The 115,343-nt window shown below is 40.6% G+C and carries 101 protein-coding genes, 1 tRNA gene and 1 pseudogene (1 of these 103 cut by a window edge); 62 read left to right on the forward strand and 41 right to left on the reverse strand.

What is annotated here, in order from left to right; translation table 11 throughout:
* Positions 1 to 327, forward strand: the 3' end of a protein-coding gene (locus L0657_RS26305) for a hypothetical protein (RefSeq protein ID WP_235153767.1). Its footprint begins 1,158 nt before the window's first position; only the last 327 of its 1,485 coding nucleotides appear in the window; its start codon lies off the left edge, out of view; the stop codon is at positions 325 to 327.
* Positions 328 to 574: 247 nt separating this feature from the next.
* Positions 575 to 1,645: a recombinase RecA gene (gene recA, locus L0657_RS26310; RefSeq protein WP_235153768.1), complete on the forward strand. Its 1,071-nt coding sequence runs from the start codon at positions 575 to 577 to the stop codon at positions 1,643 to 1,645.
* Positions 1,646 to 1,723: 78 nt separating this feature from the next.
* Here recA and L0657_RS26315 read toward each other — a convergent pair whose 3' ends face one another.
* The 6 genes from L0657_RS26315 to L0657_RS26340 all read right to left on the reverse strand — a co-directional run bounded on the left by L0657_RS26315 (position 1,724) and on the right by L0657_RS26340 (position 9,013).
* Positions 1,724 to 3,259, reverse strand: coding sequence for a sigma 54-interacting transcriptional regulator (locus L0657_RS26315; protein WP_235153769.1), 1,536 nt, complete (start codon positions 3,257 to 3,259; stop codon positions 1,724 to 1,726).
* A gap of 16 nt (positions 3,260 to 3,275) precedes the next feature.
* Complete coding sequence (rny, locus tag L0657_RS26320) at positions 3,276 to 4,847, reverse strand: ribonuclease Y (protein ID WP_235153770.1); 1,572 nt, start codon at positions 4,845 to 4,847, stop codon at positions 3,276 to 3,278.
* Positions 4,848 to 5,016: 169 nt separating this feature from the next.
* The gene (locus L0657_RS26325; protein ID WP_235153771.1) at positions 5,017 to 5,328 is read right to left on the reverse strand and encodes a cell division protein ZapA; all 312 of its coding nucleotides are present in this window, start codon (positions 5,326 to 5,328) and stop codon (positions 5,017 to 5,019) included.
* The gene (locus tag L0657_RS26330; RefSeq protein ID WP_235153772.1) at positions 5,325 to 5,669 is read right to left on the reverse strand and encodes a hypothetical protein; all 345 of its coding nucleotides are present in this window, start codon (positions 5,667 to 5,669) and stop codon (positions 5,325 to 5,327) included. Before L0657_RS26330 ends, L0657_RS26325 begins: the two co-directional genes overlap by 4 nt.
* A gap of 137 nt (positions 5,670 to 5,806) precedes the next feature.
* Positions 5,807 to 8,221, reverse strand: a complete 2,415-nt coding sequence (gene pheT, locus L0657_RS26335) for a phenylalanine--tRNA ligase subunit beta (protein ID WP_235153773.1) — start codon at positions 8,219 to 8,221, stop codon at positions 5,807 to 5,809.
* A 135-nt stretch (positions 8,222 to 8,356) separates the two neighbouring features.
* Positions 8,357 to 9,013, reverse strand: coding sequence for a DUF1684 domain-containing protein (locus L0657_RS26340; RefSeq protein ID WP_235153774.1), 657 nt, complete (start codon positions 9,011 to 9,013; stop codon positions 8,357 to 8,359).
* Between the two features lie 191 nt (positions 9,014 to 9,204).
* On the opposite strand from L0657_RS26340, the gene L0657_RS26345 reads away from it, so the two are divergent.
* The 11 genes from L0657_RS26345 (at position 9,205) to rodA (ending at position 19,163) form a co-directional block, all read left to right on the forward strand.
* Entirely contained in the window at positions 9,205 to 9,582 is a 378-nt protein-coding gene (locus L0657_RS26345; RefSeq protein WP_235153775.1) for a response regulator, read from the forward strand.
* An 8-nt stretch (positions 9,583 to 9,590) separates the two neighbouring features.
* A complete protein-coding gene (locus L0657_RS26350) occupies positions 9,591 to 10,352 on the forward strand; it encodes an MBL fold metallo-hydrolase (RefSeq protein ID WP_235153776.1) in 762 nt (253 codons plus the stop codon).
* A 103-nt stretch (positions 10,353 to 10,455) separates the two neighbouring features.
* Positions 10,456 to 10,710, forward strand: coding sequence for a DUF6364 family protein (locus L0657_RS26355; protein ID WP_235153777.1), 255 nt, complete (start codon positions 10,456 to 10,458; stop codon positions 10,708 to 10,710).
* A complete protein-coding gene (locus tag L0657_RS26360; protein ID WP_235153778.1) occupies positions 10,707 to 11,117 on the forward strand; it encodes a PIN domain-containing protein in 411 nt (136 codons plus the stop codon). The genes L0657_RS26355 and L0657_RS26360 overlap by 4 nt, the downstream gene beginning before the upstream one ends.
* A 78-nt stretch (positions 11,118 to 11,195) precedes the next feature.
* Positions 11,196 to 12,047, forward strand: a complete 852-nt coding sequence (locus L0657_RS26365; protein ID WP_235153779.1) for a CPBP family intramembrane glutamic endopeptidase — start codon at positions 11,196 to 11,198, stop codon at positions 12,045 to 12,047.
* 147 nt (positions 12,048 to 12,194) lie between these two features.
* Complete coding sequence (locus L0657_RS26370) at positions 12,195 to 13,265, forward strand: PLP-dependent cysteine synthase family protein (protein ID WP_235153780.1); 1,071 nt, start codon at positions 12,195 to 12,197, stop codon at positions 13,263 to 13,265.
* 42 nt (positions 13,266 to 13,307) lie between these two features.
* The gene (locus L0657_RS26375; protein WP_235153781.1) at positions 13,308 to 13,607 is read left to right on the forward strand and encodes a DUF6922 domain-containing protein; all 300 of its coding nucleotides are present in this window, start codon (positions 13,308 to 13,310) and stop codon (positions 13,605 to 13,607) included.
* 8 nt (positions 13,608 to 13,615) lie between these two features.
* On the forward strand, positions 13,616 to 14,191 hold the full coding sequence (locus L0657_RS26380; protein ID WP_235153782.1) for a nucleotidyl transferase AbiEii/AbiGii toxin family protein: 576 nt from the start codon (positions 13,616 to 13,618) through the stop codon (positions 14,189 to 14,191).
* 39 nt (positions 14,192 to 14,230) lie between these two features.
* Complete coding sequence (locus L0657_RS26385; RefSeq protein ID WP_235153783.1) at positions 14,231 to 15,805, forward strand: NFACT RNA binding domain-containing protein; 1,575 nt, start codon at positions 14,231 to 14,233, stop codon at positions 15,803 to 15,805.
* Positions 15,806 to 15,899: 94 nt separating this feature from the next.
* On the forward strand, positions 15,900 to 17,825 hold the full coding sequence (mrdA, locus tag L0657_RS26390) for a penicillin-binding protein 2 (RefSeq protein WP_235153784.1): 1,926 nt from the start codon (positions 15,900 to 15,902) through the stop codon (positions 17,823 to 17,825).
* 54 nt (positions 17,826 to 17,879) lie between these two features.
* On the forward strand, positions 17,880 to 19,163 hold the full coding sequence (gene rodA / locus L0657_RS26395; protein WP_235153785.1) for a rod shape-determining protein RodA: 1,284 nt from the start codon (positions 17,880 to 17,882) through the stop codon (positions 19,161 to 19,163).
* A 24-nt stretch (positions 19,164 to 19,187) separates the two neighbouring features.
* Here the strand turns inward: rodA and L0657_RS26400 are convergent, their stop codons facing one another.
* From L0657_RS26400 to L0657_RS26410, 3 genes are all read right to left on the reverse strand, one after another.
* Positions 19,188 to 19,622 (reverse strand): PIN domain-containing protein, encoded by a 435-nt coding sequence (locus tag L0657_RS26400; protein ID WP_235153786.1) that lies wholly within the window; start codon positions 19,620 to 19,622, stop codon positions 19,188 to 19,190.
* Positions 19,619 to 19,819, reverse strand: coding sequence for a hypothetical protein (locus L0657_RS26405; protein WP_235153787.1), 201 nt, complete (start codon positions 19,817 to 19,819; stop codon positions 19,619 to 19,621). Before L0657_RS26405 ends, L0657_RS26400 begins: the two co-directional genes overlap by 4 nt.
* Positions 19,820 to 19,915: 96 nt before the next feature.
* A complete protein-coding gene (locus L0657_RS26410) occupies positions 19,916 to 20,296 on the reverse strand; it encodes a DUF423 domain-containing protein (protein WP_235153788.1) in 381 nt (126 codons plus the stop codon).
* Between the two features lie 182 nt (positions 20,297 to 20,478).
* Between L0657_RS26410 and L0657_RS26415 the strand changes: the two genes are divergently transcribed.
* Positions 20,479 to 21,549, forward strand: coding sequence for a glycosyltransferase family 9 protein (locus tag L0657_RS26415; RefSeq protein ID WP_235153789.1), 1,071 nt, complete (start codon positions 20,479 to 20,481; stop codon positions 21,547 to 21,549).
* A gap of 19 nt (positions 21,550 to 21,568) precedes the next feature.
* Here the strand turns inward: L0657_RS26415 and L0657_RS26420 are convergent, their stop codons facing one another.
* The gene (locus L0657_RS26420) at positions 21,569 to 22,231 is read right to left on the reverse strand and encodes a YggS family pyridoxal phosphate-dependent enzyme (protein WP_235153790.1); all 663 of its coding nucleotides are present in this window, start codon (positions 22,229 to 22,231) and stop codon (positions 21,569 to 21,571) included.
* 138 nt (positions 22,232 to 22,369) lie between these two features.
* On the opposite strand from L0657_RS26420, the gene L0657_RS26425 reads away from it, so the two are divergent.
* The 4 genes from L0657_RS26425 (at position 22,370) to rplI (ending at position 24,550) form a co-directional block, all read left to right on the forward strand.
* Positions 22,370 to 23,311, forward strand: coding sequence for a hypothetical protein (locus L0657_RS26425; protein ID WP_235153791.1), 942 nt, complete (start codon positions 22,370 to 22,372; stop codon positions 23,309 to 23,311).
* A 139-nt stretch (positions 23,312 to 23,450) separates the two neighbouring features.
* Complete coding sequence (rpsF, locus tag L0657_RS26430; protein WP_235153792.1) at positions 23,451 to 23,828, forward strand: 30S ribosomal protein S6; 378 nt, start codon at positions 23,451 to 23,453, stop codon at positions 23,826 to 23,828.
* A gap of 3 nt (positions 23,829 to 23,831) precedes the next feature.
* On the forward strand, positions 23,832 to 24,083 hold the full coding sequence (gene rpsR, locus L0657_RS26435; protein ID WP_015811483.1) for a 30S ribosomal protein S18: 252 nt from the start codon (positions 23,832 to 23,834) through the stop codon (positions 24,081 to 24,083).
* Between the two features lie 20 nt (positions 24,084 to 24,103).
* A complete protein-coding gene (gene rplI, locus L0657_RS26440; protein ID WP_235153793.1) occupies positions 24,104 to 24,550 on the forward strand; it encodes a 50S ribosomal protein L9 in 447 nt (148 codons plus the stop codon).
* Positions 24,551 to 24,656: 106 nt separating this feature from the next.
* Here rplI and lysM read toward each other — a convergent pair whose 3' ends face one another.
* On the reverse strand, positions 24,657 to 25,112 hold the full coding sequence (gene lysM, locus L0657_RS26445) for a peptidoglycan-binding protein LysM (RefSeq protein ID WP_235153794.1): 456 nt from the start codon (positions 25,110 to 25,112) through the stop codon (positions 24,657 to 24,659).
* Positions 25,113 to 25,324: 212 nt separating this feature from the next.
* On the opposite strand from lysM, the gene L0657_RS26450 reads away from it, so the two are divergent.
* Entirely contained in the window at positions 25,325 to 26,977 is a 1,653-nt protein-coding gene (locus L0657_RS26450; protein WP_235153795.1) for a glycerol-3-phosphate dehydrogenase/oxidase, read from the forward strand.
* 15 nt (positions 26,978 to 26,992) lie between these two features.
* Positions 26,993 to 28,039, forward strand: a complete 1,047-nt coding sequence (locus L0657_RS26455) for a beta-ketoacyl synthase chain length factor (protein ID WP_235153796.1) — start codon at positions 26,993 to 26,995, stop codon at positions 28,037 to 28,039.
* 62 nt (positions 28,040 to 28,101) lie between these two features.
* On the opposite strand, the gene L0657_RS26460 is transcribed toward L0657_RS26455, so the two are convergent.
* The 3 genes from L0657_RS26460 to L0657_RS26470 form a co-directional block, all read right to left on the reverse strand.
* The gene (locus L0657_RS26460) at positions 28,102 to 29,343 is read right to left on the reverse strand and encodes an NAD(P)/FAD-dependent oxidoreductase (RefSeq protein WP_235153797.1); all 1,242 of its coding nucleotides are present in this window, start codon (positions 29,341 to 29,343) and stop codon (positions 28,102 to 28,104) included.
* A 2-nt stretch (positions 29,344 to 29,345) separates the two neighbouring features.
* Positions 29,346 to 30,875: an NAD(P)/FAD-dependent oxidoreductase gene (locus tag L0657_RS26465; protein ID WP_235153798.1), complete on the reverse strand. Its 1,530-nt coding sequence runs from the start codon at positions 30,873 to 30,875 to the stop codon at positions 29,346 to 29,348.
* A gap of 111 nt (positions 30,876 to 30,986) precedes the next feature.
* Positions 30,987 to 34,781, reverse strand: coding sequence for a trifunctional MMPL family transporter/lysophospholipid acyltransferase/class I SAM-dependent methyltransferase (locus L0657_RS26470; protein WP_235153799.1), 3,795 nt, complete (start codon positions 34,779 to 34,781; stop codon positions 30,987 to 30,989).
* Between the two features lie 216 nt (positions 34,782 to 34,997).
* Between L0657_RS26470 and hutH the strand changes: the two genes are divergently transcribed.
* The 18 genes from hutH (at position 34,998) to L0657_RS26560 (ending at position 51,638) form a co-directional block, all read left to right on the forward strand.
* The gene (gene hutH / locus L0657_RS26475) at positions 34,998 to 36,527 is read left to right on the forward strand and encodes a histidine ammonia-lyase (RefSeq protein WP_235153800.1); all 1,530 of its coding nucleotides are present in this window, start codon (positions 34,998 to 35,000) and stop codon (positions 36,525 to 36,527) included.
* Complete coding sequence (gene fabG, locus L0657_RS26480; protein WP_235153801.1) at positions 36,524 to 37,255, forward strand: 3-oxoacyl-ACP reductase FabG; 732 nt, start codon at positions 36,524 to 36,526, stop codon at positions 37,253 to 37,255. Before hutH ends, fabG begins: the two co-directional genes overlap by 4 nt.
* Before the next feature lies 1 nt (position 37,256).
* Positions 37,257 to 38,477 carry a beta-ketoacyl synthase gene (locus L0657_RS26485; RefSeq protein ID WP_235153802.1) on the forward strand — a complete coding sequence of 407 codons (1,221 nt, stop codon included), beginning with the start codon at positions 37,257 to 37,259 and terminating at the stop codon, positions 38,475 to 38,477.
* A 242-nt stretch (positions 38,478 to 38,719) separates the two neighbouring features.
* Entirely contained in the window at positions 38,720 to 38,986 is a 267-nt protein-coding gene (locus L0657_RS26490) for an acyl carrier protein (protein ID WP_235153803.1), read from the forward strand.
* A gap of 3 nt (positions 38,987 to 38,989) precedes the next feature.
* Positions 38,990 to 39,856, forward strand: coding sequence for a lipid A biosynthesis acyltransferase (locus L0657_RS26495; RefSeq protein ID WP_235153804.1), 867 nt, complete (start codon positions 38,990 to 38,992; stop codon positions 39,854 to 39,856).
* On the forward strand, positions 39,856 to 40,272 hold the full coding sequence (locus L0657_RS26500; protein WP_235153805.1) for a hypothetical protein: 417 nt from the start codon (positions 39,856 to 39,858) through the stop codon (positions 40,270 to 40,272). Before L0657_RS26495 ends, L0657_RS26500 begins: the two co-directional genes overlap by 1 nt.
* A 40-nt stretch (positions 40,273 to 40,312) precedes the next feature.
* Positions 40,313 to 40,726 carry a thioesterase family protein gene (locus L0657_RS26505; protein WP_235153806.1) on the forward strand — a complete coding sequence of 138 codons (414 nt, stop codon included), beginning with the start codon at positions 40,313 to 40,315 and terminating at the stop codon, positions 40,724 to 40,726.
* Positions 40,727 to 40,759: 33 nt separating this feature from the next.
* Complete coding sequence (locus tag L0657_RS26510; RefSeq protein ID WP_235153807.1) at positions 40,760 to 41,842, forward strand: beta-ketoacyl synthase N-terminal-like domain-containing protein; 1,083 nt, start codon at positions 40,760 to 40,762, stop codon at positions 41,840 to 41,842.
* A complete protein-coding gene (locus L0657_RS26515; RefSeq protein ID WP_235153808.1) occupies positions 41,839 to 42,462 on the forward strand; it encodes a hypothetical protein in 624 nt (207 codons plus the stop codon). The genes L0657_RS26510 and L0657_RS26515 overlap by 4 nt, the downstream gene beginning before the upstream one ends.
* 46 nt (positions 42,463 to 42,508) lie before the next feature.
* Positions 42,509 to 42,766: a phosphopantetheine-binding protein gene (locus L0657_RS26520; protein WP_235153809.1), complete on the forward strand. Its 258-nt coding sequence runs from the start codon at positions 42,509 to 42,511 to the stop codon at positions 42,764 to 42,766.
* 84 nt (positions 42,767 to 42,850) lie between these two features.
* The gene (locus L0657_RS26525; RefSeq protein ID WP_235153810.1) at positions 42,851 to 44,035 is read left to right on the forward strand and encodes a beta-ketoacyl synthase; all 1,185 of its coding nucleotides are present in this window, start codon (positions 42,851 to 42,853) and stop codon (positions 44,033 to 44,035) included.
* A 58-nt stretch (positions 44,036 to 44,093) separates the two neighbouring features.
* Positions 44,094 to 45,062 carry a beta-ketoacyl synthase chain length factor gene (locus L0657_RS26530; protein ID WP_235153811.1) on the forward strand — a complete coding sequence of 323 codons (969 nt, stop codon included), beginning with the start codon at positions 44,094 to 44,096 and terminating at the stop codon, positions 45,060 to 45,062.
* Positions 45,052 to 45,822: a polysaccharide deacetylase family protein gene (locus tag L0657_RS26535; protein ID WP_235153812.1), complete on the forward strand. Its 771-nt coding sequence runs from the start codon at positions 45,052 to 45,054 to the stop codon at positions 45,820 to 45,822. The genes L0657_RS26530 and L0657_RS26535 overlap by 11 nt, the downstream gene beginning before the upstream one ends.
* A complete protein-coding gene (locus tag L0657_RS26540) occupies positions 45,809 to 46,441 on the forward strand; it encodes an outer membrane lipoprotein carrier protein LolA (protein ID WP_235153813.1) in 633 nt (210 codons plus the stop codon). Before L0657_RS26535 ends, L0657_RS26540 begins: the two co-directional genes overlap by 14 nt.
* Before the next feature lie 36 nt (positions 46,442 to 46,477).
* Positions 46,478 to 46,834 (forward strand): 3-hydroxyacyl-ACP dehydratase, encoded by a 357-nt coding sequence (locus L0657_RS26545; RefSeq protein ID WP_235153814.1) that lies wholly within the window; start codon positions 46,478 to 46,480, stop codon positions 46,832 to 46,834.
* A gap of 52 nt (positions 46,835 to 46,886) precedes the next feature.
* A complete protein-coding gene (locus L0657_RS26550) occupies positions 46,887 to 48,044 on the forward strand; it encodes a DUF2062 domain-containing protein (protein ID WP_235153815.1) in 1,158 nt (385 codons plus the stop codon).
* Between the two features lie 42 nt (positions 48,045 to 48,086).
* Positions 48,087 to 49,019 (forward strand): zinc-dependent peptidase, encoded by a 933-nt coding sequence (locus tag L0657_RS26555; RefSeq protein ID WP_235153816.1) that lies wholly within the window; start codon positions 48,087 to 48,089, stop codon positions 49,017 to 49,019.
* Positions 49,020 to 49,232: 213 nt separating this feature from the next.
* Positions 49,233 to 51,638: a sodium-translocating pyrophosphatase gene (locus L0657_RS26560; protein WP_235153817.1), complete on the forward strand. Its 2,406-nt coding sequence runs from the start codon at positions 49,233 to 49,235 to the stop codon at positions 51,636 to 51,638.
* A 146-nt stretch (positions 51,639 to 51,784) separates the two neighbouring features.
* On the opposite strand, the gene L0657_RS26565 is transcribed toward L0657_RS26560, so the two are convergent.
* The 4 genes from L0657_RS26565 to L0657_RS26580 form a co-directional block, all read right to left on the reverse strand.
* Entirely contained in the window at positions 51,785 to 53,320 is a 1,536-nt protein-coding gene (locus L0657_RS26565; RefSeq protein WP_235153818.1) for an IS1182 family transposase, read from the reverse strand.
* Positions 53,321 to 53,472: 152 nt separating this feature from the next.
* Positions 53,473 to 53,751: a hypothetical protein gene (locus L0657_RS26570; RefSeq protein ID WP_235153819.1), complete on the reverse strand. Its 279-nt coding sequence runs from the start codon at positions 53,749 to 53,751 to the stop codon at positions 53,473 to 53,475.
* A 130-nt stretch (positions 53,752 to 53,881) separates the two neighbouring features.
* The gene (locus tag L0657_RS26575) at positions 53,882 to 54,505 is read right to left on the reverse strand and encodes a class I SAM-dependent methyltransferase (RefSeq protein ID WP_235153820.1); all 624 of its coding nucleotides are present in this window, start codon (positions 54,503 to 54,505) and stop codon (positions 53,882 to 53,884) included.
* 141 nt (positions 54,506 to 54,646) lie between these two features.
* On the reverse strand, positions 54,647 to 55,291 hold the full coding sequence (locus L0657_RS26580; RefSeq protein WP_235153821.1) for a DUF1349 domain-containing protein: 645 nt from the start codon (positions 55,289 to 55,291) through the stop codon (positions 54,647 to 54,649).
* A gap of 201 nt (positions 55,292 to 55,492) precedes the next feature.
* Between L0657_RS26580 and L0657_RS26585 the strand changes: the two genes are divergently transcribed.
* The 5 genes from L0657_RS26585 to L0657_RS26605 all read left to right on the forward strand — a co-directional run bounded on the left by L0657_RS26585 (position 55,493) and on the right by L0657_RS26605 (position 62,304).
* On the forward strand, positions 55,493 to 56,860 hold the full coding sequence (locus L0657_RS26585; RefSeq protein ID WP_235153822.1) for a Gfo/Idh/MocA family protein: 1,368 nt from the start codon (positions 55,493 to 55,495) through the stop codon (positions 56,858 to 56,860).
* 153 nt (positions 56,861 to 57,013) lie between these two features.
* Positions 57,014 to 58,174, forward strand: coding sequence for a lycopene cyclase family protein (locus tag L0657_RS26590; protein ID WP_235153823.1), 1,161 nt, complete (start codon positions 57,014 to 57,016; stop codon positions 58,172 to 58,174).
* A gap of 92 nt (positions 58,175 to 58,266) precedes the next feature.
* The gene (locus L0657_RS26595) at positions 58,267 to 59,499 is read left to right on the forward strand and encodes a multidrug effflux MFS transporter (protein WP_235153824.1); all 1,233 of its coding nucleotides are present in this window, start codon (positions 58,267 to 58,269) and stop codon (positions 59,497 to 59,499) included.
* 36 nt (positions 59,500 to 59,535) lie between these two features.
* Positions 59,536 to 60,306: a dienelactone hydrolase family protein gene (locus L0657_RS26600; protein WP_235153825.1), complete on the forward strand. Its 771-nt coding sequence runs from the start codon at positions 59,536 to 59,538 to the stop codon at positions 60,304 to 60,306.
* A 261-nt stretch (positions 60,307 to 60,567) separates the two neighbouring features.
* Complete coding sequence (locus L0657_RS26605; RefSeq protein ID WP_235153826.1) at positions 60,568 to 62,304, forward strand: DUF885 family protein; 1,737 nt, start codon at positions 60,568 to 60,570, stop codon at positions 62,302 to 62,304.
* A gap of 105 nt (positions 62,305 to 62,409) precedes the next feature.
* Here the strand turns inward: L0657_RS26605 and L0657_RS26610 are convergent, their stop codons facing one another.
* The 5 genes from L0657_RS26610 to L0657_RS26630 form a co-directional block, all read right to left on the reverse strand.
* Entirely contained in the window at positions 62,410 to 63,324 is a 915-nt protein-coding gene (locus L0657_RS26610; protein ID WP_235153827.1) for a hypothetical protein, read from the reverse strand.
* Positions 63,325 to 63,563: 239 nt separating this feature from the next.
* Positions 63,564 to 63,770 (reverse strand): hypothetical protein, encoded by a 207-nt coding sequence (locus L0657_RS26615; protein WP_235153828.1) that lies wholly within the window; start codon positions 63,768 to 63,770, stop codon positions 63,564 to 63,566.
* A 249-nt stretch (positions 63,771 to 64,019) separates the two neighbouring features.
* On the reverse strand, positions 64,020 to 65,201 hold the full coding sequence (locus L0657_RS26620; RefSeq protein ID WP_235153829.1) for an AGE family epimerase/isomerase: 1,182 nt from the start codon (positions 65,199 to 65,201) through the stop codon (positions 64,020 to 64,022).
* Positions 65,202 to 65,282: 81 nt separating this feature from the next.
* The gene (locus tag L0657_RS26625) at positions 65,283 to 67,916 is read right to left on the reverse strand and encodes a glycosyl hydrolase 2 galactose-binding domain-containing protein (RefSeq protein WP_235153830.1); all 2,634 of its coding nucleotides are present in this window, start codon (positions 67,914 to 67,916) and stop codon (positions 65,283 to 65,285) included.
* A 229-nt stretch (positions 67,917 to 68,145) separates the two neighbouring features.
* Positions 68,146 to 68,481: a hypothetical protein gene (locus L0657_RS26630; protein ID WP_235153831.1), complete on the reverse strand. Its 336-nt coding sequence runs from the start codon at positions 68,479 to 68,481 to the stop codon at positions 68,146 to 68,148.
* A 243-nt stretch (positions 68,482 to 68,724) separates the two neighbouring features.
* Between L0657_RS26630 and L0657_RS26635 the strand changes: the two genes are divergently transcribed.
* A complete protein-coding gene (locus L0657_RS26635; protein ID WP_235153832.1) occupies positions 68,725 to 70,008 on the forward strand; it encodes a sorbosone dehydrogenase family protein in 1,284 nt (427 codons plus the stop codon).
* 140 nt (positions 70,009 to 70,148) lie between these two features.
* Here L0657_RS26635 and L0657_RS26640 read toward each other — a convergent pair whose 3' ends face one another.
* Positions 70,149 to 70,925 (reverse strand): DUF1080 domain-containing protein, encoded by a 777-nt coding sequence (locus tag L0657_RS26640; protein ID WP_235153833.1) that lies wholly within the window; start codon positions 70,923 to 70,925, stop codon positions 70,149 to 70,151.
* A gap of 200 nt (positions 70,926 to 71,125) precedes the next feature.
* Here L0657_RS26640 and L0657_RS26645 point away from each other — a divergent pair, with 200 nt between their 5' ends.
* Positions 71,126 to 71,356 carry an addiction module component CHP02574 family protein gene (locus tag L0657_RS26645; RefSeq protein ID WP_235153834.1) on the forward strand — a complete coding sequence of 77 codons (231 nt, stop codon included), beginning with the start codon at positions 71,126 to 71,128 and terminating at the stop codon, positions 71,354 to 71,356.
* Position 71,357: 1 nt separating this feature from the next.
* The gene (locus L0657_RS26650; RefSeq protein WP_235153835.1) at positions 71,358 to 71,660 is read left to right on the forward strand and encodes a type II toxin-antitoxin system RelE/ParE family toxin; all 303 of its coding nucleotides are present in this window, start codon (positions 71,358 to 71,360) and stop codon (positions 71,658 to 71,660) included.
* Positions 71,661 to 71,668: 8 nt separating this feature from the next.
* Here the strand turns inward: L0657_RS26650 and L0657_RS26655 are convergent, their stop codons facing one another.
* On the reverse strand, positions 71,669 to 72,430 hold the full coding sequence (locus L0657_RS26655) for an NYN domain-containing protein (protein WP_235153836.1): 762 nt from the start codon (positions 72,428 to 72,430) through the stop codon (positions 71,669 to 71,671).
* 207 nt (positions 72,431 to 72,637) lie between these two features.
* On the opposite strand from L0657_RS26655, the pseudogene L0657_RS26660 reads away from it, so the two are divergent.
* The 4 genes and pseudogenes from L0657_RS26660 to L0657_RS26675 all read left to right on the forward strand — a co-directional run.
* Positions 72,638 to 73,477, forward strand: a pseudogene (locus L0657_RS26660) (esterase-like activity of phytase family protein); the annotation flags it as partial.
* A gap of 142 nt (positions 73,478 to 73,619) precedes the next feature.
* A complete protein-coding gene (locus tag L0657_RS26665) occupies positions 73,620 to 76,187 on the forward strand; it encodes a M1 family aminopeptidase (protein WP_235153838.1) in 2,568 nt (855 codons plus the stop codon).
* 182 nt (positions 76,188 to 76,369) lie between these two features.
* On the forward strand, positions 76,370 to 77,053 hold the full coding sequence (locus tag L0657_RS26670) for a hypothetical protein (protein ID WP_235153839.1): 684 nt from the start codon (positions 76,370 to 76,372) through the stop codon (positions 77,051 to 77,053).
* Between the two features lie 251 nt (positions 77,054 to 77,304).
* On the forward strand, positions 77,305 to 78,204 hold the full coding sequence (locus L0657_RS26675; RefSeq protein ID WP_235153840.1) for a hypothetical protein: 900 nt from the start codon (positions 77,305 to 77,307) through the stop codon (positions 78,202 to 78,204).
* Positions 78,205 to 78,293: 89 nt separating this feature from the next.
* Here L0657_RS26675 and L0657_RS26680 read toward each other — a convergent pair whose 3' ends face one another.
* From L0657_RS26680 to L0657_RS26710, 7 genes are all read right to left on the reverse strand, one after another.
* Positions 78,294 to 78,914, reverse strand: coding sequence for an alpha/beta hydrolase (locus L0657_RS26680; RefSeq protein ID WP_235153841.1), 621 nt, complete (start codon positions 78,912 to 78,914; stop codon positions 78,294 to 78,296).
* Between the two features lie 91 nt (positions 78,915 to 79,005).
* Positions 79,006 to 79,938 carry a ring-cleaving dioxygenase gene (locus L0657_RS26685; RefSeq protein WP_235153842.1) on the reverse strand — a complete coding sequence of 311 codons (933 nt, stop codon included), beginning with the start codon at positions 79,936 to 79,938 and terminating at the stop codon, positions 79,006 to 79,008.
* A 70-nt stretch (positions 79,939 to 80,008) separates the two neighbouring features.
* Positions 80,009 to 80,344 carry a response regulator receiver protein gene (locus tag L0657_RS26690; RefSeq protein ID WP_235153843.1) on the reverse strand — a complete coding sequence of 112 codons (336 nt, stop codon included), beginning with the start codon at positions 80,342 to 80,344 and terminating at the stop codon, positions 80,009 to 80,011.
* Between the two features lie 7 nt (positions 80,345 to 80,351).
* Positions 80,352 to 80,930, reverse strand: a complete 579-nt coding sequence (locus tag L0657_RS26695; protein ID WP_235153844.1) for a nitroreductase family protein — start codon at positions 80,928 to 80,930, stop codon at positions 80,352 to 80,354.
* A gap of 176 nt (positions 80,931 to 81,106) precedes the next feature.
* A complete protein-coding gene (locus L0657_RS26700) occupies positions 81,107 to 81,982 on the reverse strand; it encodes a pirin family protein (protein ID WP_235153845.1) in 876 nt (291 codons plus the stop codon).
* 225 nt (positions 81,983 to 82,207) lie between these two features.
* Complete coding sequence (locus L0657_RS26705; RefSeq protein WP_235153846.1) at positions 82,208 to 82,786, reverse strand: Crp/Fnr family transcriptional regulator; 579 nt, start codon at positions 82,784 to 82,786, stop codon at positions 82,208 to 82,210.
* 74 nt (positions 82,787 to 82,860) lie between these two features.
* Positions 82,861 to 83,376 (reverse strand): hypothetical protein, encoded by a 516-nt coding sequence (locus tag L0657_RS26710; protein WP_235153847.1) that lies wholly within the window; start codon positions 83,374 to 83,376, stop codon positions 82,861 to 82,863.
* A gap of 376 nt (positions 83,377 to 83,752) precedes the next feature.
* On the opposite strand from L0657_RS26710, the gene L0657_RS26715 reads away from it, so the two are divergent.
* From L0657_RS26715 to L0657_RS26730, 4 genes are all read left to right on the forward strand, one after another.
* A complete protein-coding gene (locus L0657_RS26715; RefSeq protein WP_235153848.1) occupies positions 83,753 to 84,424 on the forward strand; it encodes an NAD(P)-dependent oxidoreductase in 672 nt (223 codons plus the stop codon).
* Positions 84,425 to 84,576: 152 nt separating this feature from the next.
* Entirely contained in the window at positions 84,577 to 84,987 is a 411-nt protein-coding gene (locus L0657_RS26720) for a hypothetical protein (RefSeq protein WP_235153849.1), read from the forward strand.
* Positions 84,988 to 85,165: 178 nt separating this feature from the next.
* A complete protein-coding gene (locus L0657_RS26725; RefSeq protein ID WP_235153850.1) occupies positions 85,166 to 89,503 on the forward strand; it encodes a CusA/CzcA family heavy metal efflux RND transporter in 4,338 nt (1,445 codons plus the stop codon).
* Positions 89,504 to 89,562: 59 nt separating this feature from the next.
* Positions 89,563 to 90,759: an efflux RND transporter periplasmic adaptor subunit gene (locus L0657_RS26730; RefSeq protein ID WP_235153851.1), complete on the forward strand. Its 1,197-nt coding sequence runs from the start codon at positions 89,563 to 89,565 to the stop codon at positions 90,757 to 90,759.
* Between the two features lie 52 nt (positions 90,760 to 90,811).
* Here L0657_RS26730 and L0657_RS26735 read toward each other — a convergent pair whose 3' ends face one another.
* From L0657_RS26735 to L0657_RS26765, 7 genes are all read right to left on the reverse strand, one after another.
* Positions 90,812 to 91,486 carry an outer membrane beta-barrel protein gene (locus L0657_RS26735; protein WP_235153854.1) on the reverse strand — a complete coding sequence of 225 codons (675 nt, stop codon included), beginning with the start codon at positions 91,484 to 91,486 and terminating at the stop codon, positions 90,812 to 90,814.
* Positions 91,487 to 91,593: 107 nt separating this feature from the next.
* The gene (locus L0657_RS26740; protein ID WP_235153856.1) at positions 91,594 to 92,850 is read right to left on the reverse strand and encodes an NAD(P)/FAD-dependent oxidoreductase; all 1,257 of its coding nucleotides are present in this window, start codon (positions 92,848 to 92,850) and stop codon (positions 91,594 to 91,596) included.
* A gap of 235 nt (positions 92,851 to 93,085) precedes the next feature.
* A complete protein-coding gene (locus L0657_RS26745) occupies positions 93,086 to 95,683 on the reverse strand; it encodes a TonB-dependent receptor (protein ID WP_235153862.1) in 2,598 nt (865 codons plus the stop codon).
* 210 nt (positions 95,684 to 95,893) lie between these two features.
* Positions 95,894 to 97,711: a RagB/SusD family nutrient uptake outer membrane protein gene (locus L0657_RS26750; RefSeq protein WP_235153866.1), complete on the reverse strand. Its 1,818-nt coding sequence runs from the start codon at positions 97,709 to 97,711 to the stop codon at positions 95,894 to 95,896.
* Between the two features lie 27 nt (positions 97,712 to 97,738).
* On the reverse strand, positions 97,739 to 101,212 hold the full coding sequence (locus L0657_RS26755) for a TonB-dependent receptor (protein WP_235153873.1): 3,474 nt from the start codon (positions 101,210 to 101,212) through the stop codon (positions 97,739 to 97,741).
* A 233-nt stretch (positions 101,213 to 101,445) separates the two neighbouring features.
* Positions 101,446 to 102,447 carry a FecR family protein gene (locus L0657_RS26760; RefSeq protein ID WP_235153876.1) on the reverse strand — a complete coding sequence of 334 codons (1,002 nt, stop codon included), beginning with the start codon at positions 102,445 to 102,447 and terminating at the stop codon, positions 101,446 to 101,448.
* A 107-nt stretch (positions 102,448 to 102,554) separates the two neighbouring features.
* Positions 102,555 to 103,136: an RNA polymerase sigma factor gene (locus L0657_RS26765; RefSeq protein ID WP_235153883.1), complete on the reverse strand. Its 582-nt coding sequence runs from the start codon at positions 103,134 to 103,136 to the stop codon at positions 102,555 to 102,557.
* 247 nt (positions 103,137 to 103,383) lie between these two features.
* On the opposite strand from L0657_RS26765, the gene L0657_RS26770 reads away from it, so the two are divergent.
* From L0657_RS26770 to L0657_RS26805, 8 genes are all read left to right on the forward strand, one after another.
* A complete protein-coding gene (locus tag L0657_RS26770; RefSeq protein WP_235153885.1) occupies positions 103,384 to 105,372 on the forward strand; it encodes a maltotransferase domain-containing protein in 1,989 nt (662 codons plus the stop codon).
* Positions 105,373 to 105,489: 117 nt separating this feature from the next.
* On the forward strand, positions 105,490 to 106,695 hold the full coding sequence (locus tag L0657_RS26775) for a dipeptidase (RefSeq protein ID WP_235153888.1): 1,206 nt from the start codon (positions 105,490 to 105,492) through the stop codon (positions 106,693 to 106,695).
* Between the two features lie 163 nt (positions 106,696 to 106,858).
* Positions 106,859 to 108,856 (forward strand): 1,4-alpha-glucan branching protein GlgB, encoded by a 1,998-nt coding sequence (gene glgB, locus L0657_RS26780; protein WP_235153898.1) that lies wholly within the window; start codon positions 106,859 to 106,861, stop codon positions 108,854 to 108,856.
* Positions 108,857 to 109,071: 215 nt separating this feature from the next.
* The gene (locus L0657_RS26785; RefSeq protein ID WP_235153900.1) at positions 109,072 to 109,305 is read left to right on the forward strand and encodes a hypothetical protein; all 234 of its coding nucleotides are present in this window, start codon (positions 109,072 to 109,074) and stop codon (positions 109,303 to 109,305) included.
* Between the two features lie 81 nt (positions 109,306 to 109,386).
* Positions 109,387 to 110,070, forward strand: a complete 684-nt coding sequence (locus L0657_RS26790; RefSeq protein ID WP_235153905.1) for a hypothetical protein — start codon at positions 109,387 to 109,389, stop codon at positions 110,068 to 110,070.
* A 26-nt stretch (positions 110,071 to 110,096) separates the two neighbouring features.
* On the forward strand, positions 110,097 to 110,768 hold the full coding sequence (locus tag L0657_RS26795) for an NUDIX domain-containing protein (protein WP_235153907.1): 672 nt from the start codon (positions 110,097 to 110,099) through the stop codon (positions 110,766 to 110,768).
* Between the two features lie 103 nt (positions 110,769 to 110,871).
* Positions 110,872 to 110,943 (forward strand) — tRNA-Arg (locus L0657_RS26800).
* A 248-nt stretch (positions 110,944 to 111,191) separates the two neighbouring features.
* Entirely contained in the window at positions 111,192 to 112,301 is a 1,110-nt protein-coding gene (locus L0657_RS26805) for a site-specific integrase (RefSeq protein WP_235153910.1), read from the forward strand.
* A gap of 262 nt (positions 112,302 to 112,563) precedes the next feature.
* Here L0657_RS26805 and L0657_RS26810 read toward each other — a convergent pair whose 3' ends face one another.
* Together L0657_RS26810 and L0657_RS26815 are read right to left on the reverse strand one after the other, a co-directional pair.
* The gene (locus tag L0657_RS26810) at positions 112,564 to 113,685 is read right to left on the reverse strand and encodes an AI-2E family transporter (RefSeq protein WP_235153912.1); all 1,122 of its coding nucleotides are present in this window, start codon (positions 113,683 to 113,685) and stop codon (positions 112,564 to 112,566) included.
* Between the two features lie 116 nt (positions 113,686 to 113,801).
* A complete protein-coding gene (locus L0657_RS26815) occupies positions 113,802 to 115,280 on the reverse strand; it encodes a diadenylate cyclase (RefSeq protein ID WP_235153914.1) in 1,479 nt (492 codons plus the stop codon).
* Positions 115,281 to 115,343 lie beyond the last annotated feature (63 nt).

Below are 115,343 nucleotides of genomic sequence, written 5' to 3' on the forward strand. Positions count from 1 at the left end.
GGGATATACATTTTCCATCCGTTGGCGCAAACTGCAAATTATCAGAGAAGCTGGGCAGTTGTTAAGAAAACACCGTATTCAGTGATCATTATATTATTGTTAGTATCATCTTCGGCAATTGCTGCTGCCAGAATTTACAGAGCTGTAACCATCAATCAGGCTACCTCTACTTTATTTCCAGATAAGGTTGCCTTCAAGCCGATACCTTACGATGCATATCCTGGTATATATCAGGCACTTCAAGCCAAGTGGACGCAGGAAGAAGCGGATCAGTATCTTGGAAAAAAGAATTCTTTTTATGAATTAAATGTCTCTCCAAAATTGTAAAAATAATATCTTAAATTTTAGTTTTGATACAGATAATATCATATCTTTGTTACTGATATTATCCTATCCCACCTTTGGTAGTATCTGGTAGCGTTATAATAATGTGTAAATGATCCTGAAAATATCCTTTTAATTGAGGTTGGAAAAGGGTAAATTTACATATCAGAAATATGCTGGTGGGAGCGGTTTTTGTTTTTCCTAAGCCGCTATTTTATATACAAACTAAAAACACAACTTGTCCTGCTTTATGGCACAACCAACAACATCAGATAAAGACAACAAATTAAAAGCGCTTCAGACTACACTTGAAAAATTGGACAAGACGTATGGTAAAGGTACCGTAATGCGTCTGAGTGATACTAAAGTGTTGGACATTCCGGTAATTTCTACCGGTTCTCTTGGGCTGGATCTTGCACTTGGTGTAGGCGGAGTTCCTCGCGGCCGGGTGGTTGAAATTTATGGTCCTGAATCTTCCGGGAAAACTACTTTATCGATGCACTGCATCGCCGAAGCACAGAAGAAAGGCGGACTTGCCGCATTCATTGACGCAGAACATGCATTTGACCGTGCATATGCGGAAAAATTAGGAATTGATACAAGTAATCTTTTGATCTCTCAGCCGGATAATGGCGAGCAGGCGTTAGAAATTGCTGAACATTTGATCAGCAGTGGTGCTGTTGATATTATTGTGATTGACTCGGTTGCAGCACTTGTGCCGCGTGCTGAGCTGGAAGGTGAAATGGGAGATAGTAAAATGGGTCTTCAGGCTCGTTTGATGTCCCAGGCATTACGTAAGCTTACCGGTGTAATTAATAAAACAGGTTGCTGCTGTATATTCATCAACCAGCTTCGTGAGAAGATCGGTGTGATGTTCGGGAATCCGGAAACAACAACAGGTGGTAATGCTTTAAAATATTATGCATCTGTGCGTCTGGATATCCGTCGCGTTGGGCAGATTAAAGAAAGCGCTGACCAGATCCTTGGTAACAGAACGCGTGTTAAGGTTGTAAAAAATAAAGTAGCTCCACCGTTTAAAGTGGTTGAATTCGACATCATGTATGGCGAAGGAATCTCGAAAGTTGGAGAGATCATCGATTTGGCTGTAGAGCTGGAAATCGTTAAAAAATCAGGCTCATGGTTTAGCTATGACGGAAACCGTCTTGGACAGGGCCGTGACGCAGTGAAAGCGCTTATCAAGGATAATCCTGAATTGATGGACGAATTGGAAGCGAAAGTACGAGCAAAAGTTAATCGTGAACCAGAAGTCTTAGTGGATACACTGGAACCAAACATCGCTGATGACGGAGCGCCTGAATGATATTCAGAAGTTGCAGAAATATAAAAGTAAACGGCCTCAGGAAATCCCTGAGGCCGTTTACTTTTATTGTTATTTTAATTAAAAAGGATTCTTATCATCCTCGTCTTCATCAAAATCATAATCTTCGTCGTCCGGACCGGAGAACATACTACTCACCAGATCCTGGAATTTAATACCCTGATCAAGAGACTGTTTTCCGATCAGTGAGTATTCAGCCATACCATGAAGGGCGAATTCCATCATGAAAAGTTTTTCGTTTGAATCACCATATGCGCTCAACATATCAACAAAATCGTCAAGTCCGTCTATTGTTTTAAGGCGGGCATTGTACTCACGATCAGTCATGTCACCGATCATTTCCATTTCATTCCCAGAACCAAACCACTCAATTACTTTCGCAAAAGGGTTGATCTTGCTCTTTTTGGATTTTTCAGGATCCGGGAAATAATTCAGAAACTGGGTGCGGATTGCTTTACCAATCAGATTTTGAGCGACAATGACGGGACCTTCAACTTCTCCTTCATACACCAATTCAACTTTACCGCAAATGGCTGGTATGACACCATAAAGATCTGCGATGCGGACGTATGTTGTATCTTCACCGTTGATCAAAGCACGACGTTCAGCAGCGCTCAAAAGACTTTCGTAAGCAGAAATTGTCAAACGGGCAGACACGCCGCTTTTACTATCTACATATTCACTTTCGCGCGCTTCGAAAGCGATCTGTTCAATTAGTGTTTTTACTAATTCATTGACTTTAACGATCTCTTTTTGCTCTTTCTTAACAAACGCCTCTTGCTCAGTAATTTTCTTACCAACTTCGAGCGTTTTAGGATAATGCGTAACAATCTGGCTTTCGATACGGTCTTTCAACGGCGTAACGATGCTTCCACGGTTGGTATAATCTTCCGGATTCGCAGTAAATACGAATTGAATGTCCAAAGGAAGACGCAGTTTGAAACCACGAATCTGGATATCACCTTCCTGCAAAATATTAAACAAAGCCACCTGGATACGAGCCTGTAAATCAGGCAACTCATTGATTACAAAAATTCCTCTGTGCGAACGTGGAATCAAACCATAATGGATCACGCGTTCATCTGAATAAGGTAATCTCAAAGTCGCAGCCTTAATAGGATCAACATCACCAATTAAATCGGCTACTGAAACGTCCGGCGTTGCCAGCTTTTCTGTATACCGCTCATCTCTGTGAAGCCAGGCGATAGGCGTATTATCTCCTTTTTCATCAATCAGATCTTTCGCAAATCTCGACAAAGGCGCCAGAGGATCATCGTGCAATTCGGAATCCTTAACATAAGGAATATATTCGTCCAGCAAATTGACCATCATCCGGGCAATACGCGTTTTTGCTTGCCCACGTAAACCTAGCAAATTGATATTGTGCATGGATAGAATCGCACGCTCAACGTCAGGAATAACCGTTTCTTCATATCCCCAGATCCCAGGGAATACCGATATTTTATTTTTTATTTTTTCAATCAGATTATCCCGAAGCTCCTGTTTGATCGAACGGGATTCATAACCTGCTTTTTTTAACTCACCAAGCGTATGAATGCCCAATGTTTCCTTACTTGTAAGCTCTGAATATTTCATGTATCATTAGGCTGTTTTACCGCGCATATGCCACTGAGCGCATTTCGCGGATTACGGTAATTTTTATTTGTCCGGGATACTGCATTTCTTTTTCTATTTTCTGAGAAATGTCAAAAGAAAGCATTCCCGCTTTTTCATCCGAAACGTTGTCTGCATCAATAATTACGCGAAGTTCACGTCCAGCCTGTATTGCATAACATTTTTCAACACCATCAAATGACATCGCCATGTTTTCAAGATCACGCAAACGCTGGATATAAGATTCCATCATTTCACGACGAGCACCTGGACGAGATCCTGAAATAGCATCACAAACCTGAATGATCGGCGACAAAATACTTGTCATTTCAATCTCATCATGGTGAGCTCCGATTGCATTGCATACTTCCGGATTTTCCTTGAATTTTTTAGCAAGTTCCATACCCAGGATAGCGTGCGGCAGATCAGACTCCTCAGGCCAAACTTTCCCAATATCATGAAGCAGACCAGCACGTTTGGCCAGCTTGGTATTTAACCCCAATTCGGACGCCATAGTTGCACAAAGCTTTGCAACCTCACGTGAATGCTGTAAAAGATTCTGTCCGTAAGAAGAACGGAAACGCATACGACCGATCATTTTTACAAGCTCAGGATGCAATCCGTGAATGCCCATATCAATTACAGTACGCTCGCCAATCTCAACGATTTCGTCATCAATATTCTTTCTTGTTTTTGCAACAACTTCCTCAATACGAGCCGGGTGAATACGACCATCCTGAACAAGACGGTGCAGGGCAAGACGTGCAATTTCACGGCGAACTGGGTCAAAACCGGAAATTACGATCGCTTCCGGGGTATCGTCAACGATAATTTCAACACCAGTGGCCGCTTCCAAAGCACGAATATTTCGTCCTTCACGACCAATGATTTTACCTTTAATATCGTCATTTTCAATGTTGAAAACAGATACACAGTTTTCAATTGCATGTTCTGCGGCCGTGCGCTGGATGGTCTCGATAACAATCTTTTTAGCTTCTTTCGTTGCTGTAAGACGTGCTTCTTCCATCGCACTTTTCACGTACGAACCGGCTCTTGTATCTGCTTCTGCTTTTAATGCATCGACCAATTGCTCTCTTGCCTGATCTGCTGTGAGGTTTGCCAGTTTTTCCAATTGCGCAACTTGCTGACTAAGCATCTTTTCAGCGTCCTCACGCTTTTTAGTAGCAGTTTCCAGCTGGCCGGCGAGATTGGTTTTTAGAGTTTCAAGCTCATGTTCGCGGCGCTTGTTTTGCTCAACAGTTTGCTGAAGACTTTGTTCACGCTGTTTAAGCTTCTGTTCGTTGGTTTGAAGAATAACTCTCTTTTTGTTAGACTCTTCTTCAAATTCCGATTTCAGGCGAAGATACTTTTCTTTCGCTTCGAGGATGCGGTCTTTTTTAATATTTTCAGCAGATTGTTCTGCGTTTCGTACGATCTCAGCAGCCCTTTCCTGAGCATCTTTTTCCTTTTGATCGAAAGATTTTTTGAAAATGTATTTACCTGCAAATACACCAACGCCAAGCGCGATGATATCAGATAATAGGACAATAAACATTAAAGAATTTGACATTTTAGTAATGTGTTTACAATAGTTGGGTGCTACCGACTACATGCGCTTAAAATGCCGAACTTGTTTGTTGTACGATGATTAAAGATGTTGCTCTATGCCTGATTTTAAAAAGGTTAACCTGTATCAAACCCTGTTTATTTATCAGGTGATACCGGAAATAATTATCAACTTAATTGGGAATCGCATCTGCAACATTCATTTCCAGTGCATCTATCCTTTTTTCGAACATTGCAAGAAGATTTTTGCTCTCTTCCATATTTCTCTGTAATGCAACCAGGCATTCAATAGAAGTTAGTGCTATGGCCTCAATATCGTCGTATCCTTTTCCTTTTTCCTTTAACGCTTTCACGCGTTCCTTAAAAACCTCATATCCCTCCCTATAAAATATTTCCTGATCAGCCGGAACACTTAACTTGAAACCTTTGTCAAGTATTTTAATGAACACTGAAACATCAGGATTGGGAATATGATTCTTTTTCATAAGGTATCTTCAAGCAATTCTATGCACTTATCGATCTCTTCAATATATCGTTCAACTGTTTCTTTCAGTTCGGCCAAACCGCCTGTTGGTGTCAGTTTACTAGTGACAATTTTAACGAAAGTTTTAGACTTATTAAAGTCTTTTTGCAAACTAGTGTATTTTTTCTTTATTTCTTGTACTTCTACCTTTAACGCGGCATTACCCGACCGTAGTTCGGCATTTTCGCGCTGCAATTCTGAAACTGACCAACTTAGTTTCTCTTTCGTCAGGATTAAGATGTCCAACTTCTTCTCAAAGTCGGATAATTTACGCTCAATCATGCGTGAATTGCTTTGTTCCATTTTTTATCGAATGCGGTGCTGGCCGCGGTTAAAAATCAAAACCAGGCGGCCAAACCGCCCGGTTTTAGTATTATCTAAATTTTACAAAACCAATATGGTGCGTTAAATCCGTGCAATTTGAGGCAGTCCAACAACATCTATTTCCTGATCACTGCTCCTAATTCACGTTCATAGGTGGAAATTAATTTCTGCATCGATTTGTCGATTACTTTATCAGTCAGGGTTTGCTGGTCATCCTGTAAAATAAAACTGATCGAATATGATTTTTTTCCTTCCAGATTTGCTCCTTCATAAACATCAAAAACATTCACTGAACGCAGCAGTTGTCTTTCTGTTTTATATGCAATCTGTCGAAGCTCTTCGAATGTTATCTTCTTCTCAACAACCAGCGACAAGTCGCGACGCACTTCTGGGAAACGCGAAACTTCCTTAAATTCGACTGCTGAATTGTATTGTTTTAATAAATAATCCCAATCAAAATCAGCGAAGAAAACGGGAGCTTTTACATCGGCCTTTTTTGTAATCGCTGATTTCAATAAACCAAACGATACAAGCGGTTTTTTATTCAGTGTCAGGGTAATTCCTTCGGAGAAAATAGTTGAATCAGCTGTTTCCTTTTCTATACTTTTCACTTTCATTGCAACCAAAATCTGGTTTACCGAAGCTGCCAGATCATGAAATGCCACTTCTCTCGCTTTTTGCAGCCAGGTTTCTTCCTGAATGTTTCCTGAAACAAAAAGAGCAAGCCGTTCTTTCTCAGTATACTTACCGTTTAATTCGTGATAAGTTTTGCCAAATTCAAATAGTTTCAGATCTTTTTGCCGGCGGTTTGCATTGTAAGCAACAACTTCCAATCCTGTGAAAATAAGTGTCTGGCGCATGACAGACAAATCTTCACTCAGATAATTCAGGATCTTAACGGGATTCCCAATAACACTTTCACCCAGCGTCGACTGCGGTTCAGGCTTGGTCAAAGAATTAGTGATCGTTTCATTAAACCCATTAGCAGCCAGCAACTCAGACACCCTCATTTTCAGTTTTTCCGGATCATTAACCGGGAAATCAGAAAGATAGTCGGAGCTTAGGCCTTGTGACAGCTCTATCTGATCAAAACCGTAGATACGTAAAATCTCTTCGATGATATCTGCCTCACGCAGCACGTCAACGCGGTAGGGCGGTACGATGGCAGTAAATCCAGCTTCGTCTTCGTTCTCAATTTTAATATCCAGGCCATTCAGAATGGTTTTGATCAAAGATTTTTCCAACGATTTCCCGAGCAATCTGTCGATGTTCCGGTATTTAACTTTTACTTCAAAATCAGCAACCGGATTTGGATACAGATCGGTGATGTCAGAAGATATTGTCCCTCCGGCGATTTCTTTAATTAGTAAAGCTGCTCTTTTAAGCGCAAAAACGGGCATATTTGGGTCAGTTCCTCTTTCAAAACGGAATGACGAATCTGTTTTTAATCCAAAACGCTGTGCAGTTCGGCGCACCCATATCGGAGAAAAATAGGCTGATTCCAAAAAGATCGACGTCGTTTCTGTGGTTACACCCGAAGTTAATCCTCCGAAAACCCCTGCAATACACATCGGTTCCGTTTCATTGCAAATCATCAGATCGGCATCAGAAAGTTTTCTTTCGTGGCCATCCAAGGTTACAAACGGCGTCCCTGCGGCTACGGTTTTAACAATTACTTTTTTTCCTGTGATTTTATCAGCGTCAAAAGCATGCATCGGCTGCCCAAGTTCGTGGCAGATATAATTGGTGATATCTACAATCGAATTGATGGACCGAATACCAATCGTATTTAGTCGCTGTTTCAGCCATTCCGGAGAATCACCAACTTTAATTCCTGTGATTGTTAAACCTGCATAACGCGGAGCAGCTTCATCATTTTCAACAGTTACCGAAATTGGAAGATCGTTGTTGTCAATGGAAAAAGAATCCACGGAAGGTAATGTAATTTCTCGATTTAAAACCGCTTTCAAATCGCGCGCTACGCCATAATGAGAAGCCGCGTCAGCTCGGTTCGGCGTTAATCCGATTTCTATCAAATAATCAGAAGAAATTCCGAAATATTCTGAGGCTGGCGTACCATTTGGTAAATCGGTTTCTAGTACCAAAATTCCGTCGTGTGAATGTCCCAGGCCAAGTTCATCTTCGGCACAAATCATTCCTTCCGATAATGCTCCTCTGATTTTCGATTTTTTCAATACCAAAGGTTCATCGCTTCCTGTCGGATATAGCGTAGTGCCGACGGTCGCAAGAATTACTTTTTGTCCGGCAGCAACGTTTGGCGCGCCACAAACAATGTTAAGCGGCTGATCCAGACCAATATCAACAGTAGTAATTTTCAATCGGTCCGCTTCCGGATGTTTTTCACAAGTCAGCACTTCACCGATAACAACACCTTTCAGACCTCCTTTGATGGATTCAACCTCTTCAATACCCTCAACTTCAAGACCTGTTCCCGTCAATAAATTGCCAATTTCCTCGGGAGTTTCGGTAATTTCTATTAATTCTTTAAGCCACTTATACGAAATTTTCATGCGGGTAATTTATATGAATACCAGATCCAAAATATCTGTGAATCGACATGAAGTCAGAATTACTCTTTCCTTACGTCTGCGCTTCAACAAAGACTTTTGACTAACTGGTTCTGATTTTTATTTATTTATACAAAATTAATGATTTCCTTCTTCAGTTTGTTCTCCTGCACGAATTGCGACCGATAAAGTATTTTCAGCAGGGGGAACCGGGCATGCGTAAGTCGGTGCATAAACGCAGTAGGGGTTATAAGCGGTATTGAAATCCAGAACCAGCGAGTCTCCTTTAATTTTAGAAACAGGATAGTCCAGATATCTCCCTCCGCCATAGGTCTCTTTCCCACTTGTCGCATCTTTGAAAAGCACCGATATCACTGCTTCATTTTTCAATAGAAGAAGTTTTTCGGCAACGCCGTTGATAGTGAAGTTTGCATAACCAATTCGTTCGTAATCAGTTGTACTTCCATCTGTATAAGTCACCTTCATTTCCTTATCTTCTTTTTCATAAGGCGTTATAAAAGCCTTCACGCGATAAGCCGGATCAATATCAAAATAATGAAGTCCGTGAAAACTATCTTTATCCTGGATAGGGGAGTCCTTTGTGGTTTTAAACTGATCATCTTTTGCAATTCTTTCCTGCGTGATCTTGTCAATATATTGCTGGGGATTGGCAGCGATAAGGTCATCTGTATCGGCCTCTGCATTTCCTGAACCAAAATTTTCAATAAAAAAATAAGCCAGTATAGCTATCAGCATCGCGAGGGTACTCCAGCGTATTACTTTATTTTTAAACATAATCTTCCAAATCAATTAGTAAAACGAATTACAAACTTACATCTGAAACATGCGTTTGAAAAAATCAGAGCCTGATTATTTATATATTTATCATAATTTTGGAACTTCAACGCAGCGGAATTTGCGTTCTTGATTGAAATATACCTAAATTCACCTGCCAAATAATTAAAAAACAATACCTGATCCATTATATGTCCTACACAAAACGAGTACTCATTGCCGAAGACAGCTCAGTAATTCAAAATCTGGCAAGGAAGATTCTGGAATTTCAACATTACGAGATTACTTCCGTTAAGAATGGAGAACAAGTGTTACAACTTCTTGAAAAGGAAGATTTTGACATCATTTTGCTGGATATCAATATGCCTGTGATGGATGGAATGGAGTGCGCACGGAAAATTAGAAAATTGGTAGATGCTGATAAAGCCAAAACACCAATTGTAGCAATAACTGGCAACGCCAAAAACTATTCAGAAGAAGACTTTAAAGAAGCCGGATTTGATGATGCGCTTATGAAACCATTAAACTTTGACCGTTTGGTAGAGGTGGTTGCGCATTTGACAGAATAGCGAGTTGCATGAAGATTACATTTTTAGGAACCGGCACATCACAAGGAGTACCCGTTATTGCTTGTGATTGTGCCGTTTGCCGTTCAACTGATTTCCACAACAAACGCCTTAGAACCTCGGTCTGGATACAGGTTCATGGAAAATCTTTTATTATTGACAGCGGTCCTGATTTTCGCCAGCAGATGTTGCGCGCCAATGTCAGGCAACTGGATGCAATTATTTATACACATCAACATAAGGACCATACTGCCGGGCTCGACGACTCGCGTGCCTTCAATCACCGCCAGCAGCAAGATATTCCACTTTACGGCCGCCAGGAAGTTTTGAACCAGATTCAGGTAGAATTTGCTTATGCATTTTCAGAAAAAAGATATCCGGGTGTCCCGCACTTTGAATTACATCCGATTGAGAACGAACCTTTTGAAGTGCAAGGAGTTCAAGTTATTCCCATTGAAGTGATGCACCACAAGCTGGCCGTTTATGGATATCGCATCGGGGACTTTACCTATATCACTGATACCAACTATATTTCTGAAATAGAACAAGAAAAAATTTTAGGATCCAGGATACTTGTCCTTGATACACTTCAAAAAGAACCGCATCTTTCCCATTTTACATTATCGCAGGCACTTGAATTAATTGATAAACTCAATATGCCTGCTGCATATCTTACGCATATAAGTCATAAGCTTGGGCTGCATGCTGAGGTTGAAAAAGAGCTTCCCCCAAATGTGCATCTGGCTTATGATGGGCTTGTTTTGGAGTTGTGAGAAAGAAGGTTAAAGTGCATGCAGGCAACTGAATATTCATTTATCCTTAACTTTGATTTTATGTAGTATTTTATTAGTTTTATACTTAAAGCACTCATGAAATATGTCAGGCACAAAACTTACTTTAAATATTCAGGACGACGTAGTCAGCAAGGCAAAGATTTACGCAAAGCAGAGAAACGTTAGTTTATCTAAAATTGTCGAGCACTACTTAAATACACTTTCCGAAGTAAATACTGAACCAGGAAAAGTATCACCTTGGGTGAAAGAGTTGGTAGCTGTAAAAAAGCCGACCAAGGATTTTGATCATAAAGAAATGTATAGCTTCTATGTGGTCGAAAAATATTCGGAAAAATGAATTTGTTTATTGATTCTGATATTTTGCTAGACGCTGTCTTGCAGAGATTACCTTATTTTGATTCAGCCATGCAGCTACTTTCTTTCGCAGATCGGGATGGATATACATTATATTGTTCGGCGCATAGCATTTTAAATGTTTATTATGTAACTCGGAAAATTGCAGGTAAAGTGGCAGCAACTAAATCTGCAAATTTGCTGCAAGAAAATTTAAGTATAGCTGATACAAACAGAAATGCTTTGAGAGCAGGACTTTCCTCAGATTTTGTCGACTTCGAAGATGCAGTTCAATATGCCATCGCAATTGAAAATAAATGCAGCATTATAATAACCAGAAATCTTAAAGATTATAATAAATCCAGTATACCCGCGATGACCGCAGAGCAGTATTTAACATCAATACGTTGATCTTAGAGGGAACTTAAATTTATTATTCGAAATGGGACAAGGATAATTCAAGGCATTATCCACAACTACACGCACCATTTGAAAAATCAAACATACGACAGCAAAGGTTGGAAAAATGTATTGCTAATTGTTATTCCATATCTGGTTGTTGGAGGCATTTTTCAATTTATTGCGCTTCGGGTTGCCGGTCTGGAATTTTCCTCGGATGTTCTGGAGACAGACAAGCATTTCTTTATAATCGCCCTATTTGACCTTATCGCGGCTTTTCTTCTTGTCGGAACTTTTACAATTTATTTTGTTAAAAGTAAATTCTTAACGGTTGGCTTTCGGCCAGGTTTTATTCTGACGGACACTTTGATCGGCATATTAACAGGCTTCATCATCATGTTAATTTCTCTGATAATTCTCATCCAAACGGAACAAATTGTTATAAAAACCCTGGATCGTAATTTTGCCGATGGATTATGGATTTTCGGAACCTTTGTATTCGTGGGGATATCGGAGGAATTGCTTTTGCGGGGTTATGTTTTGAATAATCTGATGCGCTCTTTCAACAAAAATATCGCTTTGGTCATTACCTCTGCACTGTTTGCTTTCATGCATATTGCCAATCCAAATATGGACGTTCTCGGATTTGTTGGATTGTTTTTCGCTGGGTTGCTTCTTGGTTATTCCTACATAATCACCAATAATTTGTGGCTTCCAATGGCTTTGCATTTCAGCTGGAATTTTTTTCAAAGTTTTTTTGGATTCAACGTCAGCGGGAACGACTTCTACTCTTTCGTGATAACCACTTTTCCGAAGGAAAATATCTGGAATGGAGGTGATTTTGGTTTTGAAGGTTCGCTGATCTCTCTTATTTTTCAGCCGCTAACGATAGCGTCTCTCTATTTCATGTTTCGAAAAAGAAATATTGAAATGCGTTTGTAAGATCCCTTGAAGTAATTCATTAGCTGTAATAACCAGAAAGGAGTTTTGGCTTTTATTGCTTTCTGTTAATATGCTGTAATCTTTGCATAATTAATACAGGCACCGAATATCGCATATTAGGTATCGAATTCTAAAAGTTAGCAGCCAATGTATCGTCAGTCCAACGAGCACAATAAAACATCCTGGATCGGGAGCGCAATTTCAAAAATTGAAGCAGATTATCAGCGCTCTGCTGATACACACTTGATATTTTTGAAACTTCCTTCTTTCCCTGATATCGATTTTTATTTTAAAGATGAATCCACACACCCTTCCGGCAGTTTGAAGCACCGCCTTGCCCGGTCACTTTTTTTATATGCAATCTGTAACGGCTGGGTCCACAAAGGAACTACTGTTGTGGAGGCTTCGAGTGGTTCGACGGCTGTGTCCGAAGCCTATTTTGCCAGATTATTGGGTCTGCCTTTTGTTGCCGTTATGCCAAAGTCAACCAGTCCGGACAAGATTCAGGCTATTGAATTTTACGGAGGACGATGCCATTTTGTTGGCCATCCGGCTGAGGTTTATGAAGTTTCGAGACAGATTGCACATGAAACCGGTGGTCATTTTATGGATCAGTTTACCTATGCAGAACGGGCCACCGACTGGCGTGGCAATAATAATATTGCTGAATCAATTTTTCGGCAGATGGCTCATGAAAGGTACCCTGTGCCACGCTGGATCGTGACGGGTGCGGGGACTGGTGGAACTTCTGCGACGCTTGGCCGTTATGTCCGTTATGAACAACATGCAACCGAAATATGCGTTGTTGATCCGGAGAACTCTGTTTTTTATGATTTCTGGAAAAATAATAATTCCGAACTTTGTGGTGAGCATGGATCGCGCATTGAAGGTATAGGCCGGCCAAGAGTAGAGCCGTCATTTTTGAGGACTGTCGTTGACCACATGATTCAGGTACCGGACGCCGGGAGTTTTGCAGCGATGCAGGCTTTAACTTCTCTGCTAAATAAAAAGGTAGGAGGCTCCTCAGGAACCAATTTTTGGGGTGTTTTGGAACTAGCCAAACAAATGAAAGCAAAAAGCGAAGCTGGTTCCATAGTCACCCTGATCTGTGATTCCGGGGATCGTTATTTGAATACGTATTACAATGAAGATTGGCTAAAAAATCATGGTTATGCTGACGAAGTTTTGAGGCAGCTAGCTTTGTTGGGAGTGTCTTGAATTTTCTTTTTTATTCGTTTATTTAATTTAAGACTTTTGATTATGAATATCAAAAAGCCGGTTTTTGAAAAGCGTATTTTTTGGGATGTGAACTTTGAGACATTAGATTACGACGCCAAAGTAGTGTTTGTAATTGAAAGAGTTTTTGAGCGTGGAGACGTTCAGGATATCCGTCAATGCAGGCGTTATTATGGCGATGAAAAAGTGCGTGAAGTGCTATTAAACGCAAAATATATCCCGGAAAATCGCTTATATCTAGCAAGTGCTGTGATTGCTGAACCATTGAATGCTTTCAGATGCTACATTTCGAAACAGTTGACCCCAGAGCTTTATCCGTATTAAATCGTATTATGGGTATTGCTGAACTTAACAGCTTTTACCTGGTTGGCGGGACAGCCCTATCCTTAAAATATGGACATCGAATTTCCATTGATTTAGATTTGTTTGGAGGGAATGAAGATTTTGAAAGAGAAGGGATTGTGAACGCGTTGATAAATGAATTCGGACAGAAATTTATTTACGAAGGGAGCATTTCAAAATGGGGACTGTTTTGTTTTATTGATGGGGTCAAAGTTGATGTGGTAAAATATTTACATCCTAAAATTGAGTCCCCGGAAATAATTGGTAATGTAAGATTATACAGTATTGAGGATATCTGTGCGATGAAAATTAATGCGATCCTTGGCAGAGGAAAGAAAAAGGATTTTTGGGACATCTATGAAATTTTACATCGATATTCTTTGCAAGAAATTATCAATTTTCATAGCAGAAAATTTCCTAATCAAATGTTGCTAATTTCCATTCCTCAGGCTATAAGTTATTTTGCAGATGCAGAAGAAAGCGAAGATCCAATTAGCTTGAATGGCCAGACTTGGGAAAGTGTGAAACGATACATTCAGGAGAAGGTAAGGGAATATCTACAATAAGTTTGCCTATTTGTTAGGCATAACAACAAATAAAACCCAGTGCATCATAATTATTATTTCTTAAAACAACTTGCTCCGCGACTAAATCAGGAGTTGACCGGAAAAAAATTTATTGAGGCGTTCAGCCAGGAGAAAGATGAGATCGTTCTGGTGTTTGCTGAGTCTGAGATTGACGAGGAATTGAAAAAGCCGTTTTTCATAAAAGCTACACTTAGGTCTGATTTCGCCTGTCTTAGTTTTCCTGATAAGTTTGATCGGGCGAGAAGAAACAGTGTAAATCTTTTCACAGATTTATATCAACAGCAAATTATTCATGTCAGGGTTTTTGTTAATGAGCGGGCAATCGAAATTATATTCAAAAGCGGGGAGGTATTGGTTCTGAAATTGTTTGGAAATCGTTCGAATCTGATTTCGTTTTCTAAAGAAGGGTCGGTGCTCCAATTATTCAACAATAAACTGGCAACAGATCAGACACTTTCGCTCGATAACATGGATCGTCAACTCGATCAGTCCTATGATGCGTTTGTTAAAAATGAATACCATTTTGAGCCCCTGTTTCCAACTTTTGGAAAGTTGGTTAACAATCATTTGAAGAAATTATTAAACGAAACTGGTGAACCTGAAAAGCGTTGGGTTATCGTACAGGACGTTTTAAAAAAGCTGGAACAGCCTACGTTTTACCTTACCAAAATTGAATTGGTACCCATTCTTTCACTTTTGCCGCTAGGGGAGGTTGTCGATTCGTATAAGGATCCGATTGAGGCGTTGAATGCGTATTATTATGCTTTTATCCGCCTGACAGGTATAGAAAAGGAAAAAGCTGAAATTTTGAGGATTCTGAGAAAACGTATTTCTCAAACAGATAACTATCTGGAAAACACTTTTAAAAAACTGGTTGCGCTGGAAGAGGGAACGAAAAACGATGAAATCGCCAACATTCTGATGGCCAATCTGCATCTGATTCCTGAGCGAGCTGAGTCGGTGGAATTATATGATTTCTATCGTGACCAACCTATAAAAATTCGTCTGAAAAAAGATCTTACGCCTCAAAAAACTGCGGAAGGTTATTACCGCAAATCCAAAAACGAAAAGATAGAAATTGCCCGTTTGCACGATAGTCTGGAAGCCAGGGAAAATGAACGGGAAAAGATGCTTGGATATGTTAAATCAATCGAATCAATCGAAATGTTGCGGGAGCTTCGGACGTTTATCAAGTCCAATGGCTTGGCGGGAGGTAACACCGTTTCAGTAGAACAGGCTGACTTATTCAAGAAAGTCATCTTTTCGGGATATACAATTTTGATAGGTAAAAATGCGAAAAACAACGATTTGTTAACGAAACAATATGCGCATAAAGAAGATTTATGGCTGCATGCCCGGGATGTTACAGGGTCGCATGTGGTTATTAAAAATCAATCCGGAAAGAAATTTCCATCCCCGGTCATAGAGAGAGCAGCACAGCTTGCGGCATGGCATTCGAAGAGGAAAACGGATAGTTTGTGTCCGGTTATAGTAACTCCCAAAAAATATGTTCGAAAGCCAAAAGGATTGCCCGAAGGAGCCGTTGTAATTGATAAAGAAGATGTGATAATGGTAGTTCCTACGCCGGAATAAAGAGTGATATTTTAGGTATCAAATGGCTTTGATAAGTCTTTCGATATCACGAACTTCGTAGCAAAATTGAGAGAACAGGAATATTTAGTGCAGAATGCTTGAAAATCGCCGCTTTGTAATTATTGGCTTCTTTACATTAATAGGTATCATTTACTTATTTCGTTTATTTTATTTACAAGTCCTCGATGAGAGTTATTCCATCGAATCGTCCAGCAACTCCATAAAACGTGTCATTGAAGTGCCTTTCCGGGGTCAGATTTATGATCGAAATGGAAAATTGATTGTTTATAACACGCCTGTTTATGATTTGCTTGTGACCCCTAATAAGGTAAAAGTTGATGATACGCTGCGTTTCTGCCGGGTTTTGGGTATCGAACGTAGGGAATTCGATAGTCTCGTGAACGCGGCCAGCTCTTATTCCCGCAACAAACCGTCGTTATTTTTAAGACAATTATCGAAAGAAGATTTCGCCTCCATTCAGGACATCATGGTGGATTATTCGGGATTTGAATTCGCTAAAAGTTCGATGCGTACATACAAAGGCGCTACACTCGCCAACACGCTTGGTTATGTAAGTGAAATCAGTAAAACACAGCTCGCAAAGCAGGAAGAGCCGTATTACAGGCAAAGTGATTACATCGGGCAAACGGGTATTGAAAAGATTTACGAGAATGAGCTGAGAGGGAAACGTGGTACTAAATTTATCATGCAAAATGTAAGCGGTGTTTACAAAGGTGCCTGGAAAAACGGTGAGCTTGATACCATGGCGGTTGCAGGAGAGAATTTATATTCCGGTATTGACATTGATATTCAGCAATATGCGGATAGTTTGATGGTGAACAAGGTAGGTAGTATCGTGGCAATCGAGCCTAAAACGGGACAAATTTTGTCAATGGTTTCCGCGCCGACATACGATCCGAATATTCTGGCAACCCGGTTTTTTTCCAAAAACTATACTGCACTTTATCGCAATCCATACAAGCCGCTTTTCAACCGTCCGGTTATGGCCAGTTATCGTCCGGGTTCGACGTTTAAATTAATTCAGGCATTGATTGGTTTGCAGGAAGGCGTTATTACACCAAATAGCGGTTTCACACATGCGAATTGCCCTATCGGATGTCACGTTCATCCCGGAACTCCAACGGTCGCACTTGGGGTGACACATTCCTGCAATCCGTATTTTTACAACGTTTTTCGCCGGATCATATACAATAACAAAATCTCCAATACATTCAAAGCTTCCGCTGTCGGGCTGGATGACTGGCATGACAAGATCAGTAAGTTTGGGATCGGGCAGCAGCTGGGAATTGACTTACCTAGTGAACGGAAAGGGAATTTACCTGATAAAAAATATTACGACAAAATTTACGGTGAGAACCGCTGGAAATTTTCGAATATTTATTCGTTAAGTATTGGCGAAGGAGAGATTTTGATCACTCCTTTGAAAATGGCAAACGTAGCTGCCATCATTGCGAACAAGGGTTATTACTACACACCGCACGTTATTCATGGGATCGGGGAGAAAAAAACACTAAAACCCGAATTCGCTATACGGCATGAAACCGGTGTAGCGGCTCACAATTTTGATCCGGTTATTGAAGGAATGCTTGGAGCTGTTGAAGGCGGTACTGCCAGAAGATCAAGGGTTGAAGGTATTTCCATTGCTGGTAAAACGGGAACTTCCCAAAACAAAAGAGGTATGGATCACTCAATTTTCATTGCCTTTGCGCCCGTTGAGGATCCAAAAATTGCCATTGCCGTTTTTGTAGAAAATGCTGGATCTGGAGGGCAGGCGGCAGCACCGATTGCCAACCTGATTATAGAAAAATATCTAACAAGAAAAATCACAAACAAGGCGCTTGAAAAAAGGATGATGGAGGCGGATTTCATGAAAAACGTGATTCTGCCTGCTCCCCCTAAGCCAATAGTTAAAGATACCACAAAAAGAAGGCAGGGGATTCCGATGGTGCCGATTGAAAAACCGATGCCGAAAGTGATTAACTGGTTGAAAAGATTCTAGTCTGACTGGTCGTGTTAATACTCAAATCAACAAAAAATTTTAATTGTTAAGTTAATGGAAGAGGGAAAACCCATAACCAAAAATGTCGATTGGATGGTCGTATTGATCTATATCGCTTGTCTTGGGATAGGGTGGGTCAATATTTATGCGGCGGTTTATAATCCGGAAACGCATAGCAGTATTTTTGATTTATCGAACAATGCCGGAAAACAGCTGATGTGGATCGGTACTACATTTATCCTGATCATCTGTATCCTGGTTATCGACTATAAATTCTACGAGACGTTCTCTTTTATTATTTATGCGATAGTAATATTTCTGCTCGTCGTCGTACTTTTTGCCGGGTCCAATATTAATGGTTCGCGCTCTTGGATTAAATTTGGGGCTATTTCCCTGCAACCTGCACAGTTTGCTAACCTGGCTGTAAGTTTGGCAATTTCGAAGTATTTGAGTGATCCTGCTATCAGTTTATCGCGAAAATTAAAGGATTATTATCCAATTCTTGGTATTATAATTCTGCCCTCGATATTGATTCTATTATCAAATGAGACAGGTTCGATGCTTGTTTTCGCATCTTTTGCGATCATACTTTACCGTGAAGGAATGCCTGGATTTATCCCGGCCATTGGAATCATTTCGGCGGCCTTGCTGATCATTTCTCTTCTTTATGACTCCTGGTATATCGCCGGAGCGATCATCGTTATCGCAGGAATTGTGATTTGGTTAATGCCAGTTATGACGCGTCGTCGGGGAGGTCTTGTCGCAACTATTCTGATTGCATTTGTGATGATTTCTATCGTTTTCGGCGTAGATTTTTTCATGAACAATGTTTTACAAAAACATCAGCGCGGTCGTATCATGGTACTTCTAGATCCTGATTCAGATCCACGCGGTATTGGCTGGAATGTTATCCAGTCAAAAATTGCGATCGGTTCAGGCGGGTTTACCGGCAAAGGATTTTTGCAAGGGACACAAACAAAATTTGATTTCGTTCCTGAGCAAAGTACTGACTTTATTTTCTGTACCGTCGGGGAGGAGCACGGATTTATTGGAACTGCCGTTGTTGTTACATTATTTATCCTACTGATTTCCCGGCTTGTGATTTTAGCTGAGCGACAGCGAAGTCGTTTTGCCAGAGTATATGGCTATTGTGTAGCGGGAATTTTCTTCTTTCATTTCCTGGTCAATATCGGGATGACAATCGGATTGATGCCGGTTATTGGAATTCCTCTGCCGTTTTTCAGCTATGGAGGTTCGTCTTTATGGTCGTTTTCTGTATTACTTTTTATCTTTTTAAAGATAGATGCGCAACGGCCATTTACATTGTCCAGAGGATGATTTTGATCGAAATTAGGTAGGCTTTTAAATCAGTTTTTCAAATAATTCGCAAGTAGTAATGATACGATTAAAGCCTAGCGCAGTCAATTGATAGATTAATTTCTTATCTCCTGTCCATAGCCAGCAGTCAGTCTGCAAGGTTAGCGCTACATAATTAATATCAAAAGCATCCACACCAACAGTTAATCGCTCAGCCTCTATCCAGTGTTGTTGTTCGATTAATGTCTCATTAAAGAACTCGAAATGCCTAAGTGCGGAGTATAAAATATCCAAAACTTCGGGTTGAGACCTCTTTGAATATTTAATGATCTTTGGCTGATGCTTAAATAATTCGATAAATGCGTAATAGCAACTTACTTTATTAAAAGGGGACGACGGATGCGCAATTATTTGTCCAATTCTGCTATCCGGTGCAATCACAGCACTGAACATGATATTCATGTCAACAACGACAATCATTTAACGAAGAGACTGCGGTTTTTTACCCACCATTCTTTATGAATATCACGCGCTAATTCCGCAGCTTCTTCTGTTCCCTGATTTTTCGAAATGGATTCCATCAAATTAAGGTAGTCTACAACCTTTTGCGTCGCTCTTATATCAGCCGGTGTGCTAATACGTATAATCAAATCCTGATTTTGCTGTTCAATTACCATTTGTTTTCCCTTTAACAAATATAATAAACTAATTTTCAACAGTCAACCCGAATAATATTTGTAAATCAATGCTACTTACCTCGTTAATAGAAAAAATTAACCCAATTTTCCAGCCGCCATTATTAATAATACCCATCCAATAATCAGTAGCAATCCGCCAATTGGAGCCGTCGCTCCAAATTTTGTGATGCCGGTAAAGCAAATTGCATACAAGGATCCTGAAAAAATCAATACTCCGAAAATAAATGCATGCCCGGACCAGCCTAGTAATTTTACGGCGTCTTCACCCGCTCTTTGCAACAAAAGTCCCACCAAGACCATCGCCAGCGCATGATAAAATTGGTACTTAACAGCGGTTTCGAAAGTGTCCATTCTTCCGGAAGCTTCCAGCATTCCTTTTAGTGCATGTGCGCCAAATGCGCCGAGTGCTACGGCTATCGCGCCAAACAATCCACCAGCTTGAATAATAAATTTCATATAAAAAAAAGAAATTTTGTAATTGAAAATACTTGTATCGTGCTTGTCAGCCAAGTATGAATCGGTCAGCGTCAAAGTTAGGTTTGAGAAAAGGGCTAACCAACTCCTGATTCATATTTCTTTATTAACTTGCACACATAAATATCCGGCGATAAATATTTGGTCCGGGCAAAATTTTTAAAATGACTATTGAACGATTTATTCAGCTTTGGACACACCGCTATTTTAAATATACCCACATATTTAATGCTCACCTGCAAGGTTATAAGGCTTGGTTTCATTTCAAATTAAAAAAAGCGGGATTCTCGAAGCGAAAAGAATTAATCGCGATTGTCAGGACTGAACATTTTGGCGACATCGTGGCAGCAGAACCGATATCCAGATATGTGCGTTCGCTACATCCAGATTCGCATATCGTGTGGTTTGTCAAGCCTGCTTACCATGAATTGGTAGATCATAACCCGGCCATAGATGAGACTTTCGCAGAGTTTTGTGTAACACAACGCCGTGTTTTATTACAGACAGGTGTGTTTGACAAAGTTTATCCGCTTCAATTCAGCAACAATAATCATTGTGCCAAATGCCAGGTTTTTGTAGATAATCCTATCGCAGAAAAAAGAGGTATTAACGTACATACTTATTTCAACTTTGGTAATCTGCTCGAAGTTTTTGCACAAACGGCTGATTTGATCGGCGAAAAGGTGGCTTTTCCAGCGGACGATAATCCAAGGCTGTATTTGCAGGAAAGTCATCGTCAAAAAGTAGATACGCTGGCATTGCCGGAAAAATATATTGTGCTTCATTGCCAGTCAAATTATACTCCGAAAGATTGGCCGGCAGCGCGCTGGAACCAGCTTGTCGAATGGCTTGCAGTAAACTATTCCTACCATATTATAGAAATTGGCCTGGTTAGTAATTTGTCTGTAGAAACACCTGTTTACCGAAATTTGTGTGGAAAGTTGTCAATACTCGAAACCGCGGAGGTTATTAAACGGGCAGACTTTTTTATAGGACTGGATAGCGGACCATCACACCTGGCAAATGCTGTTGGTACGAATGGAATCATTTTGATGGGATCTCTGGGCAGTTTTCCTTCTTATAACCCTTATTCAGGTAAGTTTGGCAGACAGGAAAATGCAGTTTTCGTCAGAAAGGATGGCTCACCTTGTTCAGATCTTACATTTGATTTTGTAAAAGATAAAGTTGTCTCAGCATTGGGCACTGGGAATAAAAAAGAAAGCAGTACTTTTTAATACTGCTTTCCTCTACTAATTATCTGGCTCCGAAAATCGCACTTCCAACACGTACGAAGGTGCTACCTTCTTCTATTGCAATTGGAAAATCGCCACTCATACCCATTGATAATTCGTTCATTTCTACGTTTTCTCTTTCGTAAGACTTAAAGGATTCAAACATATTTTTCAACGCACTAAATTCCTGCCGGACTTTATTATTATCGTCGGTATTTGAAGCCATACCCATCAGACCAACGATTTTAATATTATTTAAGGAAGCTAGTTCCTCAGATTCGAGAATTTCACGCGCTTCTGTTTCTGAGAGTCCGAACTTGGTTTCTTCCTCTGCGATAAATATCTGAAGCAGACAATTAATGATGCGGTCATTTTTCTTTGCTTCCTTATTTATTTCTTTTAAAAGCTTGAACTGGTCCACAGAATGCACCATGGAAACGTAAGGAGCCATATATTTTACCTTGTTCGATTGCAGATGGCCAATCATGTGCCATTCAATATCTTTTGGCAGCGCCTCGTATTTCGCAGTCATTTCCTGCACCTTATTCTCTCCAAATCTGCGAAATCCAGCATCGTAGGTTTCTTGTAAAATTTCAGTTGGTTTGGTTTTAGTAACAGCGATTAATCTGGCCTTTCCTTGCAGCTGCTCTTCTATTTCGGCAATATTTTCAGCGATTGTTGACATGTTGAAAGTAAATTTTATGATAATGAACAGCTTAGATCGAATAAATGGAACTTACTTTGCACAAATCGAGCTTAACTTATTTCAAAATTGAAAAAAACATAGTTCTTTTACCAATTAATTTAAATTTTAACTCTCTATATGGACTATAACCAAGAAGAAAAGCAAGATCGGAAAACTCTTCTGTGGGCTGCCCTGGCTGTCCTGGCATTGCTTAATTTGGTACTTGTTTATTTTATCTATCATGAAAAACAGGAAAATAGGGTTAAGGACGATATAATAACTGCGAAAACTGAGGAGGTTTTGTTCACAAAAACAAAACTGGATTCCATATCAGCCGAACTGGATACCAAAATCGCAGAAATCCAAAAGTTGGGTGGAAGTGTTGATTCTCTGATTGAGTTAAAAAAACAGCTTGAAAAAGATAAGCAGGAGCTGAAAAATGTAAATAGTTTTTCGTCGGCAAACTTTAACAAAAAAATTAAATCATACGAACAGGTATTGTTGCAGAAAGATACCGAACTGGCGACCTTACGTGAGGAGTTGGGGATCGTTACCAATAAAAATCAAGAGCTGAGCCAGCAGGTGTCGGGATTGGAATCGGAAAGACAATTACTGAACGATTCGGTTACAAACTATTCAGCACAAAACCGTGAACTGGCAGAAAAAGTGACGCTGGCATCCGCTTTGCGTACGGAAGAACTTGCTATCAATGCAGTATCTTCGAAAGGAAAAGAACGTGAAGGTGGAAATTATAAAGCCAAACGTATTGATAAACTGAAAGTTAGCTTCAAGCTTGGTGAAAATGCAGTAGCAAAACAGAATGAAAAAGATATTTATTTGAGAATTCTGGATCCGGAAGGTGCAGTACTTTCTGATATGGCCACTGGTTCGGGCGCATTTTCTTACAATGGAAAGGAAATGATCTACAGTTCCAAACAGACTATTAATTTTACAAACAGTCGTCAGTTGGTTGATATCTACTATGGCCGTGGCGGAATCCAGATGAAAGGTGGGAAATATTCAATTGAGGTTTACAGTGAAGGATTTAAAATTGGGCAAGGTGATTTTACAGTAAAATAATCTGTAACCGCCTAACTTTCTGATAAATATAAATAGGGCTTGCAATTGTCAATTGCAAGCCCTATTTTTGCACCCTCATTATGGATTCCAGTAATCGTTAATGAGAATTAAAATCAATTTATATTTAAATATTTGCCGTATGTCTAAGCAGTATGAAACGGTGTTCATTCTAACTCCCATCTTGTCTGAGGCTCAGATGAGGGATGCCGTTGAAAAATTCCGTACGCTGATCACTGAGAATGGTGGTTCACTTGTACACGAAGAAAACTGGGGATTGCGTAAGCTAGCCTACCCCATTCAAAAGAAAAATACAGGTTATTACACTGTATTCGAATATTCATCGGAAGATGGAGCCGTTGTTGACGTTTTGGAAACGGAATTCCGTCGTGACGAACGCGTTATGCGTTTTATGACAATCGCCCTTGACAAACATTCTCTTGCTTACAACGAGAAAAAACGTAAAGGTCTGATTGGAAGAAAGAAGGAAGAAACAACTGAATCTAAAACCGAAGCATAAGCTATGTCACTCGTAAACGAACCGGTTGAAAAAAACATCAACCGCAAAAAATATTGCCGCTTTAAGAAAGCAGGCATTAAGTACATTGATTACAAGAATCCTGACTTTTTGTTGAAACTTGTAAATGAGCAAGGAAAGATCTTGCCACGTCGTCTTACAGGTACTAGCTTGAAATATCAGCGTAAAGTATCTCAGGCAATTAAAAGAGCACGTCATTTGGCTTTATTGCCTTTTGTTGCTGATCAATTGAAATAAAATAGAAAGAGATACTAACAATGGAAATCATACTAATAACTGATATTGCCGGAGTAGGTTATAAGAACGACATCGTGAATGTAAAAGCGGGTTTCGGTCGTAATTACCTTATTCCGCAGGGTTTTGCCTTATTGGCTAATGACTCTAATCGTAAAATCGTTGCTGAAAACGTACGTCAGGCTGCTCACAAAGCTGAAAAGCTTAAAAAAGATGCAGAAGACATTGCCACAGCAATTGGCGATTTGATAATTGACATTCGCACTGTTGTTGGAGAAAGCGGCCGTATTTTCGGACGTGTTACCAACACACAGGTTGCAGACGTGCTTAAATCAAAAGGTTTTGACATTGACCGTAAGAAAATTACAGTTGATGACGTAAAATCTGTTGGTACTTATTCAGCATTGATCGATCTACACAAAGAAGTGAAACATAAAGTAACTTTGAACGTAATCGCAGCAGAAGATTAATATTCATCTTCTTCGACATAAAAAAAATGACAACCCGAAAGAGTTGTCATTTTTTTTATGTCGTTTATTAATAAACCCACAGCCAACTGCCGAAAGCCAAAGGCTATTAGAGTGCCGGAATTCTCAACACCTGACCTGGATAAATTTTATCCGGATGCGTAAGCATAGGTTTGTTCGCTTCGAAAATGACTGGATATTTCATCATATCTCCATATACAGCTTTCGCGATCAGAGAAAGCGTATCCCCTTTTTCAACGGTATGATATGTTGCTTCCGGCGCAGGTACAGCAACTTTCAATCGGTTGTCTACAATTTTAACGCCTTCCACATTACCTACAGCAAGCGCGATTTTCTCGGCATCTTCCTGCTTGGCAACTTCTCCCTCGATAGTAACTGTGTCAACTGAAGTTTTTACTGATAACGAGTTATAAGCAAGGCCAAGTTGTTTTACATGAGCCAAAAGAGCACTGGCGCGTAGTGGTTCTGCTTCCGGTGTTGGAGCAGCTGCTTCCTTGTGGAAAATTTTTTCTCCTACTCCTTGAAAAAAAGAGATTAGTCCCATCGTAAAAATTTGGTTTTTGTTGTAAAAAATTGATTTAATTTTAGAGTCAAAGCTACTCTATTTTTTAAATAGAACAACTGTCAGACGGCTATTTAACAGATTAGTCACATGTATAAAGCGCACATTTAATACATTTTTTACTGCATTTAGAATGCTCATCTTCGTACTTTTGCATAACACTTGAATAAATACAATTATTATACCCGCCTGGCATGAATCGTACCGAGTCACTCCTGAAATTAAAGAATGAGCAATTTGATATTTGTATAATCGGGGGAGGAGCGAGTGGTGCAGGCTGCGCATTGGATGCAGTGCTGAGAGGTTATAAAGTAGCGTTAATAGATAAAAGTGATTTCGCATCGGAAACCTCGTCCCGTTCGACAAAACTGATTCATGGGGGCGTTCGCTATCTGGAACAGGCTTTTAAAAATCTTGATTTTGCGCAGCTTAAACAAGTTCGCCACGGACTTGAAGAAAGGCATATCGTGTTAAAAAACGCTCCTCATCTTGCAAGGCCGTTGGCTTTGTTGACGCCTGTAAGTTCCTGGATTGAAGGTCTTTATTTTAGTATAGGGCTTCGGATGTACGACTGGTTTGCAACGAATGACAGCTTACCAAAAAGCAAATGGTTGAAAAAGGAACAGGTGTTGTCAAAAATCCCGACGCTTAATAAAACAAAATTGCACAGCGCAGTTATGTATTATGATGGACAGCTTGATGATGCCCGATATTGTCTTGCACTTGCTCAATCTGCCTCAGAGGCCGGCGCGGTCGTTTCAAATTATCTTGAAGTAAAAGGATTTAAAAAAAGTCAGGACGGGAAACTGAGTGGAGTGCAGGTTTCCGATACGCAATCTGGGCAAGAATTCACCATAAATGCGAAACTGGTTATTAATTGTACCGGGCCCTTTTCTGATAAAATTCGTCATTTTGCGAATAACAGCTTGCCAGGAAGAATTCGTCCAAGCAAAGGTGTTCACGTGGTTCTTCCTTACGAAGTATTGAATAGTGACCACGCGATGCTGATTCCTAAAACGCCTGACGGGAGGGTGGTTTTTGCAATTCCTTTTGAAGGATCCATGTTGCTAGGGACGACGGATACAGATTCAAATGATGTCGAGAATGAAGCCAGTCTCAACAGTAAAGAGGTGGATTATCTGGTCAGTACGTTAAATCCTTACCTGGCAAATAAAATAGACATATCTCAAATCAAATCAGGTTTTGGAGGTTTACGACCATTACTTTCGGCTGATCCCAATAAGTCGACAAAGACATTGCTGCGCGACCATGAGATTGAAATCGATGCTGTTTCTGGCCTCCTAAGTCTTTTAGGCGGAAAATGGACGACCTATCGTTTGATGGCAAAGGATACAATTGATCAGGCCGATTTTATTTTGGGTCAAAAAAATGAGTGTACGACTGCCGGGCATATGCTTGTTGGTGGAGCAAATTATGATTTTGAATCCTGGAAATACCTGGCGAAAGATTTCACTTTGCCGGAGGATATCAGTCAGCATCTCGTTAAAAAATACGGTTGCCGGGCTGGGGAAGTAGCAAAACTGACTACTTTTAATAATCCGTTAAAAGAAAGACTTAGTCCTCAATATCCATACATCAAAGCTGAGGTTTTATATACAGTTAGACAGGAAATGGCTGTGACACCAAGAGATTTTCTGGCCAGGAGGATCCGTTTGGAAATTACAGATTGGGAAACTACATTAGCGGTCTTGCCAACTGTTGTGGAGATAATGGGGTTAGAACTTGGCTGGGATAATGCCGAAAAGCAAAGGCAAATATCACAATACGCTCAGCAACTGCAATATTTTCAGAAAGAAGCAACGGGAGAGGTAAAAAAGGATCTCTGAAATAAGTCCTGAAACATGTTTATAAAAGATTTATACTGCATATCACCGCAGCGAACTTTCGATGATACTTTTTTTGAAAATGAGCCGAAAGTCTATTATGGGAATCGTTATGAAGCTCTGGAACCGGCTTACGGTAAATTAATCCCCGCTGGCCTGCTCAGAAGAATGGGTAAGGCGGTTAGGATGGGCGTAGGTGCCGGACTTCCGCTGATACAGAGAAACTCAGATCTCGATGGAATTATCCTGGGCACAGCAAACGGTGGACTTGAAGATTGCCTGAAATTTCTTAACCAGATTGTTGATTACAATGAGGGTACGCTAACGCCAACTAATTTCGTTCAGAGCACTCCCAACGCAGTCGCTGGAAATCTGGCGTTGATGAGTAAAAATACTGGTTACAACAACACGCACGTACACAAAGGTCTGGCTTTTGAAGCTGCTTTGTTGGATGCGATTTTACTTTTGGAAGACAAAAAATTGACGTCTTTGCTGGTGGGCGGTATTGAGGAAATTTCGGATTATAATTACAATATCGATTTTCTGGCCGGATCTTTCAAAACGGAAGAAACCGATTCCAATCTTCTGCTTCATTCAAACACGCCTGGCACTGTTTGTGGCGAAGCTGCGGTAATGTTTGTCGTTGAGGCAGAAAAGTCTGAAAATTCCCTTGCTGAAATTGTCGATGTGGAACAGATCAGTTACGCAGATGAAGAAAAATTGCGGGCGAAACTAACCTATTTTCTCAACCGAAATAATATCCAGCCTGCTGAGATCGATGCATTGATATTGGGTTTCAGTGGCGATATTAGAAATGATTACTGGTACAAGTGGCTGAATCAAGAGTTTTTTCCGGAAAGTGCTGTCTACAGTTATAAAAATCTGACGGGTGATTTTCCTACGGCTTCCGCGTTTGCAACCTGGCTGGGTGTCCAGTTATTAAATGGAAAGCAGCTGCCGGATAACACACTTTATGCTGAGAAATCAGGTAAACCAGCTGAAAAAATACTCATTTATAACCACCATAAGGGTGTTCAGCATGGCTTTATTCTGCTGTCAAAATAAGAAATCGATTACTCAAAATTACCAGTCCGTGATATGGATTCTCGTCCCGAATTGCTGGAAATTTATTCCCTGTTCAAACTTTTTTCCTTCATTTTAATCACTTTAGCAAGTGTGGGAAGTATCGTATCATGTTTTTTGACAAATGGATTAGATTGATCCCAGACATAACCCGCTAGCACTGAACAAATCTGGTTTTTGATATCATTCTGAATATGATTCGCAAAAACGATTGTTTGAAAATCACCACTGTACCAACCAGTTACATAACTTCTGAAAACGTTAATTCCGCCCTGTACCACGTCTTCGTAATCTTTTTTCCAGTCGACAGCTTCTCCCTGCAAATGCCTGTGGGTCATTTTGGCTGAAAGAAGTCCGGATGCCGTCGCGAATGTTACACCGGACGAGAAAATCGGATCAAGAAATTCTGTGCTATTTCCCGATAACACAAAACCTTCACCATACATTTGTTTGACACCGACTGAATAACCAAGAATATGTTTTGGCTCCCATTTTAGTTCTGAATTGTTAAAACGTCCATTCAAATCTTCAAATTCACGGATAAAGTTTTTGTACTTTTCTCCGTTATTTTCAGCAAGCTCTTCAACCTTTTCCCGGTCACTCACGATGCCTACCGAAGTCGATCCGTCAGAAAAGGGTATCGCCCATATCCACGATTTGTTGTTGTCAAAAGAATGTACAAAAATATTATTGCTGGCTTCGGCCGTTCTATTTTTATCTTCAAGATGTGAAAAAACCGCTCCTCTTGGTGAGAAAGCAGAAGGTTTGCTCAGGTCAAAAAGTCTTGGCAAAACACGTCCATAACCACTGGAATCGATGATAAATTTTGATTCTACGGTGCTTGTATTTTCGTTAATATCCTTGTATTCAGCTATTTGTTTGTCTTGACTGCAACTGACGCTCAATACCTCACACTCAAAATTTACATCCACACCTTTTGCTTTTGTTGCTTCTGCAAGGGTAAGATCAAAATCGGCGCGTTTTACCTGCCAGGTCCATGACCAGCCCTGGGTATATTGTTCTTCAAAGAAAAATTCACAGCGCTTGTCTCCTTTCATAAACGCCGCGCCTGTTTTTTTTTGGAAATTTTTAGGAATAACTGCTTCCAACAATCCTGCCTGATCGAGATGTTCCATGCAGCACGGCAAAAGACTTTCACCGATCTGGAAACGGGGAAATTTTTCTTTTTCCAGGATCATGACGTCGTATCCTTGTTTTCTTAAATAGGATGCGGCGACGGTTCCGGCCGGTCCTGCACCTATAACTACAACATCAACTTTTCGCATGATTAAGCATTTTTGACTTTTTGAATGAGTTTATCTTTATCTACAAAAGCAAAGCAGGTCACAAAAGCACTAACTGTGACACCTAATATTCCATGCATGGAAATGTTTTGCCCCGTCAAATGCAGATTTGGGATTCTCGTTTTTGTATTGATTTGTGTCCTTGTCGGCGACGCTGAATTTTTCATGACCCCATACAGAGAACCGTCTTTGTTCCCAATATAGTCACGAAAAGTAAGTGGCGAGGCGCTGTGTACCGCCTTAATTTTCTCCCGGATACCAGGAAAAACTTCCTCGATTCGATTGATAACCTGTTCCTCTTTTAATTTTTTAAATTCTTCATAACCTTCTCCTCGCTTTCCGGGCTCAGCAACGGTATGCAGCGACTCACTCCATTGGGCGGTTTCTTCCGCGTCCATATAGGTCATCACAGACATAGACTCTGCATATTTTTTGTGTTTTGATATGAAGGGTGTGCAGATAAAATAAGTCTGCGGCCAGGTTTTCTGGTCATATTCCACACCTCCCCAGACATCTTCAATATGATGTTGGTAAATATTATAATTCAGATATTCAAAAGTTTCTTCGTGAAAAGTAAAATGTACCAGAAAAGTGGAAATGCTGTTTTTAAGGCTTTTGATCCTGTTTCTGTAAACCTGTAAAAATCGTTGCTCTCCAAAAATGTCGATGGTTACGGCCGGATGAACATTTGAAATATATTGTTTTCCACTAAATTTTTCACCGTTCTCCAGTACCACGGCACTAATTTCACCCACCTCATTATACTCCGCGCCAATGACTTTTTTGCGCTTTAAAATTTCTCCACCAAAACTTCTGATTCCTTTGCTCAGCTGAATTGCGATTTGCGAACCTCCATCAATAAACTTGTAGGCTCCAGACAAATAGCTGTTTATTATCAGGGCATGCACATAAAACGGCGTCATCTCCTTTACGCCCGCATACAATTGATTGGAGCCCGCCAATACATTTCTTAACCGCTCATTTTTGGTGATTGAGGCAATATAGTCATGCGCGTTTAACTCCATAATGCTTGAATCCATTTGATAATTTTCGTTGGAAACTTCAAGATTATAAAGCGGGAATTTTTTGCACGTCTCTTTTATTTTTTCGCAATAGGTATCAATCGCCTCTTTTTCGTCGGGAAAATAACCTTTCATATTTTTCTTAAACTCCTCATATCCCTGACCGTAAGCATATTCGGAGCCATCGTCGAACCGGATTACGTCAAACTTATCGTCATCCAGTCGTTTTAACTTCATCTTTTCCAGAATTCCAAAATATTTGAAAAACTGATAAAGATTTTCGCCTTTGTCCATGCTTCCAACATAATGTACACCTGTATCAAAAATCGCTTTGTCACGGCTATAAACCTGCAAATTACCGCCGATCTGATGATTTTTTTCCAGAACTACTACGCTATGGCCTTCCGAAGCCAGGATATATGCACACGCCAACCCGCCTAATCCACTCCCTAAAATGACGAAATCATATTCCTTTCCGGACTTTTTCTGCATGAAATTGAGATATAAAACTTATTCTTTACTTGTGTTACCAGTCAGAAAACGCCGCAATTTTTATATAAAATTTTACATCTGCGTTTTTCGTGAGTAAACGGCCGATTAAAATTATCCGGATACTTTGAAATGACTTTCTGCTTTTTCTTTTCTTAAAATAAACAGCACGTTGGATGTTTTCTTTGAGTGTTCGTACATCTCAACGCTAAGATTATTTTTTTCTGCAAAATTCCGGATATCAATAGACGAGAAAAAATGGAACGCACCATCTTTTTTATTAAAAGAAAACAATCCCGTTGATAGTGCCTCCGTACGTTCTGTGTTTTTATGTTTCTCGCCGAGGTCAGTAATGCCATCCCGGATAAATAAAATCCCCTCATGATTTAGTGCTTCTGCACAGCGATTTAATACAATCTGCTGCTTTTCTTCTGACAGATAATGCAGGATATCATTTAAAAATATTATATCCTGTTTTTCTACTTTAACCAAACTGATATCTCCATAATCAAATTGAAGGTTACCGGTTTTGTTGTAACTGTTTTGCGCAATCAAAATTTTGTCTTCATCATAATCAACCGCCTTAATGATCCTGTCCTGATTTTTGTAATGAAGGAAAAAAGATAAATAACCATAACCGCAACCAACGTCCAGTATCTTTTTTCTATCACCGATCAGCGCGTTATAATTGGAGAAATTCTTTGCTTCAAGATTCCATTTTGTTTTAAAATACCATTCTAAAACTGGCCCTTTAAATACATAATTGGCGAAAATTTTATGTTTGAGATATCGCGTGTCTTCCATCTCATCTTTGTATAATGCAAACTCAGACTTGAAATGCGCTGCGATATTTTTTGTTTTATCACGAAGCGTTTCTCCCCATATCGGATCGCTGTATTTTATTCTTGGCAAAACCCGGACATTCAAGGCGCCCGGACGGATAAGGAAATCATTTTTTGGTAAAACATCGGAAGCACCATGAATCAGGATCGGCTGGATATCAAGGCCAAGCTCCTGTGCCAGATGAAATGCACCTTTGTGAAAACGTCCGATAGTGCCATCTGCTGACCGCGTTCCTTCGGGAAAAACAAGGATCGAATATCCCTCTTCGACAAGCTTTCGCATTCGGGCGATGTTCTCTTCTGGCCCGGCCTCTGTGTATATATAACCAGCAAAACGGATAATTGGGCCGAAAAAAGGAGAATTATAAACCCAGCCTTTTACCATCATAACAATTTTGGGATTGATCATGATGGCCAGTAAAATATCGAGAAAGGAAGTATGGTTTGCGATGTAAATAACCGGTTTTGAGATATCCATATTTTCAGTTCCGGAAAAATTCTTCCTGACATGTGGACCGGAATAAATCACTGTTTTTGCAAAAAATGCCAGTGAATTATTGATCATCTTCTTTTTTCTAATTTTAGAAACTGGCAAAAGAAGTATCGCGACAAGTTTGGAATGAAGGAAGAGACAGCCAGAAAGGAAATAAGTAAAGCTTGAAATGCTAAGTATAAATGGCAAAAACGTAACGGGTGCCTTTTTCTTTTTTATTCTGTTTTCTGCAAATAATGCAAAAACGACTGGCTGAACGATAAAGGAAATAAACAAGATACAGACAATCCCTAAAACGCTTATCAAGGCAATGGAATGAATCGCCGGATATTCAGCGAAAATCAAAACACCTGTTCCGATGATGGTAGTAAACGCAGACAAAATAATAGCGGACTGATAGGAGCGGAGCGTGTCCTTGCCATATTTATATTTACTCAACAATCCTTCTGTTACGAAAATACTAAAATCGTCACCTAACCCGAAGATGAAGGTCGTGATAACTACATTTACGAAGTTGAATTTTATACCAAAAATCGCTGCAATCCCAAGGATCCAGATCCAGCTGACCACCATAGGTAAAAAGGAAAGCAACGTGAGTTCGATTCTACCGTAAACCAGCAAAAGTGTTAGAAAAACGATCGAGGCAGAGATGAACAATATATAATTAAAATCGTCTTTGACCATTGTAAGCAATTCCTCAGCAAGTTCGCCGCGATCAAAAATTTCAACGCCTTCAATCTTCCGAAGGTCCGATTTAACTGCGTTTAATTGATTTTGACTGGCCACAACCGTCGTGATCAAAGTCGTTTTGGATGCGTTGCTTTCGATCAGATTATCCAGTCCTAATTCCCGAAAAAGTTCTTTCTCCTCAACCGGATTCTCAATTTCTCCTGAAATCCAGCGCTTAAAATCATTAAAAGCGGCGCTGTTAAAACCATTTTGAGCAGCTGATTTGTCAATTTCAGAAAACGTCAGCTTTCTTTTGTTCACATCCCAGAAATTCCGCCATCTTGCCAGACGTTCCTGCCGCATCCTTTCCGGGACCAGAAATGAGCCGGATGAAGCAAAACCTTTTACCTGACTTTGATTTTTTAATTCTGTTAATTTCTGATAAACCTGATAATTCAGCTCCTCTGCTTTTTGCCGATTTTTATCCATGGAAAACACGTAGATACGCTTTTCATTCGCAGGGTCCAGACCTGTCAAAGTCTGTTCCTTCTCTTTTAAATCAACACTATGGATACTCAGATTTTCAAAGCTGCTGTCGAATTCTGTAAATCGGGAATAGTACAAAAAGACAATAGTAAGTACCGCAACAAGACCGAGCACAAAACTTCGAAATTTCCCGGAGATTTTTGGAAATGTAAAAAATTTAACCTCGCCAGGAATATTTTTGTAATCAAACGAAAGAGCCTCCAAAATTACCGGGAGTGCAATTAAGGTAAAAAGTGCGGCGCCTGATAAGCTCAGCGATGCGAAAAGTCCGAAATCCTGCAAAACTGCTGAGTTTGCAAAACGAAGCGCGCTGAAAGCAAGAATTGTAGTTAAACTTCCTGTCAAGAGCGGCTCACTAACCTCCTTAACTGCAGTGGTAATCGATCCGGTATGTCGTAAGTGCGTGAAAAAGTGAAAAGAATAATCAAGCAGGATTCCAAATATGACTGCGCCCGTAGCCAGGGAAATTCCGGAGATTTCCGGTCTGAAAAAACCAATAATTCCCAAAGCGAACGTCCCACCAAAAACTGCCGGGAGCACAATGTAAACCGGAATTAAAACTTTTCGGTAATAAAATATAAGCATCAGTAAAATGGCTGACAGCGCAATGATCATGGTCATATACGAGTCATGTTTTACCTGAATTGCGTTTTGTGCAGCAATCTCGAATGTTCCGAAATAAGTAAATTTATATTGCGGATGTTGCCGCGCCCAGGATTTTTTAAAATCTTCAACCTGATTATACAGCTCAATATTTTTTGCAGAATTCCCTGAATCATAATTTGTTCCAGCCATTACGATCACCTGTTTTCTGTCTTTTGAAAACATCAACCCGTCGTCAACTGTCATTCCATTTGTATTGTTAATGGCATTCAGATCGCGGAAATATTGGCCTGAAATTCCAATGGGATCGTTTAGAAGGAACTGTCGGAGGAATGTGCCGCCTGGCGCCAGCAGTTGTTTGTAAGAGGTGGTGATTGAAGTATTTATAGAATCGGGATTCGCCTTGTTTTGAATGTGTTGGTAGTAAGAAGAATCGATAAGTTCAGGAAACCGGGCATAGGTATATTCATAAACATCCTCCTGAATATTTGGACGAACTGCCTGGATGTTTTTAATATAACCCGAAGTGTGTCTGGCAAGTGAATCAGCAAAGGTCTCAGCAATTGTTTTCGCATCTTCGGTGTCGATATTAGCAGGCACGTCGACCGAAAAAACAATCTGATTGATAATGCTCTTATTTTCGACTAAACGGTTGAATTCTTCGAAGGATTTGCCTTTCGGCAGGGTAGAAAATATGCTTTCTGTAATTCTTAATTTTGATATCCCGACACCCAGGACACCAATTAATAGAAGCAAAAGGGCAAAAAAAAGTGTTTTTTTTCGGGAAAGGAGGGCGTTTAGTCTAAGTAATAAGTCTCCAATCATCGGATTTTGAACGTGAGTTTGGGGTAAATTTAGACAAATGTAAGAGTCCTGACAATATATTGATGTACCCCGCCGCTAAATAGCGTTTCTTGTCAAAGCCATAAAAAAAGATTTATTTTACATGGGTTTTAATTACAGTAACAATAAATGAATAGTATCTCGTTAGCTCAAATCGAGCAGTATGCCATTGATAAGAAGGAATTTCAGTTAGCAGAGGACGCACTCAACAACGTTTCAAAGTCATTTAATTTCTTAACAGATTTTTCAAAAGATAAGATTATCTACGGTATCAATACCGGTTTTGGTCCGATGGCCCAGTTTCGCATTGATACAGATAAATTAAATCAACTTCAATATAATCTGATCAGGAGCCATTCCAGCGGAATCGGCCATGTATTGGATGAAACGTATGCACGCAGTGTAATGATCGCACGCCTGAATTCTTTTTTACAAGGAAATTCGGGAATAAGTGTTGGTGTCATTCTGCAATTGGTTCTGTTTCTTAATCACGGCATTGTTCCCGAGATATTCGAACATGGCAGCGTGGGCGCGAGTGGAGATCTTGTTCAGTTATCACATTTGGGTCTGAATTTGATTGGTGAAGGATATGTTTATGAAAATGGAATCCGTCAGAAGACCGCCGATGTGCTTGCAAAACATGGTATAACTCCGTTAAAAATGGAACTTCGTGATGGCCTCGGGCTGATCAACGGAACTTCCTGCATGACGGGCATTGCGGCAATAAATTTAATCTATGCGCAGCGTCTGGTTCAATGGTCCATTGCCGCTTCTTCTATGCTGAATGAGATCATGGAAGCTTTTGATGATTCTTTTTCACAGGAATTAAATGCTGTAAAACACCATAAAGGCCAGCAGTACGTAGCGGCGCAAATGCGTGAATTTCTTGCCGGCAGCGGCATGATCCGGAACAGAGAAGAATTGTTTAAGGATGATAAAGCGCTCGAAACGCGCGAATTTGAAAGAAAAATACAGGAATATTACTCAATCCGCTGTGTGCCGCAAATTATCGGCCCAATTGTTGATACGATCAATTACGCTCAGGAAGTCGTTGAGAATGAGTTAAATTCTACGAATGACAATCCGATTGTAAGACCTGACGAAGATAATGTTTTCCATGGCGGAAATTTCCATGGTGATTATATATCTCTGGAAATGGACAAAGTAAAAATTGTCCTGACTAAACTTTCCATGTTGATGGAGAGGCAGCTTAATTTCCTGATGAACAGTAAGTTAAATGGCAAATTTCCTCCATTCCTGAATGCAGGAACCTGGGGATTAAACTTTGGTTTTCAGGGAATTCAGTTTACGGCGACTTCGACAACGGCTGAAAGTCAGGCTTTGTCAACTTCAATGTATGTACACAGTATTCCGAACAATAATGATAATCAGGATATTGTGAGTATGGGAACCAATAGTGCGGTGCTCGCTAAAAAAGTGCTTGAAAACTCGTTTCAGGTAACGGCGATCCACATTATGGCGATATGCCAGGCGATTGACCTGTTGGAAGCGGCTGAAAAGGAAAGATTGTCGCCGAAAACAAAAATGATATACAATCAAATACGTTCGAAGGCGCTCTTTATAAAAGACGATGTTGTGCCTTTTGAAAGCATAGCAGAAGTGTGTAAATTAATTAAAGAAACCCCTTTTAACGTATGAACTGCGCACTTGTAACAGGAGCATCCAGAGGATTGGGGCGGGCGATTGCTATTCAATTGGCGATAGATCATGGTTTTTTCATTTTGGTCAATTACTCTTCCAATGAATCGGCGGCGGAGGAAACGCTTGCAGAAATCAAGGCGAATGGCGGAGACGGGGAGATTTTGCAATTTAACGTCCAGACAAAAACGGAAGTCGACGAAGCATTGAATGGTTGGAAAGAAAAAAATAGCGAAAAGTTTATCAGTGTTCTGGTGAACAATGCCGGCATTACCCGTGACGGCCTTTTTATGTGGATGCCGGAGAAAGATTGGGATGATGTGCTGAATACTTCCACAAAAGGTCTGTTCAACGTCACCCAGAATATTATCCAGCAAATGCTTCGGAAACGTACCGGGAGAATCATCAATATTGCATCGGTTTCGGGTCTGAAAGGTGTAGCCGGCCAGACAAATTATTCGGCTGCGAAAGGTGCGATGATTGCAGCTACAAAGGCTATTGCTCAGGAAGTTGCGAAGCGAAAAATTACTGTTAATGCGGTTGCCCCTGGTTTTATCACGAGCGATATGACCAAGGATCTGAACGAAGACGAATTGAAACAAATGATCCCGATGAATCGTTTTGGAAAAGCGGAGGAGGTGGCGCATCTGGTAAGCTTTTTGGCTTCGGATAAGGCATCTTACATAACGGGAGAAGTGATTAATATTAACGGAGGAATTTATTCTTAGAATGAACCACAGAGTTGTCATCACCGGAATTGGTATTTATTCCTGCCTTGGAGAAAATCTGGGGGAGGTTGCAAAATCCCTGTATGCCGGGAAAAGTGGTATTATTTTTGATCAAGTCAGAAAAGATTTTGGCTTTCGGTCTGCGCTTACCGGCATGGTCCAGGAGCCGGATCTCAAACCCTTTTTATCTAGGAGACAGCGTTTGGGTATGCACCAGCCCGCGATGTATGCGTATATGTCTACCAAGGAAGCACTGGAAATGGCTAAGTTGGACATAGATTTTCTTGAAACAACTGAAACAGGTATCATTTTCGGTAATGACAGTACGGCCGCATCCATTGTGGAGGCGCATGATAAGGCAAGAGAAAAGTTTGATACGACTTTGATCGGAAGCGGTGCAATTTTTCAGAATATGAACAGCACGGTTAATATGAATCTTTCAACGATTTTTAAGTTGAAAGGGATCAATTTTACGTTGAGTGCTGCCTGTGCCTCCGGTTCTCATTCCATCGGAATGGGTTACATTATGATCAAACAAGGTTTGCAGGACCGGATTATATGCGGTGGAGCTCAGGAAATCAATATTGCCGCTATGTGTAGTTTTGACGGTTTGGGCACATTTTCTGTTAAAGAGTCTGACCCGGCAAAAGCTTCCCGCCCATTTGACAGAGACCGCGATGGGCTTGTACCCAGCGGAGGCGCGGCGACGGTAATTCTGGAATCTTATGAAGCAGCGGTAAAACGTGGTGCGCCGATCTTGGCAGAAGTGATCGGATATGGATTTTCCTCGAATGGCGACCATATCTCGAATCCAAGTATGGAAGGGCAGATCAGATCACTGAATATGGCTTTGAAACAGGCTGATATTTCGGTTGATAACGTCGATTATATTAATGCACACGCCACTTCAACGCCCGTCGGTGACAGCAGTGAAGCAAAAGCGATCGGGGAAGTATTTGGTGGCAAGGTTCCTGTAAGTTCTACAAAATCGATGACCGGGCATGAGTGCTGGATGGCAGGAGCGAGCGAGGTTGTTTATTCCATGTTGATGATGCAGCAAAGTTTTATCGCCCCTAATATCAATTTTGAAAATCCTGATGAAGAGTCAGCGAAAATCAATATAATTGCCGATACCAAAGAACAGAACATCGATTGTTTTCTATCCAACTCGTTTGGCTTTGGTGGAACTAATTCTACTTTGATTATCAAAAAGGTTTTGTGACTTCTCTAATAATGATGGTATAAATCCTGATAGAAAATCAGGAATATACTGTTTAATCTTACTCACCGGCATAGAAATTTAGTGAAAAAAATCTGACTTTTGTGTCTAAGGCTTTGATAAATAGCGATTTAATAAAGGCAATTCGACAGTTCAAGGAGGGTTTCAGCGGTTTCAAAATGAATCTGATAATATTTAAGGTCAATTTGAAAAGTATAACCAAAGAATAAATTAATTTTGTAGCCATGAATGAAACACTTGTTACAATGGAATTGGGAGATATTATCGAGGACACCAGGGACTTTTTGTCAGAAGAATTTGAGGTTGATCGTGATCTTATTCTTCCTGAGAATAGTTTGAAAGATACGCTGGATCTGGATAGTCTGGACTATGTAGACCTGGTTGTGTTAATTGAAGAAAACTTAAATATCAAGGTAACAGGCGAAGATTTTAAAGATATTGTAACCTTCGGCGACTTCTATAAATTGGTTCAAAAGAAGCTTTCACTATAATTAATGAGCCGTTGGGATGGTAAAACCAAAGGGTCTTTATTAGGATATAGAATTTTCCTTTTTTTTATTAAGGTTTTTGGTTTGGGCGCTGCTTATAAACTGCTTAAACTGGTAACGTTTTATTATTACCTTTTTGCGGCCAAATCGAAGAACGCCCTACTCGGATTTTATAAGGAAACATTGCATATCTCTGGTAAACCTGCACTGAATTTAGTACGGAAAAATTTCTATATTTTCGGACAGACATTATTGGATCGAGCTGCGTTTCTTTTAGGGAAAGATTCAGTTTTTGCCCACACCTTTGAGAATGAACAATATTTGCTGGACATAAGAAATGGCGGAAAAGGAGGCGTATTACTCAGTGCCCACCTTGGAAACTGGGAAACAGCCGGTAATTTGCTTAAAGGAAGAATTACTCCCACAATCAATATCGTTATGCTGGATGCGGAAGTTGAAAGCATTAAGAAATTTATGGAGCTCTCAACCGGAGGTTCCAGATTTAAAGTCATACCCATTAAGAACGATTTGTCGCATATTATTTCTATTCGCAATGCGCTGATCAATAATGAGTTTGTGGCCATTCATGCAGATCGCTTCCTGGAAGGTGCAAAATTTATCGAGCTTGATTTTATGGGTAAGATGGCGAAATTTCCATACGGGCCCTTTATAATTGCCTCAAAGTTTGATGCACCGGTAACCTTCGTTTTCGCAGCAAAAGATGGCGAATACAGTTATCATTTGAGTGCAACTGCGCCAATCACGGCGAAAATGAAGCCGGAAGAGATTGCAAGATTATACGTTGACGAATTAGAAAGAAAAGTGCGCCAATATCCGGAACAGTGGTTTAACTATTTCAATTTTTTTCAGTGATGATCGTAACGAAAGAAAAAATAGCAGAAATCATACCGCACAGGCCGCCTTTTGTGATGATCGATAATTTGCTTGAAGTAAGCGCAAGTCGTTTTGAGTCAGATTTTTTTGTCAAGGACGATAATATTTTGGTTCGGTCAGGATTTCTTGAAGAGTCCGGGTTGATAGAAAATATTGCACAAACCTGCGCCGCAGGTTTTGGTTATCTGGATAGGGAAAAGGAAGGTGAACCGAGGATTGGTTTTATCGGAGCCGTTTCAAAACTCGAATTATTTGAATTGCCTCTGGTTAATTCGACAATCCATACCATCGTTACACCAACGCACCAGTTAGGAAATATTTTTCTGGTAAAGGGCGAGAATTACTGTAATGGGCGTAAATTGCTTGAATGTGAAATTAAAATTGTAGTCAACTGATCACTTATGAAGGTGCTTTTGTGGTTACAAATTAGAATATATGCTCGTCTCGGAAATTGAAATTGATATAAGATTTAGTGAAACAGATGCCATGGGTGTGGTATGGCATGGCAATTATCTCAAATTTTTTGAAGACGGAAGGGAGGCTTTCGGCAAAGAATTTGGACTTGAATATCTTACAATTTTCGGTCACGGATATTTCACGCCCATCGTTAAGTCGGAAATAGATCATAAGGCGCCTGTTCATTATGGTCAGGTGATCAAAGTGATAACCAAATATATTCCTTCAAAAGCTGCTAAACTTATGTTTGAATATGAGGTGATTAACATCACGACCGGAGAACTTTGTGCCGTTGGAAAAACAATGCAGGTTTTTTTGGAAAAAGAAACTCGGACACTGGAACTGCTTACACCGGATTTTTACCGGATTTGGAAAGAAGATAATAATATTTAAAACCTTCGGGTAATTTGTAAAGAGAAGTTTGAAATGACCTACATAGGTGCTGAGGAGATAATAAGTCCGCTGGGGCAAAATATTCAGGAGAACTTTCTGGCGGTCTGTGAAAACCGTTCAGGAATTTCGTTGGTGCCGAAGGTAGGTTTTAATAATGAAGATCTGCATTTAGCAAAAATGACTTCGCTGACAGCAGAGAAAAAATTTGAGTTTTTACTTGTTGATATGCTAGAAAACATATCAGTACAGATTGACCCGTCTGTAATTTCATCAACGAAAACACTGATCATTTTAAGTTCAACAAAAGGAGATCTGGATAGAGATATTTCTAACCCATTCGATCCGGCAGTGGGTGCTTTGGTGAAACATTTTAACTTAAAAAATCAACCTATTATTGTTTCAAATGCCTGTATTTCGGGCGTACTTGCAATTAATGCTGCGAATAATTTTATTAAGGCGGGTTTTTACGATCACATAATCGTCATCGGCTGCGATGTCATTTCTGACTTTGTGCTCTACGGATTTCAATCCCTTTTTGCGGTTAGTGCCTTGCCTTGTTTGCCTTTTGATAAAAACAGAAGTGGCATAACCTTGGGTGAAGGTTGCTCCGCAGTTGTTGTTTCAAACACAAAAGAAATTTTTAAAAACCTGCCACTAGAGTTGTTATCCGGTACTTCTGCGAATGATGCCAATCATATTTCCGGTCCGTCAAGAACCGGCGAAGGATTATACCGAACCATTCAAAAAACAATACGGCAAAACAATATTTCAGCGGATGAGATAGATTTTATTTCTGCACACGGAACGGCGACGATTTTCAATGACGAAATGGAAGCTACCGCTTTTGATCGCCTCAATATGGCAAATATTCCTTTAAACAGTATGAAAGGATATTTTGGTCATACCTTAGGTGCGGCAGGGGTGATGGAAACAGCGATTTCAATGCGGATGATGCGGAATAATTTACTGATCAAAAGCCTGGGATATTCTGAGGCTGGAACTTCCAAATCGTTGAATATTGCGACAGAAAACAGACCTTCCGAATTGAATACAATATTAAAAACGGCTTCGGGTTTTGGAGGTTGTAACGCATCCTTATTACTTCGGAAATTATGAGTTTTATTACTGCCTGTTGTCAAATCAGTGAGGAGGCCTGTGCTGTGAATGGAAATGTTATTGTCAGGAAAGACGAGCAGTCAGCCGATTCCTGGTTTAAACAATTATATAAAGAATTGGCTCTCGATTATCCGAAGTTTTATAAAATGGATATGCTTGCGCAGGCCGGGTTTTTAGCTTCTGAATTTATCAAAAAGGCCTTTCCAGAACTGGTATCATCTTATGCCGATGATGAGATCGCGCTGCTGTTTGCCAATAGCGAGTCCAGTTCGGATACTGATATCCGTTTTAAGGAATCGTTCCAGAAAAGAAAATCACCGAGTCCGTCTCTTTTTGTGTATACGCTGCCAAACATTGTGCTGGGCGAACTGGCGATCAGGAATAAATTTTACGGTGAAAATATGTTTGCAGTTTTCCCTAAATTCGCACCTGAATTTTTCCTGCAATACGGAAGTGTCATGTTGGCAACGGGTTCGAAGGCGGTGTTGGCTGGTTGGCTCAACATTCTGAAAGGCAAGGTGGAAGTATCAGTATTTTTAATTGAAGAAAACAAAGCTGACGGATTACCTTTCAATAAAGAAAACATAATTAAGTGTGTCGGTTTGGCAGATCAGGCATGATCATCTCACCAAACGCTACGCCTTCAATAAACGACTACTACAACAAATGGAAAGCTTAAAAGAAGATTTAAAGAAGCAGATAATTGAACAATTAAACCTGGAAGATTTACAAGTTTCTGATATTGATGACGATAGTCTTTTGTTCAGTGCTGATGGAGTTGGTCTGGATTCGATCGATGCATTGGAGCTTATAGTGCTGATGGAAAAGTTTTACGGAATTCAGGTAACTAATCCGGAGGAAGGAAAAGACGCGTTTTTAACCATCAATACGATGGCTGATTATATTGAAAAAAACAGAAATTAAGTCATCGACGTTTGATTTCCCGGTTGCATTTAATTTTCCGGAAACGTCTCTCCGGCTTTATCACTCTCGACGTTTAAGGAATAAATGGCAGTACGAATAACAGGTTTGGGGATAATTTCTGCAATTGGGCTGACCGTTGCGGAAAATCTGTTTTCGTTAGAAAACAGCAGGTCCGGTATTGCACCTGTGAAATATTTAGACAGTAAAAATGATTTTCTGGTTGGGGAAGTGAAATGCTCTAATGCTGAGTTGTTGGGTTATCTTAACATTAAATCTCAACCCGTTTCCAGAACTTCATTGCTTGGTTTAGCCGCTGCAAGAGAGGCTTGGGGCAGGAATCGTCATACACCAGAATTACGTACAGGTTTTATCTCTGCTACTTCGGTAGGGGGAATGGATACGACAGAGCGATTTTACAAAGATTATTTGGATCAAAATAATCCTGACTATGCTGTTTTGAGATGCCATGACAGCGGAAATACAACCGAACGAATTGCCGCAGAACTTGGAATTACAGGATATATCAATACGCTTTCAACCGCCTGTTCGTCGGGTGCCAACGCAATCATGTTGGGCGCAAGACTAATCGAACAAGGGAAGCTCGACCGTGTTTTGGTGGGTGGAACAGATGCATTGACCAATTTTACAATAAACGGCTTTCGTTCACTGATGATTTATGATGATCAATGGTGCCGTCCTTTTGATGAATCCCGGACAGGACTAAATCTTGGTGAAGGCGCTGCATTTTTGTTGTTGGAAAGTGACAAAAGTGCCAGGATTTCAGGTAACCCGACGATTTGTTGTTTGAGCGGCTGGGCAAATGCGGCAGATGCATACCACCAGACCGCATCTTCACCGGAGGGGACGGGAGCAACTATGGCGATCCAAAACGCAATTGAAGTTTCTGGGCTAAGCGCTTTGGATATTTCGTATGTCAATGCGCATGGAACTGGTACGAAGAATAATGATCTTTCCGAATCTACGGCGATGATTAATGTTTTTGGTGACAATATCCCTGATTTTAGCTCGACCAAGCCATTCACAGGGCATACCTTAGCAGCCGCAGGTGCCATTGAGGCTGTTTTTTCTGCGTTGGCTATCCAAAAAGGTTTAATTTTCCCTAACCTTAATTTCAATACGCCGATTGCTGAAACTGGTCTTGTGCCCATAACGGAGTTGCAAAAAGACCAGCCAGTCGTCGCTGTCTTGTCAAATTCCTTCGGATTTGGTGGAAATAATTCTTCTTTGGTCTTTTCTGTTAACCGATAAGAAAAAGTGAGCTAATGCTGGTATCGCTTTGTGAATTAATAAGTAAGAAAAAAACAAAATGTATATAAACGCTGCGTCTACGATTTCTCATCAGCCTACATTTCGAAATGCAGGTTTTTCAGAATTGATCGAGCCGCTCGATAATTCTTCGGAACTGATAAGTCCGAATTATAAAGAATATATCGATGCCGGGTTGCTTCGCCGCATGAGCAAGATTTTACGAATGTCCGTTGCCGCAGCGAAAGATTGTCTGACACAAGCGGAAACTGCGCAGCCAGGAGCTATTATTGTTGGAACAGGTTTGGGTTGTTTGCAGGATACTGAGAAGTTTTTAAATACATTTTTGTCCATTGAAGGACTTCTTCCGCCCACCTCGTTTATTCAGTCTACACATAACACCATCGCCGGCCAGATTTCCCTGAGTATCGGAAATCATGGTTATAATATGACTCATACGCAAAACACGCTTTCCTTCGAACATGCCTTAATCGATACATCGTTGTTGCTAGGTGAAGGAAAAGATAATATCATAACCGGCGCTGCCGATGAGTTTATTGCATTTTTGGACGAAGCTGCCGAACATCTCAATGCCTCTTCAAAACATCATCTTACTTCCGGTGCTTCATTTTTCATATTAGGTAAAAACAAAACGGAAAAGTCTGTTGCCAGGGTAAAGGATGTGAGGACTGCCGGTCTTATTCAGGATATTGATGCTGCAATAGATTCATTTTTGCTGGATAATTTTCTGAATATTTCCGAAGTTGACCTGGTTTTGTATTCGGATTTTAGCGAAAAAGAAAAGATGGATTCAGTTGCACATCAATACTTTAATGAGCACTATCATGCTGATTCCAAACTGATCAATTACACGAAATTGTCGGGATTATATCCTACGAATTCAGCCTTTGCGATGCATTATGCAGTCGACAGGATTCAGCGGGAACCAAAACTGAAGAACGTTCTAATTCTTAACGGGTTGAATAAAATAAATCTGGGTTTAACCTTAATAGAATCTCTTGAAGCATAAAATAATCACGGCAATCACCGGAATTGCGCTTGTTCTCTGCGGATTCGCTTTTTGGGAAACAGGATATGTTAAATTTATTCTGGGAATTATTTCGGCTTTTTATCTGATCAGCACTGCTTATGGCTCGTTTGAGATCCGTTCCAATTACTTTGTAACATCGATCCACAAAGGAAAAAAAAAGTCAATCGCACTAACTTTTGATGACGGTCCGCATCCTGAAAACACACCAAGAATTTTAGATATTTTGAAGGAAAAGGGCGTAAAGGCAACTTTTTTTGTCATTGGGAAAAATGCGGAGAAATATCCTGAACTGGTACGCCGGATTGATGCGGAAGGGCATATTGTTGCAAATCACTCTTACAGCCACAATTATCTGATCGCTTTTTTCTCGACAAAACGATTGAAAAATGATCTCATACATTGTAACGATATTGTTTATCAGATACTTGAAAAAAAACCGAAACTTTTTCGCCCGCCTTTCGGAGTAACAAATCCAAGGTATGGGACTGTTTTAAAAGAGTTGAATTTGCAATCCATCGGGTGGTCATTACGTAGTTTTGATACCCGTGCGAAAAATAAATACCAATTAATCCAGAATGTAATTTCAAAACTGCAAAAACGTGATATCGTTTTACTTCACGATCATCTGCCGGTAACCGCAGACGCACTTGAAGATTTAATCGAACATTGTCGAAGTAAAAATATTGTTATCCAGCCGCTTCCGTTAATAATCAACAAAGATCCGTATGAAATTTTATAAAATATTTTTGCTGATATTCTTGATAATCCAGTCATTCTCTGCTCAATCACAGGAATTTAAAAAGGCCACTAATCCAGATAAAATTCTGTCGGATCTCAGGAAATCATCACAAGCAACCACATCGATTCAGGCTGATTTCAGGGAGGAAAAATATCTGTCATTTTTGAAAGAACCTGAGAAGGCGAGTGGCGTTTTTTATTTCAAAAAGGCAGATCAAATGCGTTGGGAGCAGCAATCGCCGTTCAAATATATCATTTTGATCAACGGTGATAAATTGCGTGTTCAGGATGGCAGCAAGGAAAAAAATATGGGTTCGGCTGGACGTATGGCGGGGCAGATCAAGCAGGTTATGCTGGGACTCGTAAACGGAGATTTTCAGGAGAGCAAGGCATTTACGCTGGTTTGCATGGAAAGCTCCGATCAGTATATGGTCGTTCTGACGCCAACGAACAAGCGAATGAGAAGTGTTTATTCCAAAATCAACCTGGTATTTTCCCGCAGTAATCTGCGATTAAAGGAACTTACTTTTTTTGAAAAAGGCGGCGACAAAAGTGTCATGAAATTCCTGAACGAGAAATTTAATCAGCCCATTGCTGAGTCGGTGTTTTCGAAATTATAGTGCCTGTTTCTTGAATTAGTACCAAATTGCGTCCTTATGTTTCTCAATAATCTATATACCATATCAGAAATCTCTTCTGATTCTCAATCCATTTCTGCTGTAATTATACTGGATCCTGTGCATGAAATTTTTATAGGACATTTTCCGGGAGCACCTGTGACGCCAGGTGTTGTTCAGTTGCAAATTGTAAAGGAATTATTAGAACAACATCTCAAAAAGGATCTGAGAATGAAAACCATGCGGGTTTGTAAATTTCTTCAAATCATTAATCCTGAGGAAACACCTGAGATTCGGATTGATATTAAATTTACCGAGGGAGAAGTCATTGATGTTGTCGCTTCGGGAAGTTATGAAGACATTATCTATTTTAAAACGCAAGTTTCTTATATTTAAATCCGGATTTGCACTGCGTGAGCGTAAAAATCTCACCGTCTGATATTGATCAATGACTTTAAAAGATATCCATTGCTGCATTTTAATTCCAACTTACAATAATCAAAAAACGCTTCGCCGGGTTATTGATGGAGTTTTAGCATACGGCTCTGAGGATATTATTGTGATTAACGACGGCTCTACAGACGATACCGCTTTAATTCTTGAATCTTATCGCGGAAAAGTCCATATACTGACGAATGAGAAAAATAGTGGAAAGGGATTTTCGTTGCGACGTGGATTTAAGGAAGCTATCCATTTGGGTTACAAAAACGCCATTTCCATTGATTCTGACGGACAGCATTTGCCTTCGGATATACCTCTTTTTATAGAAACTGCGTTGAATCATCCAGGTGCGCTTTTGATGGGTTCCAGAAATATGAATCAGGAAGGAGTGCCGGGGAAAAGTTCTTTTGGGAATAAATTTTCGAATTTCTGGTTCAAATTTGAGACCGGCCTAACCTTGCCAGACACACAAACCGGATTCCGGCTTTATCCTCTTGATTCAATAAAGAAAATCAGACTTTTTACTTCGAAATTTGAGACTGAAATTGAGGTAATTGTTAAACTTGCCTGGCGCGATGTGAAGATCATTCCCATTAATATTCAGGTTATTTACGATAGTAATGAGCGTGTTACGCACTTTCGGCCTTTCCGGGATTTTACACGGATCAGCATTTTAAATACCTACTTTGTTATTCTGACTTTGCTTTATTATCTGCCGCGCAGACTTTTTTATTATGTAAAAAAAAAAGGACTTTGGCAGATAATAAAGGATGAAGCGCTGAAAAAAAATGAAAGCAATTTAAGCAAGGCAAAATCAATCGGCTTTGGTATTTTTATGGGAATCGTTCCGATCTGGGGATTTCAGTTGCTGATCGGTATCCCTCTTTCGATCTATTTTCGAATGAATAAGGTACTTTTCCTGACGGCTGCAAATATCAGTTTACCACCATGTATTCCCTTGATAATTTTCGGAAGTTATAAATTTGGCGGTTTGTTTTATAAAAATGGCGTTGAGTTAACTTCTATACAGGATTTGACGTTGGAATCAATCCATGTAAATTTTGTTCAGTATTTTATCGGCGGCACCTTACTTGCACTATTTTCCGGACTTGCGGCCTTTACTGTGTCATGGCTGGTCTTAACTACCGTTCGAAAAAATTCCTAAACTTTCAATTAATACTCAGTCTGCCTTGATCGAGTCTAACTTATGAATTCCACACTTACTTCCGTTACGGATTTAAAAACCTATCATGAGAATCATTTAAAGTCGGCGCGTTTACGGGCGATTGGCTGGGAGCTGGCTGTCATGATCTTGTTTGGCGTCCTGGCTTATTTTAGTAAACAAACCGTTTTGTACATCCTCGGTTTCGTAATCGTAGCCGTTATCGCAATCATTCACCGATATTATTACAAAAAGTCATATGCCCGTATAGCAATTTTCAAAACTTCTTTCCCTGACACTTGGCGCGAAATTCTGAAAAAACATTCCGTTTTCTTTCAAAGTCTGGACACGAAAAACCAAGCTTTATTTGAAAAACGTGTTCAGTTATTTTTGCTTGAAAAAAGGGTAGAAGGGATTGATACCGAAATCGATGATGTGGTGCGCGTCCTGGTTGCGGCGAGTGCAATTATTCCAACTTTTGCGTTTCCTGCTTTTGATTATCCCGATTTGAATGAAGTACTCGTTTATCCGGCTTCGTTTAGTGAGAAATTTGAAATAGGGGAGAATCAGAAGGCTGAAAATATTGAAGGAATGGTTGGAAATCGATACCTGAACCATTCGCTGTTACTATCAAAACCGGCTTTGCTTAGTGGCTTTAATGGAAAAAATGGAGATGAAAACGTCGGTATTCACGAATTTGTTCACTTGCTGGATCGGGAAGATGGCGTCTCGGATGGTGTGCCTGAGCGCCTTGCTGATCATGCCTATGTATTGCCATGGCTGCATTTGATCAAAAAAGAGATGCAGGAAATAAGAAGCGGCGATTCTGATATCAATCCTTACGCGATTACTAACAATGCGGAATTTCTTGCAGTTGTCAGTGAATATTTCTTCAATAATCCGGAGGAATTCCAGGAAAAACATCCGGAATTGTATGAAATTTTGTCCAAATTCTATCATCTGATGCCCGAAAAGTGATCAATAAGTTGATTATTAAATGTTTGTATGAAATTTGAAGATGGTTAACTATGACTATTTATTTTATTTATTAAAATAGTTCTATCTGCATTCTGTGTATTTTAACAAAAAAAATAGGAATTAAACAAAAATAAGCGTTTTTGGATTTTGTTATGAGGCCCCATTCTCTATATTTACGAGAATTTACAACCGTTAACCTAATTCATATCGCGCATGAGTAATATTACCTATTTAGTGCCAGTTTTGGGCCTGATTGGCTTGCTGGTTATGTTTTTTAAAAGAGGTTGGGTTATCAGGCAAGATGCCGGTGACGGAAACATGAAAGAAATTGCGGATGCCATTGCCGATGGCGCGCTCGCATTTCTCAAAGCTGAATGGCGGGTACTCATCGTCTTCGGTATTATTGTCAGTATTTTATTAGGTTATTCCGGCACATTGGTTGAAAATTCCAGTGTTTTTATTGGTGCCTCATTCATCGCCGGAGCCTTCATCTCGGCCTTTGCAGGATACATCGGGATGAATATTGCGACCAAATCAAATGTGCGCACCACACAAGCCGCGCGCACAAGTCTGACCAAGGCACTCGAAGTTTCATTTACAGGCGGTTCCGTCATGGGAATCGGAGTGGCAAGTTTAGCAGTCATCGGGCTTGGCGGTCTTTTTATAATACTATATCATTTTTTTGTTGGCGATAGTTCAGAGGTGAACGGCCTCGGTATGGAGAAAGTGCTGGAAGTTCTTGCCGGTTTTTCTCTGGGCGCTGAATCAATAGCACTTTTTGCGCGTGTAGGTGGTGGTATCTACACCAAAGCTGCTGATGTAGGTGCCGATTTGGTTGGAAAAGTGGAAGCGGGAATTCCGGAAGATGATCCAAGAAATCCTGCAACCATTGCGGATAATGTGGGTGATAACGTGGGAGACGTGGCTGGTATGGGCGCCGATTTATTCGGTTCCTATGTTGCAACAATCCTTGCAACGATGGTTTTAGGACGCGAAATTATTGCAGAAAGTGCAGATAATTTTGGAGGAATTTCTCCCATATTATTACCAATGGTGATTGCCGGAGTAGGGTTAATCGCTTCCATCATCAGTATGCTTTTCGTGAAAATAAGTAGTGATAGCGGCGACGTCCAGGGTGCTTTGAACCGCGGTAACTGGGGCTCTATTATTTTGACGCTGATTGCCTGTTATCCGCTTACGATGTGGATGTTGCCAGAAGGCGTGCTTACGATTCGTGGTGTGGAGTTCACTTCCATGCATGTATTTTATGCTATTTTGTTGGGGTCAATCGTTGGCGCAATTATGTCAACTGTGACTGAATATTATACTGCAATGGGTAAACGGCCGGTGCAATCGATTGTGAATCAGTCTTCTACCGGACATGCAACAAATATTATCGGCGGGCTTTCCGTTGGTATGGAATCAACTGTTATTCCCACACTGGTTTTGGCGGCGGGGATTTTTATCAGTTACGAATTTGCAGGTTTATACGGCGTCGCTATTGCCGCCGCCGGTATGATGGCAACGACTGCCATGCAGCTCGCGATTGATGCTTTCGGGCCGATTGCAGATAATGCCGGTGGTATCGCCGAGATGGCACATTTACCTGAGGAAGTTCGTGGACGAACAGATGTGCTCGATGCTGTGGGCAATACCACGGCTGCTTCCGGAAAAGGATTTGCCATTGCGTCCGCAGCTCTTACTTCCCTTGCACTTTTCGCAGCGTTTTGCGGTGTGGCGGGGATAAGTTCGATTGATATTTACAAGGCGAACGTACTAGCCGGACTTTTCGTAGGAGCGATGATTCCCTTTATCTTTTCGTCTTTGGCGATTGCGGCGGTTGGCCGCGCGGCGATGAAAATGGTTGAAGAGGTTCGTCGTCAGTTCCGGGAAATCCCAGGCATTATGGAAGGTACTGCAAAACCTGAATATGACAAATGTGTAGCGATTTCGACGGAGGCTTCCATCAAGGAAATGGTAGCTCCCGGATTAATTGCTCTGCTCGTTCCGGTTATCGTCGGATTTTTATTTGGTCCGGAAGTATTGGGCGGAACATTGGCAGGCGTTACTGTTTCAGGTGTTTTGATGGGGATTTTCCAGAACAATGCGGGCGGAGCCTGGGATAACGCCAAAAAATCTTTTGAAAAAGGAGTGGATATCAACGGTAAAACCTATTACAAAGGCTCTGATCCGCACAAAGCTGCGGTGACGGGTGACACGGTCGGTGATCCATTCAAAGATACTTCGGGACCATCGATGAATATCCTGATAAAACTGATGTCCATCGTTTCACTTGTGATCGCTCCGCATATCGCCGTGGTTCCGGCAGCTGGGGAGGTTAATATTATTGAAGAGGAAGTTATTGAAATGCCTGTTCAAAACATTGAAACGACAGCACTTAATTTGAAAGGCACAACGGTGAATATCGCTGCTGCGGCTAACTTCAAACGATCAAGTGATAATGGGCATTCAGTGATGAAAGAGCCGTCGGATCTTGATATTGCCAAGGTAAGGCTTGAAGCCGAAGGTTATGGTGAAGAATATCCGGTGGCTTCCAACAATACAAAAAAGGGAAGAGCTCAGAATAGACGGATTTCTATCAGAGTAACAAAAATATAACAAACAAATATGAGAAATGAGGGTGTCTCAAATTCAAAATGAGGCATCCTCCTTTTTTTGATTGATATTTTCAATTGATGTTTGAAAAATATTTACATTCAATTCTAACGGACTTAATAGTGTAAAAAAGCAAAAAACAGCCCTCCTCAGGCTGCCTTTTTCCTCATATTTTGTGCTATTGCCAACAATCCCCATTCGATCTCCACTTTTTCTTTTCCCTTTAGCATAAAACGACGGAAGCCGTGGTTACCTTTTATATTTCCAAACACAGGTTCAACATCAAAACATCGTTTTTTGCGCCGTTCAATCCCTTCCGGGCTGTTAAGTAGTTCATATGCCTTCTTTTTCTGCCGTTCAAGTTCGACATTGATTTCTATGATCCTGTTGCCCCTGGACTTATGACAAGCACCGTTTAGCGGGCATCCGTAGCAATTCTTAGCCTGGTACATCCTGAATGTCTGCTCAAAACCAGTGCTGGTTTTCCTTTTACTGTTACCGATATAATCCATTTGCTGACCCATCGGGCAGGTATAACAATCTTTTTGCGGATTGTAAAAAAGTTTATCAGTGCTGAAAGGACGTTTGGCATTGTAAGTCTTGTTTTGCTGTTTGTCAAACATGCTATACTTCACATATGCAGCTATTTCTTTGTCTTCCAGCAAGGTGTAATTTTCTTGTGAGCCATACCCAGCATCCGCAGTGACTACGTTTGGAAAACTTTTGAAACTGGTTTGGTGCTGGGCAAGATGATCCTTTAATGTGGTCGTATCCGTTGGATTGGGGTGTAGGGTATAATTGACAATAAATTGATTTGAAGTTGAGATTTGTACATTATAGGCAGCTTTGAGCTGACCATTTTTCATATGATCCTCCTTAAGCTTCATAAAAGTGGCATCCGGATCTGTTTTACTATAACTATTGCGCTCGCCTAAAACAGCCTCTTGTCTTTCGTATTTAGCAATATTGGCCGGATACTCTTTTGTTACACGGCGAAGTTTTGCCTTTAATTTTTTATCAATATCTTTTTTCTTACCTAATACTTCGTTGAGCTTATCAACAGTACTTTGGACTTTCTCTGTATCTATTTCAGTAAAATCCGGCGGATCAGGAAGCTCATCTTCTTTGCTGGCCACACTTTGGGCATACTCCCAGATCTGACCCAACTGCTTCTTCATTTTCTCCTTATTGGTCTGAATGGCTTTTTTCCAGACAAAAGTATATTTATTGGCATTGGCCTCAATTTTTGTACCGTCGATGAAAATCTCCTCTATGCTAAGCAATCCTTCTTCGGCCAAGAGCAGCACTACCTGCTCAAAAACATTGCGCAAAGCTTCTTTTAGGCGGACGCCCCTAAACCGGTTAATCGTATTATGATCAGGATAACTCATTGAACTCAGCCACATGAAGAAAATACTTTCCTTGCAAGCCGCTTCTAGCTTTCGACTGGAATAAACATTGCTCACGTAGCCGTAAACCAGCACTTTAAGCAGCATCTGTGGATGATAACTGGAAGATCCCCTGGTTTTGTAAGCTGCGTTAAGCGGATCAAGATTAATCTTGTTAATCAAGTCATTAACAATTCTGACCGGATGTTTTTTAGGGATTAAATCCTCTAAACTTGGAGGCAACAGCATGATCTGCTGTTGATTATAGGGCTTGAAAGTAGGTTGTCTTCTGATCATCTTCAAGTATTTTTCAATACCTGAAGATACGAAATTCAAGCGAATTTGAAAAGAAATAAGACTAGGAATTAAATCACAATATGTCAATGCCAATTAAACAAAACGAGGGTGCCTTTTTGAGACACCCTCTTTTTTTATGAGATGATGCCTTACTAAAATTGTTGATAGGCGAAAGTTCTGTTACTCTTTCTCCACACCTGCGAATTTTTAATTGCGTAATTGGTACCGATAAAATTTGGTGATGTCTCAAAATCCGGGGTCAACACACATGCGTTTTCTATATATTTTTCGAGTAATGCAATAGAACAATTTAACGACGAATAGCTGATACCAGCGTCGTTAAGAGAATGAAACAGATCTTTAAGTACTGCAAGATCCGTTTGGGCCATCAGTAGATTTTCGTGATTTGTTTCGAAAGATTCAAGGTTCATTTTTTGATTTATTAAGCTGGTTATTTAGTTACTTGGTATAGTAAAAAACCTGTACCAACGAAATAATTTTAACAGCGTAGAAATTGTTCAAACGAGCATAACTCCTGTCGAGCTTAACATATTGTTAATGTCAGCGTTTCCTGTTCTTCATTCCTTTTTTGTCAACCAGAATGCCCAGGCCATAATGATTTGGGTAGTTGTATACTGACTGTCCGGTTGCTTTGGCAATATCCAAAACAGCTTGTTTCACCTCTGGAAAACTTTCTGTATCGTGAAAAATCGTACAATCGCTATGGTTTGCAGTCCACAGGCCGCATTCAAAAGTTTCCTTGTAGGTATGAACAATGTCCACATGCGCAAAGTCGTAACGTGAATTATCTTTGAAAATCCAGTTTTGATAATCGGATTTGAATAGTTCGATGTTTTTGTAAACCGAAAGTTTTTCCTTCGTTTGTTCGTAATGGTTTTCTTTATTATCAGTATGAATATCGCCTTCGAAGGTATCAACGCCAGTAACTTTTTTGAAGTAGTTTGAAAACACAACCGTAGAGTAACCAAACTCTACACCGAATTCAATGCAATTTTCACGGCCTATGGAGAACTCGTCCAGAATGTCTTCAATAATCAATTCCAAACCTTTCCAGGCTGAGATTACATCCAGTAATTTTTCAGGCTTCGTCAATTTAGAAGGTTCATAGAGCTTGAAATCGGGTTTGTTGAAAAATGTTTCTCTTATGACTTTACTAATGTTCATGAATTTTTTGTTAAGGTAAGTGCTGTTCGTTTATGACAAACTTTGGGTTATGATCTAAATAAATTGAAGAAGGTTGTAATCATTTCTAAAAAGTTTTTTCGGGACTGAAATTTTCGGGGTTCAGTGTTTAAGTAAGTATAATCAGTTTTGTATTAATTTAACGTTGGTCACCCTTGCGCTTTCCAAAACTGCCGGATTATGTGAACAGATAAAAAGCCCGGCTATAATTTTATCAGGTAAATTATCCATCGTCTGTGAGCCAACCAGCTTCAAGGTCTCACCTTTTTTTGCCGCTCTCATTGTATATACTTTTCCTTGCCGTTGCAGCTGGATGGTCTGGAAATTTTTCTCTTTACTGAAAATCTCATCCTCGGGATCGCGCATTTTATCTCCTTTTTTCACTCGCCATTGCATAACAGACAATCCGTCGCCGTGAAGGACTGCGCTGATATGTGCAGCATTGTCGTAAAGTGACTCCCGGATCATCCACCCAACTTTGCGATGCGGATCGGCACCCTTTCCCTCAAATTCAAAGTCCGCAGTGAAAGTAAAATCTCCGTCCATTTCTTTGTACAGAAACTGAAATTCATCCCGTTCAAACCAGATATTGTACCCGCCTCCTTTGAGCGTATATGTTTTAGTTTCTTTATCGTATTCAGATGTTCCGGGAAGTTTCGGAGTTCCGATGTCTGCATTTAAATCAAAATCACCAATTTTCTTGGCGGGTGCGAAGCTAAACAGGAGGGAAGCTGCTAATAATGGATATAAAAACACTTGACGAAACATAGTAACTTTTGTATTATGGAATGATATACTTTTAGATAAATGTACATTCTTTTAAATTATTAGTACAATCAAACGAATGAGAAATTAACCACGCTTAACAAAAATCATAGTAGAGATCAAAGTATTTTACTTATTGGCTCCGCTTTAATAATTGGATCATAACTAAACCGGCTGCAATTGCCTGAAAACTTAAAAAAATTCATGAACAATTTTGATATTAATCGCCGGAAATTTCTCTACGGAGCTTCGGCCGCTCTTGCCCTGACCACCCTCGGCGCCCAGGGTATGGACCTGATCAATCCGACAAAAACTTACAGGGTTGGTCTTATTGGGACCGGCTGGTATGGTAAAAGTGATTTGTTCAGATTAATTCAGGTTGCTCCGGTTGAGGTTATCGCGTTATGTGATGTTGATAAGAATCAATTAAACGAGGCAGGAAAGTTGGTCAGTCAGCGGCAGAAATCAGGAAAAACGCCTAAGCTGTATGGCGATCACCAAAAAATGCTGGCAGAAAATCAATTGGATATCGTTCTGATTGGAACTCCCGATCATTGGCATGCTCTGCAAATGATCGACGCTGTGAAAGCCGGAGCGAACGTTTATGTGCAAAAACCGATCAGCGTGGATGTGATGGAAGGGGAAGCAATGGTCGCGGCTGCCAGAAAATATAAAAAGGTAGTGCAGGTAGGAACCCAGCGAAAAAGTACCCCTCACTTGATCGACGCAAAGAAAAATATTGTCGACGCCGGCTTGCTTGGAAAAATTTCCCACGTTGAAATGTGCTGTTATTATCACATGAGAGCGAATGGAAATCCCCCGGTTGAAGCTGTTCCGGATTTTCTGGACTACGAAATGTGGACCGGACCGGCGCCGCTTCGCCCTTATGACGGCATACCGCACGTCCGTTGGTGGAGAACTTTTAACGAGTATGGAAACGGAGTTCTGGGTGACATGTGTGTGCACATGTTTGATACCGTCCGTTGGATGCTGAAACTTGGCTGGCCAAATAAGATCAGCTCAACAGGTGGAATTTATGTGCAGAAGGAGGGGAAATCAAATATTTCGGATACACAATCTGCAATATTTGAGTACGACGGTCTCAATTGTGTCTGGCAGCACAGAACCTGGGGAACTCCCGCCGATCCGGAATATCCATGGTCTTTCACTTTGTTTGGTGAAAAAGGAACGCTGAAAGCCAGCACAATGGCCTACGATTTTATTCCGGTCGGGAAAGGAGAGAAAATTCATAAGGATGTTGTGTTTGAAAAAGAGAAATATCCGGAAGATCTGAAAGAAGATAGGATAGAATTAAATGCTGCCCCTGCGACGCGTTTACACATGCTTGATTTTATTACGGCAATCGAAAATGGCGGCCGTCCAGTGGCGGATATTGAAGAAGGTCATATTTCAACGGCGAGTTGTATTATGGCGAACCTTTCCATGAAAATGGGACGGCCTATCGTCTACGATCCAAAGAAAAGGGAAATTGTTGGTGACAAGGAAGCGAACGGATTACTGGCTCGGACCTATCGCAAACCTTACATACATCCAAATCCGGATAAAGTCTGATCATATTGAATTATTTACTGCTCCGGTGTTTCTAAGTTTTCAAAAAGGAGTAGAATTAAAGCAAAACGCACAAAGTTTTTTAGACTTTGCGCGCTTTGCTTTTTAACTTTACCACTTTGCGTGAAAAAACCTAGCACATCTAAATTTTGCTAAATGCAATCAGAACGATACGACATTATTGTATGCGGAGGAGGGATGGCCGGTCTGAGCCTGGTATACCGCGCCTTAAAAGTGGGCGTTTGGAGTAAGCAGAAAATTTTGATTGTTGAGAAAAATAGAAAAGACCAAAATGACCGAACCTGGTGCTTTTGGCAAAAGGAAGAGGATCAAACAGCATTTGAAGAAATAATTTTCAGAAAGTGGAATGATCTTTTGTTTTTCTCTAATGACGGAAAGGAAATCAAGCTTGACACCGGTTCATACGGCTACACGATGATCAGGAGCATTGATTTTTATAAACATGTCCTCTCATTCCTTGAAAGTCACGATCAGGTTAGGTTTATAAATGAAGAGGTCAAATCGGTACTGAATAAAGTTGGAGATGCTGAGGTGATCACTGAAACAGCAACTTACAATGCAAAATATGTATTTAATTCCATCTATATAAAACCAACATTAAAACCTCACGATCAATATTTTTTACAGCATTTTAAAGGCATAAAGATTCAAACAGATGAATTCAAGGGAGATCCATCACAGATAAACTTTATGGACTTCAGAACTTCACAGGAAAACGGAGCAACTTTTTTTTACACACTGCCATTTTCTCAGACAGAAATCTTCACCGAGTATACCATTTTTTCTAAAAAGCTTTTGACACAAGAAGAATATGATGCAGGAATAAGGAAATACATTAACGACATACTGAAAATCAAAAACTATAAGATTATTGAGGAGGAGTGTGGCGTGATTCCAATGACTGATTACTCCTTTGAAAGGCGATCTGGAAATGTGATTAATATTGGAAGTGCCGGAGGTGACACAAGAGCTTCCACCGGTTACACTTTTTTGAATACACAAAAGACAATTTCCAAAATAATTCATTCATTCACTGAGAATAATCACCCATTCTTCAAGGATGAGCAGATCAGTAAAAAACATAAAGTCCTGGATGCCACGTTTCTGAACGTCTTTGATTTAGGCCTATATCCCGGCGATGAAATATTCACTGATCTTTTTAAGAATGTAAAGGCGAAAACGGTATTTAAATTTCTGGACTCAGAGAGTTCAGTTATTGATGACCTGAAAATCATGTCAAGTCTAAAGGCGAAATATTTTATCGGACCCTTTTTGAAGGTACTGGCGAATAAGTAGGATTATATATTGCAAATAAGATTATTCTAAGATTATAGGAACTATAAACGCTTCTGTTTTCGTTGTCATGCTAATAAGTTCCGTCAAAACGCATGAGCCGCAAACAATACTCCTACATGATCCTGATTTTGGGATCTCTTGCTACTGTTAGTCCATTTTCAATCGATATGTATCTGCCTGGATTTCCCAGGATTGCAAAAGATCTTAACACCACAATAGATAAAGTTCAATTATCTCTGACAGGTTATCTTATTGGGATATGTATTGGTCAGGTGCTTTATGGGCCTCTTCTGGATCGTTTCGGGAGAAAAACCCCGCTTTATGCCGGGCTTGTGATTTATATTTTGGCATCGATCGGTTGCGCGCTTACCTCCTCCGTTGAAGCGTTGATTGTTATGCGATTTTTCCAGGCTATCGGCGGCTGCGTAGGATTAGTTTCTTCACAAGCTTTGGTAAGTGATTTATTTACAAAAGACAAGAGAGCAGAAGTTTTTTCTATGATTACGCTGGTGATTGCTGTTTCCCCAATGATTGCTCCAACGGTTGGTGGTTACGTGACTTCGGCTTTTGGCTGGAACTGGGTCTTTATTATTCTAGCAGGTATTGTGCTTCTCATTATTGGCGCGATTTACTTTTTTCTTCCGGCCGGCAAATCACCGGATCCGACCGTATCACTAAAACCACAGGCGGTTATCGGTAGTTTTCTAACGGTACTCAGACAGCCTCAATTCTTAATTTATACGATGGCGGGAGGTCTGGCAACAGCGGCTCCATTCGCTTATATTGCTGGTTCTTCTGACGTTTTCATGAATATCTACAAAGTTTCCGAACAACAATACGGCTGGATCTTTGCGTTTTTGGCATTTGCCATGATTGGTTCTACCCAGCTGAATCATTTCCTTTTGAAGAAATACAACAGCGAGCAGATCATCAAAACAACACTAATGTATCAAAGCGTTGTTGGTACGCTGCTGGTTCTGGGCGTTTATTTCAACTGGTATAATCTGTATACATTGATCGGAATGATGTTTATTTTCCTGACCGGCCAAGGTTTGACAGGGCCAAATACATCCGCACTTTCCCTGGCTCCGTTCAAGAAACACACCGGTAGTGCTTCGGCACTGATGGGAAGCTGGCGGATGGGGGCCGGCGCGATCATTTCGATTATTGTCAGTGTTTTGCATAACAATACCGCCATTCCTATGGTGGCGATGATGGCGGCATGCTCGCTGGTAAGTCTGGTAATCCTGTTTGTAGGTAATGCAACTGTCAACAATGCTGCGCGAAACAGCGATGTAGAAAGTGAAGTTTCTATGTTGCTTTAATCTTGTTTTTAAATTATAAACCCATAAATCGAACCTATGAAAATCGCGAAATTTTACCTGTTTTTTGTTTTACTCCTGATGACATCTTTCAGTTATGCCCAATTGCAACCGGTCAGTTACGCTGACGGTGTCCAAAAATTAAGCGGTTTCGCTGCAAAACCGAAAACCTCAAATAAGAAAAAAGCCGGAGTTTTGATTCTTCCAGCATGGATGGGTATCGATGCACATTCCAAGAACAGCGCAGAAAAATTATCTACTTTGGGATATTATGCATTTGTAGCGGACATTTATGGTGAAGGAAAAGCACCAAAAGACCAGAAAGCTGCGGCAGAGCTGTCAGGTTATTTCAAGAAAAATTATGCTGAATACCAAAAGCGTATCAAACTCGCCTTAGATCAATTGGTGAAGGCCGGGGCTGATCCTGCTAACATTGCCGTAATCGGATATTGCTTTGGCGGAACGGGAGCAGTTGAGGCAGCAAGAGAAAACTTCCCTGTGAAGGGAATCGTCTCCTTTCATGGAGGTCTCGGTCGTGATTCTTCGCGCACAGTTTCAGCGATAAAACCAAAACTTCTGATCCTGCACGGAGCAGATGATAATTTTGTTCCTGCTAAAGAAGTTTCAGCGTTTCAAAGCGAACTCAAAAAAGCAAACGCAGACTGGCAAATGGTTTATTATGCCAATTCAGTACATAGTTTTACAGATCCAGCGGCTGGAAATGATAATTCCAAAGGCGCCGCTTATAACGAAAAAGCAGCTATGCGGTCCTGGGAAGCAATGCTTCAATTTTTTGAGGAATTGTTTTAATTAGAAGAATTTACGGGTCCTGCATATTAATTTCTAATCACAGCGTAGTGAAGAAATTGATATGCAGGATTTTTATTTCACAACAATTGCCAGCTTGTCATTAATTTGAGATTAATACGAAATAAAAATTAGATATTTTCGTCTGTTTTCTTAAACTTGGACAAGTAAATCGTTAAAAAGCGATTACCTATTTTTAGCCCACTACCTTAAATCCTTAAAATGAACAAATCCCTTATTCTGGTTTTTTTAATATGTATTGTTATGCAAGCCTGTAAGCAAAAAGCTTCTGAGGAATTGCTTCCGCCAGTCGGAGAATTGTTTGATAATTATTATGAAGACAAATTGCCTCTATATCCGTTGGAAGCAACCATGAATGGCGATAACCGTTATAATGATCTTTTTCCTAATGATCTGACAAAAGATTACAAAAAGAAGCTCGTTGATTTTTATAACAAATATCAAACGGAACTTGGGAAATATGATCGTGAGGAATTGAATGAGGAAGAAAAAACCAGTTATGATTTATTGAGCTGGGAGTGCAGTATCAATCTGGAACTGCTTACATTTCCGACAGAGCTCATGCCGATTAATCAGATATTCTCTACTCATCTGATGGTTGCGCAGCTGGCAAGTGGCGGAAGTATGCAGCCATTCAAAACTGTGGATGATTACGACGATTGGTTGAAACGTGTTGATGGCTTCACAGTTTGGTGTGATACTGCAATTGTCAATATGAGAGAGGGGATTAAAAAGGGGTACGTATTACCAGCGCCTTTGATCAAGAAAATGATTCCTCAACTCGCTGATATGGATCATGGGCCAACGGAGCAGCATTTGTTTTATACCCCTGTAACGAAGTTCCCTGATTCCTTCGTTGCTGATGATAAAGCCCGATTGACAAAGGGATATAAGGCAATGGTGGAAGAAAAGGTAATTCCTGCTTTCAAACGTTTACATGAATTCGTTGAGAAGGAGTATTTGCCGGCTGGACGTACGACGAGTGGTTTTATGGATCTACCGAACGGCAAAGCACTGTACGATGCCTATATCAAATATTACACGACAACCTCAATGTCTTCCGATGAAATTCATGCATTAGGGTTGAGTGAAGTGGAGCGTATTTCAAAAGAGATGCTAAAAGTAAAAGACCAAGTCGGCTTCAAAGGAAATCTTAAAGCGTTTTTCGCTGATGTCAGGACTAACAAGAAGCTTATGCCTTTTACAAAACCGGAGGATGTGATCGCGCATTTCAATCAGATTCACGAAACGATGAAACCTAATCTGAAAAAATTATTTGATCTCACGCCAAAAGCAGCCTTTGAGGTTCGCCGTACGGAAGCTTTCAGAGAAGCTTCTGCTTCAGCTGAATATAATCCGGGCTTGGCCGATGGTTCAAGGCCTGGCGTTTTTTATGTTCCGATTCCAAATGTGAAAGAATATAACGACGTTTCAGATGAGAGTTTATTTTTACATGAAGCTATTCCCGGACATCATTATCAGATTTCGTTACAGCAAGAAAATAAAGCTTTGCCGACTTTCAGAAAAAATATTTGGTATAGCGCATACGGCGAGGGTTGGGCGCTTTATTGTGAATCGCTGGGAAAAGAATTAGGATTATATACCGACCCGTACCAATATTTTGGAATGTTGAGCGCCGAAATGCGCCGTGCCATACGTCTTGTTGTTGACACCGGAATTCATTCCAAAGGCTGGTCGAGAGAGAAGGCCATCCAATATTCAATCGATCACGAAGCGGAGTCGGAAGAAAGTATCACCGCCGAAGTTGAAAGATATATGGCGGGAGCAGGACAGGCATTATCCTATAAGATCGGGCAGCTCGAAATCCGCGAATTGCGTTCAAAAGCTGAAAAGGAAAAAGGTGATAAGTTTAATATCCAGGAATTTCATAACAAAGTTTTGGAATCAGGATGTGTCCCGCTGAACCTGCTTGAAGCCAAAATAAATACCTGGATTACAGGTGGAGAAAAAGCAAAATAATATCGATCTATCTGAAATAAAGACGCTCCGAAAACTATCTTTTTCGGAGCTTCTTTATTATAATGGCGGTACAATTGCGAAAGATTAACTCTTTCTTATTAATTGTTATACAGCCTTTTGAACATCAATAACAAAGCGCTCAGTGACGTCGGCTAAATTGGCGATTTCAGATACCGAAAATTTAGCAGTCTGTAACAAATTTTTAACAAATTCGGTTTTGCTCTGTTCAATGCCTTTTTCAACTCCTTTTGTAATTCCTTCCTTGATACCTTCCTTTTTTGCCAAGTCCAGTACTAGCTCCCTTATTCCCATAGTCTTTTGGTTTTCGGTTAACTCTTCAATTTTTTTATCGAATTTAACATTATAATATGGATCTGCAAAGCTTACATACCGCTGTAAAAAAATCAATAAATCGTTAATCTTCCTCTTCGCAATATTTCTTGCAAGCAGATTTTTAGCAAGCGAAAATTTGAGATTATATAACTCTTCGTCATTTAAATTCTTTTTCTTCAACGCCAGCATAATTGTTAGCACAATGATGGAAAAGGGATTTTCATTTGTTAATAATCCTATTTCACTTTGGTCCGCAATTTTAAAATTATTGAACTGAAAAATACACTTAGTGCCTAAATATTCATACGCATATTCGTGAGGGCGGAATTTATGGTTAGCATCCGTAAAGATTGCAATGGCTGTCACCGGCTTTCCATATTTGTCAAGGATACGATAGAAGTAAGTGAACATTCGCCTGGCGAATTCTTTATCATCGTAGCCCTGGACTTCGATATGGACTAAAATCCAATCTTCTTTTCCGCTTTTAGTAAACACCTTTACCAGTTTGTCAACAAATTTAGGTGCTTCAATATCTTCCGTCGGAAACAGTTGTTCTAACTCTTTATCCAGAAACTGAAACCCTTTTTCTATATCGAAAAGCTCGTCCGCGTGCTCAAAAAAGAAGCGTAAAAAATCTTCATAGACATTTTCCAATATGCCTTTCCATAATGTGTCATTCCGCTTCATTGACTCGTGATTATTGAGATTATGTACCTCTGGACAAGTGCATTTAACATTTAAAACACAAGGCGCTTAAATACATTTTCAATAACAGACTGATATCAAGAAGAATAGTCACATAAACACATCAGATAATGGACTGCATAAGTATATCATCCTAGCAAAAAATGCTAAGAAATCATTCAAAAGGAACTAAGACATGGCTGACAGTCAGAAAGAGTCTTCTGACATAAATAGGTAATAAACTAACTGGCGATTGCTGAAAAACTCTTGGAATCTGTCAGAGCGGTGCCGTTAATCATTTTTTTCTTCATTGCCTCGAGTCCGATGATAACCAGCTCTTTATACAGCTCCTGAAGGGTAATGCGTTTGTCGTTTTCTTCTAATTCAAGTTGGAGCTGTTTCGCCTTTAAATGAACTTTGTCAGGTACGTCAAGATTAACTTTTGCCATTGTAGCGGAGTTAGGTTAAATTTTATAGTTAGGTTGTATTTTTTGGTATACGCAAGAATATTCCTCTTTGATTAAAAAATCCGAAAAAATTTCGATAGTGTGGGCAGTTTGCCAATGTCATGAAGGATAACGATAAATATATGAATGTGTTCTTAAATTTACCTTTTTAAAATAAATTAAATTACTTGTAGAATAAAAAGATTAAAAGATTCTTTTAAAAGTTACATCAGAATTAGAATATTAATGTCGTCAATGGGAATTTTCAAGCCGTTTCCACATTTCGACGCACGCTCTGGCATTATGATACGGGCATTTCCAAAAATTTGTTTTATCGCCGTGGATTTGGGTTCCATCTTCCTTTACAGCACCAAACCATTCTCCCCGATCTTTGTCTACAAATTTATTTTCTATATATTCCCAGCTTTTCTCTGCTTTTGCTTTGAAATCGACATTGTTTGTAAGCTGGTAAGCATTATAAAATCCTACCAATTGCTCGGCTAAAACCCACCAATTCCGCTCTGTTTTGGTGTGTTTGGTTTCCGGATCGTATTCATAGTTTAATGCGCCGTCAACTCCAAGACCTGTCATGGCTGCTTCGGCCATCAGAATACATTGTTTACGCGTTTTGCTTAATAACTTTTCATCTTTTAAAACTTCTGCGGTTTCGTACAAAAGCCAAGACGCTTCAATATCATGACCATACGATATTACCCGATCTTTTGTTTCCCATTTTTCGTTAAAGAACATTTCCATACGGTTGGTTTTGCTATTCAGGATATGATCCAGAATTGCATTCAGCATGGCCATGGTTTGTTTTTTAAGCGTCTTGTCTGGCCACACGCGGTACAGATTTGTATAAGCCTCTACCAAATGCAAATGCGTATTCATGCTTTTAATCCATGGACTTTTACTTAAAATGTAATCGTCAGTATTCGTCCAGTCTCTGGCAAATGCTTCGCGGTAACCGCCATTAACTGGATCAAAAGCATGTTTTTCAATGATATAAAACAATTCCTTCGCACGGTCAAGAGCCGGTGGGAAATTGGTGGTCCGATAATATTCACTTAAACCATACATGGCAAAAGCGTTTCCGTAGATCTGCTTTTTTGTTTCCAGTGGTTTATTATCACCATCTGTCGACCAAAAAACGCCGCCATATTTTGCATCAATGAAATGAATCGACAAGTCCTGGAAGGCTCGATCAGCAACAATCAGATATTTAGGATCTTTGAGGACTCGCTTGGCCATGGAAAATGTCCAGAGAATGCGGCTGGTGATAACCACGGCATGCGGCGCATCAGCAACTCCTTCATTGTCATAATTTACACGTCCATAAAACCCTCCGGTTTTTCTGTTAACCGCATATCTTTCCCAGTAACTGAGGATATTGACTAGCTCATTTTTAAAAGATTCCGGAGAAAAGTCAGCCATGATTTTCGATTGTTTATAAAAAAAGAAATACGCAATCTTAACTTACTTGTCTTTTCTCCGGTCTTTATATTTCACCTCAAATTATTTTATTTCAACAAGCTGTTCTTTCACATTCCAGCCATCCAATGACACAAGTGGCATTTCTCCTGATGAAGGTGTGTAGTCCATAATTACGGTTTTATTTTCTCCGGGTAAAACAGAAACATAATTGTCATCATAAAACACAGGCAGAATCCGCTTTTTTGTTTTTGGGTCAACAAGCGATAATCGGTTAAAAAATGCTACGGGATTTTTTGCAGGATTTGATAAAGTCACTTCAATTTTTCCTTTTTCGAGCTGTTTTGTTCTGATACTGATCTCAGCCTTTGGCATTTTATTTAGACCGCTGTAATTACCTTCGGCATCAGGCAGCCAGTATAAATTATCGCTCACAATTTCCTTGTCAAGGTTCAACAATCTTAGTGATAAGAAAACACCTTCTTTTTTGGCAAGTTCACGAATGGAAGAATTGATTGGCGTAATCATCCTCGTCGTTGATGGGCCGATTTCTGAAAATGCCTGTCCAAGACTGGTTTCTTTGCCATTCATATCAATTGTTTTGGCCACCCACATCAAATCGTACTGATGTTTAAAGGTGTTATTTGTGATCATTATGGTGCTGTCAGCCTGGTTAAACATAATATGCAGCGGCGCACTTCCGTTATGCAAACCGTATAGACAAGCATTTGGGTCCAGATAATAATCATACATCTGGCCGCGAAGCGATGTCCATGGATTTTGTGTTTTCCAGATAATGACGCCGGTATACCAATCCCACATGTGCGCACTGAAACCTTCCATCAAAGATCGGTACTGATCATAATTTACAAGCTGTGCTTTTTTACCAAAATCCCGAAGATCTTTTGCTTTTCCGTAAGGTTCGATATAGCCACCGTAGCCGATATATTTGTGATATTCCCAAACCGAATCCACAGTTTCCTTTTTGTCCTTTGTATTGTAAACAGGTGGAACAAGATTTTCCTTTGACATGAAGCGTTCCAGCGATTCATAATCTCCAACACCTACGGACCCGATTTCTGAATTAAAAGGCCAGGTTCTGTATTCGAAAAAGCGTTTCAAAGGCTGGATTCCATAAGGTCCGTCACCGTTTCCTCCCAGAAAATTGAAAGACATATCATCGGAGTTTGAATAATCTACAAACCAACGTGTTCCGTCCAGTTTGGTCAGTATCGAATCACGAAGCGGCAGCATAATATCCTGTGGCAGCGTAATTTCATTTCCACCGCACCAGATGGCAAGGGATGGGTAATTTCTGATCATTTTTATCTGATCTGCCGCTGATTCAAGGAACAGATTATGGTCGTCCGGATATTTCCTGCGCACCCACTGATCGTCTCTTTTCATAGGGTCAGTCCACCGGCCATTGCAGTCGCCGGATCCCCAGAAATCCTGCATTACCAGGATTCCATATTTATCACAAGCGTCATAAAATTCAGGCCTTTCTGTCAGCGCGCCGCCCCAGATACGTAACAAATTCAGGTTCATATCACGATGGAAACGCACTTCTGCATCGTATCTGGCATCAGTAAAACGAAGCATAGCATCTGAAATAATCCAGTTTCCGCCTTTGATGAATACGCGCTGACCGTTAACAGAAATTTGCTTACTGCGGGTCACCGAATTCCAGTCTGCCTGGATTTCGCGTACACCAACATTTATTTTTTCTTCATCAGAAACTGCACCGTTGATAATAAACTGAATTTTCGAAGCATACAAATGCTGCGCTCCGTAACCATATGGCCACCAAAGTTTTGGATTTTCCAGAGAAAGATCCGGCAAGGTAATCTCTGCCGTGGTATGCGGTTTTACTGTAACTTCTTTGGAAACTTTCTTTCCATCAATCGTGAATAGTAAGGTCCCTTTTAGCGCAGCGTTCGTCGGATTTTCAACCTCCGTCGAAACTTTAACCGTTGCAGGTTTCTGATTTCCTTCTGGTTTCCGCTGACCATTTACAAGCGTAATGATGTGCGGGTTTTTGATATTGATTTTACCTGTTTTTTCAATAATAACTTTGTCCCAGATCCCAGTGTTACGGTCACGAACTGGCTGAATCCAGTCCCAGCCAGCTACATACTGATGCGCGACATTTTTGGCAATAGCTCCGTCTCCGCCCTGTCCGCCATTTGGATTTCCAACTTCGTCCGGAGGATAAACAATTACAGCGAGACGGTTTACGCCTGATTTTTGCAGTAAAGAAGTGATATTAAAAGATTGACGAAGAAACATACCGCTGTGTTTTTTAGCGTTAAGTTTCTTTCCGTTCAAGAAGATGTCCGAGCTATAATTTACACCCCGGAAATGAAGCCAGACTTCTTCGCCAGGTTTAACGGTTTCTGAGAAATCTTTTACAAACCAATAGGTGTAATAGTCGTTACCAGTTTTGAAAATATCTGGAATCTTTTCATTGTTCATTCCAATGAACGGATCTGGAATTTGTTTATTTTCCAGCATCGTGGTCAAGACAGTACCAGGCACAACTGCCGGAATCCAGTTTGCCAAGGAATAAGCTGGTGAAGAAATTGCTGTTCCCTGATCTTTTACTTTCAAGATGGAGTTGCATTTCCAGCCTGAATTCAATTCATATTTGCTTTGTGCAAAAACGCTGGGTTGTGTCAGGCAGAATAGAAGAAGAAAACTCGTAAATAAGAATTTCATTAGAATATTTGAGTATAAGAATAATCATTATGGCAAATATATTCTAACAAAAAGAGACAAAAAAGGAATATTATTGGTTTGATTAAAATATTGAATAAGAATCCTCTTATTATTAAATTATTTTTAAAACTGACAGAGGAATTGCGTGACATTCTCGCAACAAGGTGAAAGAAATTATATCCCGGCTAAGAACCGGGATAAATCAGATAGTTATAAGTGGTAGTGATTGTTAATCGCCCTGGTTTTCTTCGAGATCGTTATGATTATCGCCGCCTAAGCTGTAATAATTGTTTTCTTCGTCTTCATTTCCATCAATTTCCTCATCATCGTCAAGTTCTGAACCAGGTACATCCAGGTCATCACCAGTCAGATCATCATCAAAATCTTTTTCATTCCAGTCGTCCGCTTCCAATCCCAATTCTTTTTTTATTTTGGTGATATCCTCAGGATCAATATCTTCTTCAATCAATCCTTTGCTGAAAACATCTTCCGATGCAGGGTAGAGCGGATATCCCGGCAAATCATCATCCTCGTCGTCTAGTGAAAAATCGTCATCAATTATCATGTTAATAGAATTTAAGGTTAGCGGAAGTTTTGTAAGCGCTTAAAACGTGGGCCAAAAATATTACCGACAATTGTTTTAAACTAATTTTTCCAAAAATCATTCCATAAGAATTTATTATTTTGAAAATCATTGAAATGGTCAGAGTAATATTGCCTTTCTAATGCTTTTATTAGCATAGGTCAACCGTCCATCAGTCCAATTATTACATAAAGTTAAACTTTTCTAAACCTTTTGATTAACCAGATGCAAAGAACATTTTTTAAAACTGCAACACTATTTACAGCCGTTGCAGGAATTAGTGGATTACTCGCCATGAGAGAATTGGATCGGTCTGAATTGACAGCCGGGAAAGTTGTTGCAAATGAAAAAGAAAATAAAATTAAACTCCCTGTCGGTTTTTCCGCAACCGTTCTGGCGTCCGATCTTGGCCCGACAAGACATATTGCGGTGGGGAAAAGTGGCGATATCTACGTCAAACTTTCAAAGTTGAAAGAGGGGAAAGGAATTTACATTTTGCGGGATAAAAATAATGATGGCGTAATTGATGAGAAAAAAATGTTTGGCGATTATCCTGGAACCGGAATCTATATCAAAGATGGATATTTGTATTCTTCGAGTAATACCGGCGTGTATCGATACAAACTAAATGAAAAAGAAGAAATTATTGATACTGAAAAACCAGAAAAAAGCCTGGACGGATTGGTTGATAAGGGCCGCGACAATGCAAAACCGATCACGCTTGACAAGGAGGGAAATCTTTACGTTACGGTAGGTTCTTACAGCGACAATTGCCGGGTTGCCGGAAGTGGGAAGGGAATGTCGCCATGTTCAATTCTTGATTCGGCTGGCGGGATCTGGAAATTTAAGGCAGATAAGTTAAACCAAACTTTCGCCGACGGCAAACTTTACAGTACGGGACTTAAAAATGCGGTAGGAATTGACTGGGATACAAAAACAAATTCGTTGTTTGCTACGCAGCACGGAAGAGGAAAATTCGATGATTTCTATCCTCAATATTATACTCCTAAACAAAGTGCAGAATTGCCGGCTGAAACCATGTATCAGTTGAAAGGTGGAGACGATGCCGGCTGGCCATATATCTATTATGATCACATCCAGAAAAAGAAAATCCTGGCTCCGGAATATGGAGGTGACGGAAAAAAAACTGGCGGAGAAAAAGCACTGGATCCGGTTGCTGCGTTTCCTGCTCATTTAGGTCCCAATGCATTGATGTTTTACACAGGGAACATGTTTCCAGCCAGATATAAGAACGGAGCTTTTATTGCATTTCACAGCCAGTCGGCTGAATTGCATAAAGGTTATATGGTTGCCTTCGTACCGTTCGTTAACGGCAAAGCGGGCAAATGGGAGATTTTCGCCGACAATTTTGCGGGGACAGATCTTGCGAAACCGACCGGTCCGATTGAACACCGTCCCTGTGGGCTCGCACAAGGGCCAGATGGCGCACTGTATGTTACCGACGATTTGAACGGAACGATTTTCAAGATTAATTATAAGAAGAAGTAATAGTCGCAACATAAAAACATGCTGATAAAGCGATGTTTTCGCTTTATCAGCATGTTTTTTTTTTAGATCAAATAATGAAACATGATGATGGCAACACCTTCTGAACATTATTTATCATTATAGATTTCCTGATACAAACATCAAAAATTGGTATCCGCCTTTTTCAAGTCCTCCTCCTTGATCCAGATATTTCTGAAATATACATTATGCCCTTCTGATTGTAATTTCAACCCGCCCGGTACGTCAGTGATTCCTTTTCCGCCATCGTTACCGCCGTCAATTCCGGAATTTGGCCCGCCCCAAACCTGAGTTATTGAATGATTGGTATGAACCTTTTTGCCGTTAAAATAAAGCGTAACCAACGGCTTTTCGACGAGTTTTCCATCCTTAAATCTTGCTGCACGAAAGAGGATATCGTAGGCATTCCACTTGCCAACACCGTTGTAAGCCTGGTAGGGTGACTTCGTCTCGTTAATAATTGCGGCCATTCCATGTGAAGTTGTATCGCCATCCAAAACCTGGATTTCGTATCTGTTTTGCAAATAAACTCCGCTGTTTCCGCCTTCTTTTGTTATAAAAAATTCTACGTGCGCACGGAAGTCGCGGAATTCTTTTTTCGTAACAATATCAGCTGCGCCATACAAACCACCTGCCGCTGACGGATCAAAACAATTAATAACCGTTCCTTTATCAACAGGATCATTTACGACTGTCCATTTTATCGGCATCTCAGCCTTTAACCTAGGACCTTTCCAATAAATCCATTTTTCGTCCAGCATTTTTTTTGAGCCATCCATAAAAACTTCGGCTCCTTTCACCGGTTTGGTTCCAACACCAACTTGCGCATAGGCAGTAGTGAAAATTCCTAAACCTATAACAACAGCCGGAATAATGTGGCTAATTCGATTCAAATGCATAAATGTGGTTAGTTAGTTTTAAGTAATAAGTAGAAGCGTAATTTTTCTCCGCTTAGGTAGTATAAGTCACTGAAGTTTTTTAATTACTCAAAAAGTTTGGAATGAATAAAACAAAGTTTTACGTTTTACCAAGATTCCAAACGGTGTATTGAACCGTTGCTTAGAATTTCTTATTTTTGTTAATACCTAATTCGTAACTAATGAAATTACAGGTTATTCAAGACAGTTCCGGAAAGAACACCGGCGTTTTTATCCCGATTGACGATTGGACTTTAATAAAATCAGTCTATCCGGATATTGAGACACTAAATCAAGAACTGCCGAAATGGCAAAAAGAAATTATCGATTTGCGACTTGATAAAATAGAAAAGAATCCAGGCAGCTTAAAGCCAATAGAAGATCTTTTTAAGGAATTAGATAAGGAAATTTGATATGAAGTATCAAATTCTATATCTCGATGATGTCGATATTGATATTCAATCTGCAAAAATTTGGTATTGTGAGCAAAAACCAGGTCTTGAAAAACGATTTGTCAGCGCAATAAGGAATACAATATCAAATATTCAGAAAGCTCCGTTCATTTATAATATCCAGTACAAAAACGTCAGAGTGGCTCATACAAAAATTTTCCCCTACGGAATTCACTTTTACGTGGATGAAATTGCGGGCACAGTTGTGATCGTATCTATTTTACACCACAAGAAGTCGCCGGATGGTATCTGGAACCGAATTTAATTTCAACGTCACTTCGTTTTCACATAAAAATGGGAAGTGTTATTTTTTCCGGTATGCCGTTCTTCTACTTCAATTGTTTTAATCGAACGAATCAGGTCCAGCAGTTTTTTAAAGCCATAATTTCGGGAGTCAAATTCAGGACGTTTTTTCAGGATCATATTTCCTAAAACACCCAGGAAAATCCATCCATCTTCATCTGCAAGGTCATTAATACTTTCAGATATTAATTTAATAAGTCCTTTGTCGATTTTAGAAACAGGCGTTATTTCTTCTTTCGGAATGCTCGTTGACTTCGATGTTTCAGCAACGGCAGCTTCCGGCTTAATCTCTTTTTTGAGGATTTCTATGTAAATGAATTTGTTACATGCAGCTATAAATGCAGATGGCGTTTTCTTCTCTCCGATACCGAAAACCTTCATCCCGGCTTCACGCAACCTGGTGGCCAGTCTTGTAAAATCGCTGTCGCTGGACACGATGCAAAAACCATCTACATTCCCCGTATAAAGAATGTCCATCGCGTCAATGATCAACGCAGAATCCGAAGAGTTTTTTCCTGAGGTATAGCTATATTGCTGAACGGGTGTTATCGCGTTTTCAAGTAAAACCGTTTTCCATCCCGACAGCGTAGGCTTGGTCCAGTCGCCGTAAATTCGTTTAAAAGTAGGGGTGCCGTAAATTGCAATTTCTTCCAGCATACCCTTTACATTGGCATACGGCACATTGTCGGCGTCGATCAACACCGCAAGCCTTAGTTCTCTGGTATTTTCCATAAGATAAAGGTAAGAGAAGATTTATAGTTGTCAAAAACATGTGATTTATTAGATTAAGGAGATTAAACAAGCTTTTTATCAGCATATCTCAGAATATGCCGGATGATTAAAATTTCAGTTATCTGCCAGAAACTCTTCAGGCTCGATCAGAATTATCTGCTATATGTGTACTATTTTTGCAATCCCCCTCAAAAGCGCTTACCAGAAATGAGAAACCTGATCGCCGTAATCTTATTTGTCTCTTTATCCCACATTTCAAAAGCGCAGTCGCTCCAATTTGAGCTGTCTGATTACACATTGCTCCCTCAAAAACCGGAAGGTAGCCTGCATGGGATATCTGGCATTGAATATATCTCTTCCAGAAATCAATGGCATCTGGCCAGCGACAGAGGTAGTTATTTTATTTTTGACAGCATTAATACCATTCATGATTTTGAAAAAAGGCAAAATCTGGGCGTATATAAAAAAACAGGGTTATGGTATGAGGCTCTCCGTTTTGATGCAACTTCGAATACGTTTTTTTATGCCGTAGAAAATGAATATGTGGCCAATACGGAGACATGTGATACGTCCACTTATGTCAGTTACATGGACGCTTTTCCTCCAGCTTTTTTATTTCCGCCACTTCATCTTCCGGCAGACAACAAAGGTATCGAGGGCATCGCCGTGACTGATAGCGGAAATGTTTGGGTGGCACCGGAAGCGGGTTGGGCAGGGGAGACGGAAGTTGGAAATGACACGATCCATTTCAGGAAATTTGAAAAACTGAAAACCGGATATTCACAGGCAGGAGAATATTCCTATGTCATCGACAGAAGTGGCTGTCAACAAAGTCCGACTGAAAAGCGTGGCGGAATCTCTGAAATACTGTCCGTTAATGAAAATCAGTTGCTGGTTTTGGAAAGGTGTTTTGACCTGAAAGTGACAAACAAAATCAAGGCGAAATTATGGCAGGTCACCGTTGAGGGTTCTCATCTGAAAAAGGATACCAAGCCAGCATTTGATTTCAATGAAGGTTTTCCCATTGTAGTTGATAATCTGGAAGGAATGTCGTGGTGGGAGGCTGAGAACGGGAAACGCCGGCTTCTGCTGATCACCGACGATAATCCCGGAATGAAAAATAACCAGCGGACACAATTAATTCTTTTGAAAGAAAAATAGCAATAGTTAATACCAAAGCCATCAATTAATGAAAATCAGATCTTTACTTATATTTTTAGTCAGCGTTTCTCTGCTGAATTTAAGCTGTAAAACCAATAAAGAAGATGTTGTAGAAAAAGGCGTTTCTTTTCCGCTCAACGCTTACCGGAAGAAAACGATTGACAGTATCCAGTATGTTATTGAGCTGAATATTCCTTCAAAAAAAATAGAAAAAATACGCGGCACACAAACGATTTTATTTAATCTTAACACGCTGGATTCTGCTCTGGTACTTGATTTTAGTAATGATCAAAGTCAGATTCTTTCGGTGAAATCAGGAGATAAAATTGCTGATTATAAATTCGTTAATGAACATATTATCATCAATCCGGGTCAACTTGTAAAAGGAAAAAACCGGGTTACTATTGAATTCATTGCAGGTGATTTGTCTCTAAACCGGAATGAGGAATATCTTTATACACTCTTCGTACCCGACCGCGCATCCACCTGTTTTCCTCTATTTGACCAGCCAAATCTAAAAGCTTCTTATCAGCTTACGCTAAAAACACCAGGCAATTGGGAAGCCGTTTCCAATGGTAAACTGAAAGAAAAAGCCATGTCTGGCGATACCAGTATTTATCAGTTTGAAGAAACAAAACCCATCAGTTCTTATCTTTTTGCATTTGCTGCGGGGAAGTTCTTTAAAGCAACAAAAACAATTGGTGATCGCGAAATGACAATGTATTATCGGGAAACGGACAGCGTAAAAGTGAACCGTAACCGTGATGAAGTTTTTAATTTACATGCAAAAGCCGTGACTTGGCTTGAAGAATATACAGCGATTGAATATCCATTCGGAAAGTTTGACTTTGTACTTTTACCCTCATTTCAATATGGCGGTATGGAGCATCCGGGTGCCGTTTTTTATAATGAATCAGCCCTTTTTCTCGACGAAAATCCTCCCGTAAACCGACAGCTTGCACGCGCGAGCGTTATTGCCCATGAATCTGCGCATATGTGGTTTGGCGATCTGGTGACGATGGACTGGTTTAACGATGTATGGCTGAAAGAAGTTTTTGCCAATTTTATGGCTGCCAAAATTGTTCACCCATCTTTCCCGCAAATCAATCATAAGTTGAGGTTTTTGCTGGCGCATTATCCAAGAGCGTATGAGGTCGACAGAAGTGCGGGCACGAATCCGATCCTGCAAAATCTTGGAAATCTGAAAAATGCAGGGACTTTGTATGGCGGGATTATTTATCAGAAAGCGCCGATCGTCATGCGCCAACTTGAGAAGAAAATTGGGCAAGATATGATGAGGGAAAGCCTTCGTGAATATCTGAAAAAGTATTCTTTCGGAAATGCGCGCTGGGATGATCTGATTGGGATAATTGATAAAAAAAGTCCGCTGGACATTGCCGATTGGAGTAATGTATGGGTGAAAACGCCTGGAATGCCGGAGTATGAATTAATTGGCGAAAAAGAAGAAATTGAAATCCGTCAGAAACAGGATTCTGTATCTGATCGTGTCTGGCAGCAGCCGGCTGTCGTTTTTTGGAAAGAGAAATTTGCAGAAGGTAAGGTGAATCTGAATCTGTCTAATCAGCTTCAAAGTGTTAGGAAACCGGATTTTCCGGCGATGGTTTTTCCAAATTCGGATGGAGAGGCGTATGGTTATTTTAAAATGGATTCTGTTTCGGAGGATTATTTTTTCCTGCGTTACGATACTACAAAGGATACTACTTTCGCGAATCCGGTTTTCAGAGGAGCAATGCTCGTTAATATTTGGGAAGGATTTTTGCGTGGTGACGGCGCAAAACCTGAACGTTATCTGATTTACCTTTCAGACGTTTTGCAAAAGGAAGATAACGCACTGATCTCTGATTATCTGCTTGGAAATATTCAGACAATCTGGTGGACATTTCTGACGGATCAGCAACGTAAACGAAATCAGGAAAACATAGAGCAAATACTATGGTCACTACTGGAAAAAACGCCTGATAAAGGAATGAAGAATTCTTATTTCCGTGCATTCAGAAATGTTGCTTTAACGGAAAGCGGGTTGAGAAAACTCGAAGTGCTTTGGAATGATCAGCTGAAAGTTAAAGATTTGGTATTATCAGAAGACGATAAAATTTCACTGGCTTATGAACTGGCACTGAAAGGACATGTCGATGCAAAAGGTGTACTGGCCAAGCAGCTAAGCAATACGAAAAATCCAGACCGGCGCGCAAAAATGGAATTCGTCATTCCTGCCATAAGCCAGGACGAAGTGGAACGTGACAAATTTTTCGAGTCATTAAGAAAGGAAGAAAACAGAGAACACGAAGCCTGGGTTTTGGAAGCATTGCCATTTCTGCATCATCCGTTGCGGTCCAAAAGTGCATTGAAATATTTGCGGCCGTCGCTTGATCTTTTGCAGGAGGTACAGCTGACAGGTGACATTTTCTTCCCCCAACGTTGGCTGCACAGTACATTTTCCGGACATTCAGAAAAAGAAGCAGCTAACATAGTCAATACGTTTCTGAAAGAAAAAGGTGATTATCCTTATTACTTGAAAAATAAAATATTGCAATCGACTGATTTGCTCGACAGAGCAATAAAGCTGAAACAATAAATATTTTTTGTGTAGAAATCCGGAAAGACTTTCTGAACCTTGGTTCTGGTGTTGATTTGTAATGTCAGACGGCGGAAGACAAATAAATTTTGCTTGACTGTTAAAGTAAAAGCGAAACTTGAACGTCTGCCTGAACAAAGTCCGTTATGATAATTATTTATTAACAGCCAACGCCATAAGTCATGAATATTTTAAAACAAACCGCGCTGAATTTATTTGAAAACTCATTAGCAAAACAAGGATTGGTATTGGCCATAAGAACCTGGTATCCGGCTACATTTTACGAAGTCGATTTCCATTTTCCATTTATGGATATGTCGAAATGGAAATCCGTCCAGCATATTAAAATAAAAGTAGCAACGGGAGTTTACCGCGATTATACGCCTGCTGGTTGGGATGTTGAAACCAGGACATGTACGCTCTACATTGACGCCATTCAGGAAGGTCCGGGAAGTGAATGGGTGCAATCGCTGAAAGAAGGAGATTATGTGACTTATGTAGGTGTTGGCTCGACCGTGCACAAACCTGCTGATCATGGAAAAATGATTGCGCTGGGTGACATGACAACAATAGGACATTATCTGGCATTGCAGCAGCTGTCCGGCGAAAACAGCCTTTCCGGCGCGATTGCTATTGCTGAAGAAAATCATCGCATCGAGTTTTCTCAATATTTCCATTGGGATATAACGCCTGTGGAACAAACAGATCAGGGCGGTTTTCACGGAATCACAAAATGGGTACAGAACGAGGATCTTGAAAATGCGACAGTCTACGTGGCCGGACATATACCCACCTGTGTCCATTTAAGAAAACAATTGAAAAAAACGTCAGCTGAGACTGTGCGAGTACAGGGGTTTTGGTCGTAATAATTTGATTAAAATATAAAATAAGTGTTAGGTTAAATTAGCCATGAAAAATCCCTCTGAACTTGATTCGGAGGGATTTTTTTGTAAAATATTCTTTAAATATATTGTAGTATTTTATTCGATTTTGTTGCCAAGAGGTTACTATTTGTGCGAAATTATTAAATTGACAAATAACGCCTTATTAATATTTGACCGATGCAACGGTTCTAACTTTGAAGGCGTAAGGCTAGATAAATTCGGAACCCTTTTTTATGAAAACACTTTACACTCTTCTGACAATTATTATTAGTGCTCAGGTGGCAGCTTCGCAGGGTACTGAGGACTACTATAATCCAGTAACCGCGCCAGTTAAACCTAATTACGAGCCGGTAACACCACAGGTTAACAGATTCAAAACGCATCAGAAAATTACTGCGATATCCACCACAAATAATTTGAAAATCCGCAACCGGTTGTATTTCGGAATAGACGGATTTTTAAGAACTGATAAGGCTTCAATTTCCAGTACTTTCGGGGGACTTATTGATACGAGGACCGGCGCCAAATCTGGATATAGTGCTTCGCTCGGGTGGGTAAACCAGGAAAAATGGGCGCTTGAACTGGATTATTCGCGATCCCCGATTCATAATATTCTGATCATTAACGGCGATTATCCGATGGAGTACAAAATGGAAAACGACAAGAACAACCTTGCATTAAGAGTAAAACGCCGCCTCTTGTTTGGAAGATCAAATTCCTCTCTTCGGAGATCCGCTTTTTGGATTGGTGCGGGTGCGGGATTGGTACCAAATTCCGGAAAACAAAAAGAATATTTACAATTTGAAGGGTATTCACGGCAAGGTCGCCAGCCAGTTTTTGATACTTTATTTTTGACGAGTGATACGCATACAAGTTCAAAAATTACAACCTTTGCAGACGTTACCGCCGAGTATGTTTTGAAAGTTGCACGAGCAATTGATCTGAGTTTTTACGCACGAAAACAGTGGGGGTTCGGAACTTCACTGACTACGGATATGGCGTATTTCGTCAACAAGGTTCAAACGCAGCAGTCAACAATAAAGGCGGATGGAACCGGAATGACTTTTGGAATTTCACTACGTTATGTTTTTGCCATCGGTTTCCACGACGGCGATCCGGATTATCGTGAGTAATATGGAAACATTTAATTGACAGTTTGTCCACAAAAAAGCCGGAAATCGTCAAGCAGTGCTCAGCGATTTCCGGCTTTTACTTTATCCTGTTATTTATTAAAAACCAAGGTATTAGCTTTCTCAATCTCATCCCGACTAATGGTATGTCCCATGTTCGGATAAATTTTCGTTGTTACATTGGCATGCATGGATTCCAGGATTCCAGTCGTTTCGTTTACCCGTGTAACCGGAACATGCGGATCGGGATCGCTGGTTCCTATGAATATCGGCGTGCCTTCAAAATCCCCTGAATAATTTTCAGCATAGATTTTATCTCCTATCAATCCTCCGGTGAACGCAACTACACCACCGTATTTTCCAGCGTTCCTGGTAACGTATTCCAATGTCAAACACGCGCCTTGCGAAAAGCCGGCCAGAAAAATATTTTCTTTCAAAATACCTTTGGCTACCACATCGGCGACCACTTCATCAATAATCTGCAAAGCAGAAGACAACCATGGTTTGTTGACAGACGGAGCTGCGAGAAATGACGTTGGATACCAGGTGTTGTTGGTGGCCTGTGGGGCAAGAAGCGCGTAATCTTTGGTATTCAGATGTGCAGCCAGCGATAAAATATCCTCTGCGCTTCCGCCCCGGCCATGAATCATGATCAAAACTTTATCAGTTTCGTCAATATTTTTTCCTGCGGTTACTACTTTTTTAGTATGCATGATTTCAGAACTTAATGTTGATCAAGTCTTGGATTTCGGAGAAAAGCGCGGGGTTTTAACCCCGCTTTTTCTTCGAAATTTTGACTGGCTTTTACAACTTTGGTAATATTTTTTCTATCTCTTTGCGAGATGCCTCATATTGTTTTGGAAGTCTTAAACTGCTTCCTAAATTTTCAACAGTTTCGTCAATTGCAAAGCCTGGATTTTCAGAAGCAAGTTCGAACAAAACCCCACCTGGTTCTCTGAAATAGAGTGAAAAGAAATAATCACGGTCAATTTTCGGCGTGATATTCAGGCCTTTCCGGGCTACTTTTTCACGGAATTCCATTAAAACCTGATCGTTTTTAACCCGGAATGCTACGTGGTGATTGGTTCCTCCGGCATTATAACCACGATCTTCATTTGGTGATTCGATCAAATCCACAATGGCTGCGTTTTCTACTGCATCCGTTATGAATCGGTAACGATTTCCTTCCTGCTCCAACAATTTATACCCGAAAATATCGGTTAAAATTTCAGCAGTTGGTTTTATATTTTTCAATGTCAGCACGATGCTGTGAAATCCTTTTGTAGCAACATCCGCTTTCACATCTGCGGTTTCCCAAGGTTTTCTAGTGTCTTCTATTTTTGACTCGATCAGATTTATTTTCAATCCGTCCGGATCCTGAAATGGAAGATACAATTCACCGAATTTTTCATCTTTATTTCCCTGTTTTACGTCAAACTCTGTAAAACGATCGGACCAGAAATCGAGACTTCCTTTTGGAACTGAATATCCGATATCAGTTGCCAACCCTGTTCCGGTACGGCCTTGCGCAGTACCTTCCCACGGAAAAAATGTTAGTATCGTTCCGGCAGATCCAACTTCGTCGCCATAATAAAAATGGTATGTGCCGGGATCATCAAAATTGACGGTTTTTTTTACCAATCTTAAACCTAATACTTGCGTGTAAAAATCGTGATTACGTTTCGCGTTTCCTGCTATGGCAGTGATATGATGCAGACCTAAGATTTGATTTTCCATGATTGTTTTTTTTTTGTTATACAAATTTCCGAAGTTTCTGAATCCTGGACATTGAACCAGGACAAGAAAATCAGACGTTGTAATTTTTTGAAGATTCGCGTTGCGACAAAGCGTGGATGATCTCGTTACTTAACAAGCCACTTCCGCCGCCGTAGTGCTGAATAATAATAATTTCCGGATCTTTTTGCTTGAAAGTTTCACGTAAAACGGCTTCACATTCTTCCTGGATACCACCACATAAAAGTACGATGTCGAATTTTTCGGTGTCAAATAAAGCAATTGCCTCTTCGTCCTTCATTGCTCCCCGGGCAACCCAGTTTTCACTTTTATTGATGATCCGGAGAACCGTTTCAAGAATCTCTTCGTGTCTTCCGACCACCAGAATATTAACTTTCGGAGTTTCCATCAGTGTATCAGTTTTGTGGGAAAACAAACTCATTCAGCGGTTTGCGAACACGTGGCGTAACCTCCCTCGTTTTGAACGGCTCTTGCAGTTTTTCGGCTTCATCTCTATATCCCAGCGCGATGACCGCCACAGCTTCCTGATTTTCTGTAAGCCCCAGCGTTTCTGAAATTTTAGCTTTGTCAAAACCTCCAATCATGTGGCTGTAAATATTCAATGCCGAAGCTTGTAAAAGTAGATGTGCATTAGCCATTCCTAAATCATGCAGCGCCACAGTGTTTTCTGTCTGGTTCGCTTCAAAAGTTTTGCGTGCAACTGCAACAATTAAGACGTCCGCATGCTGAGCCCAGGGTTTATTTCCTTTAAACAAACTGTCTGCGATTTTTGCAAAACCTTCGTTGTTTTTCGAAGCATAAAAATACTGCCATGGCTGCTCATTATTTGCGCTAGCCGCCCAGGCCGCAGCTTCAAGAATCGTATTTAAATCATTTTCAGGAATCACTTTATCAGAAAATGAACGCGGACTCCATCTGTTTTTTATAAGGTCAAGCACATCGTGCTTCGTATTTGCAATTTTGATATGTTCCATTGTTAGTGGCTATTAGCGATTAGGCGTTAGCGTTTTGTTTATTACTTCCGACTTTACGGATAGATTAAATTATCTTAATTATGTTGATTGTCAATTGTTAGCAATTTAGCTTTCAGAAGTGACTGGATACTGGGATTGAGCCATTTAGCTAATAGCCAAAAGCTAACAACTAATACCTAAATGGACATCGGCACTTCCATCAAAAGCACTTCTGCATCTTGCGAATTTGCTTTGATTGCTATGCTGCCAGTATCCCAGATTCCTAATCCGTCACGTTGATTTAAAGCATGATCCTCAATCGAGATATCACCTTTAAGAACAAAGGCATAAACTCCGTTTTTAGAATTTTTCAATTTGTACTCTACCGAGAAATCCTTATCAAATTTTCCCATGTGAAACCAGGCATCCTGATTAATCCACACACCAGCATCATCTGCATTTGGAGAAAGAATCTGCTGCAAGTTGTTATGTCTGTCTTCAACATTCAGTGTTAACTGATCATATCTAGGCGTTACATTTTTGCTTTTAGGAAATAACCAGATCTGCAAAAACTTCGCGTCCTGATCTTCGTTCTTGTTGTATTCACTATGGAAAATACCAGTTCCCGCGCTCATAACCTGGATATCACCATGTTTGATCACGGCAACATTGTCCATGCTGTCTTTATGTTCAAGATCGCCTTCCAATGGAATTGAAATGATTTCCATATTGTCGTGCGGATGTCTGCCGAAACCTTTTCCACCATCTACTCGGTCGTCGTTCAAGACGCGCAATACACCAAAATGCATCCGGTCGGGATTGTAATAATTTGCGAAACTGAAAGTATGGTGACTATCAAGCCAGCCATGATTTGCATGTCCACGGGTATCTGCTTTATGGAGAACGGTGTTCGCTTTTACTTTTGATTCTGTATTAGGTAAGTGATTAAAACCAATCACATCCAGTTCTTTCAATTCATCAATGTCATTCTTAATTACACTTCCAACCGATGCCGACGCCACGAACATTCCAGTTCCCATCAGGCCTTTGCGGATAAAATCTTTTCTTTCCATGATTAATTGTCGTTTACCGATTTAATGTTACAAAGTTCTTCATTCTACGAAAGCCTGGCATTGAACTAGGACAAGAAAACAAAAATTGATAAAAATTTTTCAACAATATTTCTGGCCGTATCCTGCAATCTGTTTTGCTTCCTATCAATAAATTAACAATACAAAGGAACTGTAACCGGGAAGCGGAAACATTGAACCAGGACAAGAAAACTAAAAACTGAAAAATTATTTTTTCAAAAGCTTGGTGCGGACCTTACTTAAAAATTCGGCAGAAATGCCAAGATAAGAAGCGATATAATGTTGGGGAACACGCTGCGGAATCGTTGGGTAACGTTTGATAAAATCCAGATATTTGTCTTGTGCGCTGGTTGCAATGGTTTTAAATAATCGTCCCTGTAAGCTTGAAAGGTTACGTTGCACCAAAATCCGGAACATTCTTTCCAACTGCGGAACTTGTGCCAGCAGCGATTCTTTTGTCTGGGGAGAAAGGATTAATAATTCGCATTCTTCAAGCGTCTCGATGAACATGGAGCTTGGTTTCTGATCATGAAAACTGGCGATGTCACTTACCCACCAATCCTCGATCGCAAACTGCAAAGTTACTTCAAAACCGTTTTCATCAATATAATACATGCGGATACAGCCCTTGTTGATGAATGCTTCGAAGTTGCAAACTTCGCCTTCGTGCAATAGAATTGTCTTTTTAGGAAAAGTTTTGTGCTGTAAAATGGAGTTGAAATACCCAAGTTCTTCGACCGTCAGATTGGCGTGGCGTATCAGGTATGTATTGATGCGGTCGAACATTTTTCAATTTGGAAAAGTTGGGAGGGAGAGAAAAAATAAAAACCAACTTTTAAAAGTTGGTTTTTATAAAATGATTAACTTTTACTTGGAGCGCAAATACGCACTTCGAAAGTATAGGTCCAGACAATTTCCTTTGCAAATTCTTCACCAAACAATTCAGGCGTTCTGCCATCAACTTCTGCTTTCAAATCAAAATTTACTCCAAGATTTTTAAAAGGTTCAACGAAGTAAGGCTCATTGGTAACGATATAAGAAACCGGTATTTTTTCTTTCGGGCCATCAAAATCTTCAAGTAGCGACTCACCGTCTTCTTTTTCAATTAACCATGCATAAAAACAATCATATAATTTTTCTGCAAGATCTTCGGCCGGATTACCTACCGCCGCTTTGCAGGTCAAAATTTCGAAGGATTTTGTGACAATGTTATCAGGCATTTCTGATAATTCGTAACCAACCGGTCCGTCGGAAATTTTTCCATTTGATTCAGCTCCGGCACTTTTATTATATAAAATTCCAACCGCCTGATCAAGTACATCGATCAGCTCAGAATTCACAGGATTACCTTCAAAACCTTTTAAATAACGACTCATGATATTGTTATAATTTTATTTAAGAATCTTCTAAACAGCCATCAGTACTTCAAAAGTAATGGGCTTATCCGAGGTGTGCAACCCGGAATCTAATTTTTGAGATTAAACCAAAAATGCCCGGACTGCATTGCTAACCTATAAAATTCTTCGCTGGTTCCTGGTTTTTTACTAAAAAATGGAAAAAATAAGAAGGAGCTACGCAGTCATCAATCGTTAAATCTGCACTTTCAAAAATTTCTATTATTTTTGATTCATTCAAATCTCCTGATAAAATATTGAAAAGATAGCAGCTAATCGAAAGGCTGCGAATGAGGTTGTTTTCACACTGAAAATCAACCCCAAAATCTGTGTTTCATATTTTTAACTGTGAGGAGAAATGAATTCTTATAAAAAAATAGCTGTTCTTGGCGGCGGCGGTCGTACCGGAAAATATCTTGTCAACCACCTTCTTTCCAGAGGGTATCACTTAAAAATCCTGCTTAGAAAAATTCCTGAAAACTTCGAAACTTCAAATGAAGAATTTGGTGAAAATCTTACCAATCCTCTCGTTGAGATTGTAACTGGTGATGCGATTGTTTTAGAGAATATCCGCCAATTGCTTTCCGGCTGTCAAGCGGTAATCAGTACAATTGGGCAAAGACCGGGTGAGCCGATGGTTGCGAGCACAGCAACTGAACACGTGTTACGAGCAATGCAGGAATTTGGTATTCAACGTTATATTCTTCTTGCGGGCGTAAATGTTAACACACCTTTTGACAAAAAAAGTGAAAAGACAATGGCGGCAACGGAATGGATGAAACAAAGTTTTCCTGAAATTCATGCCGACCGTGAAAAGGCATATCATCTGCTCTCACAAAGCGAGCTGGACTGGACTTTGGTGAGACTTCCGTTAATTGAATACACAGTTACAAGTTTTGCAGTAGATTCAAGCATAGAGGATTGTGCGGGAACTAAAATCAGTACTGCTGACATTGCCGCCTTTTTGGAACAACAGTTGCACGATAAAAGGTATATCAGAAAAGCGCCTTTTCTTTATAACGTTGATTAAAAAAGTGTGATTAATCCCGGCGGATATCGATTTAATTTCGCCGGGATTTTACTATACCAAGTACTTTTTGTATTTATTTGCTTTGAAAATTGGCCTGTTCGTAAAATTTCTATCTTTGAATATTGGTAAGACAAGTATAATCTGAAAGTACCTTGATCCGCATCTTCGCCTGTTTATTGAGTTTTCATATTTTGCTGGGCAGCTTTTTACCTTCCATGGAATGCTGGGAGGAACTGAGCCGTTTGCCGCAGCTTATGGCGCATTTTGAAAAACACAAACAGGAGACCAACGGAAAGATTTCTTTCTGTACGTTCATGCAAATGCATTATGCAACCGCTTCGCAGCATGCACAGAATGCTCCTGATTCAGAAAAAAACCAGCATGAAACGCTGCCTTCATTAAGCGGACATTCCCTGCATTCTTACGTCATCGCTGATTTTCACTTTCCCGGATATTCTCAACCATTAGTGACCGAATTTCAGGATAAAAATACTTATTGGTGGAATAATCTCTACTCTTTCCAACATCATTCTTCGCTTTTGAATCCTCCGAATTTAGGCTGAATACCTCTGAGTTTGTATTCCTAATTTCCTATTTTACAGGTTGCTGATAGCTTCATGCTACCATAAGTTTTGCCTTTCGGTTTGTATTTCAATTTGTAAAAATATTGAAATTTTCACTCTGAAAAGCTAACTGTTGGTATCAGGAATTTGTCACCGACAGTCAATTGATATTTATTTTATGTTTGATTCAATAATCCGTTTTAGTATACGGAACAAATTGATCGTTGGCCTGATGGTTTTGGGCCTGATCAGTTGGGGAATCTACGCGCTGTCAAAACTTCCGATAGATGCAGTCCCGGATATTACTACCAACCAGGTAGTCGTGTTAACGCAGACGCCGGCACTTGCCGCGCAGGAAGTGGAGCAGTATATCACGGCACCCATAGAACTTAGTTTAACCAATGTACAGGGCGTCGAAGAAATTCGCTCGGTCTCGCGCCTCGGGCTTTCCGTGATCACCGTCGTTTTTAATGACAATATGGATATTCTCAAAGCCCGCCAGCTGGTTGGAGAGCAAATATCTCTCGCTGCTCAGGATATTCCAAAGGAATTTGGTTCCCCTTATCTGGCTCCCATCACGACCGGGCTCGGCGAAATTTATCAGTATACACTCGTCCCGCAGCCCGGTTACGAGAAACGTTATGACCTTTCCGAACTCAGAACGATGCAGGACTGGATCGTGAAACGCCAGCTAACCGGAATTCCGGGCGTGGTGGAAGTCAGCAGTTTTGGCGGTTTTGTGAAAGAGTACGAAGTAAGTATCAATCCGGAAAAACTTCGTGCGGCCGGCATAACCATTGGTGATGTTTTCACTGCTGTCGAGCGAAATAACAGCAATACGGGAGGAAGTTATCTTGAAAAAGACAGCCAGTCATACTTCATCCGGGGAGAAGGAACCGTAAAAAATCTTGATGATATTGGCAATATCGTTATCAAAACCGTGAATGGCGTTCCTATGAAGGTCAGTAATGTGGCAACGGTTCAGTTCGGTCATGCAGTTCGTTATGGCGCGATGACGCGAGATGGAAAAAGTGAAGCCGTCGGGGCGGTGGTCTTGATGTTGAAAGGCGCCGACGCAGACCGCACCGTAAAAGCCATAAAAGAGCGTATGGCAAGAATTCAGAAATCTTTGCCGGAAGGTGTTAAAATTGAATCGTTCATTGACCGCGCGAAACTGATTGATAAGGCAATTAAAACTGTTCGCAACAACTTGTTGGAAGGTGGACTGATCGTTGTTTTTGTTTTGGTATTATTACTTGGAAGTTTTCGTGCAGGATTGATCGTGGCCTCCGTAATTCCGCTTTCGATGCTTTTTACTTTTGGGATGATGCATACCTTCGGTGTGTCAGCAAATTTGATGAGTCTTGGTGCAATCGATTTTGGACTTTTGGTGGATGGTTCCGTGATCGTTGTTGAGGGAGTGATGCATTATTTGCAAACCCATTTTAAAACGGGAGATAAACTTTCTCAAAAACAAATGGACGATACTGTTCAGGTCAATGCATCCAAAATCCTGACTTCCGCTGTTTTTGGTCAGATTATTATTCTGATCGTGTATCTTCCCATTCTCTCACTTTCAGGTATTGAAGGAAAAATGTTCCAGCCTATGGCGCTCGCCGTAAGTTTTGCGATTTTGGGTGCATTGATTCTTTCGTTTACCTATGTTCCGATGGCTTCGGCATTGTTTCTTGCTTCCAAAATCAATAACGAAAAGAATTTCTCGGATCGACTGGTCAATAAATTATACAATTTTTACCAGCCTTTGATTAAAGGCGCGTTGTCATATCGAAAAGCAATTGTCGGCGCTTCACTAGCTCTGCTTATTGGAAGTGTGATGCTGTTTGGAGCCTTGGGAGGTGAATTTATTCCGCAGCTGGATGAAGGTGATATCGCCATTGACCTCCGTATGCCGACAGGAACTTCGCTCACCGAAACCATTCAGGCTTCCTTGAAAGCTGAACGCGCTTTGCTCAAAAATTTTCCTGAAATCCGCCAGATCGTTGGGCGTATCGGCGCGTCCGAAGTGCCAACAGATCCTATGCCAGTTGAAATGACTGACCAGATGATCAATCTGAAAGATAGGTCTGAGTGGACGTCGGCGCATACCCGCGAGGAACTTTCCGAAAAAATGAATAAGGTTTTGGAAAGAGAAGTGCCTGGCGTGATGGCAGAATTTACACAGCCGATCCAGATGCGTTCCAATGAAATGATCACGGGGGCACGTTCTGATGTTGTGGTCAAAATTTATGGCGATGATTTAAATAAATTGTTCGAACATGCCAACGATTGCGCTGCATTGATACAACCCATTGCAGGTGTCGCGAGCTGTCGCGTTGAGCCTATTGTAGGTTTGCCGCAGATCAAAGCTTCTTATCACCGTGACCGTCTGGCTCAATACGGGCTGGATGTTGCATCCATTAATCAACTGATCAAAACATCATTTGCAGGCGAAACAGCAGGAGTTGTTTTTGAAGGAGAACGCCGTTTTGATCTGGTAATCCGCCTGGACACTTTGCATAGGAAAGATCTTAAAGACATCCTGAATTTATATGTGACCATTCCAAATGGCGGTTCTGTTCCGTTGGGTGAACTGGCAGATATTACCTATGAAGAGGCACCCGCACAAATTTCCCGCGACAATACCAAACGCCGGATTACGATCGGTATCAATGTTTTAAATCGAGATGTTGAGAGTGTTGTCCATGATATTCAGGCCAAAATTGAAAAAGGCGTGGTTCTGACGACCGGTTATTATTACTCATATGGCGGACAGTTTGAAAATCTGCAACAGGCCCGTCAGCGGTTGTCCATCGCCGTTCCGATTTCGCTGCTGCTGATCTTTGTTCTTCTTTATTTTACCTTCAAAAGACTGACAGAAGCGCTTATTATTTTCACTGCCGTTCCGCTTTCTGCAATCGGAGGAATCTGGGCTTTATGGATCCGTGATATGCCTTTCAGTATTTCTGCCGGCGTTGGGTTTATTGCACTTTTTGGTGTTGCAGTTTTGAATGGAATTGTACTGATCAGCTATTTTGATCAGCTGGAAAAAGAGGGGATAGGGTCACTGCGTGAGCGGATTGTGGCTGGGGTTAAGGCTCGTTTCAGACCTGTGATTATGACCGCCGGTGTGGCCTCACTAGGGTTTTTGCCCATGGCATTATCGACCTCGGCAGGCGCGGAAGTACAGCGTCCGTTGGCGACTGTTGTGATCGGCGGTCTGATCACTGCAACTTTATTGACCCTGATTGTGCTTCCGGTTTTATATAGTCTGGTAAAAGAACGTGTTGAAAAACGGAATAATGCGAATAGGGTAGTAGTTGCAGGAATGATACTGATTGCCCTGCTTTCTTTCCCAAAAACTGAAGCTCAGGCGCAAAGGATTTTGTCGCTCGATGAGGCTGTTAAGGAAGCAACGACGCAAAATCTTGCCGTAAAATCAGGAGAGCTGGTTATCAGCAGACAGCAGGCACTGGTCGGGGCTTCATTTAATCCTGCAAAAACAGATCTGGATGTGCAATATGGTCAGACCCAGGCCAGGAATACGGATTATACGGCCACTGCCATTCAATCCTTCGCTCCACTGAGTGTTTATAAAACGCAGAAAAAACTTTCAGAAGCCAATGTGCAAGGCGCGCGATATCAGCTGGACGCAGATAAGTGGCGCCTGGCCAATGAGGTAAAACGTGCTTATTACCAACTTGTTTACGATCAGAAATTACTCGGTTTTCTTCGGGAGCAAAGCGAGTTATATCAGCAATCGGCGCGGGCGGCAGATGTGCGGTTCAAAACGGGCGAGACCAACCGGCTCGAACAAGTTACTGCCGAAAGCCGATATCAAAATTTGTTGCAGCGAATCAGGAGTTCGCAGAGAGAACAGCAAATTCATTATGCTTCGCTGAGGTTACTTCTTCACACGCGGGATACGGTTTCGATTGATACCAATACAGTCTTTAAACGACATGCCGGTAATTTGATCACGCCGGATTTAACTCCGGACTCCAATCCGTTCTTAAATGTTTTGCAGCAAAATATTACCAGCAGCCAGATCCAGACACGTCTCGAAGAGAGGAATACATTACCGGATTGGCGGGTAGGAGTAATCAACCAGTCGATTGCGCGGGAGAAGAATTTTAATGTGTTGCATGCCGGTCTGTCTTTTCACATTTTTAGCAAAGCACAAAAAGCACGAATTCAGTCTGCTAAAATTCAGGAACAGGTGAATGAAACGCAATTGGCTTCTGTGAAGGAACAGCTAAATACTGAGCTGGATATGATGGAAACCCGACAGAGAAATCTGGCTGCGACGCTTCAATATTATGAAGAACACGCACTTCCGCAAGCGCAGTTGATCCGGCAAACCGCACTCTCAACCTTTAAAGGTGGTGAAATCGGTTATCTCGAATTTTTTGCGGCCATTCAGCAAGCCTATCAGTTGCATGAAGAATATCTGATTAATGTCCTTGATTATGATTTCAACCTGATCAGAATCGAAGAAATTATTGGTGCAACACAGTAATCGTCATCGAAATTAACTAAACCGGAGATTACCCCGAATCAAAATAATTTTTCACTGAAATGAAGACATTAAAAAGTATTTCCCAAAAACGCCTTTTCTACGCCGGCTTGGTCAGCATGATTGGTTTAGCGACAATTTCCTGCGAATCGAAAACGGAAGAAGCTGATATTGAACAGAATAAAACAATTGTAGACACTTCGCAAATTGATCAGATCAAGCTGACACCGCAACAGTATCAATCCATTGGCATCCAACTTGGAAATGTGAAATTGGAGACGGTAAGTGATGAGGTTAAGGCGAACGGAATTGTAGAGCTTCCACCTGAAAACCAGGCGACGCTGAGTTTACCAATCAGCGGAAAAATCAATTATATGAAAGGAATTCCCGGTCAGCCTGTAAGAAAAGGAGAATTGCTGGCAACACTGGAAAGTTTTGAGTTTATACAATTGCAGCAGGATTATCTTCAAAACGCAAGTCAGCTGGCTTATCAGGAAAAGGAACTGGAACGCCAGCGGACATTGAGCAGTGAAAATGTTGGTGCGCGGAAAAATTTTGAACAGGCACAAGCCAACCAGCGCTCTACAAAAGCCTTGCTTCAATCCCTGGAAGCGAAACTTAAAATACTTGGCCTTTCAACAGAAACGTTAAATAAAAAAGGAATCACGCCTGCCGTTCGAATCGTTTCTTCTGTGAATGGTTATATCACAGCTGCGAATGTAAATCTTGGAAAAGAAGTAGCGGCCGGGCAGCCCATTTTTGAGCTGGCAGATAAGAGTGATATGCATATTTCTTTAACCGTTTTTGAACATGATGCTTCCAAAATCAAGAAAGATCAGACGGTGATGGTGCAATTTAACGATGGCGCTTTACCTGTAAAAGCATATGTCCTTATGGTTGGGAAAGTTTTGGAAGGCGAAACAAGAACGCTGAATGTCCACGCGCATATTAAAGATCGAATTCAGGAAGCAAAGCTGGTTCCGGGAGCTTATGTCAATGCAAAAATTCAGACTGGAAACCGGGAGGCAACGATGGTTCCCGCTGCTTCGATTGTCCGCAAAGGAGCGACAGGATTTATTTATATTGAAGAAAATAACAAATCATTCCGTCGTATTCCGGTTGAAATAGGAAATGCTGTAAAGGAAGATCTTGTTGAAATTATTTCAAAAAATAAATTTGATAATGAGCAACTTGTCGTAAAAGGTGCTTATCTGATTGATGCGGAATTTGCCAAACGAAGCGAGCCTGCTGGTGAATAACCTGATTATGTAATATCCGTTTTTACAAATAACAGCTGGGATATCTTTTTGTCTAAAATGTGATTCCGGTTGTTATTTGAATATTTCTGGTTTTGATATCATCGTAATAGTAATGATCTTCAAATCTTTCTTTCATTTTGTAGGTACCAATTCCCTCATTGAATCTTATTGAAACGGGTATAGAAATTCTCCAAACATCAAATTCTATTCCTACTCCTGCCAGAACACCAACCCGATCCTGTGAAGTTTGTGAATGCATGTCTCTTGTTTCCTGACCAGAAAAACACATGGCAGGTTCGTAACTGCATATTCTTCCATTTATATCAATGTCAAAAGAAGTTCGTGTTCTTACATTCAGCCCAGCTTCCAGGAATGGGCGAATTTTTCCGGTTAAGAAAGTATACCGTAGCAGCAACGGCAAATTGATGGATTGAATCTTATAGTCGTATGTCGTGCTGTTCCCACTATTTGTACGGATGTATATACTCCAATTCGGCTGAACATGAAAGGATAATCCTGATTTTGCCGGTAAAAACTTATACGAAAGATCAAGACCAAGAACGGCACCCTTCACGGTTTTTATTTTTTCGTAAGTAAAAGTTTCACCAAAAATGTGAGTGCCGCCAAGAATACCAAAATGCCATTTTCTTTCAACATCTTTGGTTTGTGCGAAAACCAGTGTTGTCAAAAAGCACAAAAACAAGGTCAAGTAAATTTTGTATTTCATAGCGTCGAGTTTTGGAATATATTTAACCAGACACAAAAACTCTTCACTTCGTTGTGAAGTGTTGATATTATTTACTGACCTATTAAATCAGATAACTTAAACAGCTGTCAATAATTTTTCGGCCTGAAAATCATTCTCAACGACTGATCATTTTTTAGATAGGAGACAAACCAGTTGTAGAGCGTTTTCACCCGGTTACGATAGTGGATCAGTGAAACCAGGTGAATAAAGAGCCAGGCGATCCAGGCAATAAATCCTTTAAAATGAACTTTCGGCTTTGGTAAATCAGCAACTGCTTTGCTTTTTCCGATAATAGCCATTGCACCTTTGTCTTTATATATGAAAGATTGCAGACCCGCACCTTTTTGAATGTTTACGAAATTTCGCGCAAGATTAATTCCCTGCTGCAAAGCCACCTGAGCCACCTGCGGATGTCCATGTTGATAGGCAGGATCATTTGTTTGAAAACTGGTATCACCGATTGCATAGACAGAAGGCATGCCAATTATTTCATTGTACTCGTCGACCATTAACCTGTTGCCCCGGCCATAACATTGTTCCGGAATTCCGTCAAACTTTTGCGAAGTGATACCTGCTGCCCATAACAGGTTGTAAGAATTAATTGAATCCCCGTCTTTAAAGAAAACCTGCCCGTCTACAAAATCACTGACACGGCATTTCAATTTGATTTTTACACCCATTTTTCTGAGCTCATCATGCGTATGTCTTTGCGATTTTTCGCTCATATGGGAAAGCAAGGATTCACCGCCGTCGACCAGATAAATTTCCGTTTTGATGCCTTCAAGTTCCGGGTAATCATTTCGGAGAATACTATTTCTCATTTCTGCTAAAATGCCGGATATTTCCACGCCGGTCGGGCCGCCGCCGGTAACAACAATTGTTGTTAATTTCTCTTTTTCAAGTTCATCCGTAGTAACAGTCGCTTTTTCCAGACGTTGCAGCAAAATGTTGCGCATGGCCATGGCATCGTCAAGCGTTTTCATTGGAATAGCATTTTCCTGAACATTTTTCATGTCAAAAAAATTGGTTACCGTTCCACTGGCGAGTACCAGATAATCGTAAGTAAGCTCTCCTGTACTGAGAATTACCTTTTTCTCTTCCGGAATTATCATCGAAAGCGTACCAAGCCTGAACCGCAGGTTTTTGATTTTGTGCATAAACATCCGGAACGGATAGGAAATGCTGGAAGCTTCCAGAAAGCAGGTGGCGACCTGATAGATCAGAGGCGGAAAAAAATGATAATTGTTTTTATCTACTAGAATTATTTCAATACCTGGCTTATTTGCTAAATGCCTGACCAGGTTGATACCTGCGAATCCTCCTCCTATAACGACAATTTTCATTTTCCTGCTTTGACGGGTTAAGATATAGTTCTTTACAATATGGCTATAAATGCTGTGCCATGCTAAGGTTTGACGTTGTAAATCTTAAAATGTAATCCTGTTCTGAATTTTTACTTAAAACAAAAAACACCGTGCAGATCATCTTTTAGATCCACACGGCGTTTTTTATAAACTATAAATTTAATCAATAACCTTCGGTTGTTTTTATAAACCGGTTGGTCAGCCATTCAATTTTCTAAAATCTGAAACCCAGTCTTGTAAACAAAAAGGCGCCATTACTGCCCATTTGAACCGGATCCCACGCACCGCCTGATTCAGTCAGGTAGGGTTTTGACATGTTTGGATATACATTCAAAATATTACTTCCACCGATAGAAAGTGAAACGTTTTTGCTGAACTTATAATTTACAGTTACGTCTGTCTGTACTTTCGGTTTGTAAACATCTGTGTATTCCTCTGGTGTATAATCCTTATTTGTCTCTTCGTTGATTGAACCGTAGTTCCAGTTCGTCAATTTTATTTCGCCAAAACGAACAAATCTTACCATCAGACTAAATTTGTTTACAGTGTAATCAAAAGTAAGATTGATTTTTGATGGAGGAGCTGATGCCAGTACAAAACTGCGTTCTCTTTGGTTAAAATAGGTATCTTCTTTTCCAATAAGTGCAGGGCTTGTGTTGATCGGTCCAAGTTTCATCCAGTTGAAATTAGCCGCCAGTGTAGTGCTGAAACGACCTTTTCCCAAAGCGGTCGAATGGGCGATAATTACATCTATACCTTTCGTTGTTGTGTATGAAAGCGCGTTGGTGAAGAATTGTGCCTGACCAACATTTAACGATTTCAATAACGGGCCGATTGCTTCATCTTCGTCACTGAACTGACCGGTTAAAACAACACGGTCTTTTACTTTTACGTAGTATCCATCCACAGTCACCGACAACGCAGAACCTTTCGGCGTAACGGTTATACCTAAACTGGCATTTTCAGACGTTTCCTGTTTCAGCTCCGGAATTCCGAGCGTTTTGGTAACAGCACTGTTATTATTTGCAAGAAGAACCTGAACTGCCTGACCATTGACGAAGTTGGTAAATGTTGAATTGAAATATTTCTGAGCCAGTGACGGCGCGCGGAATCCTGTACTCACCGAACCGCGAATCGCGATATCGTCAGTGACCTTATACCTTGCGCCCAGTTTACCATTTAATGTACTCCCAAAGTCACTATAATTTTCGAAACGGACCGCTGCGTCTACTAATAGTTTTTTTGTGATATCAGCTTCAACATCGACGTAAGCGGCAACATTTGAGCGGCTGTTATTGGTGATATCGGCCGGACTGAAACCTGGAAAACCCTGAGATCCGCCAGCGAAATTCTGATCATAGGTCGCGTATGATGCTTCCTCGCCTGCAAATATTTTATAACGCTCTGTACGATATTCTCCTCCAAAGGCAACATTCAGACCGCTTAGAACAGATTTGTAAAACCTGGTAAAATTCAGGTTGGTAACATTTTGACCAAGCTGAAAACCACCCGCCTCAAACGAAGTTTGCGACTGCGCTCCAAGCGAAGTATTCAAAGAATTTTTTACAGAAAAGTCAAATTTATTAAACCCGTAGGTGTTGCTCAAATCAATATCCCATTGTTTCCATACACCTCTCACCCCAACTGTCGCAGCGTTATCGGTAATCTTGCTTGCAATAATCGGATCAAAACCATTTGGATAAATTGCGGGAATGTTCTTGTCACTATCAGCAAAACGTGTCCAGGCATAAGCATCTCCCGTGCGGGTGTTATGACCGCCAAAACTATAAACCTGGAAGTTTTTTCCAACCGGGATTTTTGCGTTATAGTAAATCGCAGCATTTTTCATTTGCGGATCACCATATTGTCTGCGGCTGATTTCGTCAAGCGGACTTGTATTGGCGCGGTTCGTGTGATCGCGGAAGTTATAGTCGGCGGTAACATTAATGAAACCTGTTTTAGCAACTTTCAGACCATAATTCAGGTTAACATTATAATTCTGTCCATCAAAATTTTTATCATCAAAACGATATTTGGCTTTGTACATTCCCGCATTTACATTGGCAGTCAATTGATTCACTGTTTCTTTCAAAACAATATTAATAACACCCGCGATTGCATCCGAACCATATTGTGCCGCCGCACCATCCCTTAATATTTCAATTCTTTCAATAGCAGCTGCCGGAATTGCGTTCAGGTCCGTTCCTGTATTTCCGCGACCTCTTGAACCAAACAAATTAACCAATGCAGACTGGTGACGTCTTTTCCCGTTTATAAGCACCAATGTTTGATCAGGGCCAAGACCGCGCAGCGAAGCCGGATCCACGTGATCCGCACCATCTGAACCAGTCTGTCTGTTTGAGTTAAAGGAAGGAGCTGCAAATTGTAAAAGCTGATTCACATCAAGCTGGCCTTGTTTGGTAGTAACTTCCTGGATATTGATCACATCAATAGGCGCTGGCGTATCAGTTGATGAACGATTCATGTTTCTCGAACCAACTACTGTTACCTGACTTAATAAAGTTGCATCTTCCAGCGTAAAATTCTGAGTTTCCTGACCGCCAATTTCTTTTTCGATTTTGTTGTAACCGACATAGGTAACGATCAATGTTGCGTTGGAATATCCCACTGACAAGGCATAAACTCCGCTGGCGTCGGCAGTTGTGCCGTTGCTGGTTCCTTTTTCAATAACCGAAGCGCCGATCATTGGCGCTCCGTTGGCATCTGTAATTTTCCCCGATACTTTGAATTTCTGCGCGAAGGCTGAAAGTGAAAGTAAAACGAAAAATAGTGATAAATAACATTTAGTCATATTACGAATTTTAATTAATAAAAGCGCAAATTAAGATAATAATAGTTTACACTTTTTCATTATCACTAAATTATATTTTCCTTAAAGCAGTTTACGCAGAATGGTAATAATTCGAATTTTATATTTTTGAATGTAATAATACAAATACAAAAAAACCTTGCAGCCAGAGATCTGAGTTGCAAGGTTTTTCTTCGACTAAACAAAAAAGTGTTATTGATATCCCGGATTTTGAACGATCTCTTTATTTTGATCTCTTACCGATTGCGGTATAGGGTTCATGTACATTTTCTTGTGGAATACGTGTGGGTGGTTCAGGCCGACCACTTCGTAAATCCATCTTCCCCTGTTATCATTTGGCGAAGAATTCGTGATTTTCATGCCGTGCAGATCTTTATTCATCACATCTTCTGCAATGGCCCAGCGAATGATATCATAAAATCTTTTCGATTCAAAACAAAGCTCAACACGGCGTTCTCTGCGGATTGCTTCCCGCATCTGGTCTTTGCTCAATCCTGCCGGCAGTTCCGGAAGGGCGGAACGTTTGCGTATCGCGTTAATGGCAGCATAAACGGAAACATCTGCGCCGGAAACTTCGTTTTGAGCTTCGGCATAATTCAATAATACTTCTGCATAACGATAGTAAACATAATTCTGACCGCTGGAAGCACCACCTCTTGGTTTCAAAGGATTGATTTTTTTCTTGAAATAATATCCCGTATTTCCCACATCATCAGTTCCAAAATCGATCTGGTTTTTCGAAGGTTTTACTTTATCAATTCTTGTATAAATGGTATCCACTCTCGCCATCCAATCCTGTTTATAAGGAGCACCATCGTACACTATAAAATCATAGAAACGTTTTTCGCGGTTGACGTATGGATTTTGCGGATCATAACCGGATGTAGGATCGGAGATCGGTTTGCCATTGGCCATCGCAAACTGATCGACAAGTTCCTGCGTCGGATTGTAGTTGCCCCAGGTATAATAAACGCCATCGATCCATACCGGACCGCCATATTGCTCATAGTTGGAGCCCATGATCACAGCAACAATCTGGCGATCCCAGATCACTTCGGAATTGTATTCATTTTTCTCCCACCAGAAAGCAGAAATATCTGGAAACAAACCATAGGTACCGCCGTAAGTATCCATGAAAAGCTTGTTCGTAGCCGCTGCTTTTTTCCAACGTTCCGGATCATTGTTTCCGAAGCTGATCATCTTGTTCGGATCGGCGCCGGCAGGAGAGTTTGCCGTATTAAAAGCCGGACTTGCGGCATATAATTCCAGCCAGCCTTTCAACGCGAGGGCTGCGCCAAGCGTAGAACGACCCGCATTTGCGTCGCCATTGTTATACTTCACAGGCAAAACTTTATTGGTTACAATTGCATCCAGTTCGGAAATAATAAAATTGAAGGTTTCTTCAAAGGTGCTGCGCTTGTTGTAAAGCTCTTCCGTGGACATCGTATTTCTGTCGAGGGTTTTTGTCAGGATCGGAAGGCCGCCCATGTGCATAAACAATTCACTGTACAGAAACGCCCGTAAAAATCTCACTTCATCAATTTTCTGCTTCACATAAGTCTCCGAGAAATTGGCAGCATTTTCAGTAACCCGCTCAATAAATAAATTGCACTTGCGGATCTTGTAATATCCTGCCGACCATGTGGCGTAATCCGTTGCATGATTGGTTGAATTGGTAACCGTGGCCGCTGTGTTATATTCCTGATCCATGGGCGAACCCTGATTCACGGACGGATCTACGATACCCTGTTTCCAGCTATATGAACGCCAGTAAAAACCGGCATCATTATCATCCGTGAAATTGTCAAGATTTTCAGGTGAATTCCATTTGTTGGAAAGATCGTGGTAAATATCATTCAGGAAAATATCTGCATTTCCTTCCGATTCCCATTGTGTTTCTTCCGTCAGCCGGCTTTTTATTTCGTTATCCAGAAAATCTTCTTTACAGGAAATCGTGCTGAGGCAAAGGCAGAGCAGTGCTGTAAAAATGATTTGTTTCGTATTTTTCATATCAGATAATATTAGAATGGTCAAAAATCAGAAAGTAACATTCAAACCGAATACATAAACTTTTTGGTTGGGATAGGCCGTTTCACGATCTGTGTAGCCAACTTCCGGATCCATAAAATTCAGCTTGCTCAACGTGAAGAGATTTTGTCCTGATGCATAAACCCGCACCGACTGAATCTTCAAAGCCTGTATTACGCTTTTTGGAAGTGTATAACCAATAATCGCAGTTTTCAAACGCACATGCGCAGTACTTGTCCACCAGAAATCCGAAGCCTGGGTATTGTTGGCATAAGGTGCCTGTGTTGCTCTCGGGTAACGTGCTCCTTGATTGTCAGGGGTCCAGCGGTTGTCATAATATTCGTAGCTGGAATTACTGTTGTTGTTATTAAAAGGAATGGTTTGAAACTGGCGGATATCAAGGCTGGCAAGCGCTGATCCCTGGAAAAAGAGGCTGACATCAAAGCCTTTCCAGTTTGCTGTCGGCGTAAGACCATAACTCAAAAATGGCGAGACAGGTTTTCCAATGACCGCTTCATCGTTCGCATCGATTCTTCCGTCCGGTTTTCCATCAGGCCCGCTGATATCAGCATAACGGATATCGCCCGGATGCAAAACGCCGAACTGTGTTACATTGTAACCATCTTTTGTGTCAATAATCCCGTCATCATTTGTATCGTCCTCAGTTCCGAAAATTCCCAGCGCTTTATAACCAAATGGTGTTCCGAATGGACGGTTTGTCCTGCTGCGGTTTGGATTGTTGCGAGTTGCTGCCGTTTCGAAGATCTGTACCATTTTGTTTTTGGCATAACTCATATTTCCGTTAATCCCAAGTTTTAGCCCGTTCGAAAATTTGTATTGTGTACCGAGACTGAATTCAAATCCGGTGTTGGTCATGATTCCTGCATTTTCATCAGCAAGTCCAAGTCCGTACTCGATCGGGACGCTCACAGCTGGAGGCAATAACATACCACTTCTTTTTTCGTGGAAATAATCTGCCTCGATATTCAGCAAACCTCTCCATAACGTTGCTTCAAAACCGATATCCGTTTTGGTCGCAATTTCCCAGGTGATGTTTTTATTTGCCTCATTGGGAAGATATGAACCCTGAACCATGGAGCCGGCGCCAAGCGCGTAAGCATTTCCATACAAATTATATCCTGTCAGATATTGAAAAGCAGTACCTGCTAGGTTTCCGGATTTTCCCCATGATCCTCTTATTTTCAGATTATCTACCATCGGAAGGCTTTTCTTGATGAAATCTTCTTCTGACATTACCCAACCCACAGAGAATGCCGGGAAGTATCCATATCTTTTTCCTGGCGCAAAGTAGTAGTGCCCATCATACCGCCCCGACGCTTCGAAGAGATATTTTCCGGCATAAGCATAACCAACCCGGTAGACATAACCAATCTGACTTCCGGTCGATGATGTTCCCGAATTATCAAAATCATTTTTATTCGAGCTGCCCATATCGAGCTCATCCGTATTGATCGCGAAGTTATTTCTGCGGGCAGAAAAAATTTCGTAAGTGTTATTTCTCGCTTCTGCTACCAACAATCCAGTGAAATCATGTTTGCCAAATGAATTGTGGTAATTCAGATAAGCCTGATAACTGAACGTTTGCGTTTTTCTATATTCCTGTCTCAGATAGGTAAAGGCCGGTGCGCCACCTTCTGAAGTAGAAATTTCTCTTTTGTAAGTGTAAGGCGTTGCATTGGTATTTTGGGTGTAGTAGTAAAATGGCGTGTGCCAGCCTTTCTCCGTCCGCTGATTTGGGTCATAACTGAAAGTCCCTTTGATACTTAATCCTTTCACAGGAAGTTTCTGTTCAATAGCCAGCGTTGTCAAAAGGGTGTTATTTGTATTTCTTCTATAACCTGCATTCAGGATACCAACCGGGGAATTTCCTGCAAATTCGCCCCATAAACCATTGCTGTAATACAAGCTGCGGATTGGAATATATTTAAATCCATTTCTGAAAAGGTTGGTAGCATTCACCGCATCATCCACAGATTTTGTGTTTTCAATAGATCCAATCAGCGCCAGAGTAACAGTAGTTGTTTTGGTTGCCTGCGCTTCCAGATTCAGGTTGTAGTTGTAACGGGTATAGCGAATTGGGTCAAACATCCCTTTTTGCTGTAAAAAACCCAAGCCTGCATAATACTTAATTTTTTCAGCGCCTCCGCTCAGTTGCAGATTATAGTTTTGCATCGGCGCATTCATGTTAACCAACTTTTTACTGTCGCTGATCGGGTAAAGGTCCGGATCTTTTGCATTCAGACTGATGTAATTTTCAATAAGATCTGTTGCAAACGGAAGCTGTGTTCCTGTCGGATTTTCATTGGAATATGCTTCATTTTTAAGTCGCATATAATCCTGGGCACTCAATAATTTAGGGTAATATGTAGGTGTCTGTGTTCCGTAATAGCTGCTGAAAGTCAGGGAAGGCGCACCTGTTTTTCCTCTTTTTGTGGTGATCAAAACTACGCCGTTAGCTCCGCCGAGTCCGTATGGAGCAACCGCAGCGGCATCTTTTAAAACTGAAATTGTCTCAATCGCAGTCGGATCGATTTGGTTGATATTATCACGAATAATCCCGTCGACAACGATAAGCGGTTTGTTATTTCCAGTCGTACCAATTCCGCGAATATGAATTTCAGGAGAATCTGCACCTGGCTGGCCTCCATTTGGACGCATGCTGACACCCGCAACTCTTCCGGCCATGGAATTAGAAATATTTGGTACCGGCGTTTCCGCGATTTCTCCTCCCTTAATCGAAGCAACCGAACCTGTTAAAGTTGATTTTTTCTGTGTACCATATCCAACGACGATCACTTCGTCAAGCGCTTTGGTATCGGCGATAAGGGAAATATCGACAGTTGTCCGGTTGCCAACAATTACTTCCTGCGAAATAAAACCGACGAAAGAGAATATCAAAACCGCATTTGCATCCGGCAATTCCAGCTGATATTTTCCATTGATATCGGTGGTCGTTCCGCGCTGCGTTCCTTTTAAGATGATACTTACTCCCGGTAACCCGTCACCCGATTCTGCCTTGACGGTACCGGATATACTAACATCTGCAGGTGTCTCAATTATTTTGGCCTGTTGAGATGAATTTTCCCCAGTCTTACCGGGAGATTTTGATAGAAGAATCTGATCGTTGCTGACCTTATAAGCGATGCCCATAGGAGAAAACAAACGATCAAGAACGAAAGATAATTTTTCCTGATTTGCTGTAATTGTTACGGCCTGATGTGCCTTGACGAGGTCGCTACTATATGCAAAGCGCATTTTTGCTTTTTGCTCAATTTTGGTCAGAGCTTCCTGTAAAGACACATTCTTTACTTCCAAAGTTATTCCCCGGTTCAGCAGATCCTGTGCTGGCGTAGTATGTGCATAGGCCATTGCGGAGAATAAACCGACGCAAACGAGTTGATAAAATGTTAATCGCATGATTTTGAATAGCAATCCATGCCGTGGATGAAAATGTTTTTTCATAATTTTACTGAGAATTGATTAAATGTTGGAAACAACGATCCTGCAAAATCACTAGGCAACATTTGCCAGGTGATCATTTGTGAACTGCACGTTCTAGGATATCTGATCAGTTTATAATCAGGAGTGTCGCAACCACTCCTGATTTTTTTTGAGCAGACATTAAATTTGATTAAGTAATTGTTTTACGTCATTTGCTGCACTGTTTAAGTATTTAACAAACTAATCATTAACTATTAATTACAACCTTCTCCTTTCAAAACCACCTTCTCGCCGTCAATCTCATACGTCGTCCCGAGAAGTGTTTCGATCATTCCAAGAATTTCAGGCAGTTTTTGGTTGTTAAAATCTACTTTCAGACGACATTTTTTGATCGCAGGATTCGCGAACTCGATTTTTATACGAAAGGTATTTTGCAGGCGATCAGCAACTTCATTCATGGGCGTTTCGTCAAAGACCAATGAAACCGATTGCCAGTTTTCATCGATCATTTCATTATCCTGAGAAACATCCACGGTCATTCGATTGGTAATTTTTTCAAAAACAGCTTGTTGTTTTGGTTTCAATACAACTGTCTCCGTTTTGTGATCCGGGTTTTGTTTACTCACTGCAACGCTTCCCGTAATAACCGAAACTTTGTAACTTGATTCATTTTCATTCGCCTTCACGTTAAAGCTTGTACCCAACACTTCTGTTTTTAATTTCCCGCAATGAATAATGAATGGATGCCGGGCATCCCGCGTTACGTCAAAAAATGCTTCACCCTGAAAGTTTATTTCACGGGTTATTTTGGATGCAAAAGAATGGGGATGTGTTATAAAAGCACCAGGTTGGAGCCAGACAATACTATGATCAGGCAAATTGTAGCGAATGATTCTTTTTTCATTGTTACGAAAACTGATCAGTGATGAATCGATGGCATTTGTTTCTGCTAAAAATTTTCTGGTTTTCTGCTGAGTGACATAGGTAAAGAAAATACCCAGGCCTACAACAGCTGCGGCAGCATAATACCACAGTTGTCTGAATGGTAAAATTTTGGGTTTTTGATAATTTTCCGAATCCGAAATTTGCAATTGAATACGTTCGTACAAAACTTCCTCATCCGAAGCTGAAAAAGTCTCCCCGGAATCAATTTTAAGGTTTTGATACCAAGCGTCAACAAGTGTGCGTTCGTGTTCGCTGCACTGGTTGTTCAGGTATCTTTTTAATAAATCAGAAGAAGGAATTGCGGGATCCATTTTAGGTGTACGATTTACACTTGTTGAAATAGCTTTATTATACAGTCTGCTATTTCAATGGATATCCCTTAGTCAAATATGAATTTATTTTTAAAAAATTGAATTCATCAAGCAAATGCAACGCTTATTAACGCCAAAGCGATGTAATCCTTCATTTCCACGCGAAGAATGCGAAGTGCTTTGCTGATGTGCCCTTCAACCGTTTTTTCTGAAATTGCCAGTGTCAGCGCGATTTCTTTGAGGCTGTAACCCTTACGGCTCAGCACAAAAACCTGGCGGCATTTTTCAGGAAGTTTAAGAAGTGATTGCTCATAAAGCTCGCTTAACAGATTGTAATCGAGATGCTCGCGTGTCTTATCGTCGGCGGGAGATTCAACCTCATCAATCGAAAAAACGTGCTTTTTTTGCTCCTGATAATAATAATTGACAATGTTATATTTCAGCATTCCCTGCAAATAGGCCTGGGCATTTTTCTGAATATCAAATTTATTTCTTCCAAGCCAGAATTTATAAAATACTTCCTGTACCAGATCCTCGGCGGCAGTGCGTGCCCCCGTTTTCCGAATAGCAGTATGCACCAGCAAACGAACATGCCGGCTGTATAACTCACCAAAAGCAAGTTCATCATTTTGCTGACAAATCAGTTTTGTCAACTCTTCGTCGGAAAAAAGGCGGTAAGTAGTGATCAATTTTTCAGTGATTTAATATCGGTTTAACAACATCTTTTGTTACTGTTTAAACAAAATCAATTCTTCGGGGCGCGATATTTACAACCATAAGGAAACCGTGATTATTTTATACTTGTCATATATACACTAAAAAGTCGCCAATAATTTTATGCTGGAATGATTTCATTAGCGAATCCCCGATATTGACGGTTTAATCAATATTTGTGAATATTTTTAGTAAAAATTGAAAGTAAATTATTTTCTATATATGAATAACGATACTGGAATAGCTGGACTTGCAATATTGCATAACGATCCGGTAGTGATCGAAAACGTTATTCCCCAAATTGATCACGGGAAATTCCCCGTTAAGGTGATTGAAGGGGATACATTTTTTGTGCAGGCCGATATTTTTGCAAACGGAAACAACAGTCTGGCTGCACGAATCCTCTATAAACATGAGAGTGAAAATAATTGGCGGGAAACTTATTTAAAGCCAATTGTCAATGATCGTTGGGAAGGACAATTTCCGGTAGAAAAAACCGGGTCATATAAGTATAAAATAAAAGCCTGGATTGATCCGATTGCTACCTGGCAATCAGAAATGGTGAGAAGGGTTCATCATTATCTTTCCCTGACGGATTTGCTGTCTACCGGTGTTTCACTTTTGGAAAGTATGGCCGGAAAAGCCTCCAAAGAAGACAAAACACTTGTTAAGGAAGCAATCAGGATTTTTAAAGATCAAAAAAGAGCTGACGAAGCGGGGCAACTTGCGATGAGTTTTCGTTTTACAGAGTGGCTTAACCGGTATCCGGACACGACATTATCAACTGAGACTTTTGATTTTGAAATAATTTCCAATCATAAAAAGGTCGAATTCAGCTCGTGGTACACGATGTTTCCCCGCTCCGCTTCACCATTTAAAGGAAGACATGGAACATTTCAGGATGTCGTTAATTTACTTCCCAGAATTGCGAATATGGGGTTCGATGTATTGAATTTTCCACCAATCCATCCGATCGGAAATGAAAAAAGGAAGGGGAAAAACGGAGGTAAAAAGCTTGAACATGACGATCCTGGCTCACCTTATGCGACCGGAAATTCTTATGGAGGACATGAAACCGTTCATCCTGAGCTGGGTACTTTTGACGATTTTAAAGATTTGGTCGCGGAAGCGAAGAAGCACGATATCTCTATAGCGCTGGATTTCGCTTTACAGTTTTCGCCCGACCATCCCTGGTTGACCGGCCATCCCGATTGGTTTGAAAAACAAAGTTCCGGATCAAGCGATTTGACAGCTTCGCCAAATTCTACGCAGCCCGATTTTTTGCGACTAAAAATCAATACAGGAAATAGTGAAGAAATCAAAAATGCTGTGCTGCAAATATTGCAGGTATGGATCGATTGTGGTGTTCAAATTTTCCGGATTGCCGAACCTGATTTTTATCCGGTAGGCTGGTGGCAGGAGATAATTCACGAAGTGAATACCAAAAGTCCTGAAATTATTTTTTACGCCGGAACTGTAACGCGTCCGAAAGTAATGAATTACCTCGCAAAATCAGGTTTTGCATTATCCGATTCTTATTTTATGTGGAGAAACTCCGGATATGAATTGCAGCAATATATCAATGAAATCGCCTATTCGGAACAGAAGGATTTTTTCAGACCTATTTTCCGGATCAACTCGCCCGACCTCAATCCTTATAATCTACAATCAGGACATGAGCCTCAGCAATTGATCAGGTTTTTTCTGGCAGCAACCTTATCTGGCTGTTACGGTATTTATGGGCCGGTTTTTGAACAGTTGGTGTATGAGGCTTTTCCAGGCAAAGAAGATTACTGGAATTCGGAAAAGTATGAGATTAAACATTGGGATTGGGAAAAGGAAACGAAAATCACTTACCTGATTACGATGATTAACAAGATAAGAAAAGAGAATCAGGCGTTGCAGCAGACAAACCGGATCCATACCTGTGCCGTTCAAAATGATCAGATTCTGGCTTACTACAAAAGTCATGATAACGGTAATAAAATTCTTTGTGTTGTAAATCTGAATGCCCACCACAGGCAGTCTGGTATGGTTCAGGTTCCTTTACATTTAATAAATAAAAATCATGATGAAATTTTCATAGCCCACGACCTTATCACCGACGCGCGTTATGAATGGCGGGGCGAATGGAATTATGTTGAGCTCGATCCGCACATCCTTCCGTTCCATTTATTACGAATCGAGGATTATTATGGAGAATACTATTAAAAAGTTGGCAAATACGGATAAGTGACAAATAAGTATTGGTTTTTTACATGAAAAAAGGTGAATTTGGTGGTTGCAGAGAGTTTCTGCCAAATTTTCACTCTTACATTATTACTACTTATGAAAAAGCTGTTACTTCTCCTAGCTCTGCCTTTAATATCGCAAGCCCAGACAAATCCGGATGCTATCAAGGAAAAAGCTGCCAAGATTCACGAAAAAGCGTTGACTATCGACACGCATGCGGATGTGCCGATTAACATGATGAAAGAAGGGTTTGATGTTGCGATTGAACATGATTATGCAAAGGACGGTTCTCAAATCGATTTTCCGAGAATGAAAAAAGGTGGCATGGACGGCATGTTTTTCGCAGTTTATTTAGGACAGGGAAAACGTTCTCCGGAGACCAATGCCGAAGCAAAGAAAAAGGCGTTAGCGATTTTTGATAAAATTCATGATGCCGTTAAGAAAAATCCGGAAGTTGCCGGTATTGCTACCACACGTGCGGATGCTTACAGATTGCAAAAAGAAGGCAAAAGGGCGGTTTTTATAGGTATGGAAAATGGCTGGCCGGTTAATAACGATCTTGCCAACCTTAAACTGTACTATGATCTTGGTCTTCGATATATCACACTCTCTCATTCGGCAAACAACGATATCGCCGATTCTTCAACAGATCCCGACGGACCGGAATGGAACGGTTTGAGCCCTTTTGGAGAGCAAGTTGTGAAAGAAATGAACCGTTTGGGAATGATGGTGGATATTTCTCACGTATCTGATTCAACCTTTTATGATGTTATTAAATTGACGAAAGTACCGGTTATTGCTTCCCATTCGTCTTGCCGCGCGCTGTGTGATGTGCCAAGAAATATGACAGATGACATGATCAAAACTTTGGCTAAAAATGGTGGTGTGATACAGATCAATTTTGTTCCCGGTTTCGTGAAAAAGCCTTCGATGCAGCAGGAGCTGTCTGTGAAGGCGCTTCGTTTGAAACTGCGTCAAACCGATCTTTCGCCGGAAGATAGAAAGGCGCTTTTTGAAGAAATGAAGGCAAATTCAAAGAAATACGAGTCAGATATGCCGACGATCGTAGATGCTGTCAATCATATCGAGCACGTTATAAAGCTAACCAGTGTAGATCACGTGGGGATTGGCATGGATCTTGATGGCGGTGGAAGGGTAAAAGGACTGGATGATGTGAGCCAGATTGGTGTGATCACAGAGGAACTTGTTCGCCGTGGTTATTCAGCGAAAGATATCGAGAAGATATGGGGCGGAAATATCATGCGGGTATTAGAAGCAGTTGAAAAGGGGAAAACGATGTAACAAAAGTACTTTGGCATTGGTTTTTTAGATGAGATATGAAATAATAGATACATTTTAAGAAATAGTTTAATAAAATTGTAAATTGAAGCGATTACGGACGGGAGCTAACAACTCCCCGGTAGTCCATACTCTCATCCGATTATTGTAAATTGTATATTAACCAATGACTAAGTCAACAAGTAAAAATAAAAAGAATGCGTCCCAAGCGCCTTCGGTGGACCAGGAATTGGTTTCGGTGGAAAAGCCTGATTTGAAGCCAGTAGAAACCCTTACCCGTTTTACAGACTTCGACATTCACTTGTTTAAGCAGGGGAAACATTTCAAGTTATATGAAAAACTGGGTTCCCATGTCATGGACTTTCAGGGCGTTACGGGAACCTATTTTGCAGTTTGGGCACCAAATGCCTCGTCCATTGCAGTGATCGGGAACTTTAACGGTTGGAATAAAGGAGAACACCGACTCGCACCACGTTGGGACAGTTCCGGAATCTGGGAAGGATGGATTCCTAACATCGGTGTCGGCGAAGTCTACAAATATTATATTGTTACAAATGACGGCCAGCACCTGGAAAAATCTGACCCGTTTGCATTGTGGTGCGAAGTGGCTCCCAGAACTGCCTCCATTGTTTGGGATACCTGGTATGAGTGGAACGATGCGGAATGGCTTAAAACCAGAAAAGAAAAAAATAAATTAAATGCACCGATTTCGGTGTACGAGGTGCATTTAGGATCCTGGCAACGCGACCCGTCGGATCCCGAGCGTTTCCTGACTTATAAGGAAATTGCAGAAACGCTTGTTCCTTATGTAAAGGAAATGGGCTTTACGCACGTAGAGCTGATGCCGATCATGGAACATCCGTATCCGCCTTCGTGGGGATATCAGATCACAGGATATTTTTCCTGCGCGTCCCGGATGGGAACACCGCAAGAGCTTATGTATCTGATTGATCGGTTGCACCAGGAAGGAATTGGTGTTTATGTGGACTGGGTTCCTTCGCATTTTCCAGGTGATGCCCACGGACTTTTCCGTTTCGACGGAACGTCACTTTACGAACATGAAGATCCTAGAAAAGGATACCACCCGGATTGGAAAAGTTACATATTCAATTATGGCAGAAACGAAGTTCGTTCATTCTTGATAAGCAACGCTATTTTCTGGATGGATCGTTATCATACCGATGGTCTTCGTGTGGATGCGGTTGCTTCCATGTTATATCTTGATTATTCAAGAAAACACGGCGAATGGATTCCGAACGAATTTGGCGGTCGCGAGAATCTTGAAGCGATCTCCTTGCTTCGTGACATGAACATCGCGGCGTATTCTGAGTTTCCAGATATTCAAAGCATTGCAGAAGAATCCACAGCATTTCCTGGCGTATCCCGTCCGGTGTTTGTCGGCGGGCTTGGTTTTGGTATGAAATGGATGATGGGTTGGATGAACGACACTTTGAAATATTTCGAGAAAGATCCAGCTTTCCGTAAATGGCATCAGGACCAGCTGACATTTAGTTTAGTTTATGCTTTCTCTGAAAACTTCATGCTACCGTTTTCCCACGATGAAGTGGTTTACGGGAAGAAATCGCTTATTAATAAAATGCCCGGCGATGAGTGGCAGAAGTTTGCGAATTTGAGGTTGATGTTCAGTTATATGTTCACGCATCCGGGAACAAAACTTATGTTCATGGGTTGTGAATTTGGACAAACGTCTGAATGGAACTTTGAACAAAGTCTTGACTGGCATTTGCTCGATTTTGCTCCACATAAAGGAATGAAGGAATGCGTGAAGGCGTTGAACAAGATTTACAAAACTGAAATTGCGCTATCGGAATATTCATTCTCTAGCGAAGGTTTTGAGTGGATTGATACACAGGACAGAGAAAATTCTGTTTTGGTATATGCAAGAAAATCTTCAGATCCTGCGCATAATCTTGTTATAGTTCTTAATCTGACAGCAGTTCCAAGACCGGATTATAGAGTAGGTGTTTTAACGGGAGGTTTGTGGGAAGAAGTTTTCAATTCTGATGATTTGCTGTATTACGGAAGTGGACAGTTAAATGCTCAGCCTGTAAAAGCTGAAAACCAGTTATGGCATGGGAAGGACTTTTCGGTGAAATTAAATCTTCCGCCTATGGCTGCGGTGATACTTAAAAAGAAGTTATAGTTGTCAATATTGTTATTGTGCAACTTGCGGAAAAAGTAGCCGTTGGATAAGAATACGTCAAATTTAAATTAAGAAATTTAAAAAACAGGAATAAGTTAAAGGCAGAGACATCTCTGCCTTATTTTTTTAGACTATATTTGAAAATCTATATTTTCGAAATGGAAAGGGATATTTGAAAAATAGAATTTTACATATCAACAAACTTGCTAATCGCCATGACAAAGGAAATCGAAGACGCGCTCTTGTTATTCCTTACAGCGGATGACAGAAACTTTATAGAATTTCCTGCCGAAAGCCAGGATCAATTCCAGGAAGCGACAGAATTATTAAGGAAAGAAGGACTGGTGACAGTCACAATAATGGAAGAAGACGGAATTAACATAACAGCCAGTCTGACTGAGAACGGATTAAGTGAAATTCATAAAATAAGAGAAAAGAGAAATGTCTGACAAGGCTGATGATTTAATTAAAAGCCTTGAACCTGTTTTTTTACATTTCTTTATCTTTACGTCAGCATAATTATTAAAAAAATGAAAATTTTAAGACTATCAGTAGTATTATTTTTGTTGAGTACCGCTATTTCTAATGCGCAATATACGTCTCGGGTGACTTCCGGAATAGATCTGGGAACGGGTTATTACGACAAGGAATGGGCACCTTCTGCGATGTATCATCAGGAATTAAGTGTTAAGGCTTTTCCATGGTTCAATCTTGGGTGGGGCGTGCGTACGGCAGCATACTATACGGGTGACAAAACGCTAGTACCCGACAATTTACAATCAAAAGGAGATTCATTGAAATTTGGCAGACTTTCTTCCAATTCTTTAAGTGTGCTTTTCGGCATTTCTTTGAAATTTGGGAAATTAGATATCGGCGCGAACACGGATATTATGGGAATTGCGATCGGCGTAAAGCGGAATGGATATTATGTAAAAAATGCTTTTCCAACTGGTGAAAGTTCAGATTATTACAATAGCAATGTCCCGAGTTCACCGAACTTTTTCAACGTTGTTCCACTGGCATTTGAAAAAAATAGCGGACAGTCAGAGGTGTTCGTACGTTACTGGATTACTGAAAGGGTTGGCGTAAAACTTGGATATGTTCACGGACGTCAGACGTACAAAACCGACGTTAAGCTTGACAACAATCAGAACATGTTTTCCACCACCTACGATATGCCTTATGTCGCAGTATCTTTCCCGTTGTATAACTAAAATTCAACATTTATAGCGAAGTCAATATGAGTGAGAAACTTGTTGATTCCCACAAATACAACTTGTGGAAAGGAAATCTAGAAAAAAACGGTCTTGACATTCACGGCATAGAAGAGGTTTATTCCCGGAGAAATGGAAACGGTGAAATTCTGTTTTCTCTGCTGATGACTGACGCAACCACGCCAGAGGGTGATAAGATTCCTCCAATCTGTTTTCTAAAAGGAGAGGTTGTTTGTGTACTGATTTGTTTCATTGAAAAAGAGACAAGAGAAAAATTTCTACTTCTGGTTCGTCAACGCAGAATTTGTGATGGATCATTAACTTATGAACATCCAGCTGGAATGCTGGATAGTGAAAGCGATGCGGCCTCTGTTGCTGCCCGTGAGGTTTTTGAGGAAACAGGGATCAGCATTCCGAAGGAGGAGCTGGTCGAACTAAATAAAGATCCTTTCTTCCCTTCAACAGGAACGAGTGACGAGGCGATGTATTTGTTTTACAGCGAAATAGAATTGACCTCTGAGCAAATTGCTTCATATCATAATCAAACGCAAGGCTTAATATCTGATCATGAGTTTATTACTACGCATGTAGTTCCATTCACTGAGGGTCATAAATTGATTACGAACGTAAATGGAATCCTGCTTGATTACATGTATCTGAAACATGTGGAAGACTGGGAGTTGATGAAAAAAATATAATTCGCACCGTTAACGTCATTATTTTGAACAATTTCTTTTAATCAGTAACAAGAAATCAAAATAGAAACTATATTTGCACCCCGTTACAGGCTTTATGCCGCCCGCACCCATAGTTCAATGGATAGAATTTCGGTTTCCGGTACCGACGATATGAGTTCGAATCTCGTTGGGTGCACTGAATGACATAACAAAAACAAACAAAACCCTGCAAATCAATGATTTACAGGGTTTTTGTTTTTTGAAAATGCGTCAAAATATTCAATATTTCGCAATATGATGGTGAGTAAATCGAGAGTCACATACTTCGAAAAAAATGACTCACCAGAATGTGTGTAATTTATTGTTTATCAGCTTGTTTACCTCGTTTACATCTTGTTTTTTTTGTGCTGCAAACCTACTTTTATTCACTTAAAAAAGTATGTTATGCTTAGTAAAACATTCACATTACTGTTCTATTTAAAAAAGCCGAAGAATTATGTTGATGGTAGAATGCCGATTTATATGCGTTTTACCATTGACAGACAACGTATTGAAATTGCTACTAAACGCGAATGCGAGCCAGAAAAATGGAATGCATCTGCGGGAAGGAAGGTAGGTCAAAAAGAAGATGTTCGTGCGCTTAATGCTTTTTTAGATTCTTTGCAAACAAAGGTTTATGAGGCGCAACGCAGCCTTGTTGACAATGGAAAGTCTGTTACTGCTGGTAGTATTAAAGATATCCTCACTGGGGTAGCCGATAGACCGAGAATGATTATGGAAATTTTCAAGGAGCACAATGAGGAAATGTTTGCCTTGGTAGGAAAGGATTTCGCAAAGGGCACCTATAATCGCTATGAGGCTGCTATGCGAAACGTTCAGGAATTCTTGATTTATAAATACAAGGTAGAGAACGTTTGTTTAGACAAACTGGATTACGGCCTTATTTCGGCTAATGCATTTTATCTTAAACATAAACAAAATATTTCGCATAATACGACTATGGAGTATCTGTTATATCTCAAAAAGATAGTCTTGATATTTGTAAAAAATGGTTGGATTGTTCGTGATCCGTTCTTTGCTTTCAGCATGGCAAAACAGGAAGTGGATCGAAGACCACTGGATGAAAATGAATTAAAGGCAATTGAAACAAAAGAATTTCCAAACGAAAGGTTGAGGAAGGTAAGGGACATATTTTTGTTCTGTTGTCATACAGGGCTCTCTTACTTAAACGTTCAAAAGCTAAAAAGGTCAGAGATGATAGACTGGTTAGATGGCAAAAAGTGGTTATCCATCAATCGTCAGAAGACTGATGCTCCTTCACGAATCCCGTTGCTGCAATTACCTTTGGAGATTTTGGACCGTTATGCAGATCATTTACATTGCCAGGCGCAGGATAAATTACTTCCGGTTATGACAAATCAGCGAATGAATTCATACCTCAAACAAATCGCGGATGTCTGCGTAATTGAAAGAGACATCACATTTCATTTGGCACGTCATACGTTCGCAACAACGGTAACGCTTTCTAATGATGTTCCGATTGAAAGCGTATGAAAAATGTTGGGTTATAAAGACCTAAGAACAACACAACATTACGCAAAAATTGTGGATAAGAAGGTGGGTAATGACATGGAAGACCTACGTAGAAAATTGGAAATAAAATCTTAAATATGACCGCTAGTACGATTACCGCTGGCTCTACTGCTGATTGAAAGATGCAAATTTCTTAATAGCCCGTAAAATAAAGGTTTACGGGCTATTTCGTTTCTTTCTTGTACCATGATCGAGGTATCTATTTATTTGCACCTTTAATTGGTTACATACCCGTGTCTCTCCCCCGGTTATGCTCATCTTCGACGACTTCCCGAATAGCAGGTTTTGATTTTGGGTCGCTATCATCTTCCCCTAAAAGCATTCCCCATGGATTAAGACCATTTACCCGGTCAAAGATCACTTTGAAGATGGCTATAATGGGAATAGACAGGAACATTCCGGTAATGCCCCAGATCATCTCGCCAAGAACGAGGCCGATCAGCGCAACAAGTGTGTTGATCTTTACTTTCGAACCGACGATTTTTGGCATAATATAATTGCTGTCGATCAGGTGAATTACCACAATGGCGATGGCGACGAAGAACAACTGGCTCGTTCCGGCAGTAGCGAAGGTGATCAGGCTGGATAAGATCAGAGCGGTGAGAATCCCGATATATGGGATAAGGTTCAAAATGCCGGTGATCAGTCCGAGCAGGAAACCATATTTCACACCCAGGACCCAAAAGGCTATGCAAGTAAGTCCTGTTACCAATAGCATTTGCAGGAATAATCCGAATATGTATTTTTTTACTATGTACTGAATCTGATTCACAATGTCGTAGACCACAATACTATGCTCCTGGTCAAATACTGAGACAAGAAACCTGAGCAGCAACCTTCGGTGCAACAGAATAAAGAATGTGTATAAGAACGTGAAAACCAAAAAAAGCAAGACTGAGGAAACTGACAGGATCGTATGTCCCAGAATGCTGGTGCCAGTGTTCACCGCCTTTGACGCTGAATCATTGATGTAGTTCATTTGCTCCTCACTATCTACATGAAATGTTACTTCGATCCATTTTTGCAGATCTACCGTTGTGTCGAGCACCTGCTGCTTGAATGCAGGCCAGTCCTGAGCGAGTGCAGTCAGCTGGGAGCCTAACAGGAAAAATACACCTGCGATAGCAACGATTAGCGCCAACAACGAAAACAGTGAGGATAGTGCCCGGGGCAGGCGTAGACGGTGCTCCAGAAATACACAGGACGGCAAAAGCAAGAGTGAAAAAAGCAGTGCAAAAATGAGCGGTGCCAGCAATGTCTGACCGATAATGGCGATGTAAACCAGGCAGATGATGCTGATCAGGATCTGAGCGAGGCGTGTGTAAAATGGGGTAGTGATGATCATATTTTTGTTTTTAATCTTATTGTTTGTTCATGTTACTTTGGAGAAAGCCTGTCTGTTACGGAATGCTTACGAACAGTTCATACGATTTTCCCGATACGTGTGAATAGATTTTGGATCTATTCATTAGGAATCAAATTGATCATCCCGTCCTCTGAAATAATAATGATCAATATTGAATGCTTTGGGCGATTGGTACTAAAATACCGGATAGCTGAATTATACCGGGCTCCGCGTGAGGCATCACCCTGTTTGTCTGAGACAATGCCGTCCAGGATTACACCGATTGCATGACAAACACAATCCTGATCGAGCAGCACGGCGCCGTCAATCGCTGTGATTTGGTTAACCAGCTCCTGGGTAAGCACTAACGGTTCTACTTTAAAACACTGGTTGGCAAGCCGTTTCGATTCGGATTTGGCATGATCAGATATGACGATCATCGTCCCGGCCTTTTGCTTGGTTGCACTTAACGTAATCTCCCAAAGCCGTTCAATTTCAGATGCATTCAGACCTTTGAACACCTGATTGACCTGGGCTGTAAAGTAACTGTGGTCAATGCCTTCCATCCGTATTTTTGGCAGTCCATGGCAAACCGATAACAACGGGCTTTCATCGTGAAGCAGCTCCCATTTGTAATGACCTTTGAAATTTATGCAATACAGTGAATTTTGCTTAGGATTGTAATTGCCACGCGCCCTGCCCAAACCCAGTAAATGTTGTCCATCACAAACCACGCAACTGTTTTGGTCGCCTAGCTCTAAAAGTTTGCGGACTTTTCGGGAATCGTTTAACGGGATAGGTTTTGACAAGCGGAGCGTAAAGACAATATTAGTATGGCCTTCTTTGGCTAGCAAGATTTTGCCGATTGCATCTCTCCCTTCATACCGAAGCATTGACACGTTATCTATGGCATCGAAGAGGCTGATCTGGTCTGGTCTGAATTCAATGCTGTCCTCGATAGTAGTCATGAAATCACGTCCTGCGCTTTTAAGTAATTCTTCCGCAGACCGGTCTATAAACCGCTTTCTGAACTGGCTTTCCTGTAAATGACCCCTGCATTCCGATAAAAACACGCTGATTGCACTTTCAATAACGGAGTGGCTGGGCGAGGTCTGGCCGTCATTTTCTGATCTTTGAAGCGTAAAATACCGGGCAATAACCTCACGGGGCAGTGTCAGGATGATAAACACTAGGTAGGGACCTATTTCACAAGGCGCTGAAACGTGTAGCTGCTTATCTTCAAAAGCCGGCAGGGCGATGAGCAGTTTCTGCACAGCCAGCTTGTACCCGCGAAAACGAGCACGGTCAATCTGGCTTCCCGTCACCTTTTTTCGCGAGCTTTTAATCCTGCTTGTCCCTGTACTGATGCCCAGCTGCCGGGCAAGTACATGGATCTGGATAAAGTCATTAATCTCAAGAATGGAGTCGGCTTGCTCCAAAAAAAGCGACGTTTCGTTTACCGGTTTTTCAGGGTCGACGCCCAAAAGCGAAACCTGGGGCAACAGCCCCGGATCAAGTAAAGAGAAAAATTTTCCGGCTGCACTTTCTATCGACTTTTGACATGATTTCTGCCGGTTCCAGTGAAGATTGGACATACTCTAAACTAATATGAGATTTAAAAACAATCGTGCGCCCGCCATGCCTGACGGGGTATCTGG

Origin of the sequence: Dyadobacter sp. CY345 (assembly GCF_021502725.1) — a bacterium.
Lineage (GTDB): Bacteria > Bacteroidota > Bacteroidia > Cytophagales > Spirosomataceae > Dyadobacter.

Coding starts and splice junctions, on each gene's coding strand:
- L0657_RS26745 (WP_235153862.1), bottom strand. CDS start 95,683: ATGACTAAATGTTATTTATCACTATTTTTCGTTTTACTTTCACTTTCA.
- L0657_RS26725 (WP_235153850.1), top strand. CDS start 85,166: ATGTTTGATTCAATAATCCGTTTTAGTATACGGAACAAATTGATCGTT.
- L0657_RS26635 (WP_235153832.1), top strand. CDS start 68,725: ATGCAAAGAACATTTTTTAAAACTGCAACACTATTTACAGCCGTTGCA.
- L0657_RS26420 (WP_235153790.1), bottom strand. CDS start 22,231: ATGTCAACAATCGCTGAAAATATTGCCGAAATAGAAGAGCAGCTGCAA.
- L0657_RS26625 (WP_235153830.1), bottom strand. CDS start 67,916: ATGAAATTCTTATTTACGAGTTTTCTTCTTCTATTCTGCCTGACACAA.
- L0657_RS26655 (WP_235153836.1), bottom strand. CDS start 72,430: ATGGAAAATACCAGAGAACTAAGGCTTGCGGTGTTGATCGACGCCGAC.
- L0657_RS26590 (WP_235153823.1), top strand. CDS start 57,014: ATGCAATCAGAACGATACGACATTATTGTATGCGGAGGAGGGATGGCC.
- L0657_RS26685 (WP_235153842.1), bottom strand. CDS start 79,938: ATGGAAAATCAAATCTTAGGTCTGCATCATATCACTGCCATAGCAGGA.
- L0657_RS26340 (WP_235153774.1), bottom strand. CDS start 9,013: ATGTTTAAAAATAAAGTAATACGCTGGAGTACCCTCGCGATGCTGATA.
- L0657_RS26600 (WP_235153825.1), top strand. CDS start 59,536: ATGAAAATCGCGAAATTTTACCTGTTTTTTGTTTTACTCCTGATGACA.
- L0657_RS26670 (WP_235153839.1), top strand. CDS start 76,370: ATGAATATTTTAAAACAAACCGCGCTGAATTTATTTGAAAACTCATTA.
- L0657_RS26680 (WP_235153841.1), bottom strand. CDS start 78,914: ATGCATACTAAAAAAGTAGTAACCGCAGGAAAAAATATTGACGAAACT.
- L0657_RS26615 (WP_235153828.1), bottom strand. CDS start 63,770: ATGGCAAAAGTTAATCTTGACGTACCTGACAAAGTTCATTTAAAGGCG.
- L0657_RS26520 (WP_235153809.1), top strand. CDS start 42,509: ATGGAAAGCTTAAAAGAAGATTTAAAGAAGCAGATAATTGAACAATTA.
- L0657_RS26330 (WP_235153772.1), bottom strand. CDS start 5,669: ATGGAACAAAGCAATTCACGCATGATTGAGCGTAAATTATCCGACTTT.
- L0657_RS26400 (WP_235153786.1), bottom strand. CDS start 19,622: ATGATTGTCGTTGTTGACATGAATATCATGTTCAGTGCTGTGATTGCA.
- L0657_RS26640 (WP_235153833.1), bottom strand. CDS start 70,925: ATGCATTTGAATCGAATTAGCCACATTATTCCGGCTGTTGTTATAGGT.
- L0657_RS26550 (WP_235153815.1), top strand. CDS start 46,887: ATGACTTTAAAAGATATCCATTGCTGCATTTTAATTCCAACTTACAAT.
- L0657_RS26315 (WP_235153769.1), bottom strand. CDS start 3,259: ATGAAATATTCAGAGCTTACAAGTAAGGAAACATTGGGCATTCATACG.
- L0657_RS26500 (WP_235153805.1), top strand. CDS start 39,856: ATGATCGTAACGAAAGAAAAAATAGCAGAAATCATACCGCACAGGCCG.
- L0657_RS26525 (WP_235153810.1), top strand. CDS start 42,851: ATGGCAGTACGAATAACAGGTTTGGGGATAATTTCTGCAATTGGGCTG.
- rny (WP_235153770.1), bottom strand. CDS start 4,847: ATGTCAAATTCTTTAATGTTTATTGTCCTATTATCTGATATCATCGCG.
- rodA (WP_235153785.1), top strand. CDS start 17,880: ATGGAAGAGGGAAAACCCATAACCAAAAATGTCGATTGGATGGTCGTA.
- L0657_RS26505 (WP_235153806.1), top strand. CDS start 40,313: ATGCTCGTCTCGGAAATTGAAATTGATATAAGATTTAGTGAAACAGAT.
- L0657_RS26515 (WP_235153808.1), top strand. CDS start 41,839: ATGAGTTTTATTACTGCCTGTTGTCAAATCAGTGAGGAGGCCTGTGCT.
- L0657_RS26785 (WP_235153900.1), top strand. CDS start 109,072: ATGACAAAGGAAATCGAAGACGCGCTCTTGTTATTCCTTACAGCGGAT.
- L0657_RS26775 (WP_235153888.1), top strand. CDS start 105,490: ATGAAAAAGCTGTTACTTCTCCTAGCTCTGCCTTTAATATCGCAAGCC.
- L0657_RS26360 (WP_235153778.1), top strand. CDS start 10,707: ATGAATTTGTTTATTGATTCTGATATTTTGCTAGACGCTGTCTTGCAG.
- L0657_RS26585 (WP_235153822.1), top strand. CDS start 55,493: ATGAACAATTTTGATATTAATCGCCGGAAATTTCTCTACGGAGCTTCG.
- L0657_RS26455 (WP_235153796.1), top strand. CDS start 26,993: ATGTTTATAAAAGATTTATACTGCATATCACCGCAGCGAACTTTCGAT.
- L0657_RS26715 (WP_235153848.1), top strand. CDS start 83,753: ATGAATTCTTATAAAAAAATAGCTGTTCTTGGCGGCGGCGGTCGTACC.
- L0657_RS26560 (WP_235153817.1), top strand. CDS start 49,233: ATGAGTAATATTACCTATTTAGTGCCAGTTTTGGGCCTGATTGGCTTG.
- L0657_RS26345 (WP_235153775.1), top strand. CDS start 9,205: ATGTCCTACACAAAACGAGTACTCATTGCCGAAGACAGCTCAGTAATT.
- recA (WP_235153768.1), top strand. CDS start 575: ATGGCACAACCAACAACATCAGATAAAGACAACAAATTAAAAGCGCTT.
- L0657_RS26750 (WP_235153866.1), bottom strand. CDS start 97,711: ATGAAAAATACGAAACAAATCATTTTTACAGCACTGCTCTGCCTTTGC.
- L0657_RS26375 (WP_235153781.1), top strand. CDS start 13,308: ATGAATATCAAAAAGCCGGTTTTTGAAAAGCGTATTTTTTGGGATGTG.
- lysM (WP_235153794.1), bottom strand. CDS start 25,112: ATGGGACTAATCTCTTTTTTTCAAGGAGTAGGAGAAAAAATTTTCCAC.
- L0657_RS26620 (WP_235153829.1), bottom strand. CDS start 65,201: ATGGCTGACTTTTCTCCGGAATCTTTTAAAAATGAGCTAGTCAATATC.
- L0657_RS26415 (WP_235153789.1), top strand. CDS start 20,479: ATGACTATTGAACGATTTATTCAGCTTTGGACACACCGCTATTTTAAA.
- fabG (WP_235153801.1), top strand. CDS start 36,524: ATGAACTGCGCACTTGTAACAGGAGCATCCAGAGGATTGGGGCGGGCG.
- L0657_RS26350 (WP_235153776.1), top strand. CDS start 9,591: ATGAAGATTACATTTTTAGGAACCGGCACATCACAAGGAGTACCCGTT.
- L0657_RS26710 (WP_235153847.1), bottom strand. CDS start 83,376: ATGAGTCGTTATTTAAAAGGTTTTGAAGGTAATCCTGTGAATTCTGAG.
- rpsF (WP_235153792.1), top strand. CDS start 23,451: ATGTCTAAGCAGTATGAAACGGTGTTCATTCTAACTCCCATCTTGTCT.
- L0657_RS26805 (WP_235153910.1), top strand. CDS start 111,192: ATGCTTAGTAAAACATTCACATTACTGTTCTATTTAAAAAAGCCGAAG.
- L0657_RS26490 (WP_235153803.1), top strand. CDS start 38,720: ATGAATGAAACACTTGTTACAATGGAATTGGGAGATATTATCGAGGAC.
- L0657_RS26410 (WP_235153788.1), bottom strand. CDS start 20,296: ATGAAATTTATTATTCAAGCTGGTGGATTGTTTGGCGCGATAGCCGTA.
- mrdA (WP_235153784.1), top strand. CDS start 15,900: ATGCTTGAAAATCGCCGCTTTGTAATTATTGGCTTCTTTACATTAATA.
- L0657_RS26575 (WP_235153820.1), bottom strand. CDS start 54,505: ATGAACATTAGTAAAGTCATAAGAGAAACATTTTTCAACAAACCCGAT.
- L0657_RS26540 (WP_235153813.1), top strand. CDS start 45,809: ATGAAATTTTATAAAATATTTTTGCTGATATTCTTGATAATCCAGTCA.
- L0657_RS26355 (WP_235153777.1), top strand. CDS start 10,456: ATGTCAGGCACAAAACTTACTTTAAATATTCAGGACGACGTAGTCAGC.
- L0657_RS26700 (WP_235153845.1), bottom strand. CDS start 81,982: ATGGAAAGAAAAGATTTTATCCGCAAAGGCCTGATGGGAACTGGAATG.
- L0657_RS26790 (WP_235153905.1), top strand. CDS start 109,387: ATGAAAATTTTAAGACTATCAGTAGTATTATTTTTGTTGAGTACCGCT.
- L0657_RS26405 (WP_235153787.1), bottom strand. CDS start 19,819: ATGGTAATTGAACAGCAAAATCAGGATTTGATTATACGTATTAGCACA.
- L0657_RS26555 (WP_235153816.1), top strand. CDS start 48,087: ATGAATTCCACACTTACTTCCGTTACGGATTTAAAAACCTATCATGAG.
- L0657_RS26695 (WP_235153844.1), bottom strand. CDS start 80,930: ATGGAACATATCAAAATTGCAAATACGAAGCACGATGTGCTTGACCTT.
- glgB (WP_235153898.1), top strand. CDS start 106,859: ATGACTAAGTCAACAAGTAAAAATAAAAAGAATGCGTCCCAAGCGCCT.
- L0657_RS26370 (WP_235153780.1), top strand. CDS start 12,195: ATGTATCGTCAGTCCAACGAGCACAATAAAACATCCTGGATCGGGAGC.
- L0657_RS26495 (WP_235153804.1), top strand. CDS start 38,990: ATGAGCCGTTGGGATGGTAAAACCAAAGGGTCTTTATTAGGATATAGA.
- L0657_RS26740 (WP_235153856.1), bottom strand. CDS start 92,850: ATGAAAATTGTCGTTATAGGAGGAGGATTCGCAGGTATCAACCTGGTC.
- L0657_RS26460 (WP_235153797.1), bottom strand. CDS start 29,343: ATGCGAAAAGTTGATGTTGTAGTTATAGGTGCAGGACCGGCCGGAACC.
- L0657_RS26570 (WP_235153819.1), bottom strand. CDS start 53,751: ATGAACCTTGAATCTTTCGAAACAAATCACGAAAATCTACTGATGGCC.
- L0657_RS26425 (WP_235153791.1), top strand. CDS start 22,370: ATGGACTATAACCAAGAAGAAAAGCAAGATCGGAAAACTCTTCTGTGG.
- L0657_RS26380 (WP_235153782.1), top strand. CDS start 13,616: ATGGGTATTGCTGAACTTAACAGCTTTTACCTGGTTGGCGGGACAGCC.
- L0657_RS26735 (WP_235153854.1), bottom strand. CDS start 91,486: ATGAAATACAAAATTTACTTGACCTTGTTTTTGTGCTTTTTGACAACA.
- rplI (WP_235153793.1), top strand. CDS start 24,104: ATGGAAATCATACTAATAACTGATATTGCCGGAGTAGGTTATAAGAAC.
- L0657_RS26795 (WP_235153907.1), top strand. CDS start 110,097: ATGAGTGAGAAACTTGTTGATTCCCACAAATACAACTTGTGGAAAGGA.
- L0657_RS26665 (WP_235153838.1), top strand. CDS start 73,620: ATGAAAATCAGATCTTTACTTATATTTTTAGTCAGCGTTTCTCTGCTG.
- L0657_RS26770 (WP_235153885.1), top strand. CDS start 103,384: ATGAATAACGATACTGGAATAGCTGGACTTGCAATATTGCATAACGAT.
- L0657_RS26645 (WP_235153834.1), top strand. CDS start 71,126: ATGAAATTACAGGTTATTCAAGACAGTTCCGGAAAGAACACCGGCGTT.
- L0657_RS26705 (WP_235153846.1), bottom strand. CDS start 82,786: ATGTTCGACCGCATCAATACATACCTGATACGCCACGCCAATCTGACG.
- L0657_RS26605 (WP_235153826.1), top strand. CDS start 60,568: ATGCAAGCCTGTAAGCAAAAAGCTTCTGAGGAATTGCTTCCGCCAGTC.
- L0657_RS26760 (WP_235153876.1), bottom strand. CDS start 102,447: ATGGATCCCGCAATTCCTTCTTCTGATTTATTAAAAAGATACCTGAAC.
- L0657_RS26595 (WP_235153824.1), top strand. CDS start 58,267: ATGAGCCGCAAACAATACTCCTACATGATCCTGATTTTGGGATCTCTT.
- L0657_RS26545 (WP_235153814.1), top strand. CDS start 46,478: ATGTTTCTCAATAATCTATATACCATATCAGAAATCTCTTCTGATTCT.
- L0657_RS26510 (WP_235153807.1), top strand. CDS start 40,760: ATGACCTACATAGGTGCTGAGGAGATAATAAGTCCGCTGGGGCAAAAT.
- L0657_RS26325 (WP_235153771.1), bottom strand. CDS start 5,328: ATGAAAAAGAATCATATTCCCAATCCTGATGTTTCAGTGTTCATTAAA.
- rpsR (WP_015811483.1), top strand. CDS start 23,832: ATGTCACTCGTAAACGAACCGGTTGAAAAAAACATCAACCGCAAAAAA.
- L0657_RS26730 (WP_235153851.1), top strand. CDS start 89,563: ATGAAGACATTAAAAAGTATTTCCCAAAAACGCCTTTTCTACGCCGGC.
- L0657_RS26630 (WP_235153831.1), bottom strand. CDS start 68,481: ATGATAATTGATGACGATTTTTCACTAGACGACGAGGATGATGATTTG.
- L0657_RS26675 (WP_235153840.1), top strand. CDS start 77,305: ATGAAAACACTTTACACTCTTCTGACAATTATTATTAGTGCTCAGGTG.
- pheT (WP_235153773.1), bottom strand. CDS start 8,221: ATGAAAATTTCGTATAAGTGGCTTAAAGAATTAATAGAAATTACCGAA.
- L0657_RS26815 (WP_235153914.1), bottom strand. CDS start 115,280: ATGTCCAATCTTCACTGGAACCGGCAGAAATCATGTCAAAAGTCGATA.
- L0657_RS26530 (WP_235153811.1), top strand. CDS start 44,094: ATGTATATAAACGCTGCGTCTACGATTTCTCATCAGCCTACATTTCGA.
- L0657_RS26755 (WP_235153873.1), bottom strand. CDS start 101,212: ATGAAAAAACATTTTCATCCACGGCATGGATTGCTATTCAAAATCATG.
- L0657_RS26810 (WP_235153912.1), bottom strand. CDS start 113,685: ATGATCATCACTACCCCATTTTACACACGCCTCGCTCAGATCCTGATC.
- L0657_RS26485 (WP_235153802.1), top strand. CDS start 37,257: ATGAACCACAGAGTTGTCATCACCGGAATTGGTATTTATTCCTGCCTT.
- hutH (WP_235153800.1), top strand. CDS start 34,998: ATGAATAGTATCTCGTTAGCTCAAATCGAGCAGTATGCCATTGATAAG.
- L0657_RS26580 (WP_235153821.1), bottom strand. CDS start 55,291: ATGTTTCGTCAAGTGTTTTTATATCCATTATTAGCAGCTTCCCTCCTG.
- L0657_RS26690 (WP_235153843.1), bottom strand. CDS start 80,344: ATGGAAACTCCGAAAGTTAATATTCTGGTGGTCGGAAGACACGAAGAG.
- L0657_RS26450 (WP_235153795.1), top strand. CDS start 25,325: ATGAATCGTACCGAGTCACTCCTGAAATTAAAGAATGAGCAATTTGAT.
- L0657_RS26650 (WP_235153835.1), top strand. CDS start 71,358: ATGAAGTATCAAATTCTATATCTCGATGATGTCGATATTGATATTCAA.
- L0657_RS26565 (WP_235153818.1), bottom strand. CDS start 53,320: ATGATCAGAAGACAACCTACTTTCAAGCCCTATAATCAACAGCAGATC.
- L0657_RS26465 (WP_235153798.1), bottom strand. CDS start 30,875: ATGCAGAAAAAGTCCGGAAAGGAATATGATTTCGTCATTTTAGGGAGT.
- L0657_RS26610 (WP_235153827.1), bottom strand. CDS start 63,324: ATGAAGCGGAATGACACATTATGGAAAGGCATATTGGAAAATGTCTAT.